This is a genomic window from Pseudomonas paracarnis, from assembly GCF_904063055.1.
GTDB lineage: Bacteria > Pseudomonadota > Gammaproteobacteria > Pseudomonadales > Pseudomonadaceae > Aquipseudomonas > Aquipseudomonas paracarnis.
On sequence record NZ_CAJFCN010000012.1, the window covers coordinates 1 to 113,148 of the forward strand.

The window sequence follows — 113,148 nt, forward strand, 5'->3', positions numbered from 1 at the left end:
GAAAAGCCCCCGTGGCCCCAAGGTACCCAAGCCCAAAACATGGGTTAAAGGCACCGCGGTGAATGCGCATGTTTCAACGGACCGGATAATCAAGGCTGCCAAGACGAAAAGACCTTGAAAGGGCTGGCTTTTACAGCGGCTCACTTTTGAAAAGAGCCCAAAAGTAAGCAAAAGGCTCTTGCCCCACCACTCGGCACCTCGCCTAGGCTCGGTGTGCCCGAACGCAGGCTTGAATCCGTGGGCCGCCGCCACGCGCCATCCATGGCGCGGGGCGGCTAACCCGGCGTCCTGCCGGGTTACCCACGAATTAAAGCCTGCGTTCGGCCAGCGTGGTTTAACGGGGCGCCTAAGATCAAAAGCAGAGCAAGATCAAGAGCGGCTCGCTTCGCATCGTAGTTACCGTTGGCTGCTGCAACCTACAAAGTTGTGTCGATACCAATGGCTATCGCAGGCAAGCCAGCTCCCACATGTTTATCTGCGTTATACCTGTTCCAGCTGCGTCAGCCGTTCTTCCAGTGCGGCAATCCGCGCTTCCAGCTCTTCAATGCGCTCCACCGAAACAGCCCCTGCGCTACGCTCTACCGGATTCCCCCGCGCGGTCATAATCGCTTCAATATCTGCCGGGTCCCCCAGTGCATGGGTATACCGGTCTTCCCGCTGCCCCGCCTGACGCGGCACCAGCAGCGCCAGTCCTCGTGCAATCAGGCGCTCGAGCTGATGCACAACCTGTTCGGCATCCTCAAAGTCATGCATACGCCCACTGCGGGTGAGCAACTCATTGACGGTCTGCGGCCCCCGCAGGAACAGCAGCCCGGTCAGGATCACCTGGGCCGGCACCAGTTCCAGGGCCTTGTCCACACGGTGCTCCCAGCGGTCGGCGCGGCTGCCCATCACCAGGCGCGTGAAGCCTTGGCCTTCGAGCGCGCGCAGGCTCTGGCCGACCTGGCCTTGGCTGAGGTTCATCACCGGCTCGCGGCTGGTCTTCTGGTTGCAGGCCAGCACCAGGGCGTTGAGGGTGAGGGGGTAGGTTTCCGGGTTGGTCGCCTGTTTTTCGATCAGGCAGCCCAGGATGCGGATTTCCGTGCTGTTCAGGCGCGGCTCAGGGGTGTCGGTGTCGTGCTCGGCGGTCATCGCGCTTTCCCTATGCAGTGAAGCTCACCAGCGTAATCCTCAAAAAATAAAAGACAAGCACCGGGCATGGCTATAATCGCCGCTGGTTCCAACCCTGCCATTATCAGTGAGACTGACATGACCATTTCCCTGTACGCCGCTTCTATCCCAGTCTTCAAGCAAATGCTCAACGCGTTGAGCGATGTGCTGAAGAAAGCCGAAGCCCACGCCAGCGCCAAGAACATCGAGCCCAACGCCTTGCTGCAAGCGCGCCTGTTCCCGGACATGTTCCCGTTGGTGCGCCAGGTGCAGATCGCCGTGGACTTCGCCAAAGGTGTGTCGGCACGCCTGGCCGAGATCGAAGTACCGAAGTACGAAGACAACGAAGTCACCTTTGCCGACCTGCAAGCACTGATCGCCAAGGTCCTGGCCTTCGTCGACACCATCAAGCCCGAGCAGATCGACGGCAAGGAAGGTATCGAAATCATCACCCGCCCAGGCACGCCGAAAGAGAAGCGCTTCAGCGGCCAGTCCTACCTGCTGACCTACGGCCTGCCGCAGTTCTTCTTCCACATCACTACCGCTTATGCCTTGCTGCGTCATAACGGTGTGGAAGTGGGCAAGCGTGATTACATGGGCGCGTTCTAAACTCACGCTTCAATAAAAAAAACCGGGGCTTGTTCTGAAATGAACGGCCTCGGTTTTTTTTGCAGGATATTCTTTTCACCAATGCTTTGTTACATATCTTGATGCAACCAATATTCAGTAAATCTCACTCAGGAGTGCCTATTAAACTTTCAACCGAAGAACCTGGAGACCACAAACTAAATGCAGCTTTCCTCCTCTGCGTTAACGTCGACAACCCATAACGCTTATTTCGAAGATACACGCAATACCTCCGTCAGCCAGGATTCGTCTTCACGTTCGTTTGCGATGAGCCGGACCCGTCGAGAGGCTCCCGGTAACGAAGCGGTTCTATCAACTTCTGACCGTGCTCAAGCCGACAGTGAATTGGCCGCCCGTTATGCAGAAGCCCTGGAGAGTCGAGCCCGTGATGAGCACACTATTATTCCGAATATTCCAGACGCGTCGTCTCTCGGCCAATGGCGTATACAGTTGCGTAATACATTTGAAGACCCGTATCTTGCCTATGTGCTGAAGAGGCAGGGTTTGGACCCGACCACCATGGAGATCGCCCCAGACGGGACGCTGAGCGTTAAAGAAAAAAATGGAGCAATTGCCCGATTTACTTTAAAAGACCACCCTCGCTGGGCGTTATACGCAGGGCCAATTCTAGCCGCATTGAAAGCCTATGCTCCCGACGGGATAAGCTACTCGGCCGTGCGCGCCGACAGTGTACCGCTCAAGTTGATCGCCCAGTTTTATGGAGAGACGATACATAACGATTCAACCGAGGATCGAGCACGAGCTCAAGCGTTGCAAAAAAACAACGCATTTGCGACGTCGGGCGTTGGTCAAGCGCGTTCTGAAGAAACCCTGATGTTACAAAAACAACAACTTGCCGATAGACGCGATCTGCAAGCCTTCCAAGATGCCCTGGTCGAAGCTAATGCTAAGGTAGGCAAGTATCTGGATCAACAAGAGCGCTTGCATCAGAGTAACCTCTCTTTTCGCCCTGGCTTCCAGCCTCCCTATGATCGTGAAGCCGGATTTCTATCCTACCTGCAATCGCAACTGTTCACGATTGGCCCTGAATCTGGTTTCCACTTGGATAACCAACCAATGGCCGGACGACAAGTGAACCTCTTGCAGTTCATGACGGCCAATGGCTGGAAACATCCGGTTAATACAGAAGAAATGCGACAAATTGGCCTCAGTTTAGCAGAGCTCCAGTACCCACAACGGCGTCAGGATTTGGGCGGCGGACTAGCGTGGCCAACGCCGCTCGATACGACGCAACAGCAGGCGATCTACGATGCTGTTTCCTATAACGCGATGGGGCTACCCGAATTCGACCAGTTGAAATTGAGCCAAAACGCGTTCGGGTATCTGACACAAACCATCCAATGGTCCGAAGCAGAATTGAAAGATCCCCGACAAGCGATCTTGAGACTTTTGCAAAGCCCGGCTGCGCAGTCCTTGGGCGAAGCCTTGCGCGATAAGTTCGAGGGGGTCGGCAGTGTTGAGGACTGGGTACTTTCGGCTCTCCAGATAGGCCTCAATCAGGATGCGTTATGGAAACCGGGCGAAAAGAACAAGGTGGCCGGGTTTGATCTGTCGGCGCGCGAGAACTGGGGAAAACCGCTGTCATTTGTTCTGAAGGGGCTCACTGATCATCTGAGCAAGTCATACGGCGGTAACGCTCCTGTTGCGGCCTATCTGCCGTTGTCGCACCACGCTCCGGAATTACTGGTCAAAGATGTCCCGGATCATGTGACTTACGGCTCACCGGGTTGGGTCAGTTTGAAATCGATCGTTGCCAAAGCTGAAATGCGCTCTCCAGGTGTGGCGGCGACTAAAACATATGAGCAGTTGCTCAAAGACGACTTGAGGCCCATAGACGATGCCGGGATACAAGTGGAAGCGTTGGCGGCGCGAGAGGGGTTGATTCATTGGGCAGTGGCGGATGGGGCCATCGAAAAACGGGAGGATAACAATTATACGGATGAAGAAATTGAACGTGCCGGCGTCCTCGCCAACGAGCGCTTCGAGTTATTGACAACGGCTTCAGAAGCGCAACGCACGATATTACATAGTCGCTCGGAGTTAGGGCTCAGTATATTGAGGGCCTGTTTTCCCGAGGAAACCTATGGGAAAATAGACTTCGAGAAAAAAACAATCTATCCCACCGAGAAACACCGCGACTTAAAAGGCCCCTATTCGATATTGGATATCTATTCCGCCCCGCAGCAACATGTCAGATGGTTTTCCAATGATCCCGCTGTTCCGATTGAAAAAATAGCGGCTGACGTTCACGAGATGGGATCTTTAAACGAAGCGTTCGAATCACATGTCTTGGAGTATTTCGACGGATTTAAAGACGCCATGAGCGTGAATGTTAAACATCAGATGTCTTTGCTGCCTCAGGAGGATCAGGAGGCACTGCAGCACGGCGCGTTGAAAATCTATGGAGAGGAAAAAGTCACCCAAACCATTACATCGGCAGGTTACAAGATTCAGTACGATGTTTCGGAGACTGAAGAAGTTAAAAGTAGCTCTGTATTTCTTGAGACGCTGCATAAAGGCAAGAAACGGATTTACGAATTCAATCCCGCGACGGGCGGGCTGCAGCATCGCGCAGATTTAGCGGAGGGGCTCAAGACAGGGCTGCAAGGCGAGTGGACCCCTGTTGCTACGAATAAACCCAAGGTCAGAGCTCAATCCAACACCAAAATCAGTGAAATTAATGCCAATGATTCGGCAGAACGTAAAGAGCGAGAATCAAAGCTTCAAACTTCATCTCCTACCCAAGCCTTCAGTTCGCAGCGAACGCAGCATATAGCAGACGCAGTCACACGCCATTTTTTCAGGGCCGACGAACGTGAAACGGTGGTCAACGCGGCCAGAGGTGTCACCACGTTCGACACTGAAGTGACTGAGTTCGAAAAAATCCAGGCGGTGACCCGTGCACTGATACCGGGAGCGTCGGCGCTTCACAGTTTTCAGCAGGGTAGGGTTGGTGAAGGGCTGAAATTCCTTGCATTTGACGTGTTTGGTTTTGTTGTCGCAGGTGCAGGCGCCGTCGGAAAAATTTCAAAGATCGCGAAGGTAGGTGGGCAGCTAGGGCGCGGAGGTGTTACAGGCAGGCTGGGGCGGGCATTTATAAGCGCCGCCAACCCCTTTGCAGGCGGGGCGGCCATCGGGACTAGAGGCCTGACAGCGTTTTCTTCGGTAGTGGGCAAATTAAGCCTTGGCTGGAAAAGCGTTGCGGCTAACATTAGTGTTAACAGGGTTTTTCAGCACAAGCCGAAAAATGTAATGGTTGGCACTTCTGCGGGCGAGGACGCGACAAAGATTATCGCTCAGCTAGATTCCGTCAGCGGTAAATGGTACCGATTCAATCCGCAAACAAACGAGCGATACGGGATGCCCCTTCAGGGATTCACTGCGGCCACTTCGCCATCTTGATGGATATTCAGCCGCCATGAAAAACGCCCGAGTCGGTTCAGGAGTGAACGGCTCGGGCTTTTTTTGCTCAATCAGGCGGTCTGATCTTCTTTACCCAGGCACGCCGCCGCAGTAAACAACACATCGGTAGATGAGTTGAGTGCCGTTTCGGCCGAATCCTGCAGTACGCCGATGATGAAACCAACGGCGACAACCTGCATGGCGATTTCACTTGGAATACCAAACAGGCTGCACGCCAGCGGGATCAGCAGCAGCGAGCCGCCCGCCACGCCGGAAGCCCCACAGGCGCAAATGGCCGCGACCACGCTGAGCAGCACGGCGGTTGGCAGGTCCACGGTAATCCCAAGAGTGTGCACAGCCGCCAGGGTCAGCACGGTGATAGTGATGGCGGCGCCGGCCATGTTGATGGTGGCACCGAGGGGGATCGACACCGAGTAGGTGTCTTCATGCAGGCCCAGGCGTTTGCTCAACGCCAGGTTGACCGGAATGTTCGCTGCCGAGCTGCGCGTGAAGAAGGCGGTGATCCCGCTTTCACGCAGGCACATCAGCACCAGCGGGTACGGGTTGCGGCGCAGTTTCCAGAACACGATGGCCGGGTTGATCACCAACGCTACGAAGAGCATGCAGCCGATCAGCACCACCAGCAGATGGGCATAGCCGAGCAGGGCGCCGAAACCCGAGGTGGCCAGGGTGGAGGCCACCAGGCCAAAGATGCCCAGCGGGGCGAAGCGGATCACCACGCGTACGATCAGGGTGACGCCGTTGGACAAGTCGTCCAATACCGTACGGGTGGTTTCACCGGCATGGCGAATGGCGATGCCCATGCCAATGGCCCAGGCCAGGATGCCGATGAAGTTGGCATTCATCAGCGCACTGACCGGGTTATCCACCACGCTGAGCAACAGGCTTTGCAGCACCTCGCCGATACCGCCGGGGGCGCTTACCGTGGCGTCATGGGTGACCAGTACCAAGGCAGACGGGAACAACATACTGGCGACCACTGCAACCACGGCGGCGGAAAAAGTGCCGAGCAGGTACAGAAACAGGATCGGGCGGATGTGAGTTTCCTGACCGTGCTTGTGGTTGGCAATCGAGGCCATGACCAGCACAAACACCAGGATCGGCGCGACAGCCTTCAGCGCCGTGACAAATACCTTGCCGATAAAACCGGTGGCGCGCGCGGCCTCGGGGAACAGCAAGGCCAACACGATCCCGGCAATCAGGCCGATGACAATTTGGGTGACCAGGCTGACGCGCATTAAACGTTGCAACAGGGAAGGGGCAGCAGTCATAAAGAGTTGTCTCTAGTTTTTTTAGTAGGGCACAGCATTGCAGGCAGAAAGCACTGTAGGAAGCAGGCGCGAAGTCTAGCATGCTGTAGGACGCGTCTCGTTCGCTGCGGCATTCCGTCACCCGTTTCAGTCGGGCTTGGTCAGATCCGCACATGTTCTGTTAAGCTTCATCCCTCTCATCTTTCCTATCCGTCAGCGGGCCCTTCGGGCTGTCGTTGATGTCGTTGTTTCTGGAGTTTTCATGTTGTTTCCTATCCTGCTGCTGTCAGCCGCCGGTTTTACCGTGCTGACCACAGAATTCGTCATCGTCGGCCTGTTGCCCTCGATTGCTCGGGACCTGAACGTCAGTGTGTCCCAGGCCGGGCTGCTGGTGACCTTGTTCGCGTTCACCGTGGCCGCGTTCGGCCCGTTCCTCACTGCCTACTGCGCACGCTTCCCACGCAAGCGTCTGTTCATCAGCATCTTGATCATGTTTGCAGCGGCCAATACGGTGGCGGCACTGGCGCCGAATATTTGGGTAATGGCCCTGGCCCGTTTGATCCCGGCCCTGGGCTTGCCCGTGTTCTGGGCCCTGGCCAGCGAAACGGCGGTTGACATTGTCGGCCCTGAGTTCGCCGGGCGTGCGATTGAAAAAATCGGCTTTGGCATTGTTTGCGCCACCGTATTTGGTATTCCGGTGGGCACGCTGATTTCCGATATGTTCGGCTGGCGCACCGCGTTCGCCGTGCTCGCGGTGATTGCCCTGGCCAAGGCATTGCTGCTGTATGTCTACCTGCCGGTTACCCCGGCCAAGCACCAGCAGGCCAGCTTGCGCTCGCAATTCAAGATCCTGCGCAGCCCCGTGATGCAGGGGCATATCCTGCTGTCGATCCTGGTGTTCAGTGGCATGTTCACCGCCTATACCTACTTGGCAGATATCCTTGAGCGCCTGGCCGGGTTCGACGGCACGTTGGTGGGCTGGTGCCTGATGGGCTTTGGCGCGGTCGGGCTGATCGGTAACTCCCTGGGCGGACGTGCCGTGGATCGTCATCCGTTGATTGCGTCCATGGTGTTTTGCGGGTTCATGATCGCGGGCATGGTGGCGGTGGTGCCGGCGATTCACTCGACCATCGGCCTGGCCGCGGCGATGGCGGTGTGGGGCGTGACCCAGGCGGCGATGTTCCTGGTCAGCCATGTGCGCTTGATGAAGGCCGCGCCCCATGCACCGGCGTTTGCCGCGTCGCTGAATATCGCCGGCGCCAACCTCGGCATTGGCCTGGGCGCGATGGTGGGCGGGCATGTCATCGACACCCTGGGCCTGGGCAGCCTGGGGTTTGCCGCTTCGGGGTTTATCCTGGTGTCGATCCTGCTCGCACTGTGGCTGATGACCGCCAAACCCACGGCGTTCAATGCCTGAGCGATCAGGGCAGGGCGGTAAACAACTCCCGCCGGGCACCCTCGGTAATTGCCACAATGCCGGGGTGCTTGACCTTGCGCTCCACTGAGATTGCATAAAACGACTCGGTCACTGCATCGGTCTGGCCGATCAGCGCTACGCCGTATTGGCGCACCACCTCGTCGGCGATCACGCTGGGCGCGATAAAAATTCCGCTGCCGGATTGCCCGAAGGCCTGCATCAAAGCGCTGTCGTCGAACTCGCCGATGATGCGGGGTTGAATTTGCTGTTCGGCAAACCAGCGCTGCAAACGGCTGCGCACCACGGTCTCAGCGCCCGGGATCAGCAGCGGTGCGCCCTGCAAACACTGTGGGAAATCCCCCCCATGCTGGTCAGCCAACGTCTGGGTGGCGAAAAAACTGATGCCGCATTCTCCCAGCTTCTGGCTGTAGCCCTTGATGTCCAAGTGCGTGGGCATGGGGCTGTCGGAAATCACCAGGTCCAGGCGCTGGATCGCCAGGTCGGCCAGTAAACGTTCGAGTTTGTCTTCACGGCAGGTGATGCGGATCGGTTCGCTCAACTCCATGGTCGGCGCGATCAACCGGTACACGATGGATTTGGGCACCACATCCGCCACCCCAACGCGGAACGGGATCTGCTGTTCGTCGGGCTGGGCGCGCAGCATCGCCTCCAGTTCGTTGCCGGTCTGGAACATCTGCTCGGCGTAGGGCAGCGCCTGGCGCCCGGCTTCGGTCAGTTCAAGCTGGCGCCCGACCCGCTGAAACAGGGCAATACCGAAGGTCTGCTCCAACAGGCTGATCTGCCCGCTGATGGTCTGCGGCGTGAGGTTCAACTGCTCACAGGCGCGCACGATGCTGCCGGTCTTGGCCACCACCCAGAAGTAATGCAGTTGTCGATAATTGAGCATCACGGCCTACACTTCGTAAAAATCGAAGTATACGCGAGAAAAATACGAATTTTCCTGAACTGTTCGCCTGCATAGAATGCCTCGCTATCGAGGGGCCACTACTTGGACCCAAGGGTTCTAACGAGGAATACATCATGAAACTCAATTCCCTGGGCGCCGCGTCGTTGCTTGCGCTTTCATTGATAGGGGTCAGCGGCTGTGATCAAGTCGAGAAAAGCGCGCAACAGGTGCTGGGCAAAGCCACCGAGTCGGCCAAGCAGGCCATCGACGACACCCACAAGGCCGCCGAGCAGGCATTGAGTGAAGCAACCCAGGGCTTGATCAGCCCTGAGAAGCAGGAAAAAGACGCCGAAAACGCTGCTGAATCCGACACCAAAGAAACCTAATTCCCCAGCACAACCACGTCAGGACTGACCTATGGATTACCTTCTACAACTGGCCGCCAGCCCCACCGCCTGGGTCGCACTGGCTACCTTGATCGTCATGGAAATCGTGCTGGGCATCGATAACCTGATCTTTATCTCGATCCTCACCAACAAACTACCGGAGAAGCACCGGGCCAAGGCGCGGCGCATTGGTATCAGCATGGCGTTGATATTGCGCCTGGGCCTGTTGAGCACCATCGCGTTCATCGTGCAATTGACGACACCGGTGTTCGAAGTATTCGGCCAGGCGTTCTCGTGGAAGGACATGATCCTGATCGCCGGCGGCCTGTTCCTGGTGTGGAAGGCAACTACCGAGATCCATCACAGCATGGACCCGGAGCCTGAAGAGAAGGCAACCGTCAGCAATACCGTGACCATCGGCTTTGCTGCCGCCATCGGCCAGATCCTGATGCTCGACCTGGTGTTCTCCATCGACAGCATCATCACCGCCGTGGGCATGACCGAGCACTTGCCGATCATGATCATTGCCGTGGTGGTCTCGGTGATCGTGATGCTGGTGGCCGCTGAACCGTTGGCCAAGTTCATCAACGACAACCCGACCGTGGTGATGCTGGCCCTGGGCTTCTTGATCATGATCGGCATGACGCTGATCGCCGAAGGCTTCGGCGCCCACGTGCCAAAAGGCTACGTGTATGCGGCCATGGCCTTCTCGGCGGCGATCGAATGCTTGAACATCGCCCGGCGTAACCGGCACGCACGTTTGCTCGCTGCGCGCCAGTAACCGCTGAACAAACAGGCCGGCTGTGTTCACAAGAGCCCAGCCGGCCTTTTGCTGTCTGCTAGAATCGGCCCACTTGATAGCTTGAGGTCCCCCATGAACGAGCCGATTCGCCTTACCCAGTACAGCCACGGTGCGGGTTGCGGTTGCAAGATTTCGCCCCAGGTGCTGGAAGTGATCCTTGCGGGCAGCGGTGCACAGAACCTCGACCCCAACCTGTGGGTGGGCAATGCCTCCCGCGACGATGCGGCGGTATACGCCATCGACGACGAGCGCGGCGTGGTGTCCACCACGGACTTTTTCATGCCGATTGTCGACGACCCGTTCGACTTCGGCCGCATTGCCGCCACCAATGCCATCAGCGATATCTATGCCATGGGCGGCGATCCCTTGATGGCCATCGCCATTCTCGGCTGGCCGGTCAACGTGCTGGCGCCGGAGATTGCCCGCGAAGTGATTCGTGGCGGTCGGGCGGTGTGCGACGCGGCGGGCATCCCGCTTGCGGGCGGGCATTCCATCGACGCGCCGGAGCCGATCTTCGGTCTGGCCGTGACCGGCATTGTGCAAAAGCGCCATATGAAGCGTAACGACACGGCCACCGCCGGTTGCCGCCTGTACCTGACCAAGCCCCTGGGCATCGGCATCCTCACCACCGCCGAGAAGAAGGGCAAGCTGCGCGAGGCGGATATCGGCCTGGCGCGTGACTGGATGTGCACTCTCAACAAGCCGGGCAGCCGTTTCGGCAAGTTGGCCGGCGTGACGGCCATGACCGATGTCACCGGTTTCGGCCTGCTCGGCCACCTGGTGGAAATGGCCGACGGCAGTGGCCTGACGGCCCGCATCGATTATGCAAAGGTTCCGCGCCTGCCAGGGGTGGAGTATTACCTGGACCAGGGCTGTGTGCCGGGTGGCACCTTGCGCAACTTTGAAAGCTACGCCAGCAAGCTGGGGCGTGTGCAGGAACTGCACAAGCGCGTGCTGTGCGACCCCCAGACCAGCGGCGGCCTGCTGATCGCCGTTACCCCGGAGGGTGATGCCGAGTTCCACGCCGTCGCCGCCGAGCTGGGCCTGGCCCTTGAGCCTATCGGTGAACTGCTGGAGCGACAGACCAACGCGGTTGAGGTGATTTGATGGCGACGGACATCACCGATTACCGCGACATTTTCCTCAACGACCGCCCGATGATGGATACCCGCGCGCCGGTCGAATTCACCAAGGGCGCGTTCCCCGGGGTGATCAACCTGCCGCTGATGACCGACGACGAGCGCCAGCGGGTCGGCACCTGTTACAAGCAGCAAGGCCAGCAAGCGGCGATCGTGCTGGGGCATGAGTTGGTGTCCGGGGCGATCAAGGCCGAGCGCATCGAACAGTGGGCGCAGTTTGCCCAGGCTAACCCCAATGGCTACCTTTACTGCTTTCGGGGCGGCCTGCGTTCGCAGATCGTGCAGCAATGGTTGAAAACCGAAGCGGGCATCGAATATCCCCGCGTGGGCGGTGGCTACAAGGCCATGCGCACCTTCCTGCTGGAGACCCTGGAGCAGGCGACTGCCCAGTGTGATTTCGTACTGCTGGGCGGCATGACCGGCACCGGCAAGACCGAAGTGCTCGGCCAACTGCGCAATGCGCTGGATTTGGAAGGGCACGCCAACCATCGCGGTTCCAGCTTCGGCAAGCGTGCTACGGCGCAACCGTCCAATATCGACTTCGAGAACCGCCTGGCGGTGGACCTGTTGAAGAAGCGCGCGACGGGCATTGACCAGTTCGTGGTCGAGGACGAGAGCCGCATGATCGGCAGCTGTGCGCTGCCGCTGCCATTGCACAAGGGCATGCAGACGTTTCCGATGGTGTGGCTGGAAGACAGCGTCGAGGGCCGTGTCGAGCGCATCCTGAAGGATTACGTGGTGGACCTGTGCGCCGAGTTCATTGAAGTTTTTGGGGAAACCGGCCAGCGATTATTTGCCGAGCGCCTGACCCAAAGCCTGGCCAATATTCACAAGCGACTGGGCGGCGAGCGTTTCCAGCGGTTGCAGGCGGTGTTGCAGGATGCCCTGGCCGAACAGGCACGCAGCGGCGCAGTGGAGTTGCATCGGGTATGGATTGAAGGTTTGCTGCGTGAGTATTACGACCCGATGTATGCGTTCCAGCGCGAAAGCAAGGGCGCGCGTATCGAGTTTGCCGGGGAGCAGGGTGCAGTGGTGGAGTATTTGCGCGAGCGGGCGGCCCGGGTGGGGTGACCTTTGGGACGCCATCGCAGGCAAGCCAGCTTCCACCTTTTGAAGTGTGAATACATACAAAGGTGGGAGCTGGCTTGCCTGCGATGAGGCCATCGGCCCCACTGAAAATCTAAAGAATTACCGCTCCAATCAACCCACACACCACCCCCACCAGCATGGTCAAGCCGGCCACCGTCACCAGCACCCGCGCATCGAAATCCTTGCGCAGCATCAACAGCGACGGCAGGCTCACGCTCGGCAGGGTCATCAGCAAGGCCACGGCCGGGCCGGTGCCCATGCCCAGGGCCATCATGGTTTGTACGATGGGAATCTCTGCCGCTGTCGGAATCACAAACAGCGTGCCCACAATCGCCAACGGCACCAGCCACACCAGGCTGTCGGCCATCGCTCCGTCCACATGGGGAAACAACCAAACCCGTGCCGCGCCGAGGATCAGCACGGCCAGGATATACACCGGGATAGTGCTCCAGAACAGTTGCCACAGCGTGCGTAACCAGCGGCTCAAGAACGGTTGCGACTCCACTGTGCTGACGTCGGCAACGGCTTCAAGTGCTGCTTCCGGCACGTGGTCCGGGCGCGCAATGCGCTGTGCCACCAGGGACACGCCCACCACCAGCACAATCCCCGCCACCAGCCGCAGCGCGGTGAAACCCCAGCCCAGCACAAAGCCCATGAACACCAGTGTGGCCGGGTTCAATACCGGGTTTGCAATCCAGAACGCCAGCGCCGCGCCGACCGACACCTGCTGGCGGCGCATGCCCGCCGCCACCGGGGCCGCGCAGCAACTGCACATCATCCCCGGCAGGGCGAACAGCCCTCCGCGCAGGGTCGAGCCCAGCCCGGCGCGGCCAAACAGGCGCAGCAGCCAGTCGCGAGGGATCAATACCTGCAGCAATGAACCGAGGATCACTGCCAGTACGGCGGCTTTCCAGATGGCCAGGAAATACACCTGGGCATAGGCCAGCGCCGCCGCCAGGGGCGAGCTTTGCTGGTCATTGAGAATCGAGGCGCCAATGCTGTGGTTGTCGGCCGCTACAAACGCCTTGAGGTAGTAGGGCGACCACTTCACATAGTAGAGGCCGATGCAGGCCACCAGGAGAAACAGCGCAGGTTTGCACCAGAATGCCCAGCCGCGGTTGGGCTGGGTGGAAGCGAGGTTGGACATGGAGAGGATCCGCAGGTGAGTCGATAGCCCGGCATCATACGCCCCTGCGGCCCAAGCTTCAGATATCTGCGCTGACCTGGGTCGGGTCCGGGCAGTTTTCCCCGCCGTTATTCAGCCCTTGCTTGTAGTTGCGGCTGAGCAGCGAAGCCTTGCCGTTGTGCCAGGTCAATGTCAGCACGTACAGGGAGTCGTAGTCATTGCCAGACCAATCATCGGTAATGGTGTGTTTTTCGCCAGCGGCTTCGCTGGCGACTTTGTTGATCAGTTCCGGCAAGTAACCGTGGGACCAGGCCGTGTAGATGGTCGCGTTGCGGTACTTGTCCTCGACCAGTTCTTCGGCCAGGGCACTGGTGTCATTCGCTGAGAACTCGATATTCACCGGCAGGCCGAGCTTGATCGCGCTGGGGCTGATGGTGATCAGTGGGCGAATGTAGCTGTAGGAGTTATCCAGTTCGCCTTCCTCGACGTTGCGCGTCGGGTTGGCAGCGAACACATAGTTGGCTTTGCCGAACTTTTCCGGCAACAGGGTCGCCAGGTTCATGGCGCGGTTCAGGCCCTGGCAATTGAGTTGGCCCAGGCCACCGGCGGGTTTTTCACCATGGCGCAGGAATACCAGGGTTTGCACGCCATCGACCGGTTGCGCACGGCTTTCACGGGCGTCCAGGGCGGTGACGATAGCAGCGCTGACCAGCAGCAGCGGCAATACCATGTAGGAATAACGTTTGAGTCGTGGCACAAGGCGCAGAGGCTTGATCTTCATGATAGGTTCGAGTCTTCGTGCGTCGGGTTAAGGCGGACAAGCCCGGCCCCAGTGACGCATCAGCGTCCTGCGGTGTTCCCTGTCGATATAGCAAGCAGCCTCCATTCATTGTTCGGGCGCTCTTTAAGAGTGCATTCGGGCGCTTTGGTTCGCCCACGCGGGATACTAGCCGGCAAATGTTGCGCAACGATGACCCATGCACGGCGGCAGGCAGATGACTATGATGGGGCTTTCCGACCAGGGGGTTCTCGATGAACGCACTCGCCGCTTTCCCGATCAATAGCAAATGGCCCGCCCAGCACCCAGAACGCCTGCAGCTGTATTCGCTACCCACGCCCAACGGCGTCAAGGTGTCGATCATGCTCGAAGAACTGGGCCTGCCTTACGAGGCGCACAAGGTCAGCTTCGACACCCAGGACCAATTGTCTCCCGAGTTCCTGTCCCTGAACCCCAACAACAAGATCCCTGCGATTATCGACCCCAACGGCCCGAGCGGGCAGCCGCTGGCACTGTTCGAATCCGGCGCGATCCTCGTTTACCTGGCGGAAAAGACCAGCCAGTTGCTTTCCGAAGACCCGGCCACCCGCTATGAAACCCTGCAATGGTTGATGTTCCAGATGGGCGGCATTGGCCCGATGTTTGGCCAACTGGGGTTCTTCAACAAATTCGCCGGCAAGGCTTATGAGGACAAGCGCCCGCGTGATCGCTACGCCGCCGAATCGCGGCGCTTGCTGGGCGTGCTCGAAAAGCGCCTGTTGGGCCGCACCTGGATCATGGGCGACGAGTACAGCATCGCCGACATTGCGACCTTTCCGTGGGTTCGCAACCTGATCGGGTTCTACGAGTCCGGTGATCTGGTAGGCATCACCGATTTCCCTAACGTACTGCGCGCGCTGGACGGCTTTGTCGCACGTCCTGCGGTGATCCGTGGCCTGAACATTCCGAGCTGATGCATGCCGACTTTCGATTTTCAACAACTGGACGTATTCAGCAGCGTGCCGCTCAAAGGCAATCCCTTGGCCGTGGTGCTGGGGGCCGATAGCTTCACCGACCAGCAGATGGCGGACTTTGCCAATTGGACCAACCTCAGCGAAACCACGTTTTTACTGACGCCGCGCGACCCACGTGCTGACTATCGGGTAAGAATCTTCACCACCCTCAAAGAGCTGCCGTTCGCCGGGCATCCGACCTTGGGCAGTTGCCACGCCTGGTTGCAGGCTGGCGGCGTGCCACGTGGGGAGGAGATTATCCAGGAGTGCGAAATCGGCTTGGTGCGTATTCGTCGCCAGGGTGACCAACTGGCGTTTATCGCGCCGCCATTGTTGCGTGCAGGGCCCGTGGAGGCGCCGTTGCTGGAGCGCGTGCGCCTGGCTTTGAAGCTGGCGCCCGAGGCGATTGTGCGCAGCCAGTGGGTCGACAATGGTGCGGGTTGGCTGGCGGTGATGCTGGCTGATCGTGACGCGGTGCTTGCGTTGCAACCGGACTATGCGCAACTGCTGGGTCTGGCCGTAGGGGTGATCGCCCCCTGTGATCCGACGCGTGATGCGGTGGACGCGCACTTTGAAGTGCGCGCTTTTGTCGCTGGCGATGGCGCCGCCGAAGACCCGGCCACCGGCAGCTTGAATGCCGGCGTGGCCCAATGGCTGCTCGCCGAGGGCCTGGCGCCCAGCCGTTACGTGGTCAGCCAAGGCACGGCGATTGGGCGAGCGGGGCGTATTCATATCGAGCGCCAGGGCGATGAAATCTGGGTGGGCGGCGCCGTAGCGTTGTGCATCGAAGGGCGTCTACAGCTTTAGATCAATGAATTGTTACGCACCCGGCAATACACTATTGGCCCCTCGGCATTTGTGTTGCCGGGACTTGGGGGCATAAGCTTTCGCCCCAAAGTGTTCAGCCATTTTTCAGGATTGCCATGACCAGCCAGTTCCCCCAAGCCCGTCCACGTCGCCTGCGCCGCTCCCCGGAATTGCGTGGCCTGTTCCAGGAAAGCGAATTCACCCTCAACGACCTGGTACTGCCGATTTTCGTCGAAGAAGAAATCGACGACTTCGTGCCCATCACCAGCATGCCGGGTGTGTTGCGCATTCCTGAGAAAAAACTCGCCGGTGAGATCGAGCGTTACGCCCGCGCCGGCATCAAGTCGGTGATGACCTTCGGTGTGTCCCACCACCTCGACGCCAGCGGCAGCGACACGTGGAAAGAACGTGGCCTGGTTTCGCGCATGTCCTCGATCATCAAGGACGCCGTGCCGGAAATGATCGTGATGTCCGACACCTGCTTCTGCGAATACACCGACCACGGCCACTGCGGCGTGATGCACGGTGCCCATGTCGACAACGACGCGACCCTGGTCAACCTCGGCAAACAAGCCGTGGCCGCCGCCCGCGCCGGCGCCGACGTGATCGCCCCGTCAGCGGCGATGGACGGCCAGGTCCAGGCCATCCGCCGCGCGCTGGATGACGCCGGCTTCACCCACATTCCGATCATGGCCTACTCCACCAAATTCGCCTCGGCCCTCTACGGCCCCTTCCGAGAAGCCGGCGGCAGCGCGCTCAAGGGCGACCGCAAAAGCTACCAGATGAACCCGATGAACCGCCGTGAAGCCGTGCGCGAATCGCTGCTGGACGAACAGGAAGGCGCCGACGCGCTGATGGTCAAGCCTGCCGGTGCCTACCTCGACATCATCCGCGACATCCGCGAAGCCTCGCGCCTGCCGGTGGCGGCGTACCAGGTGAGCGGTGAGTACGCGATGATCAAGTTCGGCGCACAGGCCGGGGCGATTGATGAGGATCGAGTGGTGCGCGAGACGTTGGGGTCGATCAAGCGGGCGGGGGCGGATTTGATATTTACGTATTTTGCGATGGATTTGGCGGTGGCGGGGATTTAAGGATATCGTTTCTCCCCTGTGGTGAGCTGGCTAATCACAGGGGGAGGGGCACTCATAACTTAGTTGAATTTTTCGTAATCTTGCGCACCTAGTGACACCAACCATTTCCTGAAGAAATCAATTTGTTCCTGTGGGTCGTTTGTTAGGTTCTCCTCTTCGTAGTCAAACAAATGGACTATGTCGTCGTTGGTAGCTTGCTGACCTAAAGTCATTTCGTATGCGACGAGCCCCGCGCTCATCTGAGAAGCCATTCTTGAAGGTTTAACATTTATTTTTGCCCCTTTGCATAAAAAAGTTATATGCGGGAAGTCTGCTCTGATTTTTGCGAGGCATATATATAGGTCATGCCCTTCATAAACTTTTTTAAAGTTATCCGCTTCTGAAAATGTCATGATGAGCTTCCTTGGGTCATATTTGACGGTGACCTCCTTGTGCTCGTTTTTGATTATTACCTTTATATTTTTAGTTTTCATTTTATTTCCTGTTGGGGTTTGGTATGGAATATCCAACGTAAGTTCCATCAGATTTTACTGGGGTGGCACCTAATATATCCTCTGGGTCGATTTTGTTATGGATAGCGAATTCTAGCTCTTTAGGGTATGGCGCCTGCTTGCCTAGTTCTGTATTTATATCATGCCCCTCAATACTCTTAAGTGTGTACAAATAGCCTTTTTTATCTCCGTAGCTGGTAGCAAAAGTGATCCCGACTGCCCGTGATGGCGATGTGCTTATGAAGTTGCTGGGAGGGTCATTACTGTCAATTGCGTGTAGGTACAAATCTTCGCTATCGCCTTTGCTTTTAAAGCCATTTTTGAATACCTCGTTTGGAGGGGTTTTGTCTCCGCGAAAAAGATACTCTTCGTCATTATGAGGAGTCGGAAGGTTGGGTTCTGATTTCTTACTTGATGCTGGAGTTGAAGGATCTTCAGCGCCTAAGGATGGTTCGCATCCTACCGTACCTGGGCATCTGTTCAGTCCCAGCGGGTCTACCCAACCTGTCGGATTGGGCACATACCGGTACCCATTGATCCCCCCCGCCAACTTCACCGGATCCGGCGTCAGGTAACGACCAATATCCGGATTGTAGTAGCGATGGCGGTTGTAGTGCAGGCCGCTTTCCGCATCGAAATACTGCCCTTGAAACCGCAGTGGGTTGTCGATTTTGCCTACGTCGAGCCGGGCGATCTGGCCGTAGGCGCGGTAGTGGGCGGACCAGATGATTTCGCCCTCATGGCTGGTCAGTTCCTGCGGGGTGCCGAGGTGGTCGAGTTGGTAGTGGTAGGGCTTGGTTTCTTTTGGGCCGAAACCGTCCAACAGTGCCAGTGGGCGGAAGCTGCCGGGCTCGTAGAGGTAGCTGCGATGGCGCTCTGCATGGTGTTCGGCAATCAGCTTGTCGCCTTGCCAGAAAAATTCGGTGGTCTTGCCGTCCACAGTTTTGCTGATGCGACGTCCAAATGGGTCATAGCGATAGCTGGCGGTTTGGCCGTTGGGCGTTGTAACCCCGACTAACCGATGCTGGCAGTCGTAGCGGTACTCAGTGACAAGTTGCTGGCCCTTGCCGCGTCGTTCGCGGATGAGGTTGCCGAAGGCGTCGTAGTCGTAATGACGGTCGCCCTGGATCATCAGGCGGTTGGCCGCAACGATGTCCGGGCCGGGGCGGTCTTGCATCAGCAAGTTGCCCGCCGGGTTGTGGGCGAAGCGTTCCTGTACGTCCTGCGAGTGATCGGCGCGAGTCAGGCGGGCGAGGGGGTCGTAGTGGTAGCGGTGTTCGCCTTTGCGGGTGTCGAGTAGGCGGGTGAGGTTGCCGCTTTTGTCGTAGTCGTATTGGCGTTGGTAGAGGTGGTTTTGCTGTTGGGTCACCGCGTGGGCGTGCAGGCGGTGTTGGTCGTCGTAGTGGTAGTGGCTGAGCAGTTGGCCTTGCTGGCGCTGGTGTTCGCGGCCGCTCTTGAACAGATGTGAGGTGAGTACTTCACCGTTGAGTTCGACGGTGGCGAGGTGGCCGCCTTTGTCGTGGTTGAAGGTGAGGCGGTTGTTGTCTGGCAGGCACAGGGTTTTCAGTTGGCCGCAGGCGTCGTAGCCGTAGCGCAGGGTGCCCCAGCCTTGGTGTTCGGCGGTGAGGCGGTTTTGGCGGTCGTATTCGTAGGCCAGCGCCCAGTGGCCGTCTTCGGCGCTGAGGAGGTTGCCTTGGCGGTCGTAGGCATAGTCGACAATGCTGGAATCGGGCAGGGTTTTTCGGACGAGGCGCCCGGCGTGGTCGCGCTGGTAGTGGGTGATTAGCTGACTGCCATCGTCGCCGTATTCGGTCTTTTCCAGCAGGTGGCCGTTGAGGTCGTAGGCATAGGCGGTGCGCTGGCCGTCGAAGCCGGTTTCCTGGCGGATCAGGCCGTTGGGGTGATAGTCGAGTTGGTAGGTTTCGCCGGCTTCGTTTTCGATCTCGGTGAGCAGCAGCCGGGCGTTGTCGTAGCGGTACTTGACCTGGGTGCCGTCGGCGTTGAGACGGCGGCTGATCAGGTGCAGGCCGTCGGCGTATTCATAGCGGGTGACGTGGCCGAGTTCGTCGCGTTCGGCGATGATTTTGCCGTAGGGGTTGTAGCTGAACTCCCTACAACCACCACCGGGCTCGATCAGCTTTAGCAGACGCCCGACGGCATCCCATTGATATTGAGTTTGAGCCCCATGCTCATCCTCACGCGCAATCTGCCGGCCTAGATCGTCATAGCGATAACGCTTGATCCCGCCGTTGGGCAATTGCTCTTCAAGCAACTGCCCACGCTCGTTCCACACCAGCCGATGGCAACTGCTGTCGGGATACCAAACACCGGTCAGTTGTCCCTGTTTGTTGTAGCTGTAGTCAGTAACCTCACCATCGGGATCGGTCCTACGCGTTACATCGCCTTGCTCATTACGCTCATATTTCCAGACCGCCTCACCACGGCGCACAACTCGTACGAACCCATTGTCATGCTCGTAGGATGTCGGCTCATCCTCCCCCGGAAACAGCGCCACCAAGCGTCCGGCATCGTCGTACTGATAGGCCGTCACCGCGCCCATCGGGTCTTGCTCGACGGTCAGCCGGCCCTTGTCATCGTAGGATTTGTAATGCTGAGCGCCATCCGGATCGATGCGCTGCACCAAGCGCGCCCGGTCGTCATGGACATAGACTTCCTGGCTACCATCGGCGTTATGCACGGTGACGTGGCCGTCATCGCCCCAGGCATAACGCGTGTCCATCTGCGAGAAGCTCGCCCAATGCCGGACGCAACGCGCCGCCTTGCCAGACCGTTCCCACGCCCAGAAGAAAGTCGCCCCACCGGCCAACTGCCGCTCAAGAATGACGTGCTGATCGTCGTACCGATAACGCTCGCTTTCACCGACAGCATTGGTCGCGCAAACCAGTCGTCCATCTTCGTCATAGGCGTAGGAAACAACGTTTTGCTCGGTGACCCACACGTAGGGCTCACGCCCTTTGGCGCGATGCACCTGATAGTCCACCGCGACGATGCGACCCAACTCATAACGCAACAGCAACGAGCGACCCGCGCCGTTATCCAGCCGCTCAATCCGCCCTGAACGATCCCGGCAAAGGCGCAGCCGGTTGTCATACGCGTCGCTGATCGAGACCAGCACACCGTCGCGAAAGTGATAAAAACGCGAGGCCTGGGCCAGCACCAACTCGTCAGGCGCCGAACCCAAATAGATCGCCGCTTCCGCCAGGCTATTGGTAATCGCGGGCCGAGAGTCGGTGGGCAAGGGCAGGGTAGTCGAGCGATTCTCATGATCGATCCACACCACCGAATCGCCCGACACACAAAGCCTGTGAGCCAGCGCATGGCTCCAACCAAACCCCAGCCCACAATCGACCTCCACCGCGCTAGTGCGATACAGCCGTGTCCACTCAAACGGCAAAATCCCGTCCAGCGCGCCGTCGGTAAGGGTCAGCAATTCCTCGCCGGTGACCATCGACACCGGGCAGCCGTGAGTGACTGTTTTATCCGCAGGCGCCGCCGCATCGCCCTTCGGATTCGACGCCATGGCCGGCACATCATCGACAGGCTCCTGACGGACCAACGTGGTGCGCTGGGCCTTGCCGCGCACCATCGGCACCGGGTTCGAAACCAGCCTATCGCCCGCCTTCAACGGCACAGCCGGCACCGTCTTAATCGGCGTCGCCGCACTGCTCAGCAACACCGGCTTGGCCGCCTCGACATGGGTTTCCAACCGAGGCCCCACTACTTGCTTGGCCAGCAATTCCAACAACGCCCGCGCCCGCCCGGATTTGACGTGACTGAGCATACGAGCCCCCAATCGCACCATCACGCCCATCGCACCCAACACGCGAATCAGCAGCAGATTGATCAGCACCTCACCGGTAATCTCACCCCACAGTTCAGCCATCTCCGGTGGCGGGAGCATGCGCATCCAGCTGACCAGCGCCGACAGGTAGATAAACAGCAGCGGCTCATCACTGAGCACCAACAAGCCTTGGGCTATCGCATCACTGCCCAGTGTCAGCAGTTCATCGAGCTCGGTTTGAGAAAGGTATTGCAGCAGTTTTTCGCTGTTGGGCTTGAGGTCGGCCAGCAGCGCAGACAGCTCGCCAAGGTTGTCCCACAGGCTGTAAAGCGCCTTGCCCAACCCACTGGCAAAAGCCGCTTCCAGCAAGCGGCGCCGCTCAAGCGGGCGGGCGTCTGCATAATTTTTCCACTGGGCCTGGAAGGTGTCGGTCCACTCTTTGCGCAGCCGGGCTTCCAACGCTGCGATCACTGACTGGTAGGACGCATACAGTGCTTTGAGGTGATCCTGGGAAACGTTGGGGTAGAAACTCACCCGGTATTGCTGGTTGCGATCACACTCGGTGACTTCGAGGATGCCACTGGGGCCGATGGTCTTGTGGAGGGGATCACCCAGCGGGCCGCCGTCTGGATCAACGCGTTGCACGATCACCGGGGTGTTGCCGATGGGTACGAACCTCGTGCTCTGGAACATATGCACCAGGGTCAAGGTACCCGTGGCCTGGCAGGTGGCGACGGTGCTGCTGGGAAACAGGGAGCGATTGATCGGGGCAACCAGCGCGACGTCATCCCCGACCTTGAACACCTGTTCGACGTCCAGCGCGGAGAAGCTCCAAAAGCTTTTGGCCCACTCGTCAAAGGTGTTCAAGCAATCGCGAAAGTCACGGAAGACGCCCTCGACGTCGACCGTTTCCACGTTCATTGGCGTCAGCGCCAGCCTGCCAATGGCCGGGTTCAAGTGGCGGCCCCGTCAGCCGCACGCGTCACGAAAAAAACCATCTGCATTCCCTCGCACTGTTTGATCAGGCGAGGGACTTTGCAGAGGTTTGCCGGGGTGAGGAGTAGAGCTTATCCGGCAGTGGTGTGGGATGTTTCAGTTACTGCCAGGCACTGGGTTCGGCATGCCGACGAACCCCGGTTAGACTTACCTGTCGATATCAGCACTGCCCGGCCCGTCGTTAACCAAGGAAGCCTCATGTATTCAACCCGTCTGCTGTTCTGCCTTATTCCGTTGTGGGTACTGGCCGGTTGCTCCACTTCCCGTGGCCCCCAGCAGCCCGAGCGCAGTGAAGCCGAGGTGAAGGCGCAGATCGTGCGCCTGCTGCCGGCCAAGGTGTCGGACCGCAACGGTTGGGCCCAGGACATCTACACCGCCTTCGACACCCAGAAAATCTACCCCAGCACCGAAAACATCTGTGCGGTATTGGCGGTGACCGAGCAGGAGTCCACCTATCAGGTCGACCCGCCGGTGCCGGGCATGGGCAAGATCGCCCAGGATGAAATCCTGCGCCGCGCCGCCAAGGTGCATGTGCCGGCATTCGTGGTGCGCCGCGCCTTGCAACTGCGCTCGCCCACCGGCAAAACCTACGCCGATCGTTTGAATGCCGCCCGTACGGAGAGGGATTTGAGCGGCATCTTCGACGACTTCATCAGCATGGTGCCACTGGGCAACACCCTGTTTGGCGGGTTCAACCCGGTACACACCGCAGGCCCCATGCAGGTCAGTATCGACTTTGCGCAGAAACAGGCGCGGGGTTATCCCTACACGGTGGACGGCACGATTCGCCGCGAAGTGTTCACCCGTCGCGGCGGCATGTACTTCGGCATCGCCCACTTGCTCGGCTACCCGGTGAGCTACGACCAGCCGCTGTACCGCTTTGCCGATTTCAACGCCGGTTGGTACGCCAGCCGCAATGCCGCGTTCCAGGCTGCAGTCAGTCGTGTTTCAGGCAAAGAGCTGGCGCTGGATGGGGATTTGATCCGCTATGGCTCATTGCTGCCCGGCACCACCGAGCTGGCGGTGCGTTCACTGGGGGCGAAATTGGATATGCGCAACCCGAGCATCCGCAGCCAACTGGAGCAGGGCGAGCAGTTGGATTTCGAGGACACCACCTTGTACAAGCGCGTTTTCAGCCTGGCCGACCAGGCGGCCGGCAAGCCGCTGCCTCGGGCGATCCTGCCGGGTATTGTGCTCAAGAGCCCGAAGATCACCCGCAACCTGACCACGGCCTGGTTTGCCAAGCGCGTGGATGAGCGTTACCAGCGCTGCATGAAGCGCTGATCAACCGCGACGCTTGACGAACCGGCGCCACAAGCCCACCCACAACCACACCACCGGGAACGCCAGGATCACGAAGGGCAGCACATAGCTGGCACGTTCCAGGGCGTCTGCGGTGCCGTTCACCAGGTTGTCTCCCAGGTTGCTGAACATCCGGGTGAACCTTGACACCTGGTTGGCGCCGTCCGAGGAACGGAAGTTCAAGGTCACGCGGTTGGTGTCGAGGCGGCGTTGCTGGCCGGCGGCAACCTGAGCCAGTTCCTGCAGCTCGTTTTCAATGCCGGCTTGCTCTTTGCTCAGGACGATCAGATCGCTGACGGTGATGTCCTTGCGCTTGGCCAGTTCATCGAGGCGTTGCTGCTGAGCTTGCAGGCGGTCCTGGCGGCGGCGTACATCCGCCACGGCATCGGCCAGGTCTTCGGCAGTGGTGATGCGCTGGCCGAGCTTACCGCCTTCGGCCGCCAGGGCGACCATCGGCTCCACACCCGTGGGCGCGATCCGCAGGATGATCTGGCCACCTTGGCCGTCTTCGGTAATGCCAAGGATATTGCAGGCACCAAAGCGCGCCGTTTCACACGCCTCACGAGTGGCCTGCATACGCGGCGCAAGCAGGCCGCCGGGCAGGGCCAGGGTCAATTCATGCTCATAGGCCAGTTGCGCCCCGGCCTTGCCCTGTTCGCCATTGATGACGGTGGCGCGAGAGTGGTCCTTGGGGGAACAACCGGCCAAGGCCAGGCCAGCAAGCAAGATCAACAGCGGCGCGCGTAGCGGGTGGGAGTTGCCGTCCAGGTGGCGCATGGCGTTTCCTTGAAATGTGCAGGAGAAATTGGCCGAGATTAAAGCGGGTCTGACCCATTAACGCAAAGCATTGCCCGGGATTTGCCCGGCTGATGGTGGTGGCTGCCGGGTCGAGGCTGGCGTACACCTCAAGCCTCACACCAGGGAAGCATCCGCCATGAACGCTCAGACCGTCCCCCAAGGCTTTGTCCCATTGCCGCGCAGCAGCCCGTTGCTGGAACTGCTCGGCCCGGCGTATTGCCGTGGCGAAGGTTTGCAATTGGAAGTCGGCCTGCGCGCCGATCATCGCCACGCCAATGGGCGAGGTACGGTGCACGGCGGGGTGCTGGCGACGCTGGCCGATATCGGCATGGGGTACGCCATGGCGTTTTCCAGTGAACCGCCGTTGCCGTTGATTACCGCCAGCATGACCGTGGATTACCTGGGCGCCGTTCAGGTAGGGGAGTGGATGGTGGTGCGTCTGGAAAGCCATAAGCGCGGACGGCAGATGGCGTTCGCCACGCTGAGTTTGCAAGTGGAGGAGCGCGTGGTGCTGCGCGCGAGCGCGGTGTTTGCGGTGCCGCAAGCTGACAGGCAGTGAGATCAAATGTGGGAGCTGGCTTGCCTGCGATAGGGGTGTGTCAGTTAGCAATGATCTGACTGATAGACCGCTATCGCAGGCAAGCCAGCTCCCACATTTTTATCGAGTTCATTCAGGGGATATCGATAAAAGAAAAGGCCTGGCTTTTCGTGGAGCCGGGCCTTTTCTGTGTTGCTCTTATTGGCATGGGGGCCGCTACGCAGCCCAACGGGAGCAAGCTCCCTCGCCACAACCGCGATCCGGTTCAGTTGCGTTCGAGCGCCAGGGCGACACCTTGGCCGCCGCCGATGCACAGCGTTGCCAAGCCTTTCTTGGCATCGCGCTTGATCATTTCGTGCAGCAGGGTCACCAGTACGCGGCAGCCTGAAGCACCGATCGGGTGGCCGATGGCGATGGCGCCGCCGTTGACGTTGACCTTCTGCGCGTCCCATTCCAGCTCTTTGCCCACCGCCAGGGATTGCGCGGCGAAGGCTTCGTTGGCTTCGATCAGGTCTAGATCAGCCAACTGCCAGCCGGCCTTGTCCAGGCAGCGGCGGGTGGCCGAGACCGGGCCGATGCCCATTATGGCCGGGTCGACGCCCGCGTTGGCGTAGCTGGCGATACGCGCCAGTACGGGCAGGCCGAGAGCCTTGGCTTTGTCGGCGCTCATCAGCAGCACGGCCGCAGCGCCGTCGTTCAGGCTCGAGGCGTTGCCGGCGGTGACGCTGCCGTCTTTCTTGAACGCAGGCTTGAGCTTGGCCAGGGATTCGGCGGTGGTGCCGGCGCGGGGTTGTTCGTCCACCGCGAAGGCCACCGGGTCGCCTTTGCGCTGGGGAATCAGGATTGGCGTGATCTCATCGGCAAAGCGCCCGGCTTCGATAGCGGCCGCGGCTTTTTGCTGTGAGGCGGCGGCAAAGGCGTCCTGGGCTTCGCGGCTGATGCCGTACTTGTCCACCAGGTTCTCGGCGGTGATGCCCATGTGGTAATCGTTGAACGCATCCCACAGGCCGTCGGTGATCATGCTGTCGATCATCTTCGCGTGGCCCATGCGCAACCCGGTGCGTGCGGCAGGTAATACGTACGGGGCCAGGCTCATGTTCTCCATGCCACCGGCAACGATCACCTCGGCGTCGCCGCAACGAATGGCCTGTGCGCCCAGGTGCAAAGCCTTGAGGCCCGAACCGCAGACCTTGTTCAGGGTCAGGCTCGGCACGGCGTGGGGCAGGCCGGCAAGGATCGAAGCCTGGCGTGCCGGGTTCTGGCCGCTGCCTGCGGTGAGCACCTGGCCGAGGATCACTTCATCCACTTGCGCCGGGTCCAGGCCGGTCTGCTGCAGCAGGCGACGGATCACGGCGGCACCCAGTTCCGGGGCCGGAATGTTCGCCAGCGAACCTTGGAAGCTGCCCACGGCGGTGCGGGTGGCAGCAACAATCACGACGTCTTGCATGGAATCTGTCCTCACTGGAAGTGCATTTCTGGAACGTGGTCCGGGACGATCAGTTTACCGGCGGTCTTGCTCACAATCTCTTCAACGCTGACGCCAGGTGCGCGTTCCTTGAGGACAAAAGCGCCATTTTCGATTTCCAGGTACGCCAGGTCCGTGAGCACACGCTTGATGCAGTTGGCACCGGTCAGCGGCAGGCTGCATTGGCTGAGCAACTTGGACTCACCGTCTTTGGATGCGTGAGTCATGATCACAATGATGTTTTCTGCGCCGGCCACCAGGTCCATGGCACCGCCCATGCCCTTGACCAGTTTGCCGGGGATCATCCACGAAGCGATGTTGCCCTGTACGTCCACTTCGAATGCGCCCAGTACGGTGAGGTCGACATGCCCACCGCGAATCATCGCGAACGACTCGGCGGAGGAGAAGATCGAAGCGCCGATGCGCGCGGTGACGGTTTGCTTGCCGGCGTTGATCATGTCGGCGTCGATGGTTTCTTCGGTCGGGAACGGGCCCATGCCAAGCAGGCCGTTTTCCGATTGCAGCATCACTTCCATGCCGTCGGGGATGTAGTTGGCCACCAGGGTCGGAATGCCGATACCGAGGTTGACGTAGTAACCGTCCTGCATCTCGCGGGCAACGCGTTGAGCCATTTGTTCGCGGGTAAGCGCCATGATTGTTTCCTCTTATTGTTCTGGACGGGGATTATTTGCGGACGGTGCGCTGTTCAATGCGCTTTTCGAAGGTGCCGCAGATGATCCGGTCGACGTAGATGCCAGGGGTGTGGATCTGCGCCGGGTCCAGCTCGCCCGGTTCGACGATTTCCTCGACTTCGACCACGGTGATCTTGCCGGCGGTGGCGGCCAGCGGGTTGAAGTTCTGGGCGGTGTGACGGTAGATAACGTTACCGAAGTGGTCGGCTTTCCAGCCTTTGACGATGGCAAAGTCGCCGGTGATGGACTCTTCCATCAGATACGGGCGGCCCTTGAATTCGCGGGTTTCCTTGCCTTCGGCAACGGGGGTGCCGACGCCAGTGGCGGTAAAGAAGGCCGGGATGCCTGCACCGCCTGCGCGCATTTTTTCTGCCAGGGTGCCTTGAGGGGTAAGCACCACCTCAATCTCGCCGCTGAGCAGTTGTTTCTCGAAGAGGGCGTTTTCACCCACGTAGGAAGCGATCACTTTGCTGATCTGCTTCTGTTCCAGCAGCACGCCCAGGCCGAAGCCATCGACGCCGCAGTTGTTGGAAACCACCGTCAGGTCGCGGGTGCCTTTGCGCTTGATTTCGCCAATGAGGTTTTCCGGAATGCCACACAGGCCAAAACCACCGGAGAGCACTGTCATGCCGTCTTCCAGGCCTGCCAGCGCTTCTTCATAGGACGCCACGCGTTTATCGAAACCTGCCATATGCACCTCTTTTATTGTTTGTGGTCCAGCCAGTGAGCAGAGTGTTGCGCCAGCGGATTGATTTGTTAAGTTGTTTTTTAAGGTTGATTGATTTAGAAAACAGCATAGTCCAGTCATCGTCCGGAGCAGCTCATGACCGTCAAACAGATGCGTGCCTTTCTCGCTGTCGCGCAAAGCCTGAGTTTTGCCGCTGCCTGCGAGCGCTTGCACCTTTCCCAGTCGGCGTTGAGCTTGACCATCAAGGGCCTGGAAGAAGGCTTGGGCGGGCGCCTGTTCAGCCGTAATACCCGTAACGTCGCGCTGACCCCTGAAGGTGAGTCCCTGTTACCCCTGGCCCGCCGGTTGATTGCCGACTGGGACAACGCTGAGGACGAACTGCGCCAGCGTTTTACCTTGCAACGGGGGCGTGTCACGGTGGCAGCGATGCCATCGTTTGCTGGCAACCTGCTGCCGCCCATCCTGAAGATATTCCGCGCCCGTTACCCTCAGGTGAACGTGACGGTGCATGACCTGATCAATGAGCAGGTGCTGGAGATGGTGCGCGACCGTCAGGTGGAGCTGGGGGTGGCGTTCGAGCCGTCCGATGGTTCGTCATTGGCGTTCACGCCGTTGTACCTGGATCGCTTTGTCGCCGTGGTCCCAGGCGATTCAGCCTTGGCACAGCGTGCTGAAATCGACTGGGAAGCCTTGTTGGAACAGCCGTTCATCACCCTGCAACGGCCTTCCACTGTGCGGGTGATGCTGGAAGAACACCTCGGTGCCTTGCAGATGAAATTGCCCGTTGCCTTGGAAAGCCATCAATTGGCGACGGTGGGCAAAATGGTTGCCAGCGGTTTGGGGGTTAGCGCGGTGCCAGCGTTATGCGCCAGGCAGATGGAGGAGGCGGGAGCCCATTGCATTACCTTGACTGGCCCGGTGATCGAGCGGCCGATTGGGGTGCTGACCAAGCCGGGGCATGAACTGTCGGCGGCGGCGCAGGTGTTGTTTGATATCTTTCGGGATGAGGCGGGGAAGGGCAGGTTTCCAACTTTTTAAATCAGTAAATACACCTGTGGGAGCTGGCAAGCCAACTCCCACATTGATTGAGTACTACTTAGTAGTAACGGTCGATCACTTTAACTTGCGAGCTGTCTTTGAAAGACGCCCAGGCATTGTTAAGTGTGTCGAACACTTGCTCGATAAAGTTGCGATCAGCGGCGGCCTTCTTGCCGACATAACCCTGGCCACGGCGGTACATCTTCAGGCGCGCCGCCAGCTCACGGTTGTTACGGTCAAACTCGGCTTCTTCGGTATGGGGCGCCAGGCAGTCAATTTGCACTTCGCCGGATTTGCCAATCCACAGGATATGGTCGTCGAGTGTGTCTTTCTGCGCTGCGAACATCTCAGCCAATTCATCGATAGTGGGTTGGTTGTTCAGATTCATGTGTAAGCCCCTTGACCAGTTGGCGATCTATCAGTTGATTCGTTAATACCAGTAAGTTGTCTCCGGTCACTAAAACCGGGCGTCAGCGACGGGCTGCCGAATACGGGCAGGGTCTTGAAGCTGATGCATGTAGTCTTGCTGATGGACTGCTACGCAATGCTCTGATCACGAAGACAAGCCGCGTTTGAGCGCCTTGTACCTGTCCCTTCCGGGGCCGGTCAGCTTCATCAATCTGCCTTGTGGGCAGTGCACATCCGGAAAAACAGCTCGGCGGTCAGACGAGCCTGTTCAAAACGCTTGTTACCAATGCTCTCGATCCGAGAGACGTCTAGATCATGCAAGGACAAAAAGGTTACGTCAACGGTTATGTAGTGATTATTTTTGCTCACTACATAAATTGCCGCGGGGACGGGGGAATGCGCGAAAACGTGACTTGGGCGTCATTTTCTGTGCGGTGGGTCGCAGGGTTTTGGTGGCGAGTTTACGCAGATCCCCTGTGGGAGCTGGCTTGCCTGCGATGGCGATGTGTCAGTGAGTACACGTTCGCCTGACACACTGCTATCGCAGGCAAGCCAGCTCCCACATGTTGATGCGTCGCTATCTCAATCTCTCGGACAGTAAGGGTAATAGCCGCTCGCACGAGGCCTGGATCTTCACCTGCAACAGCTCATCACCCCGAGTCTTGCCCAGGTTGATGGCAATCACCGGCTTACCCTGATCGACCATCGCCTTGCACAGGCGAAACGCCGAATAGGCCATCAGCGATGACCCCACCACCAACAGTCCTTCGGCATGCTCTACCGCCGTCATTGCCTTGAGCGCCGTCGCTGGTGCGACGTTCTCGCCAAAGAACACCACATCCGGTTTCAGCCGTTCGCCATTGCAATGTGGGCAGCGGGGTACCTGGAAGCGCTGTTCAAAGGCCGGATCGAGCAAGGTGTCGCCATCCGGCGCTTGCACCGCATGAACCTGTGCCATGTGCGGGTTATCGACCTCCATCTGCCGCTGGATCACGTCGCGCTCGCTACGCAATTGGCAATCCAGGCACAGCACCCGATGCAAGCTGCCATGCAGCTCGATCACACCCTGGCTGCCGGCCTGGTCATGCAGGGTGTCGACGTTCTGCGTAATCAGCCCGCTGATGTGGCCACGGTGCTGCAGCGTCGCGAGCGCCAGGTGGGCCTTGCTCGGCTGGGCAATGCGCACCCGTGGCCACCCCAGCATCGCCCGCGCCCAGTAGCGGCGCCGCGCCTCGGGAGTGGCGAGGAATTCCTGGTACATCATCGGTGGCTTGCCCCGGCGTACACCTTCCCCGTCCCGGTAATCCGGGATACCTGAAGATGTACTGATCCCTGCGCCGGTCAGCACCAGGAAACGCCGGCCGGTCATGGCCCGGTGCAGGGTGTCGAGGTGATCTTCCTGATGGTCCAGCGTGTCGAGCATGGGTTCCCCCTATTCGCCGCGGATGTACTGTTCCAGCTGCTGGATCAAGGCCGCTTGTTCGGCAATCGCTTCCTTGACCAGGTCACCGATGGACAGCAGGCCCAGCAGTTTGCCGTCTTCGACCACCGGCAGGTGGCGCAGGTGACTGTCGGTCATGATGTTCATGCATGCCTCGACACTCTTGTGAGTATCCACCGTGATCACCGGCGAGCTCATCACCTCATGGACCTTGGTGGTGACCGACGAGAGGCCCTTGAGCATGATTTTGCGCGCGTAATCCCGTTCACTGATGATGCCGACCACCACGTCATCCTTGACCACTGGCAAGGCACCGACGTTTTTCTCGGACATCCGCACCAGCGCTTCAAACACGGTGTGGTCCCATTTGATCGTGTGGACGTCCTGGTTTTTCTGATCCTTGGCTTTCAGCAGTTGTGCAACGGTCTTCATGGCGGCCACTCCGGTGTTGTTGTTGGTAGTCCAGATCCCCTACAGAATCCTAGACCGAACTCGCCGGAGCAAGGGCCAATGCGGCGTTAAACCTGTCGAAAAACGTCATGTGCCGGTTTTTTTTGGTATCTATCCCGCATTTACCGGCTTTTTCCCGCGTTTGGGGCTGGCGCCGGCCTTGCGCGGGGCGGCCTTGCGTTTCTTTTTCCAGGGCGTTGCACCTCGTCCAGCCGGGCTGGCGGGGCCAGTGATAGTCATGCGCATGCCGTTACAGCGTGCCACCTGCTTGCTCATCCACGCCGCTTGCTTGGCGATGAATTCCTCCAGGCTCATTTCGCCGCTTTGCACCATGTCCAGCGCCTGTTCCCAGATGGCGGTGGTGCCGGGGTCGGCGATGGCGCGGGGCACTGCGTCAATCAGGCTGAACGCGGCCGGGGTTGCCGACAGGGCCTTGCCGTTTTTCACCAGATAACCGCGGTCCAGCAAGCCCTGGATGATCCCGGCGCGGGTGGCCTCGGTGCCGATGCCAGTGGTGTCCTTGAGTTTTTGCTTGAGCAACGGGTCCTCCACCAGCTTGGCGACGTTTTTCATGGCCTTGATCAGGTCGCCTTCGGTAAAGGGCTTGGGCGGCTGGGTCCACAGGTCCTTGAGGTTGACCTTGGCCACGGCGTAGTCGTGGCCCTGCACCAGCGTCGGCAACGCTTGGGGCGCAGGGGCTTCGCGACCTTTGGCGGGTGCCAGCGCTTCGGGCAAGGCGCGTTTCCAGCCCGGTTCGATGATGACTTTGCCCACCGCGCGCAACGCGTGGCCGGCACAGTCCAAATCGGCCTGGGTGCGGTCGTATTCATGGTTGGGCAGGAACTGCGCCAGGTAGCGCGCACGAATCAGCGTATAGACCGCACGGTGCTTGCCGGTCAGTTGGCTGACCTCCTTGCCGGCTCCGGTGGGGATGATGCCGTGGTGGGCGCTGACTTTCGCGTCGTTCCAGGCCCGCGAACGGCGCCGAGGGTCGATGTGCGACATCAGCTCGTTGACCGCCGTGTCCGCACGGCCCAGCGCCGCAAGAATCTTCGGCGCTTCACTGTGCTGGCTCAACGGCAGGTAGCCGCAATCGCTGCGCGGGTAGGTGATGGCCTTGTGGGTTTCGTACAGGGATTGAGCGATGTCCAGGGTTTCCTGGGCGCCCAGGCCGAGCTTCTTCGAACAGATCTCCTGCAAGGTGCCGAGGTCGAAGGGCAGGGGCGCCACTTCGCGCATGCGCTCGGTACGCAGTTTCACCAGTCGCGCCGTGGCGGCGTTGAGCATGGCGTCGGCGGCGTCCCGCGCCAGTTGCGGGTTGAGGCAACGGTCCTGGTCGTCACAGGCATCGTCAGGGGCGCGCCATTGGGCGGTGAAGGTCATGTGCTCGTGACGCAGGTCGACATCAATGGCCCAATAGGCCACCGGCACGAAGTCGGCAATGCTGCGATCACGGTCCACCACCAGGCGCAGGGTCGGGGTTTGCACGCGGCCTACCGGCAGCACGCCCTGGTAACCGGATTGGCGCCCCAGCAGGGTAAACAGGCGGCTCATGTTCATGCCGATCAGCCAGTCGGCACGCGAGCGCCCCAGGGCCGAATGATACAGGCTGAAGGTTTCTGCACCGGGTTTGAGCGCCGCCAGGGCCTTGCGAATGGAGGCGTCGTCGAGCGCCGACAACCACAGCCGCTGGATCGGCCCGCGGTAGCGGCAGTGTTCTACCAGTTCACGGGCGATCATCTCGCCTTCACGGTCGGCGTCGGTGGCGATCACCAGTTCCTGGGCTTCGCCCAGCAAGCGCTTGACGGCCTTGTATTGGCTGGCGGTCTTGGGCTTGACCAGCATCTTCCATTTTTCCGGGACGATCGGCAGGTCGGCCAGCACCCAGCGTTTGTATTTGGCGTCGTAGGCGTCGGGCGGGGCGGTTTCCAGCAGGTGGCCGATGCACCAGGTGACCGTGACTCCATTACCCAGCCAGCACCCATCGCCACGGCGGCTGGCGCCAAGCACAGCCGCGATATCCTTGGCCTGGGAGGGTTTTTCACAGAGGTACAGCCGCATGGTCATCACATCAGATCGGGTTGATGCCTTGCAGGATGCTTATTTGAAGGGGTTTGAGCAACCATTATCTGTATGGATGTACAGCAATTTGTGTGAGTGCCATACGTCGCTGTAGGAGCGAGCTTGCTCGCGAAGGTCGTTAACGATGACGCGGGGCGCCTGGTGCCCCGCGTTGCTCTCAGGTTCTTCGCGAGCGAGCTCCTACAAGGGAGAGGTATCAGTTTTTTTCGATATCCACATGCCGGGTTTCCTTGAGGCAGAACAACCCGACGATCAGGCTCACGCCCGTCACCATCACCGGGTACCACAACCCATAGAAGATATCGCCGGTGTACACCACCAGGGCAAACGATACAGTGGGCAGGAACCCGCCAAACCAGCCGTTACCGATGTGGTAGGGCAGGGACATCGAGGTGTAGCGGATGCGCGTCGGAAACAGCTCCACCATCAACGCCGCCAAGGGCCCGTAGCACATGGCGGCGATGAAGATCAGCACCACGATCAGCACCACCACCATCAGCTTGTTGACCTGGGCCACATCCGCCGATGACGGGTAACCGGCCAGGGCCACGGCGCCACGCAGGGCCGCTTCATCAAAGCCGTCGATACGCACATCGCCGACGCTCACTTGCACCGGGCTGCCCGCAGGGGCGGCGGCGCTGCTGTAGGGCAGCCCCTGTTTGACCAAGAAGGTCTTGACCTTGTCGCAGGGGCTGTCAAAACGTGCCTTGCCCACCGGGTCGAACTGGAAGGTGCAGGTGGCCGGGTCGGCCAGTACGGTGATCGGCGCCTGTTGGCTGGCCTGGTCCATTGCGGGGTTGGTGTAGTGCGCCAGGCCCTTGAAGATCGGGAAGTACAGCGCGGTCGCCAACAGCAGGCCGAGCATCAGCACCGGCTTGCGCCCGACCTTGTCCGATAGCCAGCCAAACAGGATAAAGAACGGTGCGCCGATCACCACGCTGATGATCAACAGCATATTGGCTAGGGCTGGGTCCATGCGCAGGAACTGGGTGAGGAAGAACAGCACATAAAACTGCGCTGCGTAGAAGGTCACCGCCTGCCCGCCGTTGATGCTGAACAGCGCGATCAGCACCACCTTGAGGTTTTCCCACTTGCCGAAGGACTCGCGAATCGGCGCCTTGCAGGCCTTGCCTTCCTCTTTCATCTTCAAGAAGGCGGGCGATTCGTGCAGGCTCATGCGGATCCAGGTCGAGATGCCCAGCAGCACGATGGAAAACAGGAACGGAATGCGCCAGCCCCACACTTCGAACTGATCGCCGGTGAAGTAACGGCAGGCCAGCACCACCAGCAGCGACAGCAGCAAGCCGAGGGTGGCGGTGGACTGAATCCAGCTGGTGTGCAGGCCGCGCTTGCCCGGTGGCGCATGCTCGGCCACGTAGGTAGCGGCGCCGCCGTACTCACCGCCCAGCGCCAGGCCCTGCAGCATGCGCAGCACAATGAGGATGATCGGCGCGGCAATGCCGATGCTGGCGTAGGTCGGCAGCAACCCGACGCAGAAGGTTGCCACGCCCATCAGGATGATGGTCACGAGGAAGGTGTACTTGCGCCCGATCATATCGCCCAGCCGGCCGAACACCAGCGCACCGAATGGCCGCACCACAAAGCCTGCGGCGAAAGCCATCAAGGCAAAGATAAACGCCGTGGTGTCGTTGACCCCGGCGAAGAACTGCTTGCTGATCACCGCCGCCAGGGCGCCGTAGAGGAAAAAGTCATACCACTCGAACACCGTCCCCAAAGAGGAGGCGAAGATGACCTTTCTTGATTCGTTGGCGGTACTTGCACTGGCCGCCGAGCCCAGGGGTTGAGCATGTTCTGACATCGGGTGTCCCTCACAGTGACTATTTATTGTTTTTCCACTGTCGGCGCCAACCTCGGCGCCGGTGTTTTTCAACTTCATATAGCGTTAATGATTACGCGGGGTGCCCTGTGGTGCGCGGTGCTGGTGGGCTTTTCGTGAGCAAGCTCGCTCCTGCAGTGTTGGGTGACAGAATCAGCTGCGCGGCCTTCTCCGCGATCATCAGCGTGGGTGAGCAGGTATTGCCGGAGGTGATGCGCGGCATGATCGACGCATCGGCAATGCGCAGGCCGGGAATGCCGTGTACGCGCAGCTGGCTGTCGACCACGGCGTCTTTGTCATCGCCCATGCGGCAGGTGCCCACCGGATGGAAAATCGTGGTGCCGATCCGTGCAGCGGCCTCGTGCAGTTGTTCTTCAGTTTGCAGGGCTTCGCCGGGCAGGTATTCCACCGGTTTGAACTGGCTCAGGGCCGGAGCGGCGACGATGCGCCGGGTCAGGCGAATAGCGTCGGCCGCTACACGCAAGTCTTCGGGGTGGCTGAGGTAATTAGGCTGTATCAGCGGCGCATCCGCCGGGTTGGTCGAACGGATATCCACCCGGCCGCGACTTTGCGGGCGCAGGTCGCAGACCGACGCGGTAAATGCCGGGAAGCCGTGCAACGGTTCGCCAAAGCGTTCCAGGGACAGTGGCTGCACATGGTATTGCAGGTTGGCCGAGATCTGCTCCGGGCCGGAGCGGGCAAACGCGCCAAGCTGGCTGGGCGCCATCGACAGCGGGCCGCTGCGGTCGTACAGGTAGCGCAGGCCCATGCCCATCTTGCCCCACAAGGTACCGGCGATCTGGTTCAGGGTGCGGGCATTTTCCAGCTTGTAGATCAGGCGCAGTTGCAGGTGATCTTGCAGGTTGCCACCAACCCCTGGCAGCTCGTGCACCACGTTGATACCCAGCGGCTTGAGCACATGGGAAGGGCCGATCCCTGAGCGTTGCAGAATCCCCGGTGAACCCACGGAGCCGGCGCACAGCACAATCTCGTTGCGCGCCTTCCAGCTCATCGACTGGCCGTGTTGACGCCCCAGTACCTGGCAAGCACGCCCGTTCTCCAGTAGCACACGCTCAACCTCTACATCAGTCAGCACGGCGAGGTTGGGGCGCTGGCGGATCGGCTTGAGGAACGCCTTGGCCGCATTCCAGCGCACACCGGCTTTCTGGTTGACCTGGAAGTAACCGCAGCCCTCGTTGTCGCCCTGGTTGAAGTCATTGATATTGGCGATGCCGCTTTGGGCAGCCGCCTCACGAAACGCATCGAGGATCGGCCACGACAGGCGCTGTTGCTCGACGCGCCACTCGCCGCCCTCGCTGTGGAATTCAGAGCCGCCGGCAAAATGGTTTTCGCTCTGTTTGAACAGCGGCAGTACGTCTTTCCAAGCCCAGCCCGCGTTGCCCGCCGCCGCCCAGCCATCGTAGTCCTGGGCCTGGCCGCGCATGTAGATCATGCCGTTGATGGACGAGCAGCCGCCCAGCACTTTGCCCCGAGGGTAACTCAAGGCGCGCCCCTGCAGGCCGGCTTGGGGTTGGGTTTTGAAGCACCAATCGGTGCGTGGGTTGCCGATGCAGAACAGGTAGCCGACGGGGATATGGATCCAGGGGTAGTTGTCGCGACCACCGGCCTCCAGTAGCAAGACACGGTGAGCCGGGTTGGCGGACAGACGATTGGCCAGCAGGCATCCGGCAGGGCCGGCGCCGACGACGATGTAATCGTATTCAGCAGTTGCATTGGGCATCTGGGGCCTCGCTTGTTTTTCTTATTGGGCCCATCCTAGTTGTTAGTTTTCGTCTTAAAAATGTTAGTTTTTGCCCACCCGCTGTGCGTTTTTAAACAACGCCGGCTGGCCCAGGCTCTGGAGGCGATATGTTCGACTGGAATGACCTGCGGTTTTTTCTCGAGTTGCAGCGCAGTGGCCGCCTGCTCACCGCCGCCCAACGCCTGAAAACCACGCATGCCACCGTGGCGCGGCACATCGACGCCATCGAGAAAAGCCTCGGCACGGCGCTGTTTGTGCAGCACGCCCAGGGCTATGAACTGACGCCCGCCGGCGAAGCGTTGCTCAAGCATGCCGAGGCTATGGAAAATGTGGCACTGCTGGCCGAAGATGAACTCACCCATTCTGCTGCGCCCCTGGGCAAGATCCGCCTCGGCGTAGCCGAAGGCCTGGGCGTGATGTTTCTGGCCGCACGCATGGGCGGGCTATTTGAACGCTACCCAGGGTTGGAGGTGGAGCTGGTCGCGGTGCCGCGCTTTGTCAGCATCCTCAACCGCGAGGCGGAGATCAGCATTCACTTGGAACGCCCCAGCGCCGACCAACTGGTGACGCGCAAACTCACCGATTATCGCCTGGCGCTGTACGCCAGCCGTGCCTATCTGGCGCGTAACCCGCCCATCGAAAAACGTGAAGACCTCGCTGCCCATGCCTGGATCGATTATGTCGATGACTTGCTGTTCAGCCAGGAACTGAAGTTCCTCAACAGCTTCTGCCGTAGCCCCAAGGTGGTGTTCCACAGCACCAGCGTGATCGCCCAGCACCAGGCGGCGCGTTCGGGGTTGGGCATTGCGGTGTTGCCGTGTTTCATGGCAGCTGGCGATGAGGCGTTGGTGCCGTTGTTGCCGGCAGAGGGCATTCAGCGCAGCTATTGGATCAGCTCGCGCCGGGAGCTGCACAAGTCGGTGCGGTTGCGGGTGTTGTGGGATTATGTAGTGGGGTTGTGCGCGCGGGAGCAGGGCTTGTTGCTCGGTGAATCCCGCTGACGCACACGGATTAAACGGTGGGAGCTGGCTTGCCTGCGATGGCGGCGTGTCAGCTTGCACATGAGTGGCTGATACACCGCCATCGCAGGCAAGCCAGCTCCCACATTTGGATCGGGGTGTGTCAGGGGCAGTCTAGAACTTTACTACCTGATGCACCTGCTCGGCACAGGCCCGAGCCTCTTCAATCATCTTTCCGAACGCATCGCTGGTGACTTCGGCATGGGTCAGCCAGCGCTTTTTCTGGCTCAGGCGATAGTGGTAGCGCAGCGAGCCGTCCTCGAGTTTGCCGTCCAGGTCGAGGTCGTACCAGGGCGAGCGCACCTTGCAGCCGGGGATGGCTTTTTCCATCTTCCCGCCAGCCAGGGTGTAGGTGTAGTCGTAGGTCTCTGGGTTGCCCAGGTAGAGGTCAGCCTGTTGCCCCTGGCGGCGATAGTTGATGTAGCCCTCCCAGCGGTCTTTCAAGGACGGGTCGGTGTAGACATAGTCATTGTCCAGTTTTTCCAGGGCGCGCTGATCGTTCATGCGGGCGGTGACGCTGTAGCCGTCATGTACCACAAAGCGGGTGGGTTCGCGGGTGATCTGGCAGTCGCTGATGTCATTGCCGAAGTTGGCGCAGATGTTCTGGTCGGTGGCGGTGGTGCCTTGCTGGCGGTCAGCGACGCTCAGTTGCATCAACGGCAAGCGGCTGAAGGTAATAGTCGCCTTGACCGCGCCATCTCCCTCTTTGCCGTACTGCACCTGTTTGTCCAGGCGTATCGAGACTTCGGGGCGCTCCAGTGGGATGTGTTCTTCGCGCACCTGGCCCTGCGCATCGTTGACCAATACCCAGCGGTCCTGAATGTCGGGCATGGTTTGGCCAGGGGCGAAGACCGGGTTGGTCGGGTCAAGCCACCACACCTGTCCATTCACTTCGGCACGCACGATGGCATGGTTCGGCGCCTGGGTGCCGGGGATCAGCAAGGCATCGACCACGTCGCCACGGCTGACCCACGCGGTCTCAGCCTTGATGCCGCTGGCCTTGAGCATGGCCGTCAGCAGGGTCGCCAGGTCCTTGCAATCGCCGTAGCCGTGCTGCTCGATTTCCGCCAGGCTGAACGGCACATAGCCGCGCTCGGTCGCCCGCCAGTCACCCAGGTAGCGGTAGTGATCATTGATGTGCTGCATCAGCGCGGCCACTTGCTCAGCCGGCGCCAGGCTGCGTGCGGCGGCCACCGCGGTGGCGGCTTGCGCCGGCAGGGTGGCGCCGAGGATCTGGTTGTAACGCTGGGCGAAATCACCAAAGTACGCCTGGCGGTCCACGGCGCTGCCCACTTCAAGGCGTGGGACGCGCAGCAGCGCGGCGGCGGAGGATTCATTGATGTAGTTGAGGTAGGTCGGGGCTTTTTGCACCACGTCCAGGGTCTTGCCGTTGCTCGAAGGCGTTACCTTGAAACCGTCGAACAATTCACTTCGCCACTGGATCGGCCGTTCGGCGGTAAAGCGCGCCTTGAAGCGATCGCGGCGGGCTGAGCTGGGCCCGAATTTGAGCACATAGTGGAACTGAGTCATCAGCGGTTTGGCCGGGTAATGCTGGCGTACCGTGTAGCGGATCTGCGTGCCCACGCGCAGGTTGGGGAAGGCCAGGGAGGTTTGCTTGTCGCGGCTGAAGCCTTGGTCCGGGTTGGGTGCGCTGCGGGTATCGATTTGCGTGGCAGCCAGGGCGACCGGCTTGGCGCCAGGCTGAGTGGACTGTGCACTGACCACTTCAAAGGTGTCGGCTTCGGAGTAGTCGAAGTCGATGCGCGAGAGCATTTCGCGGCCGTTGGCCTTGAGAATTGTGTAGCGGTAGGTGGTGGTGCAGTCAGTGCTGGCGTCGCGGTTGAAGTGGCAGTGCAGCTCGGTGTCACTGGCCAGCGGGGCTTCGGCTATGGGTTGCAGGGCCGCGCTGACGGAATGGGAAACCAGCCCCAGACTGATCAAAATCAAAGGGCGGTGGAACGGAAAACGGTACATGGGCGCCTCGGGTGACACATTGAAACAGCTACCCGGCGGGTAGCGAGAAGGCGCCGGATGATAATGGATCTCAACGGCAAAGGCCAGGATTGTTCGACAATTTATCGGGCTGAAAGGCCCGTGCTAGAGCCTTTCTTTGATTTGGATCAAGGTTTTTATGCCGCGAGCGCGTCACGCGCTTAGAGGAACCAGCGATATTCCCGCGCCTGGATCTCCTGCTGGAAAGCCAGGTGGTCCTGGCGTTTGTTCTCGCAATACACCTCGACAAATTCCGCGCCCAGCTTGTCGCGCAGTACTGGTTGTTGCTGCATGGCACGCACGGCGTCGAGCATTTCCACCGGGAAATCGGCGCCGCTGTTGCGGTCCTCGTTCAGTGGCGCGATGGGTTCGCGCTTGGCCTCAAGCCCATGCTCCAGGCCCACCAGGATCGCCGCCAGCACCAGGTAAGGGTTGGCATCGGCGCTGGCCAGGCGGTGCTCGATCCGCAGGTTGCGCGGGTCGGACTCGGGGATGCGCACACAGGCATCGCGGTCTTCAAAGCCCCAGCTCGCCCGCGTCGCAGCGTTAACCGTGCCGCCCAGGCGGCGGAAGGCATTGTGGTTGGGCGAGAAAATCGGCATGCAGTGGGGCAGTAATTCCAGGCAACCGGCTACGGCGTGGCGCAATGGCTGCTGCTGATGGGCCGCTAGCAAGTTATTGCCCGCTGCGTCGTAAAGGCTGACATGCACGTGCATGCCGCTGCCGGGAAATTGCAGGTAGGGTTTGGCCATGAAGCTGGCGCGGTAACCATGCTTGAGCGCGACGCCACGGGTGCTACGGCAGAACAGGGCGGCCCAGTCGGCGGCGCGCAGGCCGTCATCGCAGTGGCCGAAGTTGATCTCGAACTGGCCGGGGCCGATCTCGGCGGTGATCACCGTGATGTCGATGCCTTGGTCCTTGGCGGTTTGCGCCATGTCGTCGAGCACGTCGCTGAAACGCGACAGCCGTTCGATATGCAGGTTGGGCTGGTCGTCGGCATCCCCACTGAGCGGGTCGCGGGCAAATTGCGGCAGGCCGTTTTCCAGCTGTTTATCGAACAAGTAGAACTCCAGCTCAAACGCCACCACGGGATGAATGCCCTGATGCTGCAAGCGTTCCAGCACCTTGGCCAGGACTTCGCGGGGTTCGAACTCGATGGGCGCTTCGGTGCCGTCCGAGGTGATGAGCATTTGCCCCAATGGCTGCGACTCCCAGTTCACCGGTTTGAGCGTGCCGGGCACCAATCGGCGATTGGCGTCCGGGTCGCCATCGTTGAAGCAGTAGTCGCCAATCTTGAACAGCCCACCCTGGGCCCCCAGTAGCACCGCATTCTGCGGCAGCTTCAGCGGGCTGCCGGCGGCGATTTTTTCAAGCATCTCCACTGGGTAGCGCTTGCCGTAGAAATGCCCGGGAATGTCCAGGGCGATCAGGTCGACATAGCGCACGTCGGGGTGGTTCTGGCGAAAGCTCCGTACTTCGGCCAGCAACGTGGAGGAATGGCTTTTCACGGGTGCAGCTCCTAGTTGTAAACCCACAAGACGCGGGCGGGCAGGTCGGTCAGGTTGGCGTAGCGGCAGTGGGCGAAACTGGCGAGGTGGAAGCTGTCGCCGGGGCCGAGGGTGACTGGCTCGGCTTCGTCATCCACCCACAGGGTCAACTCGCCTTCGAGCACAAAACCAGCCTGTTCGGCGCGGTCGCTCATAGTCTGTTCGCCGCTGTTGGCACCGGGGGCCAACAGGCTGTCGAGCATCGAGAACGCGCCGTTCATGCTCGGCGACACCAGGATGTCGGTGATGCCGTTGGCGTAATACACCGTGCGCCGCTCGTTGGGGCGGGTCACCCAATCCACCGCCTTGGGTTTGGGCAGGCTGTAGAAATACGTGGTGGGCACGTCGAGGGCGTGGCTGATGGCGGTTAAATCGGCCACGGTCGGGCGCGACAGGCCACGTTCGACCTGGGACAGAAATCCCACCGATCGTTCGATTTTTTGCGCAAGTTGGGCCAGGGTGAGCTTCTTGTGCTTGCGCAGGTCGTGGATCAGCGCCGCGAGGGTGGCGAGTTCTTCTTGTGGGGTCATGAAATTTATATCGAATAATTTCATGAAAAATTACATGATAAATTTCACGAAGGCAATCTCTGGCCACAGGGAAACCCGGCTGAATGATTGCGCGCCGCCGCGGTCGGAACCTGGGTACGCACCATTAATTGAAGGAGCACCCATGAAGTCGAAAACCTTAGCCGCTTGCCTGCTGGTCGCTGCCAGCTTTTCCTCCGTCAGCGCTGTCGTGCAGGCCGGCGATACCCCTCAGGAAACCGTGCAACCTTCAAACATCAACGCCCGTGACTTGAAAGAGGGTGATCGCGCCCCGGACATTTTGATGCGCGAGGAATCAGCGATTAAAGACTGGAAAAAACGCGGGCTCAAACAGCCCGAAGAAGAAAGCCAATGGGCGCGTGTAGGTGACAAGTACGTCCTGCTCAAGACCACCAACGGCACCATCCTGGAGATTACGCCAGTCAAGAAATAATTCCGCCGGGGCACCTGCTCGCTTCATGTTTCTTGCGTTAAGGTAACCGACCGCAATGGTCGCGTTACCTTTGAAGAACGAGAGCAGGATGCTTGCCACCATCAGAAACTACCCCCGCACTGTGAACCTGTTGCTGTGCGCCACGTTGCTGCTGACGCTGGCCAAGGCCATCACCTTTCCTTATCTCGTGATCTACCTCACCAGCCACTTCGCCTTGGACATTACCCAGGTCGGCCTGGTAATCGGCAGTTCGCTGATCGTCGGTTCATTACTCAGTGTCTACGGCGGTTTCCTGGTCGACCGCATCAATAGCTATCGCCTGTTGCTCGGCTTGAGCCTGGTGTTTGTGCTGGGGTTTATCGGTACGGTGCTGGCGCAGAATATCTGGGCGTTCTATGGCTGCCTAATCCTGATCAACCTGGCCTACGCCGTCATTGATATTGCGGTGAAAGCCGGCTTCGCCAGCCTGCTGCCTGAAGACGCGCGCAGCGAAGTGTTTTCCATCAAGTATACCCTCACCAATATCGGCTATGCCGTAGGGCCGTTCTTTGGCGCGATGGTGGCCAAGCTGGATATCAGCTTGCCGTTTGTTCTGTCGGCGCTGTTGGGGCTGGGGTTTTTTCTGCTGTATGGGCGCTGGGGTGACCGTAACTTGGCCACGGTGGACACCACGCAAAAGCCGCTGCCGTTCCTTGCCGTCGCCCGCGTTTTGCTGCAGGACCGTCGCTTAGTGTGCTTCACCCTCGGCGGTTTACTCAGCGCGGTGGTGTTCGGCCAGTTCACGGCCTATCTGTCGCAATACCTGGTGACCACCACGACCGCCGAATACACCTACACGGTGATCAGCGCGGTGCTGACCACCAACGCCGTGCTAGTGATTGCCTTGCAGTACCTGATTGGCCGGCGCATCTCGCACCGTTACCTGAGCCAGTGGCTGATCGCTGGCTTGAGCATGTTCATGCTGGGGTTGATCGGCTTCGGGCTGTCCACCAGCGTGGTGGGCTGGGTGCTGGCGATGGCGGTGTTCACCGTCGGGGAGATCATCGTGTTCCCGGCCGAGTACATGTTTATCGACCGAATTGCCCCGGACCACCTGCGGGGCATGTATTACGGGGCGCAAAACCTGTCCAACCTTGGTGCCGCGCTGGGGCCGGTGCTGTGTGGGCTGGTGTTGGCCAGCCTGCCGGCCCATTACATGTTCTACATGCTGGGGGCGTTTATCGTCGCAGGTGGGGTGTTTTATTTCATGGGAGCGGCGATAAAGGCAAATCATCCAGCGTGAGCTTGCCGACGTTGTTGCTTTGCAGCTCGTAGCGCAATTCATCCACCATTTTCGCTACTTCCTGCGGGGTCTGCAGGCGGTTGGTGCTGATGCCAGTGACCACCAGGTCGACGCGGCCGGTCTCGGCATCATAGACCTTGAGGGTCAAGGACGCGTCCCGGCACAGGGTGAATTCGCACGTCAGCGGTGACAGGCCTTCTTCGATGCAGTTGCGCAGCTGAGAGAGGGTAAACATGCGGGTTCCTTCTAGGCATAAATACGATCCCTTGAAGGTTATTGCTTGCACCGCCGCTCAATAAGGCGAATTCGCACTAGACGCACTAGTGCATTTGCAGGGTCAGGGCTTGTTTTTCAGGCGCAAATCACCGGCAAACAGCCCGCGTTCACGAGCCCAGACGATCGCTGCACTACGGCTGTGCACCCCCAGCTTGGAATACACCGTGGCCACATGGTTACGCACGGTGTTGGGCGCCAGTTTCAGGCGCGAGGCGATCTCTTTGTCCGCCAGGCCCTCGCAGATCAGGCCCAATACATCGCGCTCGCGGGCGGTGAGGTCGGTGAAGGAAACATTCGGCAGGTTGGGGCTGTTGACGCTCTTGGCGTTGGCCAGCTTCTCGATCAGGGTCTGGCTGAACCAGGACGCGTCCTGCATGACTTCCTCGATGGCCGCCACCAGTTCCAGCTCCGAGCGTTTGCGCTCGGTGATGTTCATCAGCACCATCAGGTAGCAGGGCACGTCCTGGATAATCACGGTGTCGGCGGATACCACGCAGTCGATCACCTCGTTGCCTTTCTTGCGCACCTTGAGGTCCTGGCCTTCAAGGTTGCCGGCTTTTTCCAGGGTGGCGAACAACTGCGCGCCGGCCTGGGGGCTGTCGATGAAGTTGATGTCTTCGATGGATTTGCCGATCAGTTCCTCGCTGATATAGCCGGTGATGCTCATGAAGGCTTCGTTGATGTCTACCACCTGGCGGTTGTCGGCACTGCATACCAGGGTCGGCACGGGCGTCAGGCGGAAGGATTTGGCGAAGCGTTCTTCGCTCTGGCGCAGGGCGATCTCGGCTTTACGCCGTGGCTCCAGGTCGGTGAAGGAAAACAGCATGCAGTCTTCCTCGTTCATGTCCAACGGTTGGCCGGCGACGATCACCAGTTTGCTGCCACCTTCGGGCAGTCTCAGTTCGGCCTGCATCTGCGGGATGGTCGCGCCTTCGCCCAGGCGCTGGATCGCCAGGTCCTTGCGCTCGGCCTGTTCCAGCACATCCAGTTCATACACGGATTTGCCGATGACCTGGTCGCGGTTGTAGCCGGTCATCTCCAAAAAACCCTGGTTGACCTTGATGTAGCGCAGGTCGCTGAGGCGACAGATCACCGCGGGCGCCGGGTTGGCGTTGAAGGTTTTCTCAAAACGTTGCTCGGCGCTGGCCCATTCGGTGGCGTCGCTGAGGATCAGCACCAGCAACTCCGGCTCACCCTGGGCATCGGTCAGCACCAGGCTGCGCAGGCGATGTACCCAACTGCGGTGTTCGTCGTCGGCGGGCGTGACTTCCACCACCACATCGCTGAACTCTTCACCGGCAGCCACGCGGCTGAGGGGGTAGCTGTCCAGTGGCAAGGGATGGTTGTTGCGATAGCGCAGGGCAAAGCGCTTGGCGTACGCCTCGGTATTGGCGCCCAGTTCCTTGACCTCGCTGACCCCATGCATGGTCAACGCCGCTTCATTGGCCCACAGAATGGTCTGGTCGACCTCGGCCAGAATCACACCGTCGGACAGTCCCGAGATGATGGTCTGCAGTTGGCGGCGGTTGGTTTCTTTGGCGAGAACATCCTGGGTCATAACGTCTCCGATTAGGGCAGGGCAAGGCACATTGGGTTACGACATCGTGGCCTCAGGATAGTGCAGAGTCATTGCCCACGGGGCAGTGCGAATGCACCAGACCATCTGGTGCATATGGGCCAGGACTGAACGTATGTCGTTTCGCCACACTCACACCCATCAAGGCGCATTGCCTTGCTCCTCAATTTGAAAAGGACCTTTGTATGACCACTGTCTATGAAACCAATCGATCGCTGTTTCGAGTGTCGTGGAGCTCGGTATTGGCCGGTAGTGCAATCGCACTGGTCACCTACCTGGTTTTGAGCGTGTTGGGCACCGCCATTGGCGCCAGTGCCGTTGACCCGATGGAAGCGGGCAACCCGTTGAGCGGTTTTGGCACGGGTGCGGGTATCTGGCTGTTTGTATCGACACTGGTCGCCATCGCGTTGGGCGCCTTCGTGGCCGGCCGCACCGCGCCGGATCGTGGCGGTCTGCATGGGGTGCTGACCTGGACCTTGACCACCTTGCTCACCACTTGGCTGTTGGCGGGCCTGGCTTCCAGCGTAGTCGGTACGGCCGGCAACGTGGTGGGTAAAGGTCTGTCTGCTGCGGGCAGTGGCATTGCTGCCGCCGCGCCGGGGATTGGCAATAGCATCAAGCAACAGTTGAATGAGCAGGGCATCGAGCTGGACTGGAACAGCCTGCAAGGCCAACTGGATACGTTGCTCAAGCAGAGCGGCAAGGCTGAACTGGACCCTGCCAATGTCGAGCAGAAAGCCGATCAGGCAGCTGCCGATGGCAAGCAGTCGGCTACCGATGCAGCGACCAATCCTGCCCAGGCCGGTGATGAGCTCAAGCAATGGTTCGAACGTGTGAAAGCGTCCGGCGAGCCAGCATTGAATGCAGCGGATAAAGAGGCGCTGGTCAACATCGTCGCGGCCCGCACTGGCAAGAGCAAAGAAGAAGCCACCCAGATCGTCGACAACTATGCCCAGGCTTATCAGCAAGCCATGCAAAAAGTCGATGAGCTGAAAAAACAGGCTGAACAGAAAGCCCGTGAAGCCGGTGAAGTCGCTGCCAAGCAACTGTCCCGCGCCGCCTGGAGCACCTTGGCCATGCTGCTGTTGGGTGCGGCGTTGAGCTTCTTTATTGGTCGTATCGCGCTGACTACCCGTCGCGTGCCTTTGGCTTAAAGATGTCTGCGGCAAGGACGCCGCCTGTGTGAAGGGGTAAAATGCTGGCATTTTACCCTTATCCCACAAAGGTGACCCTTGAGCGCAGGCAAAGCCGTCGGACTGTTATTACTCACTTCCCTGTTGGCGGCGTGCGGCACCTCGCCGCCACGCACGCCCAACGACCTCTGCGGTATCTTGCGCGAAAAAGACGACTGGTACGACGCCGCCAAGGTCACGCAAAAGCGCTGGGGCGTACCGATCCAGGTGCCGTTCGCCATCATGTATCAGGAGTCGGGCTTTCGCCACGACGCCAAGACCCCGCGTAAATACCTGCTGTGGATCATCCCGTGGGGCCGTGTGTCCACCGCTTCCGGCTATGCCCAGGCCAAGGATGAAGTATGGAACGACTACCGCAAAGCCACCGGCCGCAGCGGCGCTGATCGCGAAGACTTCGACGACGCCATCGATTTCATCGGCTGGTACATGGACAAGACCTACACCATCAATGGCGTCTACAAGTACGACGCCTATGGCCAATACCTGAACTACCACGAAGGCTGGGGCGGCTACCGCCAGCGCACCTACGCCAGCAAAGCCTGGCTGCCGCCGGTAGCGAGCAAGGTACAGGCGCGTTCGCAGATGTATGCGCGCCAATATGCCGGGTGCAAGGATGAGTTGGGGCGTGGGTTCTGGAGCCGGTTCTGGCATTGGTTGTAAAGGCTTTTGGATGCACGCAGATCCAATTGTGGGAGCTGGCTTGCCTGCGAAAGCGGTCGTGCAGTCACAGATGCATTGACTGACACACCGCCTTCGCAGGCAAGCCAGCTCCCACATTGGATTGCGTTAACGCGGCTGTATGCATTCCAGCGAACGATCTACCATCACGCTGGCTGTTCCCCTGCGCTTGCCAAACCCATCCGATTCTGGGAAAACCCCAGCCTTTGATCCCTTCAATGAGAACCCCATGAGCAACGATGAACTGCAGGTCACAGACATCCGCCTGGGCGACGGCAAAGCCGTGGTCAAGGGCGCGCTGATCACCACCCAATACACCGGCACCCTGGAAGATGGCACGGTGTTCGATTCCTCCTGGGAGCGGGGCAAACCGTTTCAGTGCGTGATCGGCACTGGCCGCGTGATCAAGGGGTGGGACCAGGGCTTGATGGGCATGCAGGTTGGCGGCGTGCGCACGTTGTATGTACCCGCGCACCTGGCTTATGGCGAGCGCTCGATGGGTGCGCATATCAAACCCAACAGTAACCTGCGCTTCGAGATTGAATTGCTGGAAGTGCTGACGCGGGATTGAAGAGGTTGAACATGGACGTTGATCTACATCTGTTGCCTGGCAGCTCCTTGGAAGGCATTCGGGTGGTTGAGCTTTTGGGTTGCGATGAGGCTGAGTTGCAGCAGTTTTTTGAACAGGCACCCGATTACTTCATCGCGGTGAATGGCGAACCGGCTACCCCGACCGAAGCACGGGAAGAGTTACGCGGCCAATTGCCCGCTGGCTGGCATTGCAGTCGCCTGTACTGGCTGGGTTACCGCGATGCGCAGGGCCACTTGGTCGCCGTGGTGAATATCGCCGCTGATTTGCTCGCCACCGGGGTGTGGCACATCGGGTTACTGCTGGTGCATGCGCGCTGGCACGGCAGCGGGCTGGCGCAGCGTTTGCACACCGACCTTGAGGCGTGGGCGGTGGCAAAGGGCGCTCAGTGGCTACGGCTGACGGTAGTGGTGGGCAATACCAGAGCCGAGCGTTTTTGGCCCAGGCTTGGCTATGTACAGGTGCGCACCCGTGAGGGGATCACGATGGGCCGGCAGGTGAATAGGGTGTCTATCCAAGTGAAGGTTGTGGCTAGCGCGAGCATTGAAAACTACCTGGCGCTGGTCGAACGGGATTGCCCAACGTGGGGTTGAGAAAGGCGTTCCTGAACCCATCCTGAAGAATCTTCTTATTCACCAGGCTGCCACTTTCCTACGGTTTACTCCGCCAACATCGGGGCGTAAGCTTCGCGCGTTTTCATCAATAGCGGAGACCCTCAGTGGGTACTTGTTCGAGTGACAGTCGTCGGCCGGTTTCGGTAACCGGCCTCTTGGCAAGGTAACGCGCATTTTCCAGATGCCGTTGTCTCGCCTCACAAAGCGAGAAGCGGCATCCCGGCGGTGACCAGTCCTGGCACCCGCCTGATTCCCTCTCATCGACGCTGACCAGCACCTGGGTAACGCCTGGATGCTACGGACGCGCCTGCCTGTTACGGCGGGCGGGCCAGGTTCGGCTGTGCCTGTGTGACGGGCGCGGTGTGGACGGGCAGTACCTGCACGACGGTTTTTCCTCGCGCAGGAGTTACACCATGAACCTCACTTTGCTCAAAGAGTTCTTCGCCGGTTTCCTGCGGACCCGGCATATAGCCCGGCATTTTCGCCGCCTGGCGATGCTGGAGACCGTGACCGATGCCAGTGTCAGCCGGGAAGTACCGCCCAGCCTGGCGCAGACACTGGTGGCGTCTGCCAACCGCAGCACTGTGCAATTGCTGGGCGTGCTGGGCAGCCACACCGAGGGCCTGAACACTCAGGAGGCCGACGCCCTGCGCGTGCAGTACGGCCTCAATGAAGTCGAACACGAGCAGCCGCTGCCGTGGTGGGTGCACCTGTGGCATTGCTACAAGAACCCGTTCAACCTGCTGCTGACTCTGTTGGCGGTGATCTCTTGGCTGACCGAAGACATGAAGGCCGCCACGGTGATTTTCTCCATGGTGGTGCTCTCGACCCTGTTGCGCTTCTGGCAGGAGGCCAAGTCGAACAAGGCCGCCGACGCCTTGAAGGCCATGGTGAGCAACACCGCGACGGTGCTGCGCCGCGATGCTGCCAAGCGCATTGAACTGCCGATCAAACAACTGGTGCCAGGCGATCTGATTGTATTGTCGGCCGGCGACATGATCCCCGCGGACTGCCGCGTGCTCAGCGCCAAGGACCTGTTCGTCAGCCAGGCGGCGATGACCGGTGAATCCATGCCGGTGGAGAAGTTTGCCCACCAGCAGGACGCCCACACGCGCAACCCGCTGGAGCTGGAAAATATTCTGTTCATGGGCACCAACGTGGTGTCCGGCGCCGCCACGGCGGTGGTCCTGGCCACCGGCAACAGCACGTATTTTGGTGCCTTGGCGCAACGCGTCACGGCGACAGACCGTGCGACCACCTCGTTCCAGCAGGGGGTCAACAAGGTCAGTTGGTTGCTGATTCGCTTTATGTTCGTGATGGCGCCGCTGGTGCTGTTCATCAACGGCTTCACCAAGGGCGACTGGACCGAGGCGTTGCTGTTCGCGCTGTCGATTGCGGTTGGCCTGACCCCGGAAATGCTGCCCATGATCGTCACCTCGACCTTGGCCAAGGGCGCGGTGTTTCTGTCGCGCAAAAAGGTCATCGTCAAGCGCCTGGACGCGATCCAGAACTTTGGCGCCATGGACGTGCTGTGCACCGACAAGACCGGCACGCTCACCCAGGACAAGATTTTCCTGGCGCGCCATGTGGACGTGTGGGGCCAGGAGTCGGACGACGTGCTGGAAATGGCCTACCTCAACAGCTACTACCAGACCGGCTTGAAAAACCTGTTGGATGTGGCCGTGCTCGAGCATGTGGATATCCATCGCGAGTTGAAAGTCGGCACCGCGTTCAACAAGGTTGACGAGATTCCCTTCGACTTCAACCGCCGCCGCATGTCGGTGGTGGTGGCCGAGCAGCATCAACCGCACTTGTTGATCTGCAAAGGGGCGGTGGAGGAAATTTTGTCGGTGTGCAACCGCGTGCGCCATGGCGACGTCGATGAAGCGCTGACCGACGAACTGCTGGCGCGCATTCGCCAGGTGACGGCGGCTTTTAACGAAGAAGGGCTGCGGGTAGTGGCGGTAGCGGCGCAGCCGATGCCGGCAGGGCGTGATACCTACAGCCTGGCGGATGAAAACAACCTGACGCTGATCGGCTATGTGGCATTTCTCGACCCACCCAAGGAAAGCACCGCCCCCGCCCTCAAGGCCCTGAAGGCCCACGGCGTGGCGGTGAAAGTGTTGACCGGCGACAACGAACTGGTCACGGCGAAGATCTGCCGCGAAGTGGGTCTTGCGCAACAAGGCTTGCTGATGGGCAACGACATCGAGTCGATGAGCGACGCCGAACTGGCCCTGGCCGTGGAAACCACCAATGTGTTTGCCAAGCTCACCCCCAGCCACAAGGAACGCATCGTGCGGCTGCTCAAGGCCAACGGACATGTGGTCGGCTTTATGGGCGATGGCATCAACGATGCTCCGGCGCTGCGCACGGCGGATATCGGGATTTCGGTGGACAGTGCGGTGGACATCGCCAAGGAAGCGGCCGACATCATCCTGCTGGAGAAGAGCCTGATGATCCTGGAGGAGGGCGTGCTGGAGGGCCGGCGCACCTTCGCCAACATGCTCAAATACATCAAGATGACCGCCAGTTCGAACTTCGGCAACGTGTTCTCGGTGTTGGTGGCCAGTGCCTTTATCCCGTTTTTGCCGATGCTGCCGATGCACCTGCTGGTGCAAAACCTGCTGTATGACATCTCGCAGATTGCGATTCCGTTCGACAACGTCGATGACGAGATGCTTGCCACGCCGCAACGCTGGCAGCCGGGGGAAGTGGGGCGCTTCATGTTGTTTTTCGGGCCGATCAGTTCGATCTTCGACATCACCACGTTCGCACTCATGTGGTATGTGTTTGATGCCAACACTCCAGACCACCAAACGCTATTTCAATCCGGCTGGTTTGTGGTGGGGCTGCTGACCCAGACCCTGATCGTGCACATGATCCGCACGCCAAAAATCCCATTCCTGCAAAGCCGCGCAGCGCTGCCGTTGATGTTGATGACCGGCGTGATCATGGCCGTGGGGATATTCCTGCCGATGGGGCCTTTGGCGCACTACTTCAAATTGCAGGCGCTGCCGTCGCTGTACTTCGTGTTCCTGCCGGTGATTTTGCTGGCGTACATGGCGCTGACCCAGGCGGTGAAGGGCTACTACATCCGCAGGTTTGGCTGGCAGTAACAGGTCCCATGCAACATCGCCAAACCCTGTGGGAGCCGGGCTTGCCCGCGATGACGGTGTATCAGTCGCCAGACTCATGGGTCGGTGTACCGCTATCGCAGGCAAGCCAGCTCCCACAGGGACCTGCGGTGTTTTTCAATTTGTCGCTGCATTCATGGAGATTTTTTATGCAGGCAATCAACAACATCAACCTCAACTCCCTGGTCGACACCGTGGTCAGCCTCAGCGCTGCGTTTATTCTCGGTGGCCTGATCGGGTTCGAGCGCCAGTACCGCCAACGCACCGCCGGCTTACGTACCAATGTGCTAGTGGCGGTAGGCGCGGCGATCTTTGTCGACATGGCCAACCGCCTGGGCGGTGCGGAAGGCGCGGTGCGCGTGGTCGCTTACGTGGTGTCGGGCATCGGCTTTTTGGGGGCGGGTGTGATCATGCGGGAGGAGGGCAATGTACGCGGGCTTAACACTGCCGCCACCCTCTGGGCTTCGGCGGCGGTGGGCGCCTGCGCCGGGGCCGATCTGATCCTCGAGGCTTTGCTGGGCACGCTGTTTGTGCTGGCGGCCAACACCTTGCTGCGGCCGATCGTCAATAACATCAACCGCCAACCCTTGGACGTGGTGTCGGCAGAGGTCACCAATATCCTCTATGTCATTGCGCGCCGCAGTCAGCAACAGGCGGTGATGGCATTGCTGGAAGCCGAGTTGGCCCGCTGCAACTACCCGGCCAGTGATGTCGATGTGCGGCCATTCGGCAGCGACGAAGTGGAAATCGAGGCCATCCTGGCCGCCACGTCGGTGGATGGCGATGAACTGGATGCACTGGTGGCGCGCCTCTCAACATCAACCCTGGTGGTACAGGCTTTCTGGAGCCCGAGTACCACCGATTGATCTCCTTTGGGCTGGCCAGGATTGGCTAAGCTTGTTTGTGGAAAAATCCTACATGTAGTCCGGATTATCCCTTCAGTTGAAACATCATTGCGTTGCTAAGGTTGGGCACTTGCGGCTGTTGGGTCGTTGAGGTCCGGCGTCCGTGGTTATGCTGAGTTAATTGAAGGGGCCAGACACCGCCTCGTTACCGTCCTCAGAGGGCAGCGCCGCTCGTCGGAACTGTCAGTTCTCACAGGTACCCAGGTCCGGTGTGATGTGTAAGGGTATTTTGTCCACATAGGGAAGTTTTATGAGCAAAGCATTAATTGTGGATGACCATCCGTTTATCCGGGCGACGGTCAAATATCTCCTGAAAGTGGAGGGGTTTGATGAGATTTTTCAGGCAGGGGATGGCGCAGATGCCATGCAGTTGGCGAGGGAGCAACGTCCCGAGCTGATTATCCTCGACCTGGCGATGCCTAAATTAGGCGGGTTGGAGGTTATCAGCCGCATCAAGGCGTTGGGCCTGCCATGCAAGATTCTGGTACTGACCTCCTACCTGGCGGTGTTTTTTTCTACCCGCTGCATGCGTTCCGGTGCCATGGGGTTCGTCGCCAAGACCGGTGAACTGGATGAGCTGCAAAAGGCTATCAAAGCCATCATGTCGGGCTACAGTTGCTTCCCCAGTTTGCCGACCAGTTCGGTGCGTCGCGACGATCTGCAAGAAACGGAACGGCAGATGATCGACTGCCTGTCGGATCGTGAATTGACCGTGTTGCAGATGCTGGCCCTGGGGCTGGGTAACAAGGAAATCGCCGAGCAAATGCTGCTGAGCCACAAGACCATCAGTACCTACAAGACTCGACTCAAGGAGAAGTTACGAATGTCCTCGGTAGTGCACTTATCCAAGTTTGCCCAGCGCAACCATCTGATCTGATCCGAACTGAAATGGTCACCACCGCGTTGATGAGGTTCGCCACGGTCCTTTGGATGAGCCTGTTACCCCTGATCGCGGTGGCCCTCGAAGAGCCTCACGCTTTGCGGCTGTTGGGGCACTCTCATATCGAAACCCCGCAAGTGACGCTGGACGAGGCCGACTGGCGTTGGCTGCGTGAGCGGCGCTCATTACTGATGGGCGTCTCGGCGCCCGATTACGTACCTTTTGACTTGACTAACAACAACGACGAGCTCGAAGGTATCACGGCCGATTTTGCCGCATTGGTCGGCCAGGCCCTGCATATCTCCATCGAGGTTCGGCGTTACGACACACGCGATGAAGTGATCGAGGCCCTGAAGCAGGGAGCGGTGGATTTCCTCGGTTCCGCCAATGGCTATGAAGCGGCCGATCCGCAACTGCTGTTGTCTCGCTCTTATGCCAACGATCAACCGACCCTGGTGACCCGCAGCGGTGACAGCCAGGTGTTGAATGATGACCTGGCCGGCAAGCGCGTGGCGATGCTGTATCACTATATGCAGCCCGACGCCGTACGGGCGTTTTACCCCCAGGCCCAGCTGGAACTGTTTGCCTCGACCTTCGAAGCCATTGGTGCCGTGGCGTTTGGTCGTGCCGACGTCTACCTGGGGGATGCCATCAGTAGCAACTACCTGATCAATCGCAACCACCTCAACAATGTACGCATGGCGGATTTTTCCGGCCTGGAAGTCAATCCGTTTGCGTTTGCCGTCACCCGGGAAAATACGCGTTTACTGCCCATCCTCAATGCTGCGCTGGAGGCGATTCCCGCCAGCGAGCAGATGGAAATTCTACGCCGCTGGAGCGGGGGTAACCTGGGCATAATCGGCGTTGACCGGCTGCACTTGAGCGCCAGTGAACAACGCTGGGTGCAGAAAAATCCACGGGTCAGGGTCGCGGTGCTCAATGATTTCCTTCCCTTATCGTTTATCGGCGATCAAGGCCAATTCGAAGGGCTGAGTGCCGAAGTGCTGTCGCGCATCAGCTTGCGTACCGGCTTGAAGTTCGATGTGGTGCCAGGCAGTTCGTTGCCGCGCCAGATCAACATTGTCAGCGCGGGCACGGCGGACATGCTGGCGGTCGTCACGCCTAGCGTGGAGCGGGCTGATAAAGTGCGCTTTACCCGGCCCTACTTGACCAACCCCTTTGTGCTGGTTACCCGCGACGGTCCGCACAGCCCGCTCACGCTGGAGGACATGGTCGGCAAACGCCTGGCCATGGTGGTTGGCAATGGGCTGCACGATGAGATAGCGCAGAATTTTCCAGGCGTGATCTTTGTCGACGTGGAGACCCCCCAGCAAGCCATGGCGCTGGTGGCCAATGGTGACGCCGATGGCGCGGTCAACTCATTGATCAGCGCACGCTATCTGATCAACCGGTATTACCGCGACCGCTTGCGTGTCACCAGTACGGTCGGCACCGAGCCTGCACGCGTGACCTTTGGGGTCAACCGCAGTCAATTGGAGTTGTATTCGATCCTCGACAAGGCACTGCTGAGTATCACCCCGCAGGAAATGGACGAGTTGATTGGCCAGTGGCGCAGCGAGGTCATCATCGAGGACAGTTACTGGTTGCGCTATCGCAACGTGATTCTTCAAGGCTTTGGGTTGGCGGCGCTGTTGTTGGCCGTCACGCTGGGCTGGGCCATTTACCTGCGCAGCCTGATTCGCAAGCGCCTGCAGGCCGAGCGGGCGCTGAGCGATCAGATGCGGTTCATGAGTGTATTGATTGACGGCACGCCGCACCCGATTTATGTGCGTGATCGCCAAGGGAGGCTGATGGCCTGCAATAACGCCTACCTCGACGTGTTTGGCTACAAGCTTGAAGACGTGATCGGCAGGACGGTGGTGGAAACCGACGTCGAAAACCCGCCACAGGCCCAGTCGTTTCATGAGGATTATCTGCGCTTGATGGCTGGGGGCGAGCCGCAGATTCATGATCGAATACTCAAGGTGCCCAACGGCGATGTGCTGACCATTTACCAGTGGATGCTGCCGTACCGCGACGGCGACGACAAGGTGGTGGGTATGATTGCCGGTTGGGTCGACGTGAGCGAGCGGCACCGCTTGCTCGGCCAGCTACAGGAAGCCAAGGACGATGCCGACGCCGCCAATCGCGCCAAGACTACCTTCCTGGCGACCATGAGCCACGAGATCCGCACGCCCATGAATGCCGTGATCGGCATGATTGAGCTGGCGTTGAAAAATGCCGAACAGGGGCGGGTCGACCGCGACGCCCTGGAGGTGGCCTCGGTGGCTTCGCGGGGGATGCTGGAGTTGATCGGCGATATTCTCGATATCGCGCGGATCGAGTCCGGGCACTTGTCGCTGACCCTGGAGCCCGCCAACCTGCATGAGCTGTTGGCGTCGGTCGCACGGGTGTTCGAGGGGCTGGCCCGAGCCAAGGGGTTGGCGCTGCAGGTTGAATTGGACCCGCTGATTGACCAGGCAGTGCTGGTTGACCCGCTGCGATTCAAGCAAGTGGTGTCCAACCTGCTGAGCAATGCCATTAAGTTCACTCCCCATGGGCAGGTCAGCCTGGTTGCACGGGCGGTGGTCGAGGGCGATCGCTTGGCCGTGCAATTATGGGTGCAAGACACCGGCATTGGAATTAGCGTCGCCGACCAGCAGCGGCTGTTCAGCGTGTTTATCCAGGGCAGCAACAATCAACAGTCGGCACGCAGCGGGTCTGGGCTGGGGTTGGTGATCAGCCGCAGCTTGTGCGAAATGATGGGCGGCCAATTGCACTTGAGTAGTGTGCTGGGGCATGGCACTCGGGTGGACGTGACGTTGGCCCTGGCCATGACCGCCACGCTGCCGGCCCCGATTGAGCCTGTGCAAGAGGCGGCGCCTGAGGGCCGTGCGCTGAGCATTCTGGTGGTGGACGACTACCCGGCCAATCGCTTGCTGCTGGCTCGACAGTTGAGCTTTCTGGGCCACCGTATCGTCACGGCCGAAGACGGTGTGCAGGGGCTGGAGCAGTGGCGAGCGGGGCAGTTCGATGGCGTCATTACCGATTGCAACATGCCCTTCAAGAACGGCTATCAGCTGGCACAGGACATTCGCGCGCAAGAGCGTGAGCAGGGTCTTGAACCCTGCCTGTTGCTGGGGTTCACCGCCAACGCCCAGCCGGAGGAAGCTGAGCGCTGCCGGCAGGCGGGCATGGATGGGTGCCTGTTCAAGCCAACCGGGCTTGACGACTTGCGGTCGGCGCTGGCCTCGCGTTTGGCAGACGCGGGCCCGCAGCCTGTGCCGACATTCGACTTGAGCACACTCGTCGCGCTGACCGGCGATGATCACGCAGCGCTTGTCGGATTGTTGGCGCCGTTGCTTAAAAGCCTGGGGGAGGACCGTGCCTTGCTGCCACGCCTGGCAAGCCAGGCAGATTTTGCCAAGCTGCACGACCTGGCCCACCGTGCCAAGGGCGGCGCGCGAATGGTCAAGGCAAACCTATTGATCAGTGGGTGTGAAGCATTGGAGGCCGCATGTGAACAGCGCGACCGTCAGGCATTGGGCCCCGCGGTTGACGGCGTGAACGAAGCGCTTGATGTTTTGCATCGTGGCTTGAAAGCTTATTGCAATCAGCCCTGACTGCGGTTGATCGCCATTCGGGAAATTTGGGAAAACTCTTACACAAACCGGGAACATGCCTGATTTTGTCGTCGGCATATGTCTGGAGAATGGGCTGCGCTCACTGCCGAGCACTGCCTGCCCAGGGGTTTGCCATGCCGAACAAAGCACTGACCATCCTGATTGCCGATGAACAGCATCTGCAACGCTTGTACATCGAGAAAATGCTCAACCAGTTGGGTTATTACCGGATCGTGCCGGTGCAAACATTCGAAGAGGTGCGGATTCTCACTGCCATTCCTGCCGAACCCTTCGACGTGCTGATAATCAATGCGGGGCTGATGGCCCAAGCCCATGAGCCTCTGCCCCAGGTGCGTCATGTACTCGTCTACGAGCATCTGGACCTGGGCGCCCCTTGCGGCGTAACGCCGGCTGTGCGAGTGCGATTGCCGGGTGTGCCGGACCACGTCAACCTCGAACACTTCATGGACATCGTCGACCCCTGCGAGACTGCCAATGGCCTGCGGGTGTTGCCGTGGCTTCGAGAGCTGTCCCGCATGCCGGTGGCCCGGGCCTAGTCCACAGCCATTGTTTGTAGGAGCTCGCTCGCGAAAAACTCGCAGGCGCTGCGTTTATTCAGGAAGCACGCGTTATCGTTGACGTTTTTTTGCGAGCAAGCTCGCTCCTGCACGAAGGCGATTCAAGGGTGCATCGTGTTTACCGTATGCCACGAAATCTACGGGCCAGTTCAATCTTCGCAGAAGCAGGCAAGAGAAGGCATCGAGCACACGCCACTACCGGCCCATGCTCGCCCACTGCAGGAGTTTGCCAAACAGAAATTCCAGGCCGATCTAATGTTTTTCACCGATCAGTCGGCTTTGCCGTGTTCCCGCAAACGCTCGGCGGCACTGCGTAACAACTGCTCGGTCCCGTCCCAACCCAGGCAACCATCGGTCACCGAAACGCCGTATTTCATCGACGCGCTCAGCGGCTGGCAGCCTTCGAACAGGTGACTCTCAAGCATCATGCCGACCAGCGAGGTATCACCTTGCATACGCTGCTCCAGCACGTCATTGAATACCGCCGGTTGGCGCAGCGGGTTCTTGCCGCTGTTGGCATGGCTGCAATCGACCATGATTCGTGGCGCTACTTTGGACTTGGCCAGGTCATGCTTTACGTCGGCCACGCTTTGCGCATCGTAGTTGGGCCCACGATGGCCGCCGCGCAGCACCAAATGAGTGTCGGGGTTGCCGGGCGTCTGGATGATCGCCGGGTGGCCCTGGCTATCGACGCCGAAATGACGATGCGGGTGAGAGGCTGAGCGCATTGCATCGCAGGCAATGGCGACGCCACCGTCGGTGCCGTTTTTGAAGCCCACGGGCATGCCCAGGCCGCTGGCCATTTCGCGGTGAATCTGCGACTCGGTCGTGCGTGCGCCAATGGCGACCCAAGTGAGCAGGTCATCGAAGTAGCCGGCGGCCATGGGTTGTAGCAACTCGGTGGCCACCGGCAGGCCCAGGCGCAGCATTTCACGCATCAGTTCGCGGGACAGGGTCAGGCCGGCGGCCATGTCATCGCTGCCGTCCAAGTGCGGATCGTAGGCCAAGCCTTTCCAGCCCACAGTGGTGCGCGGTTTCTCGACGTAGGCACGGATCACCAGCAGCATCTGGTCGCTGACTTCAAGCGCAAGCTTCTTCAGATTGCGCGCGTATTCCATGGCCGATTCCGGGTCGTGGATCGAGCACGGGCCGACAATCACCAGCAAGCGTGAATCTTCGCCATTGAGGATGGCGCGCACGGCTTGGCGATGGGCGTGGACTTGTTCGTTGAGGAACGGGCTGAGCGGGAGTTGGTGCTTGAGTTCAAGAGCGCTGGGCAAACGCTGGGTCAGGGCTTCATTGGCGCTGTTGAGGGCAGAGACGGGCAAAGCGGCGACGGAGGAGTTCATATTCAAGGCTTCCTGGGCAAGCGGCGGGCGATTCCCGCACGCTTGGCCTACTGGGGTGTTCGACAATTGGCCGTATCGGCTACGTGTGTTGGCTTGCCACCACGGGGTGACCGGTCGGAGGCGGCAGGCTGTCCCGAACGGAGCTGGCTAAATCGCCATGCAGTGCAAGTGTCGTAGCGGTAATAGGTGGCGTAGTTCATGGTGTGATTCCTTTAAGTGAGCGTGAAAAACAAATTGTCAGGCGCTGAAAAAACAAAACCCCCGGTCGGGGAGCCGACCGGGGGTTTAGATTTCTCTGGTAGGCGACCCCTTGAGTAGTGGGCGCCGATTTCAGGTATCAGGCGCGCCAGTGGCTAAACCAATACCCAAAATAAAAGCCGGCCAGTGCGCTCGAACCATTCACACGGGTAGCCGACACCGAGCGCAAGGCGCTGGCAGCAGGGCAAACCTGAGTGTGGGTGAGTGGCAACATGGGGCTCTCCAAATGATGGGGGGAGCTTACTAGAGGCGTGCGGGTGGATTCAATCAGTAATTTCTATTGCGTGGCAGTACTTACCGCTATGGGCATAGGTATCTACACAACGTTGCTGCGACGCTGGACCTGTGGCGAGGGAGCCTGCTCCCGTGACGGCCTGACAGCCGGCGCTGATCTGGCTGAGGCACCGCGATCCAAATGTGGGAGCTGGCTTGCCTGCGAAGACGGCCGGACCGTCAACACAGTTGGACCGTGTACATATCCATTCCTGCGGTAACGGCGATACCTATGCCGCTATGGGGCAAGTGTGGATATGCTGACGGCTCTCAAACAATGATTGCCAGGACGCGACCATGACTGCCTTGACCCTTGCTGCGGCGCAAACCGTTTCCATCCCGGGCGATATCGCTGCCAATATCCAGCGGCACCTGGCGTTGATGCGGGCCGCGGCTGAACAGGGTGTGCAATGCCTGGTGTTTCCAGAACTGTCACTGACAGGCTACGAGCCGTTCCTGGCGGCCGATTTGGCCATCGACCCGCAAGACGCCGTGTTGACGCCGTTGCGTGAACTGGCGCGGGAGCTGCAGTTGACGGCCGTGGTGGGCATGCCGGTGCGCTTGGCGCCAAAAACAGGTGTGCTGATCGGCGCGCTGGTGCTTGAGGCGGACGGTTCAGTAGGCGTCTACACCAAGCAGCATCTGCACCCCGGCGAAGAGCTGGCATTTGCTGCGGGGCAGGGCGGCGAGCCCCTGGAATTGGCAGAGGAGCGCATCGCGCTGGCGGTGTGTGCGGACTTTTCCCAGGCCAGCCATCCACGCCAAGCGGCGGCAGCGGGCGCCACAGCGTATGCCGCAAGCGTACTGATCAGCGAGGCAGGCTACGCGGCGGACAGTGCTTTGCTTGAAGGCTATGCGGCCGAGCATGGCCTGTTGGTACTGATGGCTAACCACGGTGGCCCATCTGGAGGCTGGGCTTGTGCCGGTCGCAGTGCGATCTGGACCGCCGATGGCAACTTGCTTGTTGCCGCCCCCGGTGTCGGCGACGCGTTGGTGATCGCCCGTCGCGACGGCGGGCAGTGGACCGGCCAAGTGGTCGCCCTCTGAATGAGGTTTCATTTGCGCCGGGCCATCGAGCAGGACCTGCCGTTTGCCCGCACCCTGACCCAGCAGGCCATGAGCCATTACTACCGTCAGAACGGCTTGTTGTGGTCCAGCGACGGCTTCGACGTGGCCTGGGCGGGCCGCGAGAACTGGCTGATCTGCAACGATGACGTCGTCATGGGCTTTATCAGCCTGAGCCGCGATGGCAAGGCCCTGTATATCCGCGAGCTGCACCTGCTGGAATGCTGGCGCAAGCAGGGCGCGGGCACATGGGTGCTGGAGCAAATGGCGCTCAAGGCACGCGTCGAGGGCCTGGGCTTTCTACGTTTGACGGTGTTCAAGACCAACCCGGCAAGAAGGCTGTATCAGCGCTTGGGGTTGAGCATTGTCGGTGAAGAGGATGGCTTCTGGCGGATGGAGCGTGAGTGTCGCGCACTCACATCGGACTAAAACATGCACGTCCTACAAATAAGCGCATACTGCTGTCAGTTAGTGCTTTGTTCGTCGTGGGATTGAGCTCTTGGCTCATCCACGATAACGCCCTCTTTCATGCCCAGAAGTACCGCCACTTTATGGGCTTCTCCACGCCGTCCCTTTTTGCGCCCGGAGAGCACTTGATACGTGGTTGCCGGGTCTACGCCATGTTCCCGGGCGAACGCTTGAACTGACTTTCCTTGATGTTCCAGCCAGGCCTTGGCTTGTGCAGCAGTACGGATTCCGGGCATAGTTCAAAACCGTTCAAGTTTGTTTAACGAAGTGATGGTGTGACACCTCTTGGGGTGTGCCAATTTAGGATCATACATCCAAATGAGTGGAATCGGTTCGCGCTTAAGGCAAGAAAGAGAGCGACTTGGCCTGTCGCAGAAAGTTTTTGGAGAAATTGGAGGCGTTGAAGCGAACGCCCAAGGCAAATATGAAAGCGGTGGTCGTGCACCCAAGGCCGACTATTTGTCTCGCGTCGCCGAAAAAGGTGTGGATATCCTGTACGTGTTGACCGGCAGCCCAACGCCGATCCAGCTGGATAACCTGAGCAAGATCGAAGAGAAAGTGCTGGGCAATTACCGAGCGATGTTCAAGGAAGACCAGGACGCAATCCGTCGCTTGACCAGTACCTTGGCTGAGCATTCATCCGTGGTGAACGGAAAAGCCAAGTCGCCCCCCCAGGAATCCTGACCTTTAGCCCAGGAAACAGGGCTGTTCGCCAGCCGGCGAACAGCCGCAGCACGTTTAATCTCTATATATATGACACTTGCAACTAGGTCTGCGCCTTGGTTTTTTGCTAAGGTGTTCAGCAACCTATAAGACCATATCGCGAGGTGTCTGCTTGATTAGGGTGCTAGTAGTCGATGACCATGATCTCGTTCGTACAGGCATTACACGAATGCTGGCTGACATCGACGGCCTGCAAGTAGTCGGCCAGGCGGAGTCGGGGGAGGAATCCCTGATCAAGGCCCGGGAGTTGAAGCCCGATGTGGTACTGATGGACGTCAAGATGCCTGGGATTGGCGGTCTTGGTGCCACGACCAAGTTATTGCGCAGCCATCCGGACATCAAGGTCGTGGTGGTCACGGTGTGCGAGGAAGACCCGTTTCCCACCCGTTTGCTGCAAGCCGGTGCCGCCGGCTACCTCACCAAGGGCGCAGGCCTGGCCGAGATGGTGCAAGCCATTCGCCTGGTATTTGCCGGCCAGCGTTACATCAGCCCGCAGATTGCCCAGCAATTGGCGATCAAGTCGTTCCAGCCCACCAGCGATTCGCCATTTGATGCGCTGTCGGAGCGGGAAATCCAGATCGCCCTGATGATCGTCGGTTGCCAGAAGGTGCAGACCATCTCTGACAAGCTGTGCCTGTCGCCCAAGACCGTCAATACCTACCGTTATCGTATCTTCGAGAAGCTTGCCATCAGCAGTGATGTTGAATTGACCCTGCTCGCAGTGCGCCACGGCATGGTGGACGCCAGCGCCTGACATGACCACACCGTTTGATCCGAGCGCCTTTCTCTCCACCTGCAGTGGCCGCCCCGGCGTGTACCGCATGTTCGACAGCGAGGCGCGCCTGCTTTACGTGGGCAAAGCCAAGAACCTGAAGAACCGTCTGGCGAGCTACTTTCGCAAGACCGGCCTTGCGCCGAAAACCGCCGCCCTGGTGGCGCGTATCGCCCAGGTCGAAACCACCATCACCGCCAATGAAACCGAGGCGCTGCTGCTTGAGCAGACGCTGATCAAGGAATGGCGGCCGCCTTACAACATCCTGTTGCGTGATGATAAATCCTACCCTTACGTGTTTTTATCCGACGGCAACTTTCCGCGCCTGAGCATTCACCGCGGGGCAAAGAAGCAAAAGGGCAAGTACTTCGGGCCTTACCCCAGCGCCGGTGCGATTCGTGAAAGCCTGAGCCTGCTGCAAAAAACCTTTTTTGTGCGTCAGTGCGAAGACAGCTTCTACAAGAACCGCACCCGGCCGTGCCTGCAATACCAGATCAAGCGCTGCAAGGCGCCCTGCGTGGGTCTGGTGGAACCTTCGGAGTACGCCGAGGATGTGCGCCATTCGGTGATGTTCCTCGAAGGGCGCAGCAACGCACTCACCGATGAGTTGTCCGGGGCCATGGAGCAGGCCGCCAGCACCCTGGATTTCGAAAAGGCCGCCGAACTGCGCGACCAGATCTCCCTGCTGCGCCGTGTCCAGGACCAGCAAAGCATGGAAGGCGGCACCGGTGACGTTGACGTGATCGCCGCGTTCGTCAACCCGGGCGGCGCCTGTGTGCACCTGATCAGCGTACGAGGCGGGCGGGTATTAGGCAGCAAGAACTTCTTCCCGCAGACCGGTATCGACGAAGACGTGGCGGAGGTCATGGCCGCATTCCTTGGCCAATACTACGTCAGCAGCCCTGAGCGCGACCTGCCGTCTGAACTGATCGTCAACGTGGTGCACGAAGACTTCCCCACCTTGATCGAGGCCATCCACGAGCTGCGCGGCCGCGAGCTGGACATCAGCCACCGCGTACGCGGCACCCGTGCTCGCTGGCAGCAGCTGGCCGTGACTAACGCCGAACAGGCCCTGGGCGCGCGGCTGGCGAACCGACAGCACGTCGCTGCACGCTTCGACGCCCTGGCCGAGGTCCTCAACCTGGACGAGCCGCCCCAGCGCCTGGAGTGCTACGACATCAGCCACTCCAGCGGCGAGGCCACAGTGGCCTCTTGCGTGGTATTCGGGCCGGAAGGGCCGATCAAGGCCGACTACCGGCGCTACAACATCGAAGGCGTTACCGCCGGCGATGACTATGCCGCCATGCACCAGGCGCTCACGCGGCGATTCAGCAAGTTGAAGGACGGGGAGGGCAAGCTCCCCGATATCCTGCTGGTAGACGGCGGTAAGGGCCAGTTATCCATGGCCCGTGACGTGCTCAACGAACTGGCGGTGCCCGACCTGATCCTGCTCGGTGTGGCCAAGGGCACCACGCGCAAGGCCGGTTTCGAGACGTTGTACTTGAATGATGCCGCCCATGAGTTCACGTTGAAGGGCGACTCACCCGCACTGCATCTGATTCAACAAATCCGCGACGAAGCCCACCGTTTCGCCATTACCGGCCACCGCGCCCGCCGTGGCAAAACCCGGCGAACTTCAACCCTGGAAGGGGTGGCAGGGGTTGGCCCGACGCGGCGTCGCGACTTGCTTAAACATTTTGGTGGCTTGCAGGAGCTCTCCCGTGCCAGCATTGACGAGATAGCCAAAGCACCCGGTATCAGTAAAAAGCTCGCTGAATTGATTTATGCCAATCTGCACAGCGAATAGAATGCCTTCTCACCTCGTAGCCAGTTGTGCCGATGAATATCCCTAATCTGATCACCGTTCTACGCGTCCTGCTTATCCCGATTTTCATTTTGTTGTTCTATTTGCCGTATGAATGGAGCTACGTCGCGTCCAGTTCGGTATTTGCCTTCGCAGCCGCCACCGACTGGCTCGACGGCTACCTGGCCCGCCGCCTGGAACAGAGCACGCCCTTCGGCGCGTTCCTCGACCCCGTGGCCGACAAACTCATGGTGGCCGTCGCCCTGGTGCTGCTGGTACAGGAACACGGCAACCTGTGGCTGACCCTCCCGGCCGCCGTCATCATCGGCCGCGAGATCGTCGTGTCGGCCCTGCGCGAATGGATGGCCGAAATCGGCGCCCGCGCCCACGTGGCCGTCTCCAACATGGGCAAATGGAAAACCGCCGCGCAAATGCTCGCGCTGGTGATCCTGCTGGCCAACCCGTCGGACTTCTCGTTCTGGGTCCTCACGGGCTACGCCTTGCTGCTGGTCGCGGCCGGCCTGACCCTGTGGTCCATGCTGCAATACCTGCGTGCTGCCTGGCCCCATCTGCGAACCACCGTTGAAAAGAAATAAAACTTTTTTGAATCAAGGGGTTGACGGGGGCTGAGGATTCTATAGAATGCGCATCACCAAGCGGGAATAGCTCAGTTGGTAGAGCACGACCTTGCCAAGGTCGGGGTCGCGAGTTCGAGTCTCGTTTCCCGCTCCAAGCATTAATGAAAAAGCCACTCTAACGAGTGGCTTTTTTTTGCCTGTGTGATTTACGGAATGGACGCTTAGGCGTCTTTTTTTGTTTGTGCGCACAACCGTAGGGCGCGCGCTCAAATTCGTATTGTTACTAGATCCGCTCAGTTCGCCTGGGTCGCCAGGCGAACTACTGTTCGCTCAACTTCCCGACGCGCCTCGACGCTTGGGGAGGGCGTCACTTCTGGCACCGATAATCCTAAGTGACGATGGTTTCCAGGCAGTGGAATTGCCCCATCGTGCGGCACACGGATTTTTGTGCGCCTGCGCGCTCAGCGCGCGCGTAGTTCCAAAATTGGCAACGCCCCGTGGCAATCGCCAACCCTTGGGATGCCCGGATTTGGCCGTACTCAAACGGCGTATGGACGTAGAAGAGTTGCACAAGCCCGTCGGACGGGTTGCCGCCGGTGGCCCCCCAATATTTCGGCGTTGCGCAGCCTGCAATGAGCGGTAGGGCGATGGCGACGATGACGGATTTCATTGTCGAGGGCGGTCCTTCAAGAGTAAAACATGACGTTTGTAGGAGGTGTTTCCACTAGCCTGTCTCAACGTCGGTTGCCTAAGGCGGCCCAAACTTGACCGACTGGCAGCCACTGGAGAGCAGCAATTCGCCTTCATCGGCCTCAAACCCGACGACCTTCCTGTCCTGGTCGACGGTGATGGAAAGGATGCAGCGATTCGGGTTATTGACGGTTGCCCAATAGTTGGTGTGCACCATCACATTGCCCTGCCTTTCCGCGCTTTGTGCCACCACCTCATTGCTGTTGTAAGACGTGTCGCGGTACCACTGCATCACCACATGCTGGTCGTCCGCGGTGCGATCCATTTTTTGGGGTGGACCAAAGAAATTGATGGCGTCCTGCGCCGGGCGGCCTTTCCATTGGCTGCGCGCGTACATTTCCGGGACGGTGTCAAAACTGACGCAGCCGGTCTGCAGCAGCGCGAGGGCCAAGGCCAATGCACCTGTGTATTTCATGTTGATCACTCATTATTCAAGCGTGCCGGTTGACGCCGGAGGTCATTTTTTCTCAGGTGCGCCCAAGAGGAAGTTGAGGTCGCGCATCACGTCCTCGGTGCTGCTCTTCCTGGACTCAATGCGGATCGGCTGATTACCCGGCAACTGATTGAAGAGGCCTTGCTGCGTGATCGCCACCAGTTGAGCGTTATCGATGGAGCCGACGCCCATCGGCATCATGGCGTTGGACTTGCGTTTGCCCGGTGCGCAGGCGAAGTCATAGCCACGCTCCAGCCAGCTCTTGGGCACCGGCACCCAACGTTTAGGCGCCGGCAGCACCGTGGTCGCCCCGGCGCGCAGGTAGGCGGTGGCAGAGTTCACCCTGAGCTGTCGCTCCGGGCATTGCAGCTCCAGCGCGTAGCTCACGTAGTTGGGGCTGTTGGGGCTTTCGAATACCTGCACGACCGTCAGCTGTGTGTTTTGCGGGTGTTGTTGTGTGGCTTTTACCGACTGTGCATCGGCGAAGAACAGGTCTCTGTTGGGCGTGTCGCCGGTGCCAAAGATCATCCACCAGTCGGTGGCCACTGCGGGGGCTGCGCTTAGCGATAAGAGGGCGAAGGTCGAACCTGCGAGCAGGCGCTTTCGCAAACCGAGGGGGATGTTGTTGTACATGGTCAATCGACTCCTGTCGTGGACGCGGGGAGGGCTAGAGCTCAACGAAATGAGCGAGCGGGCACATCCTAGGCAGCGTCGCCCGTGCCATTCAATAATGTGGGCGCAATCAGGACGCGTCCTGCGAACCCATGCGCTGGGTCTGTAGGAGGTGTCTTTCAATAGCGTTGTGCGTGACTTATCCAAGCATTGAAAACGCCCCAGAAATTGAATGGGTGTCTAAGTGTTGGGGGCGCCCTTCACCCTCGGCAGCCGACTGCGTGCACTCTTATGCCTCAAACGGCCATCTATCGAATGCTGAGCGCTGACGCAGGTTTAGCGTGCTGAGCATGAACACCATCTTTGCCGGCAACGCCGCCATGTGGCGCGCCCGGCACGCCGACGTCCGTTCCCATAGGCCGGTGCGCGCGATGCCCGCACCGGCTGTCAGGGTTACTTCGTGCAGGTCAGGCGCGAGTACTTCGGCGGCTCAAGCAGGATGCCTGGAGTCATGACCGTCGAGCAGTTGAACACACGGCCCTTGGCGGTCGTGGCTTTGAAGTTCAGTTCAGCGCCGCCCAGGAAGTCCTCCTTGCTCTTGGTGACCGGGCCCATGGTCAGCTCATCCGTAGAGGCCAAGCCAATCGCCTCTGCGGTGACTTTGTGTATCTGCAGTACGTTGGGGTTGGTGGTGCAGCCCGCCAGCAGGCTGGCCAGTGCAAGCAGGAGGAGGGCGGTTGAGGTCTTGGTCATCGTTGAGGCTCCTTGCGAGTGGCGGCGGCAGGAAAATTGCGCGCGTGCCGCCTGTGGGAATCATGAGGGAACAGGGATTTGCCCTACGGCGGCGGAGTCTAGGAGCGCGTAAAAGACCCCCACAATCACCTGGAGGAAATCGAGACGGAGGCTACGGTGGAGCGTGTTGGAGTTGACGGAAATCGAGCGGGAGAGGGTCAGGCCACCGAGGGAAAATCGAGGCTGAAGGGTGACGAAGGTGGGCATGGGGATATGCAGATCCTCCACGGCGATGGGGCTTTCGCAGGCATGCTCTAGCTGGGTAGAAAAATCCATCGCGAGGGTGTTAGTGACAGGCTGCCGGCTAGATGTCAAACCCGCAGGTACTTCCATCGTTCGCTGACCCATGACGGCATCACTTTTTATGGGGGAGGGTGTTCGCCTCGCTGGTTTCCCTGACCGCAAACATTAGGCAGCGCACCGCTTCACGATCCTGTTCCGACAAGCAACGGTAGTAGTGGACCAGGCGCTCTTCTTCTCGATTGAGTTGTCGGGACCGCAGGGCTGTACTGACGGCGGTACGCAATGAGGGAAAAAATGAGGTATTTAGCATGATCCAAGTTCTTCATGAGGTGAATGGAGACGTGGGCTTCTTGCCCGGAACAACTGAATACATAACGTTTATTTTAGAAAAGGGCTTGTCGTTTTTCGTGACTGTTGGGTATTTCAGATGGGGCCGTCGGAAGTGTTTGGAGAAAGTGTAGGAGCGATCTTTCAAAGGCGGTGGAAAACACGCGATAGGGGGACGCTACCGCGGATCGGGTCCTATGCGGTGCCTGAGAGGTCCCAGTGCTGGCTTTCGATCAGGTAGTCACGAGCGGTTTCATTAAATGATTCAGAGGCACAGACCGTCGAGTACGTGCGCTCAGCGTCAAGTAACAATGGGCTGCCTCACCTTGCGACTTAACCCCGGTGTCTTGCCCGTAACACGTTTGAACGCGCGACTGAAAGCGGCCTGGGATGTATAGCCCAAGCGTTGTGCTACCTCTTCGATCGGCAGCCTTTCGAGGGTCAGCCACTGGCTTGCGAGCCGCATTCGCAGTTCGGTGACATAGCGCAGCGGCGTCATGCCAATCTTCACCTGGAAGCGATCCGCGAAGGCTGAGCGCGAGGTATTGCATTGCTCTGCCAACTGCGCAACGGTCCAGTCGCGGCCCGGTTGTTGATGGAGCGCGAGCAGTGCACTGGCCAAGCGTGGATCGCGCAAGGCGGCGACCAGGCCAGAGGCATTACCGCAAGCGCACTCTACCCAGCCGCGAACGACCATGGCGGCCACCACGTCGGCCAACCGCGCGAGGATACCGGCGAAGCCCACACGTGCGGCGCTGACCTCGCGCTCCATGGTGGTCAGGATAGGCACCAGTCCAGGGTAGCGCTGGCCGTCGGCATCAATCAACATCAGGCCCGGCATCAGTTTGCCGAGGCCATGGATGCTGCCCAGTTCAAACTCCATACAACCACTGAACAAAATGGTGCTCGGCGTTGGGCTGGCATCGGTTCCGGTGTGCACCGCGCTCACGGTGTCACCGAGGGGGACGCCGTCTAGGCGGTCGATGTCCTGAACGGGTACGTCCGCATGGGAATACAGTTGATGGGCCGCGCCGTGGGAGATGAACACGGCGTTGCCGGCAGACAGCGCGTAGGTGGTGCCGTCCTCCATTCGCAGTACCGCATTGCCGACGGCCATGAAATGGAACCAGGCATGCCCAGGTTTTTCAGCGAAGCCCAAACCGAAACTCGGACTCGTTTGTATACGCCGGTATTCGACGCCACGCAGGCGCATACCGCGCAACAGTTCGTTGATGAGATCCGAGGAAAGAGCAAACTGTTCTGCAGACATTGTTCAGGTGTTTTAGTCAAAAATTAGAGATTTTGGATCATAGATCATCCAGATTCGCGCGCCTAGACTGCGGGTCGCAATGATGATTGGGAGATCCCTGTAATGACTGACTGTGTATGTGACGCCGTATCCAACCGCCATCCCGGCGCCTTCTCGGAGGCAGAGCCTGCGGCCCCCGCGTGGATGGCCGTCTTCTCACTGGCAATGGGAGTGTTCGGATTACTGACTGCGGAGTACCTTCCGGCCAGTTTGTTAACACTGATGGCGACTGATCTGGGCGTGTCCGAAGCGCTGGCTGGCCAGGCGGTAACGGTGACAGCAGTGGTAGCGTTGTTCGCCGGTTTGTTGGTGCCAGGCCTGACCCGCGGCATCGACCGACGTTGGGTGTTGCTGGGGTTTTCCACGTTGATGGTTGCCTCCAATCTGTTGGTCGCCGTTTCTTCCAGCTTCGCGGTGCTGCTGTTGATGCGCATCTTGCTGGGGATTGCCCTGGGCGGGTTCTGGAGCATGGCTGCGGCGGTGGCGATGCGCTTGGTGCCGAGTGCTTTGTTGCCTCGGGCGCTGTCGATCATTTTCAGTGGGATTGCCATCGGGACGGTCGTTGCCGTGCCACTGGGCAGCTATCTGGGCGGGCTATACGGCTGGCGCAGCGCGTTCTTTGCAGCGGCGGCGGTAGGCATGGTGACCCTGGCGTTTCAGTCATTGACTTTACCGCGCCTCGCGCCGCGCCGGCCGGCACGTCTGCGCACGGTTTTCGACGTGTTGCAGCGCCCAGGCATCGCCATGGGGATGTTCGGTTGTGTGCTGGTGCATAGCGGTCACTTCGCGATGTTCACCTACGTTCGGCCATTTCTTGAAGGTACTACCGGCATCGGCTCGCAAGGGCTGTCGCTGATGTTGCTGGGGTTCGGTGTGGCGAACTTCTTCGGCACGCTGTTGGCTGGCAAGCTGCTGGAGCACCGCCCGCTGGCCACTCTGGTGTTAATGCCTGCGCTGGTCGGGGTTGCAGCACTGGCGTTGGTGCTGTTGCCACCCTCGTTGCCGGGGCAGGCGGTACTGCTGGCAATCTGGGGCTTGGCCTTTGGCGGTGTGCCGGTGGCGTGGTCGAACTGGGTCGCCAGCGCGGTACCTGACCAGGCGGAAAGCGCCGGGGGTATGGTGGTGGCCTCTGTGCAGTCCGCCATCGCCATGGGCGCCGCCGCTGGCGGTGCAGTGTTCAGCCTCGGTGGCAGCGCGGGCGTATTTATAGCGGCGGCGGTGCTGATGTTGCTGGCTGCGTGGCTGATTGCGCTGCGTGTCCGGGTGCCTTCTGTCCATGTCGTCAATGCTGGGAGGGCTAGCGCTCAATAAAATGAGCACTATTGAATTTCTAGGTAACCCTTGACAGTCCCCCGTGACCCGCACTCAATCGACCCCGGGCATCCGAATCGAGGCCATCTGGCACGTCATCTGAAAAGGGACCAAGGGCATGGGCGTTTTCGATTACAAGGGCATGAAGGGCGACCCCGCCAAGGCGCTGCTGAGCAACGCCTTGGCTTTATCCGAGTACGCGTATGACTCCACCGGCCAACCCCTGGCAACCGGTGGCTGGGCGCCTATCGGTGCGCAGGCCCTGGGCGTGACGCAGCATGTGGACAAGCAAGGCACCTTCTGGGGCGAGACCGCCTTGGCCCCTTCGGCCAACGTCGAGATTCTGGGGCAGTACGATGGGCTTGGCAGGCTGATCGCCATGGGGATTGCCTTTCGTGGCACGTCCTTTGGCTTGACCTGGGATGGCGCGGGCGACGTGGCCAGCGACCTGGCGGCCGCAGCACTGCCTGGATACGCCGCCAATTACGCCAAGTTCGCCTTCAGCGCCTTGCTCGAAAACGTCGCTCGTTACGCCGCGAGCCAGGGCTTGAGCGGTAAGGATATCCTGGTCACCGGCCATAGCCTCGGCGCACTGGGCGCCAACAGCCTGGCGACCTTGAGCCACGATCACTGGGGCGGCTTTTATCAGGATGCCAACTACGTAACCTTTGCCTCACCCGCTCAACGCTCGGGTGATACCCCGGTGTTGAATATTGGCTATGAAAATGACCCGGTGTTCAAAGCCATTGATGGCAAAGGCATCAATACCTCGGCACTCTTCTGGGGCAACGACCGGGGCTGGGATGCGGCCGCCAACAACCTCGTCAGTTTTACCGATAATTACGCGTCGTTCTCGGCACATTTACCTAATAGTCTGAATTGGGGCGTGGCCAAGGCTCACTCCCTGGACGGTTACATCCAAGGTTTGGGGCGTATCGCGTCCTCCGAGTTCTACGACCTGACCAGCAAGGATTCGACCATCGTGGTCTCCAGCCTGACCGAGGCTGCGCGTGAAACCACCTGGGTACAAGACCTGAACCGTTACGCTGAAAAACACACTGGCAATACCTTCATCCTCGGCACCGAGGGCAACGACCTGCTCAAGGGCGGTGTCGGCAACGACTTCCTGGAAGGCGGCGCCGGTCATGATCGTTTTCGCGATGATGGCGGCTACAACATCCTGCTGGGCGGGCAGGGCGATAACGTCTTCGAACTGCACAAGCCACTGGCCAGCTTCGGCTTTGCCAACGATGGCGATGGCACGCTCTACATCAACGACGCCTATGGCGGCATCAGTATGACCCGCGATATCGGTGCATTGGTGAGCCAAGAGCAGTCCTACATCATGTGGAATTCAATCCCCTGGGGCACCCACGACGTCACCTATAACGTAACCGGCCAAGGCCTGCTGGCCGGCACAGCCTTGACGCCCTACACGGCCTCTGCCAACGGCGATGCGCAGGACAATGTCCTCACCGCTCATGCTGCGGGGGAATGGTTGTTCGGTCTGGGCGGCGACGATCATTTGATCGGTGGGCAGGGTAGTAATGTTTTCGTCGGCGGGGCAGGCAATGACCTGATGGTGTCGGGCGGGGGCAGCAACACTTTCCTGTTCAACGGCCTCTTTGGCAATGATCGGGTCGAGGGCTACCAGGCCAGCGATAAGCTGGTGTTCATGGGGATTCCTGACCTGGGCCAGCAATACGATTACCGTTCCCATGTCTCGATGTTCGAGGACAATGCGCTGTTGTCCTTTGGCGACAACTCGGTGACGTTGGTTGGCGTGAACATGACTCAACTCAATGGTGCAGGCATTTATATTTCCTGAATACCCACACAATGGGCTGTTGAACCTGTGGCGAGTGAGCTTGCTCCCGTGACGGCCCCTCAGCCGACACATACCTACCTGACGCCCCACGGACCAAAATGTGGGAGCTGGCTTGCCTGCGATGGCGGCTGTCAGACCGCCACGGGAGCAGCGGATATCTACCGCGGGTTTGTCATCGAGCTCAAACCCGCTACCTCATAGCCTCCGTTACTTGAGCGTAACGTCGAGCATCGGCGGGATGTAACCGTAGTCATACTCGGCGACCACGAACGTTTGCTGCCCTTTGATCTTGATGCCCACCGTCGGTGCTTCGGTGCCGCCGATACGGATCTGCGTGCCGGTGTTGTCGGTCGGTACGCTGTCGATGAAGGAGGTCACCAGGCCGTTGGGCATGACGCAGTGCGAGTAGGTCTGAAACGGTTGGGAGGACGGGTTGCCCAGTACCAGGCCAGAGCCGTTCAACGGCACATACGGGCCGAACAGCGAATCGGCGACGAATCCGTATACCCCGTCCGGGCCGGTTACACCGTCGGCGTAGGTGAAGGTGTGGCTGATGGTGAACAGGTAGTACTTGCCGTCCTGGAACACAAAGTGCGGGCGTTCGGTCTGGTCGTTGACGCCGACCGCGGTCAGCAGCGGTGGCAGCATTTCCCAGTCGTCACCGTCTTCGTCGCGGGCCACGGCGATCCCGACGCAGGCGGTCTGGAAGCGCGAGTTGCCGACTTCTTCATAGCCGGGTGGCACGTCGCCGATTTCGGCGTTACCGACCTTGTGCGAGCCGCGTTCGCCGGCCACGTTGCCTTCGAACAGCATGTACAGCTTGCCGTCTTTCGGGTCGCGAAACGGCCATGGATCGCGAAAGCCCCAGAAGGCGTTTTGCGCTTCGGTCTGGTACATCTTGCCGTCCGCCTCGAACAGCGGCTTGACCTTTTCGAAGCCCACCAGGCTGACGCCATGCTCGGTGGTCACCACGCGGCCACGCACCTTGACGATGGTCGCGCCGGGCGTGACGGCGGTGTAGTACAGGTCCACTTCGCCTTGTTCGTTCAGCAGGATCGGTGTGCCAGCCCATTCGCGCACGGTGGGTGAAACCCCTTCAGCCATCACTCGGCCGCCGAGCTTCCAGTCTTTGCCAGTGCGAGAAAACCAGTAGTACATCTTTGCCCGGCCATGGCGATCGTTCCAGTCGCGGATGACGTCGTAGTTGCCATTCTGATCGAGGTATTGCGGGTCGTTCGGGTGGCGATCCGCAGTGAGGGTGAAGATCACCGACCAGCCGTCAACGGAGGTGATGTTGCCGTCGATATCACGCAGCGGCATGGTGTCCCAGATAAAAACCTCGTCACTCAATACCGGGAAGTTCGCACTGACCAGTGGCTGGGTGGTGGTGGGGTCGTCCGCACGCACTTTAAGCGCATCGGCTCGGGTCCACAGGCTGGGTTGATGGGGTGTTTTTCCAAATTTCGAAGGGGTGTTTTTCATAGGAAACCTCGTCCATGTAGGGATTCAAGTCACTGTATTTATATACAGTGATTCGAATTTAAAAGACTCGGATCTGTGGGTCAAGGATAAAAATGCATTTATGCATTTTTTGAGTTTTTCATTCAGCTGATACGTTTCACCTTGTCCCGTTTACAGAAGTTATTCCATTGGCGTGGCGCAGTGATGGCCATGAGCGAGAGGGTGGTTAGTTCAAGCCACGCATGAACTGGTCACTGATCAGGTCAGCCAGCATCCGCACGGGTTCGGTAAGGCTTTGGCGAGAACGGTGTATGAGTCCGATATCCCGGTGAAAGGTGTGTATGCCCAGATCGAGTGCTCGAACACCCATAGGCCACTCCGGATCTCTGCACGTTTGCGGCACCAATGCGACGCCTACGCCCTTTTTGACTAATTGAAGGATGGCCTCCAGCTCATCCAGTTCGCACACCTCATGCAGCGTGAAATGCATCTGCCGCACAAAACGATCAACCTGCCTGCCGCCGAACGATGAGCGGTCATAGCGAATGAAAGGATGGCTGGACAGCAGTGCCGACCAGTCTTCACCGGGCACTTCGCATGGGACGATCAGCCGGTAGGGCTCCTGCGCCAGAGTCGTCCAGTGCAGGTCACTCTGGAGCGAGAAGGGCGGGCGAATGATGGTGGCCATGTCGATCTCGCCAGCGTCGACGAGGTTGACCAATTCCATCGACAGCCCTGGAATGACTCGCGTGCGACATTGCGGGCATTGCTGGTGAAACCTGGCCAGCGATTCGGGCAAATATGAGCGCTGCACCGACGCGATAGCGCCGATAGTCACCCGCTCGTGGGTGGGTTGTCCCATTGTCGAGGAGCCCAGGTTGTCGTAAAGATTGAGCAATTCCTGAGCTTGCAAGAGTACCTGGTGGCCCATTCTATTGAGATGCGCAGAGCGTCCCTTTCTGTCGAAAATTTCGACGCCCAGTTCAGCTTCGAGGCGCTGGATTTGCGCGCTCACAGCGGCCTGGGTCAGGCCGATTCTGTTGCCGGCAGCGGCAAAAGTGCCTTCCCGCGCAACAGCGATGAGTGTCTTGAGTTCTTTGATCATTCATAAATATTAATTGTGTTTCTAAGAAATATATATTGATTTTTATGTTGGGTTTTCCGTCCTACGATGTTTTCCATTCCCGCCAACGGCTGAGCCAAGCGAGGCAATGACGGGGGAATGTTCGCCAAACCCACAAAAAAAGCACTGGAGATCTGATGAGCCTCTCGCCATTCCACCTCGCAATACCTGTTTACGACTTGGCTTCAACACGGACCTTCTACGGTGAGGTTTTTGGTTTAGAAGAAGGGCGGTCCAGCACTCAATGGGTCGATTTCAATTTCTATGGTCATCAACTGGTGATTCACGAGCATCCCAAAACCGCCTCTCAAGAAAGTGTTCATAGCAATCCGGTCGATGGTCATGATGTTCCTGTTCCGCACTTCGGCATCATTCTGGGTTGGGAGCAATGGGAAGCGCTGGCCGAGCGACTGAAGTCGTTTGGTACCGAATTTGTGATCGAACCGTACATTCGTTTCAAAGGTCAGGTTGGCGAGCAAGCCACCATGTTCCTGTTTGATCCTTGCGGCAATGCTCTTGAATTCAAGGCGTTCAAGGATATGGGCCAGCTCTTCGCGAAATAAGAACACCCATGGCACAGCTGAGCTGTGCCATGGGGGCTCACGTGAGCTGCAAGCTCATGACTCTAGCAACTGCTGATAACGCAGACCTTTCATTCCAACAAGAAGGCTAGACATGAAACGTATTCCCTTGGTGTGGCAAATCGTTGCCGGGCTGTCGCTTGGCGTGCTTGTCGGTTGGTACTTCAATACCCATCCGCTCTATCAGGCATGGGTCAGCGTGCAGGTTCTGAAACCGCTTGGTGACATCTTTATCAAGATGATGAAGATGGTCGTTGTGCCAATCGTGTTCTGCTGCATGATTCTGGGCATTGCAGGTGGCCCAGACAGCAAGTCATTTGGCCGCATGGGTGTGCGCTCGCTCGGTTATTTCTTTGCGATTACCGCGCTGGCCGTCGTCATAGGCTTGTGTTTCGCAAATCTCTTCGAACCGGGAACAGGTACCGATATTTCCGGTGTTTCGCACGGTGCCGCATCCATCACGCTGGAGCCGCCGAAAGGAGCGCTGGTAATATTGCAGAACATCGTGCCCGATAACGTATTGGCTGCGATGTCCGAGGGGAAATTGCTGTCGGTGTTGTTTTTTGCCGTGCTGTTCGGCTTGGCATTGAACGCCTTGCCGAAAGAGAAAAACGCACCGGTCATCGCACTGCTTCAAAGTGTTTGCGATGCGATGTTCAAGGTTGTCTCCATGGTTATGGCTTATGCGCCTGTGGGTGTGTTCGGCATGATCGGCGCGACCGTGGCGACGTTTGGTTTCGCTTCTTTGTTGCCATTGCTCAAGTTGATTGGTGTTGTGTACCTGGCGCTGATTGTTTTTGCGTTGGTGGTACTTGGCGGTATTTGTTACTTGATAGGCGAAAACATTTTCAAGTTGATCGGGTACTTGCGCGATGAGTTGATGCTCGCCTTCTCAAGTGCCGCCTCAGCCGCAGTGATGCCGCAGTTGATGACAAAGATGGAAAGTTACGGCGTGCCGCGTCGGATCGTCAGCTTCGTGGTGCCGGTGGGGTATGCGTTCAACCTCGATGGTGCGTCGATTTTTCTTGGGGTGGCGACGATCTTTGTCGCGCAACTCCATGGCATCGACCTGTCGTTATCCCAGCAGATCCTGTTGGTGGTGACCATGGTGCTGACTTCCAAGGGCGCAGCAGGGGTGCCAGGTTTCGCCATCATCATCTTGTCAGCGACATTGGCCTCAGCAGGTCTTCCACTGGAAGGCGTCGCGTTGATCGCTGGCATTTTCAGGATCATCGACAGTGGTACCACTACGTTGAACGTGTTGGGCAATGCCATTGCGCCGTTAGTCATCGCCAAGTGGGAAAAGGTCGAGCTCAGACCTTCAACGGATTATCCAGCCGCACGGGCCTAGTCGTTTGCAGGAGCAACGATAGGCGAGAACGCAGGAGGTCATTCGTCAGGTATTGCTAATGTTTTGTAGACGACCGGTCTAGTTTTGGATAGGCTCTCGTCATTATGAAAAAATCTAATCTGGACATGCGACAGCACATCATCGATGTAGCGAAGACACTGATGACCCACAAGGGCTATACCGCCGTCGGTCTTATGGAAGTATTAACGACGGCGGGCGTGCCCAAGGGCTCGTTTTATCACTACTTCCGCTCCAAGGAGGAGTTCGGCCAGGCACTACTGGAAGAGTATTTCCAAGAGTATATCGGTCGGGTAGACATCGTCATGGCAGCGCAAGGGACTGGCGCCGAGCGGCTGATTGGCTACCTGAGTTACTGGGCGAAGACACAGGCGTTCGATCATCCCGAGGAGAAATGCCTGGTGGTGAAACTCGGCGCAGAAGTGTGTGACCTCTCGGAGGACATGCGCAGCGTACTTGAAGAGGGCACCGCACTGATTATCCAGAGGATCACCCGGTGTGTTGAACAGGGGATGGCCGATGGCTCCATCACGTCGACCCAGAACGCCGAGACATTGGCTGAATCGTTGTATCAACTGTGGCTTGGGGCTTCACTGTTAGTGAAGGTGCGAAACACAACGGCTGCTTTCGAAACAGCGCTGAACACGAGTAAGCGCCTGCTGGCATAGGGGCGTTTTTTTTTTACCACTTTACTAGACGACCGGTCTAATTTATCGAGAGGCTTTATGACCGATATCACCACGGATACCGACCTTTTTTCTCCCATGCATCTGGGGGCGCTGCAATTGGCTAACCGGATAGTCATGGCGCCCGTCACACGTAGCCGGATGGCCGACGACGGTGTGCCAAATGAAATGCACGCCACTTACTACGCTCAACGTGCCAGTGCCGGCTTGATCATTGCCGAAGCGACGAACATTTCTGCCCAAGGACGTGGCTATGCCATGACTCCGGGAATCTGGTCGCAAGAACAGGTGGCCGGCTGGAAAAAGGTCACCGACGCAGTGCACGCGGCGGGCGGCAAAATTGTCAGTCAGTTGTGGCACGTGGGGCGTTTTTCCAGTGTCGAGTTGCAACCCAACGGCGAAGCGCCGGTAGCGCCTTCGGCGATCAAGGCTGAAGGTAGCACCTACACCGAAAATGGCTTTGTCGAGGTGTCGACGCCTCGTGCGCTGCAAACCTCGGAGATCCCAGGGATCATCGAGCAATACAAGCGGGCCGCCGAGAACGCCAAGCGAGCCGGTTTTGATGGCGTAGAAGTGCATTCGGCCAACAGCTATCTGCTCGATCAATTCCTGCGTGATTCCACGAACAAACGCACCGATCAATACGGTGGCTCCATTGAGAACCGGGTGCGACTGACCTTGGAAGTCACCGAAGCCGTGGTTTCGATATGGGGTAACGACCGTGTCGGTATTCGCCTTTCACCGGTGACCCCTGATGCCGGTAATACGCCTCCTGACAGCAATGTCATGGCGACTTATGGCTACCTGATCCAGCAGCTCAATCAATTGAACCTGGCGTACCTGCATTTTGTTGAAGGCGCCACGGCGACCTCCCGCACCGTGCCCGAAGGCGTGGACCTGGATGCACTGAGTGCCCAGTTTGAAGGGCCATTCATAGGCAATAACAACTATGACCTGGCGATGGCAATCGAACGCCGGGCGCAGGGCCGGATTGATGCGGTGGCATTTGGTCGCTTGTTCATTTCCAACCCCGACCTCGTAGAGCGTCTGCGTCGCGGTATTGAGCTGACCATCGCTCCACGCGAGAGTTACTACGGCGGGGGTGCAAAAGGTTACATCGATTGGCCAACCGCTGACGCCTCAATAGCAAGGTCCCGCGCTAGTTAAGGCGCTGGCGTCGCAATAGCATTCATTGCAAAAAGGTATTGAACATGAATTACCTGCAAAACAAGGTAGTCATCGTCACGGGCGCATCCTCAGGCATCGGCGCGGCAACCACCCGGGCGCTGGTAGCGCAAGGTGCGCGTGTGGTTGCCGCCGCCCTTGATGAAGAGGCGTTGGAGTCTTTCGTCGCTGACCTGCGCGAGGCCGCAAGTGAGGTGGTCGCGTTTACTACTGATGTGACTCAACCGGATCAAACCCAGGCACTTGCCAGGTTTGCCCGTGAAACATACGGCGCCATCGACATTCTGGTGAACAACGCTGGCCTGATGCTTTTTTCCCGTTGGGTTGATCTGGCCGTGCAGGATTGGGAAAAGATGATCGATGTGAACATCAAGGGTTACCTCAACATGACGGCTGCAGTATTGCCGTTCATGTTGGAACAGAAGTCCGGGCAGATTCTCAATATGGACTCTGTTGCAGGGCATCAGGTAGGGCCGTCTGCGGGTGTCTACAGTGCGACCAAGTTTTTCGTCCAGGCCATGACCGAGTCCATGCGCAAAGAACTTGGCGTGCAGCACGGTATTCGCGTTAACACGATCAGCCCTGGCGTCATCAATACAGGGTGGGCGGACAAGGTCAGTGATCCGCAGGGGCGCAAGGCTGCCCAGGCGCTGAACCGGATTGCTATTGGGCCTGACGATGTCGCCCGTGCAGTGATTTACGCGCTCAACCAGCCGGAAAACGTCACCGTCAATGACTTGATCATCTCGCCGACGCGCCAGGATTGGTAGCGGGCGGCGGTCATTGACTCATTCAGCAAGCCCCCTCGGCTATGTCAGGCGAGCGGTGTGGCATCTCATCCCCCATGAAAGGAAAAACAAGCATGTCGAAGAATATCAAGGCAGTACCTACCCACGCGTACGACGCTGTCATCGCCACAGCCAATCAGTACGTGGAAGGTCTGCGTACCGGTAATGCTCAAAGCGTTGCACAAGCCTTCCATCAAGACGCAGTGATGTATGGGTTCACCAATGGCGAGTTGCTCGGCGGCCCGATCAACAAGCTGTTTGATTTCGTTGCGAAGAACGGCGGCGCACCCCAAATCACCACTCGCCTTGACGTATTGGCAATTACGCCGAGCACCGCAGTAGTACGTGTCGATATGGAAAACGATGCGATTGGCGCCGATTACAACGACTACCTGACACTGATCAAAATTGAGGGTGTCTGGAAGGTGATTGCCAAGGTGTATCACCAGTTCGACGCGTAAGCATCAACCGATCCCGGCACCCCTGATGTCGGGATCGCCGGGCTGTCTATTCAAAGGGTCATACGATGCCAATGGTTGAATTCTCCGCTGTTTTGAACGCCGTGCACAACGCGCCTGAAGCGTGATGAAGAAGTTTGGTGAGATCCAGCAATGGCACCCTGCGATTGTCAAAAGCAGCCTCGAAGACGGCAAGTCCGATGGGGCTGTTGGGTGTCTGCTTGCTCAGTGTCGATGAGTCCAACGGTAGGCCCTTAAAAATAATGAACCCTGCCTGCGCCTGTGCACCCAAAGTTACATAACCTGGAGGTGCATCATGCAAACCACTTACTTCTGGATAGGCCTGGCAGTGATCCTCGTACTGCTTGATGCGTGGATCATCAACAGCATCTGGCGCAGCGATAACGCCTCGGCGAGCAAGGCAGGCTGGAGTGCGGTAGTCGTGGTCCTGCCGTTCCTGGGCGCCGCGATATGGGCGATTGCCGGCCCAAGGGGTGTCACCAAGGGGCCGTCTTCTCCCGAGCACAGCAAGGGCTGAGTCCGGGCCGCGCTATGAACAACCCAGGCCCCGACGACTTACAGAGCCGCAACTACCCGGTACCGGAAGATATGGCCTTGCAGCGCAAGGTCTGGCGCTTTGAGCGGGTGGGTTGGTACGCGCTGCTGGTGCTGATGGGGCTGAGCCTGGCGGGCCTGTTTTCCAGCGGGCCGCTGAGCACTCGCGAAGTGCGCAGTGCCGATGGGCAGTTGCGCGTGGAGTACCAACGCTTTTTACGCAATGGCGCCTCCGATGGGCTGGTGATTCATGTGCAAGGCAAGGCGCAACAACCCCTGGAGGTCGAGCTGAGCGGTGAGCTGCTGCGCGGTTTCAATATCGAGACGCTCCAGCCGCAGCCGCTCAAGGCCAGGGCTGCCGGGGAGGGTGTAAGCGTCTGGATGCTGAGTGACAGCGCTGGCCAGGCCGTGTTGTACCTGACCTTGCGCAGCGACACGATGGGCAGTGTGGATACCCAGGTGTCGCGACCAAAAACGGGCGCGTCCGTGCGCTTTTCTCAGTTCATCTACCCTTGAACGCCTGCTCCACTCCTACCGGCGTGAGCGGCACAGTTTTTCGATCAAGGAGATCAACGAATCATGGCCCACGGGCTTGCTGACATGCGCATTAAAGCCTGATTCAGTCGCCTTTTTCTGGTCATTGCCTGCGCCGTAGCCGGTCAATGCAATGGCGGGAGCCTGTCGAAGGTGGCCTACTTTACGCAGCTTCTGCATCAGCTCATGGCCATTCATTTTAGGCATGCCGATGTCCGAAATAATCACGTCGTACTGGGCATCCCGGGCTGTTTCAAGTGCGCTTAACGGGTCGCTGAAGGCGCTCACTTGGGCGCCTTCCATTTCCAGCAGCATGTTCAGCACCTCAAGGACTTCGGCTGAATCATCGACCAGTAACACCTTGAGGCCATTGAGGCGCTGATCTTCGTTCTGGGTAGCGCCGCTATCCAGCAGATGATCCTGCTGTTCGCACAGCGGCAACCAGATCGAAAAGGTGCAACCGAAGCCCAACCCTCGCGAATGCACGCTCACCGAACCACCATGGGCCTCCACCAGCTGCCGCACCAACGACAAGCCAATGCCCAGGCCTTCACGCTGGTGAGTCTGGTGCTGGTTTTCCGCTTGCCCGAACAGGTCGAAGATTTCTTCCAGGCTTTCTTGGGCCAGGCCCGCGCCGCTGTCGATGACGTCCAGTTGCGCGCGCCCGTCCGAGCGGCTGACCACCAACTGCACCTGGCCGTCTTCGGGGGTGAATTTCAGGGCGTTGTTGACCAGGTTCCAGATCACTTGCTCGATGCGCGTGGGGTCTACGTCAACGATCAACGGGCCCGGCACCGAAGGTGTCTGAAGGCTGACCTGGCGACGATGACCGTCGGCAAGGACCACGCTGTGAATGTCCTTGAGGGTGCGAATCAGGTCGATCGGTTGCTTTTTCAGCTTCAGTTTGCCCGTGCGAACCCGGGCGACGTCCAGCAGGTCGTCAATGATCCGCGCCTGGCTGGACACCGCTTCGCAGATGGTATTGACCGCCTTGATGGCCGGGCCCGCAACCTTGGTGGCGGGCAAGCGCCGCAACAGTTCGGCGTTCAGCTGGATCAGGTTCAACGGGTGCTTGAGTTCGTGGGACATCACCGCGAAGAACTCATCCTTGAGGTGGCTGTTGGTCTGGGTTTCCTTCAAACGCTGACTCTGTTCATCCTGGGTGCGCTTGTGGCCGGTGAGGTCGCGGGCAATCTTGACGTAGCCGCGCAAACTGCTGCTCTTGAGCTGGGTGACCTCGCCGCTGCAATAGAAGCGGCTGCCGTCCTTGCGCACATGCCAGCGTTCATCTTCGCCACGCCCATGTTCGCGGGCGGTGCGCAGTTCTTTCTCCGGCACGCCAGCGGTGCGGTCTTCCGGGGAGAAAATCAGATCGTAGTAAGCGCCCAGCACCTCGTCCTTGGTGTAGCCGAAGATCAGTTCGGCACCGGTGTTCCAGTCGGTGATGGCGCCGTGGTCATCGAGGATGATGATGGCAAAGTCGTGGGTGCTCTCGGCAACCAGGCGCATGCGCTCCTCGCCCAGGCGCAGTTCCTCTTCGGCCTGACGCCGCTTGGTGATATCAATGAAGGTCAGCACGGTGCCATCAATGTGATCTTCGCTGGAGCGGTAGGGCAGCAACCGCGCAATGTACCAGCGGTCGTCGTTGCTGCTGATTTCCCGCTCGATCATGCTCAGGGACTCAAACACGGTGGCGGCGTCTTCGGTCATTTGCGGGTAATCGAGGCGGTGGGTGATGTCCAGCAACGAGCGCCCGGTGTCTACCGGCAGCATGCTGAAAATATCCGTGGCCCGTGGCGTGAACCAGCGAATGCGCATGTTGCGGTCGACGAAGACCGTGGCGATGTCGGTGGACGCGATCAGGTTGGTCAGGTAATCGTTGACCTTGTCCGTCTCTTCCACCTTGGTCTTGAGCTCGAAATTGACGGTCAGCAATTCTTCGTTGATCGACTGCAACTCTTCCTTGCTGGTTTCCAACTCCTCGGTGGCCGAGCGCAGTTCTTCGTTGACCGCCTGCATTTCTTCGTTGGAGGCCTTGAGTTCCTCGCTGGAGACTTCCGCCTGTTCGATGGTGTCCTGCAGGTGCAACTTGGTGCGTTGCAGCTCGCGCTCCAGGTTGCTCATGATCGCGTTTTCGGCCTGGGTGACGGTGTCGATGTCGGGCAGCAACGGGTCGACGGCGGTTTCCTGGAAGATCACCAGCACGTAGTCGTTTTCGGTCGCTTCATCGCGGTAGGGGCGGGCGCTGATGTCCACCAGGAAGGGGCCTTGCTCGCGTTGGATGCGGATCTTGCGCGAAGACACCGGGCTATTCGATTGCTGGACCTGAAACAAGGTGGTGCGGATATCGAGGCGTAAATCGGGATGCACCAACGTCAGCAGGTTGTGCGTCACCTCGCCGGCCACGTAGCGCAGGAATCGACCTGCGCCTTCGCTCATGTGCAGGATATCGGCCTGCATATTCACGATAACGCTGGGCGGCGCGGCTTTTTCCAGGGCGCGCAGATGGATGTCTGCGAACGAGACCTTGCTGGGCGCCTTGGTTTCAATCGCCAGCGTCGTGGCGCTCGGGCGCAGATAGCCGCCTCGCGGCATGGTCGGGGCGCGGCGCACGGCGGACGAGCCGGCACGCACCCTGAAAATGCGGTTGCGCTTGTCCACCGGTACAAACAGGTCCAGGCAGCCGTCGGCCGACTCCGAGGAGCCGAGGAACAGGTAGCCACCGGGACGCAACGCGAAGTGGAACATTTGCAGGATGTCGCGTTGCACTTCGCGGTCCAGGTAGATCAACAGGTTGCGGCACACGATCAGGTCGATCTGCGAGAACGGTGGGTCGGCCAACAGGCTGTGTTTGGCGAACAGCACCTTTTCGCGAATTTCCTTGCGCACCCGGTAGTGCTGGTTCTTCTCCTTGGCAAAGTACTGGCGCAGCCGTTGAGGTGGTACGTCGGTGATGATCGCTTCGGGGTACACGCCGTTGCGGCCATGGGTAATGGCCCGCTCATCAATATCGGTGGCAAACACCTGCATCTTTGCACCGCTGGCGTCCAGCGCCAGTTGCTCGGCCACCAGCATCGCCAGGCTGTAGGCCTCTTCGCCGGTGGAGCAACCCGCCGACCAGATGCGCACCTCCTCACGGTGCGGCACGCTGTCTTCCAGTGACTTCACCAGGTTGGGGATCACGTCCCGCTCAAGGGCTTCGAAGGCCTCGCGGTCGCGGAAGAAGTTGGTCACGCCAATCAGCATGTCGCCCAGCAACGCCTTGGTTTCGTCCGGGTTGGCCTGGAGGAAGTTGTAATAGGTGGCCAGGTCGGGTTGAGCCGTGACCTGCAAGCGCCGCTCGATACGACGCAACACCGTGGCGCGTTTGTAATGCTTGAAGTCATGCCCGGTACTGGCGCGCAACTGGATCAGAATATCCAGCAACAGCTGCTCGGCCACGGCGGCATCGCGTTCGGAGCTGGGTGGGATGGTCTTGATCTCAGGATCGTTGGCGGTGGGCAGCACAATCGACTGGGCATTGCGCCACAGTTCCAGCAGCTTCTGCGGCATTTCCACCACCGGCAGCACCAGGTCGACCATCTGGGTTTCGATGGCCGCCAGCGGCATGCCATCGTACTCGGCGTCTTCCGGTGCTTGTACCAGGGTGATGCCGCCTTGCTCTTTGATCCGCGACAGCCCCACCGCGCCGTCTGAGCCGGTACCAGACAGGATCAGGCAAAACGCGCGTTCTTTATGGGTGTCTGCCAGGTCGCGAAAAAACAGGTCGATGGCAATGTGCGATCCACCTTCGCGCACGGCAGGCGAGACCGCCAGGTAACCATCGTTCATCTTCAAGAGCTGCGCCGGGGAGATGACGTACACGTGATTCTTTTCGATGGGCGTGGCGTCATTGACCTGCGACACCGGCATGCGGGTCGTTTCCTGGATGATCTTGTCTGCCACGCTTTGATGGTCGGGCGAAAGATGCAGGACCACCACGAAGGCCATGCCGCAGTCTTTGGGCATGTGCTCGAAGAACGCTTTCACGGCTTGCAGCCCGCCCGCCGAGGCACCGATACCCACCACCGGGAAATTCAAGTTACTGGGGGTCAGATCTTTGCGTTGCGGAACGTTGGGGGACCGCGGGGGGGCAGACTTCATAAATACCAACCTTGGATAACGGCGCACAGGAAGACGGGTGTAGGGGGAAGAATTTGAACAACGTGGGCGAGGGCTGAACCGACAGTGAAATATAGCTGAAAACCTGCTGCCAACAAAAAAAGCCTTGAAGCCACCCGGTCATTCGACGGACCACTTACTGCCGGTTGAGGCGCGCAACCTGCGGAAGGTTTAATCAAACTGACGAGTGGCCATCGCGGTTGCACGGTTATCCGATTTTCTGAAAATCCGTCTGAACTTCGCTTCCTGGCGAACCCTCGCAAAGAGAAACCCACCCAGGAGACGTTCTGATGAACAGCTATCCAAAACCACCCTTCAACGCCCAGCAACAGCCCGTACCCGGTGAGCAGCGCAAGATGGACCCGATGCCCGATTGCGGTGAGCAGTCGTACCAAGGCTCGGGCCGGCTCGCCAATAAAATCGCCTTGGTCACCGGGGCCGACAGCGGCATCGGACGGGCCGTGGCCATTGCCTTCGCACGTGAAGGCGCGGACGTGGCGGTGTCGTATCTGGATGAACATGAAGACGCCAAGGAGACCGCACGCTGGGTCGAGGCGGCGGGTCGTCAATGCCTGTTACTGCCCGGCGACCTGGGCGATGCGGCGCAGTGCACGGCCATCGTCAACGACACCGTGGAGAAGTTCGGCCGCATCGATGTGCTGGTCAACAACGCAGCGTTCCAGATGACCTATCAATCGCTGGAAGACATCCCCGACGAGGACTGGGTGAAAACCTTCAACGTCAACATCACCGCGATGTTTCGCATCTGCAAGGCCGCGCTGCCGCATATGGCCGAAGGCAGTTCGATCATCAACACCAGCTCGGTCAACTCCGATATGCCCAACCCCAGCCTGTTGCCCTATGCGGCCACCAAGGGCGCGATTGCCAACTTCACCGCCGGCCTGGCGCAGATGCTCGGCGAGCGGGGGATTCGCGTCAACAGCGTGGCACCCGGGCCTATCTGGACGCCGTTGATCGTCTCGACGATGACGCCGGACATGGTGAAAAACTTTGGCGGCAACACCCCATTGGGACGCCCAGGCCAGCCAGTGGAAGTGGCGCCGATCTATGTGCTGCTGGCGTCGGATGAAGGCAGCTACATCTCCGGCGAACGCTACGGCGTGACGGGTGGCAAGCCGATACTTTGATCAGTGATTGAGGAGGGCGGTATGAGCGAAGCCTCGAAGCACCACGAGCCGAATCCTTCTGAGCGCAAGGTGCGCCCGCCGGCGGCTAAGCGAAACGATAAATCGCGGGCACCGCCAGGCGGACAACAGGCAAAGGAGCAAGGCGGTGTTGCTCCGGGAGGGCCTTCGACAGACCCTGAGTCAGGGGCGTGAACGCGAGGGGATATACACTCGGCCTGACATCCTGATGGGTTGTCAGGCCGCTATCGCAGGCTGACGTTATTTGCGCTTGGAACGATGAATTCGCATCCACTCCCGATAGGCCACTGTACGCTGCGCATCCGCACGTTTCTTCGCCTCGGTAAACCGTGCCCACGTCTGCGCATCGCCGCTGTAGGACTCAATGATCTCGTACGCCAACGCGTCCAATCGATCCGCTTCGAAGAACATCTCGGCGTTTCGCGTGACCTCGTCGTCCCGCCTGTTTGTAGTTGTGTAACCAAGAGTCTGACTGTTCATCCTCTGAGGCCCTCCGCCCATTGAATCTGTGCCGCGCCACTCCAGCGCACCTGGGTAATGCCGTATTTCTCCGCCATCGGTTTGGACACACGCTTGAACGTGTGTTGCCCGAATTTGGGGATCACCGCCACACCAGCGTCACAACTGGCCCAATGCCAAGCCTCGGCATTGTCCATGCGCGGTGCGCGCACGATGAAGGACTTGGGCTCGCCATGCAGCTGGTACTCGATAGTGAATAGGTCGTTGTGTTTCATGAGGCCTCCTTGATACTCATGAACTACAGATATTTGACGTCAAAAATAATTCAAATAAGTTGTCCGACAATTCGATGGCTGGGCGCAAGGCATGGATGAAGCCTAATCATCTACCGTAAAGGTGACCCATCCGGGCCCATCGGCCGGGCGTTGCAGCTCGGCGATGACACCGCTGACGGAGGATCCGTCGGGCAAATTGACGGTGATAAAGTTGGGATTGCCTGGCCAATCCATTGGCGTGTCAAAGTCCAGGCGCGCGATGGTCGGTTTACCGCTACTCGTCATTTGGATGTTTTTTGATTCGTTAAGGCATTCATATGAAGGTGTTCCAAGATGGCGCGAGGCAGTGATGACACTGGCAATACCTTGGTAGTCGTAAGACATGCTGGGTTACCTCATAAAGGGGGGACAACGAAGATCAAATGTGGGAGCGGGCTTGCTCGCGAAAGCGGTGGATCAGTCACATCAATGTTTAATGGACCGACGCCTTCGCGAGCAAGCCCGCTCCCACAGAGGAGTTGTGCTTGACTGGCTGCTATTCGGGGTTTGCCCCGTTTTCATTTGTGACGAGCCGAATATTTGCGCGCAACGACAACGCCGCCCACTAGCAGCGCTGCGCCTATGGCAACCATCCCATAGGGCGTACGGCGGGTTTGCCGCCAGCCGCCTTCGACACGACGTTCGCCGCTTGCCGGGGTGTAGAGGTTGCCCGTAGAGGTCGCGGCGCGCTGGCTGCGCTCCAGGCCGAGGCGGGTGAGCCAACCGGATAACCGGGCAAAGCCGGGCAGCAAAAAATGCGCGACGCGGGCCACGGTGGCAGCGCTGCCTACCGTGGTGCTGTCCCTCGGTTGCAGCGCACAGGCCACCATCGCTTGCGCGACTTTATGTGGGTCGTAGACCGGTGGCGGTGGCGTCAACTCGTGGCCGGTAAAATTGCCGCCATCGCGAAAGCCCGGTGTGTCCATCACGGCGGGATAGATGTCGCACACATGAATATCCGGGTAGTCAGTCAGCTCGCCGCGCAGTGCCTCAGTCAGGCCGCGCAGGCCGTATTTACTGGCCGAGTAGGCGACGGCATAGGGCTGGGCTACCCAACTGCCCAGCGACAAGGTGTTGATCAGAGTGCCGCGGTGCTGGGCTTTGAAATAGGGCCACGCCACGTGGGCGCCGCGCAGGTACCCGAGCAGGTCGGTTTGCAGCACCTGTTCGTGGGCTTCCAGGGGCGTGTCCTCGAAACTGCCGACGGCGCCTACTCCGGCATTGTTGATCCAGATATCGATGCGGCCATTGCCGAAGGCCGCCGCTTGTTCGGCAAGGGCGCGCATCTGGTCGCCCTGGGTTACATCGGTTTTAACGGCGATGGCCTCGGCGCCACGCGCAGCGCATTCCTCGACGACCTCTCCCAAGGCCTTTTCATCTCGGGCCGCCAATACCAAGCGGGTACTTTGCTCGGCAAAGGCGTGAGCAGCCGCGCGACCAATGCCACTGGAGGCGCCGGTGATCACCACGGTCTTGCCGTGCAGTTTCCCCTTGGCCTGCATGACGCCAGGCGAATCCTCGGGCACGTGGACGGGCACCGGGTGCAGTTGCAAGCGGGTACCGTCAGTCAGTACCAGGGTCAGGTTCTCGAGGGTGCCAGCGACGCGGTCGGGAAATACCGGTTCGCCTGTGGCGTCGAGCTCATCATAGATAAACGTCTGGCCCTCAAGCCATCCGACTGCTGTCATCAGTTCAGGGCCCAGGTAGTACTTTCCGTCCAGGAAAAACCCGCTGAAGTTCGGTGTGCGCTCCAGGTTTTCCACGGCGTATCGCTCGCCAGGCCTCATTCCGGTTGCGGTATCAATCATCATGACATCCTCCTTTGGCTGGTCTTGGGGTAGAGAAGGGCCCGCAAATGATCGTTCAATCCAAATGACTGAATGGCGGTGTCAATGTTGATGGGCCTTCAGGGTCGGGTCGGCGATCTGGATAACCGTGCCCTGGCGCCACGCGTCCGCGCCGGGCGCGATGGGCGGCGCGGGGATATCGGCACGCGTCTTTTTCTTGTCGGCACTGTCGATGCCCAGTCGTTTATCTCGTTCGGCGACCATACGCGGGTCAGCCTGGCCGTCTGCGGTAAACCCCATCATCAACTGAGGCACGCCTAACGGCAGGCGTTTATCCAGATCGGTATGCCAGGTGTGCCAGGTCTTGCCGTAGGTGTGCACCAGCTTCTCCATCAGCGCATGTTCCGCCGCCTCAGGAATGCCCGGCGCGACCAGTTGCCCTGACTTCACTTCATGCACATGGCTATGCCACAACGCCTTTTCAGGCGCGGGCAGTGTGTTGAACTGCGCCTCGCTGATGATGTACTCCACGCCCATCAACTTGGCATCCTTGCGGTTGCCGTCGTAGATCACACACTGGATGACCTCCTCGTTGAGGATTGCGCAGTAGTGATGGGCTTCCATTTGCACATCGGGATGGCCGTTGTAGAAGTGAAAACCGTCCAGGTAGGCGTTCAGGGCATCAATCGGTGGGCGTGATTGCAGCAGGGCGGCGCCGGCTTCCAGCGTTCGGGTCGAAGGCGTTGTCGGCTTCCCAGGTGCCTCGACATTCGAAGGTGAGTTGTTGCCAGCGCAGGCGCTGAGCAGGGACAGCGCAACTGCGGCGGATAGGGATTTTGTCACTCGATGGGTTGGGGTGTCAGTCATGGTCGGCTGCCTCCTGTTGCCGGTATGGTCACGTTCGAGGATCTGCGTCAGGGCTGATCCTGTTCTCGTTGGAAAGACGCGCGTACAGGGCGTTCAAAATGCTTTGAGTTGAACACTCACTCATTCATCAGGTCGTTTTTTATAGAGGCGCTGACAGCGCAATTGCTTACCTGCCAGTGAGGTGTTCATCCCATGCACAAGACTGAAAATCGAGCGTCGATGCTGCTTACCCAATTGCTCCGGGCACGCGGGCCGGGCGGTCAGGAAGACGAGGTGCGCGCCATTTGCCTGGAAAGCCTGACGCCGTTGTGCGATGAGGCCTGGGTCGATCGGGCGGGTAATGTGGTGGGTTTGATCAAGGGCAAGCACAACGATGCCGAGCCTGCCGGTGCGGTTAAAGTCATGGCACATATGGATGAAATCGCCATGGTGGTTAAACGCGTCGAGGCGGATGGCACGTTGCGGGTGACGGCGCTGGGTGGGGCCAACCCGGTCAACTTTGGCGTGTGCCCGGTGGATATCCTGGGGGACACACGCATCCTTCCTGGCGTGCTGTCCTTTGGCTCGATGCACGCCACCAGTAATACGGCACAAGGGGCTGATGTGCTCTCGGGCGATGTGCACTGGAACGACGTTCATGTGATCACGCGATGCACTGCCCAGGCATTGTGCGAGTACGGCATTCGGCCCGGAAGCCGTGTGGTGCTGAGCCGTCATTGGCGCGAGCCCTTCCAAGTGGGCGATGCCATTGCCGCGCATTTTCTGGATGACCGCGCCCCGATTGCTGCCGTTCTGCATACAGCCCAGCTGCTGGCTTCGCGCCGGGAGGCGTTGGCCAGGGATGTCTATCTGGTATTCACCACGCTCGAAGAGGAGTGCAATGCCGGGGCAATGTATGCCGCGTCGACGCTACCCGGCGACACCACCATCGCGGTGGAGGTGGGGCCGGTCATGCAGGAATACGGCACGCGCCTGGCCGTCGACCCGATCATCAATACGGGGGACCAGAAAGGCTATTACACCCGGGCGGTGGTCAACGACCTGGCGGCTGCCGCAGAGCGCTGCGGCTACAGCCCCCAATATGCGCTGTTGGTGGATTTCGCTTCGGATGCCAGTGCGGTCATGAGTAACGGGACCTGCGCCCGCGCCGGCTGCCTGGCCATTCCAACGGAAAATACCCATGGTTATGAATTGATTCTGGATGGGGCGGTGCAGGCCTGTGCCGCGACATTGGCCGAGTACCTTGCAGCCTGATAGACGGTGCAAGGTACGCTGACCGGTGAAGGGCTCAGATTGGGCCGCTTGGAGAATCTGTCTCCTGCCTGATGTCATCGGCCGCATTGGGTTGCCCCAGCTTGCTGTATTGCTCGCGCAATTTTTGCAACTCTCGCGACCCAAGCTTATCCAGGCTTAACGCCGCATTGTGAGCTTCTTTGGTGGCACGAATCAGCTCGTCCAGTTTCAGATGAAGAATATCGTTGTCGCGGTTCTGGGTATTCTGGATCAGGAACACCATCAGGAAGGTGATGATGGTGGTGGAGGTGTTGATGATTAACTGCCAGGTGTCGTTGTATTGAAAATAAGGCCCGGTGAGCGCCCAAACAGCAATCAAGCTGACGGCCGTCAGAAAGGTTTTTGAGCTGCCCGCCTGGTTGGAGAGTTTTTGGCAGAATTTCGCGAACTTCATGGTGCTGTCTCCTGGGGGATGTTCCTCTGTAGACCCCAGCAGATTTTCGAAATTCTTTTTTACAAATCGATTTTTTTTGACAAAAATCAATCAGCAACACCCCTCTGCACAGGAGCGTTCAGCATGTCGGTCGCTGCTTCTATCGTTGAATACCTCAAGCACCATCAATTGGTCATCACGGCGGCGGAGTCGTGTACCGCAGGCAAGATCATCACCTTGCTTTCACAGGTCGACGGCAGCGGTTCATGGATCGAAAGCGGGTACGTGGTGTATTCGCCAGAGGCGAAACAGCGGCTGTTAAACGTACGCCCTTACACCATAGAAACGTTCAACCTCACCAGTTGTGAGGTCGCCCAGGAAATGGCCCAAGGCGCGCTGCGCGACAGCCCCGCCGATGTGGCGGTCGCCACCACTGGCCTGCTGGGGCCGGATGGGATGGACGGCATTCCTCCAGGCACTGTCTGTTTTGCCTGGGCCTATCGAAACGGCGGGGCACTGAGTGTGTTCAGTCGCAAGGAACGCTTTATGGGTTCTCGTGAGCAGGTGCAGTTGGCCGCGTCTCTTCATGCATTGAAATGGCTGCCGCATTTTCACCAACGGGCGATGGCCGGTGAACGCGCCTAATGCTGCCAAGTGCGCGCGTTTACGGCTGCGGTTCGATGTCCATCAGCAAGTCGCCGTTGGTCAAGGATTCAGCCTCCTGCACCACGCCACGATAGGCCTGACCATTCCATTCAAAGCTAATCCAGTGGGCCTTCGGCAATAGCTTTGGCCATGGCGGTGCAAGCCGCAACTGCACGCCGGGCGCAGTGCGCACAAGTTGCCCCATGCATTCGCTGGCGAGCGTGTTCACACCGAACAGCGTGTCATGCAGGTATTGAATGTTGACCGGTTGCAGCGTTGCGTCAGTAGCGTCTGGCATATCTGTTACCCCACCGATGACAGCCAGAAAGACTGTCTGGCGATGACCATTTCTTCACGTATTTCCCGCACAAGCCGGTTGATCCCCGAAACACCGTGATAGTGGGCGCGGTTGATGTTGGCGATGGTGAATTGGTCCATACCGTGCGCCGTTACAGTGACTGAAAGGCTGCCGTCCGCGTTGAGTGCGCACTTGACCGCGCACTTGGGAAGGCGAGCGGACAGGGCCGTTTCGATTTCGGCTTTCGTTAACGTATCCATGAGTTCACCGCATAAAGGACTCAGCGCGGTAAGGCTAGCTCATAATGACGGGGCGTAAATACTGGCAAGGTGATGGCTTTGTAAGAAGGGTCGTCCACAACTTTGCGTCGAAAGCCTCTACTTGAAACTTGGGCTGAAGGTTCGCTCGTTGTTAAATCAAGCGGGCAGGATGAGGGGGGATTATAAGGTGTAGCCTGTTCAAACTATTGGGTTTGAAGGGGCAGCCAGGCTGCCCCTCCTACCGTTACTCAAGAACCCGACTTCCGACCGCCGCCGTGGCTGTGCTGGCCACCCTTGCGACCTGCTTCAGAGGCCTTTTCACGGTCGTTGGCGAAGTTCCCGCCCGACGCTTGGCCGCCTTTTTTACCGGCTTCGGAGGCTTTTTCGCGATCATTGGCAAAGTTGCCCGGGTTTTTATTACCTGTAGTCATGATAGTTCTCCAGTCGCTAAGTTTGCGTTTCGTTAGTTGGCCGTTTCGCAACGGACACTTATTCCGATATTGGCTTTTTGAAAAATGTTTTACCGATTTTTCTAACCGGCGACGAACGGTAATTTGGCTGAAAAAAGTTATACAAAGATGCGGTTGATGCGCCGCTTCGTATAACTTTTATTGCCGGCCAGCGCTTTGATATTAATCAGATCGAAACGGCTGGTTTAGTTAGCGGTCCTGCCATTCGTCTTTTTCGTCGCACTCTAAAAAAGGGTGTGGTTCCAACGAGGTTCCTAACCTGTGAACGGGAGCTTTTCAGCCATGAAACACAACCCATCCAACCCACAGTACCGGCCGCTCGAGCATCCAGATGCACCCAATGAAGACGGTTGCGTCATCGGCACTGCCGGGCGCGACGAAGACCCCAACGCGACTACCGATTGGGACCATCCCGACAGCGCCGCAACACCCGCTGACGCCAGCATCAAACCCGCCAGCGGTACGCCCGGCATCGACGCCGTGCCCGAGTCGGAAAACCACGGCGCCAATTGAGAGAACTGCGCTACAAGTGCCGTTTCGCTTGGCCTGCAGCGCATTACCGCTGGTCGTGAGGCGCTGGTTTATTTTGAAATTTTCCACGCGCAGGCCACTTCCCATGCAAGGTAGGCGCGCATTCCAGCAGGGCGCCTTTTTCCGTAAGCCTGAGGAGATTTGTTCATGTTTCTACATAACAAGCGACTTCAATACACCGTGCGTGTCGCCGAGCCCAACCCGGGCCTGGCTAACCTTTTGCTCGAACAGTTTGGCGGCGCTCAAGGTGAGTTGGCCGCCGCGTCCCGTTACTTCACCCAAGCCTTGGCGGAAGACGACCCGGGGCGCAAAGATTTGCTGATGGACATCGCCACCGAAGAACTCAGCCATCTGGAGATCGTCGGCTCCATCATTGTCATGCTCAACAAGGGCGCCAAGGGGCGAATGGCCGAAGGCGTGGAAGAGGAGGGCGAGTTGTATCGTGCCCTCAATGGCGCCGGCAATGACTCGCATATCACCAGCCTGCTGTACGGGGCGGGTTCGCCTTTGACCAACTCTGCCGGCGTGCCGTGGACCGCCGCCTACATCGACACTATTGGTGAACCCACCGCAGACATGCGCTCGAATATCGCCGCCGAAGCCCGGGCCAAAATTGTCTATGAGCGGTTGATGAACGTCACCGATGACCCGGGTGTAAAAGATGCGCTGGGGTTTTTGATGACGCGGGAAATCGCTCACCAGATATCCTTCGAAAAAGCGCTGCATGCGATCCAGCCGAATTTTCCCCAGGGCAAGTTGCCGGGCAAACCGGAGTTCACCCAGGTGTACTTCAACATGTCCCAAGGCGCGGAGAACCTGCGCGGGCCCTGGAACCAGGGTGACGGTTGGGAGTTTGTGGAAAACCCACAACCGGCGGTCGATGGCGGTGACGGCACCGCCAGCGTGCAGTTGGACGCCGACGATGAAGCGGTGCTGAGCGCGATGAAAATCCGCACGCTCTCGGACCCCACCAGCGACCCCACCACCGGCGCTGACCTGGGGGCGGGCCTCAAGCCCAAGCCCGACCTTTGATTGAGAACAGCCGCACGCTGAAGGGCGTGCGGTGCTTTCGACTTTCTTGACGAGGACAACGACATGGCAACCCCACAGGAAAACCTGCTCGACTGGCTACGTGATGCCCATGCGATGGAGCAACAGGCCGAGAAAATGCTCAAGGCACAGTCCGAGCGCCTGGAGAATTACCCCCAACTAAAGGCGCGAATCGACGAGCACATTGAGGAAACCCTTGGGCAGCAGCAACTGATTGACGAATGCCTGACGCGTTTGGGAGGCAGTGCTTCGACCCTTAAAGACGTGGGCGGCAAGCTGATGGCTTTCGGTCAGGCGGTCGGTGGCTCGCTGATGAGTGACGAGGTGATCAAGGGCGCGATGGCCGGCTACGTGTTTGAAAATATGGAAGTGGCCAGCTACACGGTGCTCATCGCGGCCGCGAAGGCAGCGGGTGACGCCGAGACACAAGCGGCGTGCGAAAAGATTCTACCCCAGGAAGTCGCCATGGCTCAGTGGTTGCTCGAGCACTTGCCAGAGCTTACGCAAGCGTTTTTGCAACGCTCTGAGGCGCCTGACACACAAGCCAAGCGTTAATGACACGTGCGGTGCCCTTGGGGGGCGCCGCGTCCGCTCGGCACAAGATGGCACTGCGCAGCGTTTTCACGGTCCATGGAACACGTACCACGTATCTGGAGGTGAACCTTGGCGACAAAGAAGAAGCCTGTGGTCGACGGTATGGTATTGGCAATGCTGTCTGCCAGCCGCAAAGACCTGTTCTTTGCGGCCATGCAAGCCAGCCACAGTGCAATGATCGTGACCGACCCCGCGGGGCCTGATAACCCGATCATCTTTGCCAACCAGGCGTTCCTGACCCTGACAGGCTTTGAACTGGACGAAGTGATTGGACGTAATTGCAGGTTCTTGCAGGGGCCTCAAACCGACAAAAACGCGCTGCACCAGGTGCAGCGCGCGGTTGAGCAGCACCATGAGGCCTGTGTCGAGGTGCTCAACTACCGCAAGGATGGCTCGACCTTCTGGAACGAGCTGTTCATTTCGCCGTTGTTCAACGAACGTGGGCAACTGGTGTATTTTTTCGCATCGCAGCTGGACGTGAGCCGGCGTCACGACGCAGAACAGCGCGTGCGTCGCGCACAAGACCTGGAAGCGCTGGGGCAACTGACCGGTGGCATTGCCCATGACTTCAATAACCTGCTGCAAGTGATGATGGGTTATCTGGACTTGATCCAGCAGAGCGCCAAGCGCCCCGGTAGCGATCCGCAGCGCATCGTCAACAGTGCCAGCCGTGCCAGGGCAGCGGCGGAAAAAGCTCAGACCCTGACCCAGCAGTTGCTGGCGTTTTCGCGCAAGCAACGGCTCGACAGTCGGGTGATCAACTTGAACAGCTTGCTCAGCCGCCCCGAATTCATGGCACGTGCGCTGCAGGGCGTCGAGTTGCATGTAGAACTTGCCGACGATTTGTGGAACTGCCGCATCGACCCTGTCCAGGCGGAGCTGGCAGTGCAGCACCTGTTATCGAATGCCCAGGATGCTTTGCGCGGGCGTGCGGACCCAGCGGTAACCGTCCAGACCTGCAACGTCCAGGTACCGGGCGATGTCGGTGCCGAGCGTGATGGGTTGACCGAGGGCTGTTACGTGAGCATTTCGGTCTCGGATAACGGCAACGGCATCGACGCAGGTATTCAGGACAAAGTCATGCAGCCGTTCTTCACCACCAAGGAGGAAGGCCAGGGCTCAGGCCTGGGGTTGTCGATGGTGTATGGCTTCGTCAAGCAATCGGGCGGCACGGCGCGGATTCATTCAGACCCGGGCATCGGTACGACGATTCGCTTGTACTTTCCTGCAGATGACAGCCAGCTGTGGGTCGAGCAGACACCCACAGCTATCTCACCGCAAGGTAACGAACGCATCCTGATTGTAGAGGACCGGCCCGAGGTGGCCGAGTTGGCGCAGGTGATCCTGTCTGACTACGGTTACCACACGGACATCGCCCTCAATGCCGCCGAGGCATTGGGCATGCTCAAACAGGCGACTTATGACTTGGTGTTCAGTGACTTGATCATGCCCGGCGCGATGAATGGCGCGGCGTTGGCGCGGGAGGTGTCGCGCTTGTATCCGCACATCAGGATCTTGCTGACTACCGGCTATGCGAAAGACGCGTTGGCCCGCGCTGAGATAGAGGTGCATGAGTTCGAGTTGATTCCCAAGCCGTATCAGCCTGCTGATTTGCCGCGCAAAATCCGGGCGGTGCTCGATGCCTGATCGAGCAGGCCAATGCGCTCAAAATGTGGGAGCTGGCTTGCCCGCGAAGGCGGTGTGTCCGTCACTGCATCTGTTACAACACGACCGCTTTCGCAGGCAAGCCAGCTCCCACAGTTGATCTTCGTTGCTTTGAGCATTGCATTCCACGGGTGCCCGCCCGCAGAGCTACCTCAGCACCGCCAACGCCAGGTTAAGGGCCAGCACCAGCACAATTGAAAACCCGAATATCCTGCGCGCCCAGCCGGTCGGATCAGTCAGCCGTGTACTGCTGGCCGCCAGGTTGAGCCAATACCCCCCAAGCCCGAGCATCACCACAAAATACAGCGCCGCCATCTGCGCCACCGCGCCCAGCATCAGGGCGCTAGCGAGAAAGGCCAGCATGTACGCCTGGATCTGCCGATGGGCTTGGGCCAGGCTCAACAGCGGCAAGCCTGCGGCGCGGAAATCCTCGCGGCGCATCACGGTGATGGCGTGTGAATGCGGCATCTGCCAACAACAGAACACCACGATCAGCAGCATGGCCGTGAGGTCAAACCGCCCGGTGACCGCGCAATAGCCGATCACCGGGGGCATCGCCCCGGAGACGCTGCCGATCAAGGTGGCCCAGTGGGAACGCCGCTTGAGCCAGTAGGTGTAGACCCCCGCATAGATCACCAGCCCGACCATTGCCAGCCCACACGCCAGCGCATTGCTGCCGCCCCACAGCAAGCCAAAACCGCAGGCGCCCAGGACGATCCCATAGCCTGCGGCAGTGGACACCCTGATGGTGCGCAATGCCAATGGCCGATGACAGGTGCGCACCATGCGCCGGTCGATGTCGCGGTCAATGCAGTTGTTGATGACACAACCGCACCCGATCACCAGGGCGGTGCCGAGCAGGGTGGCCAGCCCGTGCGTCACCGAGGCCACATGCCCGCTGGCGGCGAGCAGGTAACCGCCCAGCACCGAGGCCAGGTTACCGACAATAATGCCCGGCTTGGTGAGCTCGATGGCGGTATTGAACAGCCCCCGCCAGTGTTTCAGTGCGCCAGCATGTTGTGATGAATACTGTCCATGATCCATAACGAAAGCCCCACCAACAGAAGAATGATGACCGCCGAGAAAATCAGCGCAATCAGGTTCCAGCGTTGTTCTTCGGCCGTGTCCAGGTGCAGGAAGAACTTGAGGTGGACCACGATTTGTATCGCGCCCAGCGCCACCACCAGCCAGGCGGTGAAGGTGCGCGGCAGTGACGGGAACATCACCAGGCCGAACGGGATCAGGGTGAGCAGTACTGACACCAGGAACCCGACCAGATAGGAGCGACTGCTGCCATGGCTGGTACCGGCACTGCTGTGAAGCGAGCTTTGCTTGTACATGTCACACCACCCCCAACAGATAGACCACGGTAAAGACGCAGATCCACACCACGTCCAAAAAGTGCCAGAACAGGCTCAGGCAACTGAGCCGGGTGGCGTTGGTGCTGGTCAGGCCGCGTTGCTTGACCTGGACCATCAGCACCGCCATCCAGATCAACCCGGTGAACACGTGCGCGCCGTGGGTGCCGACGAGGGTGAAGAAGGCCGTCAGGAAGCCGCTGCGGTCCGGCCCGTAGCCTTCTGCGATCAAGTGGTGGAATTCGTTGATCTCCATGGCGATGAAGCCCGCGCCCAACACGAACGTGAGCCCCAGCCAGCGCAGCACATCGCGTTGCTTGCCGTGGTTCATGGCGAGCATGGCGTAGCCGTAGGTGATACTGCTCAACAGCAGCAGCATGGTTTCGGCGAGCACATAGGGCAGTTCGAAAATATCCATGCTCGACGGCCCGCCCGCCACGCTGTCGCGCAACACGGCGTAGCCGGCGAACAAGGTCGCGAACAGGATGCAGTCGGTCATCAGGTAGATCCAGAACCCGAACAGGCTCAGGGAACCGGCGTCTTCATGCCCTTGTTCGTGGGTGTGGGCGATGTCTTTTTCCATAACGATATTGGACATGGGTCAAGCCTCTGCCAGGTCTTTGAGACGTGCCGTTTCGATGCGCGCGACTTCCTGCGCGGGCACGAAGTAATCGGTGTCTTCGTCGTAGCTGCGCACCACGAACGCCACCACCGAGGCCACCAGGCCGAACGCCGCCATCCACCAGATGTGCCACACCAACGCAAAGCTGCAGACCAGCGCAAACAGGCTGATCACCAGGCCCGACGCGGTATTGCGCGGCATGTGGATGCTGCGATAGTCGGTGTGGCTGAGGGTGCTGACGCCGCGCTCCTTCATGCCCCAGTACGCGTCCAGGTCATTGACCTTGGGCTGCTCGGCGAAGTTGTACAGCGGCGGCGGGGACGCGGTGGCCCATTCCAGGGTGCGCCCGTCCCACGGGTCGCCGGTGAGGTCGCGGTATTGATGACGGTTGCGGATGCTGACAAACAATTGCAAGGCTTGCGCCGCCACGCCGCAGAGGATGATTGCCACCCCCACCAACTCCAGCAGCAGCCAGGGCCGCCATTCGGGGTTGTCGAAATGATTGAGTCGGCGCGTCATGCCCATGAAACCCAGCACGTAGGAGGGCATGAACGCGAAGTAAAAGCCCACCAGCCAGCACCAGAAAGCGATGCGCCCCAGCTTGTCGTTCAAGCGGAAACCGAACGCTTTGGGGAACCAATACGTCAGGCCGGCCATATAGCCGAACACCGCGCCGCCGATGATCACGTTGTGAAAGTGCGCGATCAGGAACAGGCTGTTGTGCAGCAGGAAATCGGCCCCGGGCACCGCCAGCAGCACCCCGGTCATGCCGCCGATGCTGAAGGTCACGATAAAGCCCAGGGTCCACAGCATGGGCGTTTCGAAGCGCACGCGGCCGCGGTACATGGTGAACAACCAGGTGAAGATTTTCACCCCGGTCGGCACCGCGATGATCATCGTCATGATGCCGAAGAACGCGTTCACGTTGCCCCCCGCGCCCATGGTGAAAAAGTGATGCAGCCACACGATGAACGACAACACGGTGATCGCGATGGTCGCCCATACCAGCGACACGTAGCCGAACAGCCGCTTGCTGCTGAAGGTGGCGGCAATCTCGGAAAACACCCCGAACGCGGGCAGGATCAGTATGTACACCTCCGGATGCCCCCAGGCCCAGATGAGGTTCACGTACATCATCGGGTTGCCGCCGGCCTCGTTGGTGAAAAAATGCATACCCAGGTAACGGTCCAGGGTCAGCATCAACAGGGTGGCGGTGAGGATCGGGAATGCCGCCAGGATCAGCACCGACGTGCACAGCGCATTCCAGGTGAACACCGGCATCTTGAACAGCGTCATGCCTTCGGTGCGCATCTTCAGGATGGTGACGAAGAAATTCACCCCCGTGAGCAGCGTGCCGATGCCGGATATCTGCAATGACCAGATGTAGTAATCCACGCCGACGCCGGGGCTGTAGCCCAGCTCGGATAACGGCGGATACGCGACCCAGCCGGTGCGCGCGAACTCACCGACCCCCAGCGAAATGTTCACCAGCGCCGCACCCACCACGAACAGCCAGAAACTCAGGGCGTTGAGAAACGGATAGGCCACATCCCGAGCGCCGATCTGCAACGGCACGACGATGTTCATCAAGCCGACCACGAAGGGCATGGCCATGAAGAAGATCATGATCACGCCGTGGGCGGTGAAGATCTGGTCGTAATGTTCCGGCGGCAGGTAACCCGGCCCGCCGCTGGCGGCCATGGCTTGTTGGGTGCGCATCATGATCGCATCAGAAAACCCACGCAGCAGCATCACCAGGGCGACGATGATGTACATGCAACCGATCTTCTTGTGGTCCACCGAGGTGAACCATTCGCGCCACAAATAGCCCCACTTGCGTTTCCAGGTAATCGAGCCCACCAACGCCACCCCGATCAGGCCGACGATGGCCAGGGTGTACATCACAATGGGTTCAGTGGTTGGGATCGCGTCCCACGACAGTTTTCCGAACATGGTTACCGCTCCTCAGCCAGCAGACTTGGGTGTTGATCGGTGCGTTGTGCAGCGTCGCTCAATGGCGAGCGCCGGGGTTTATTGGCCTTGTTCATGCCTTCGTATTTATCGACGATGTCCAGGAACAAGCGCTCCTGTACCGCCGAGTAATAGGTCACCGGGTGCTTGAGGGTCGGCTTGGCCAATTGCGCGTAAGTGCTGTGGTCCAGAGAGGTGGCCGCGCCCTTGACCTTTGTCACCCAGGTTTGAAAGTCGGCAGTGCTCAGGGACAGCGTGCTGAAATGCATGTCGGAAAAACCGGGGCCGTTGTAGTTGGCGGCAATCCCTCTGAACTCACCGGTTTCGTTGGCGATCAGGTGCAACTTGGTCTGCATGCCGGCCATGGCGTAGATCTGCCCGCCGAGTGCGGGAATAAAGAACGAGGTCATGGCCGCGTCGGAGGTGACGGTGAAACTCACCGGCGTGTGTACCGGCAGGGCCAGTTCGTTGACGCTGGCGATGCCCAGGTCAGGGTAGATAAACAGCCATTTCCAGTCGGTGGCCACCACCTGCACATTGATCGGCGGGGTGTCTGACTCCAGCGGGCGATAGGGGTCGAGTGCGTGGGTGGTCTCCCACGTCACCCACCCCAGGACGATGATGATCAGCAGGGGAACGCCCCATACCACCGCTTCGATTTTGTGCGAACTGGCCCAGCGGGGGGAGTAACGCGCTTTTTTATTGGTGGCGCGGTAGCGGTAGGCGAAGACAAACATCATCACAATCACCGGAACGACCACCAGCAGCATCAGGCCCGTAGCGAGAATAATCAGGTCGCGCTCATCGGTTGCTACTTGCCCCTTGGGGTTGAATACCACCAGGTTGCAACTGGTGAGTAAGAAGAGGCTGGTGATAGTGACCAGGCAATAACCCATCGCTCGTTTCATGCCTTGCTCCTGTATTGGAAACTTGCGTTTTGCTGTGCCGAATCAGTGCTCAATCGTTAACTAAGCGAAGCGCTTGTTAACCTCAGGAGCCGTCAGGTGTTAAACACTCGGCAATAAGGTGCCGTCAGTAGGCAAAGTGCTTCTACTGCTCGGTTTTATTGGCTTTTGCTGCCGCTCTGCAGGGCGCATTTCGCCGCGCTCCCGAACATTTTGAATAGAGCCCGGTGGGTTGGTTTAACAATTTGTTTCCTCGCCTGACGAACGGTTTAACAGGCGAAACGGTAAAAGGTTTTTATCGGTGCATGATGGAGGTGGCCTTGCAGAAAGTCTGAATTCTGGTTAGGGATTTCAGTCGTTAGTTGATGGCCAACCCCACTAACGGTTTTGGAGAAGCGCTATGTTTATACGTGGCAACACCTATAAAGCCTGGGTCTCAAAAGCACTGAAAGAAAAATGCTTCACCCGGGAAGTCGAAAACGGCTGCCATATCGAAGTCAGGGCCCGAGAGCGGGACGATGCTGATATTGAAGTGCTGCTCTGTGTTTATACCGCGACGGGGCAATGCGTGGTTGAACGCATCAAGCAGTTGCCGGGTGCCGAATGGACGGTGAATGACGCGCTCAAACGCGGTATTGATCAGGCGGAACGGATTGCCGGAGGTGAGTCCGGCCGACTGCCCTGTGCTGACGCTCACGTGCACGACGACGATTGAGTGGCTCCGCGATCTTGAATGTGGGAGCTGGCTTGCCTGCGATGACGGCCTGACAGCCGACGAGGATTTTGGTCCGACAGGCAAGCTTGGACCTCGGTGCGTCGGTTGGACAAGCGTCGGCTGCCCGGCCGTCACGGGAGCAAGCTCCCTCGCCACAGTGTAGCGTCGCGGCAAAATAAAAAAGCCCGCACGGAGTGCGGGCAAGACAGGAGTTTTTACCAAGAGCCTGGAGTGAACAGACTCAGTATTAAGAAACAAAAGAAGCATGAGCAGTTTTATTTTTTTAATGCGAGGCCGACGAACGGCAGTGCAACAGCAAGTGCGTGATCGTCGTCATTAAAACATTAAAATTTCTGAACCTTCGTTCTGAGCAAATAACAAAAAAATCAGAAGGAGAGGTTATGAAAAATTCTTTATATGTCATCGAATACGAATACCACCACGAGCCTAAGTCTTTCATTATAAGAGCGGAGGTGATGAATAACGCAGAGGCGTGGCATTGGGCCTGTTGCGATGCAGGCATTGGTATTATTCCCAGGTCGCGTAATGAAAAGATCAAACGCATCAGTAAACCGCTGGCCGAGCGCTACGGTCTTGAGAATGTAAGATGGCGCCCGTCTGGGAGTATCCCGTTTATTGCAAAGCCTTATGTGCCGCCGCCACCCGAATGAATGTATTTTTAATGGACGGTGTCTATGCGGGTGGCGGTAGGGGCGAGGCGCGTGTTTACTGTTTTTTGCGTCGCTCCTGCAACATGCACAACTTTTGCACGCTGCGTTGAAGTGCCTCTTTCATCAGGTCGGCTGCATAGTGTTGCTTGCAGGCCGGGCAGAGCATGTCAGAGGCCGACGACACCAGAAAGTCGGGGTCATCCAGCGTCGATTCGTAGGGTTGTTTGCATTGCAGGCAACTTCGGTTCGCTTGTAGATGGATCACATCGATTCCTCCCTGAATGAACGGCCACTCTCGATTAAGAAATGGGCGTTTTCAACTGCTAAAAAGGAAGAATTCAAACAAGCGATTAGTTGATGTTTTAATGCCAGTATCGAGAGGCGGCGGGGCGGGGATGACGCTTGGACGGCTGCCGATGTTTTAGAACCCTGGCGGGTTTATCGACAGGCGCGTCCTCACTCTCGGCTCTGTGGGTTCAGCTGTTGGGCTTTCTGCTGGGGGTTTTTTGCCCGGCGGCGGTCGCCTGGCGCTTTGATCGGTCCGGGTTGGGCGGGGTGACGCTACTTTCTATCGAGCCTGCCAGGCCGTCAGTCGGCGGGGTTGTCAGCTCCTCCCTGGCTTGTAACCAGTGCACGAAATCCTGACCGTCAGGCTTCCCTTGCTGTTCCCAAATGCGGTACGCGGTGAGTCGGATCGTTTCTTCGTCCATTGTGAGGCTCTCCTATTGAATAAAAGGTGCTAGGAGTGAATGAAGCTGCTCACGTACTCCGCCTTGATCACGGGCAGTTCGATCCCATGGATCAAGCCGGCGGTCAGCGCTTGTTGCGGATCAAGAATGCGGGGCGCGGCGATCAGGTACTTTTCAGTCTCCAGTTTTTCGACGGCATCAGCGGTGCGCTCGGCTACGATGCGTGCGTACAACTGCAAGTCGTAATCGAGGCTCATCGCGTATTCGGACATTCGCGAATGGTCAACCGCGCCTTGCACATGCCAGTGGAAGGGGTGGAACAGGAATTTGCTGTGCTTGCAGGCGGTCCTGCGCTCACCAGCCAGAAAGATGATATTGCCCATGGATTCCACGGTGCCGAGGTTATGGGTATGCACCGGAATCGGCAGGGACAATAAAAAGTTGTACATCGTAAAGCCGTAGCTGCATTCACCACCCATGGTGGCGATATTCAGTACCAGGCCCTGGGCATCTTGTTGTACGGCCAACGAGGCTTTTTCAATCAGTTGGCTGCACGTAGAAGCGGTGACCGGTGCGGTGAAGTTGATAATGTGTAAAGGCATGGTGTCCCTCATCAATGAAAGCAGGGGAGCACGGCTCCCCTGCATCAAGCACATCAGCTTTTGCGTCCGCCGCCGTGGCTGTGTTCGCCACCTTTACGCCCGGCTTCGGAAGCTTTTTCACGGTCGTTGGCAAAATTGCCGCCACTGTTCTGGCCGCCTTTGCTGCCCGCCTCGGCGGCGCGTTCGGGGTCATTCTTGAAATTGCCCCCGCTGTTCTGGCCGCCTTTGCTGCCGGCTTCAGCGGCGCGCTCGGGATCGTTCTTGAAGTTCCCGCCACTGTTTTGGCCACCTTTGCTGCCGATCTCCTGATAGAACTCTTTGTCATGGGACGCAGAAGTGGCCTCGCCGCCTTTTTTACCGGCTTCGCTGACGCTCATGTTGCCTTGCTTGTCTTGAGTAGTCATGTTCAGTTACCTCGTCGTTATGTCGGTAATGTAACGTTCACTTCGATTGTGCTTGAAGCGTGCACTTGGTCGCGGGCATCAAGCTGCACGATTACAAGTGCCTTTCACACAAGGGTGGCGTTTTAGATGCACTTATCGTGGCTTCGGCTTGTTCAGCAAGTTGCTGATGTTCGTAACACGCAGACGTATTAGAACGCAGGCCGGTCCTTGCTTTAGTTTGCACTTCTACAATCGGCCTGCGAGCTGGCTCGCCGCGCTGATTATCAATGGACGCACGCATGATCAATGCCCTTTGTTAACAAACGGAACAGCGGTACTGCCCGTGTGGTCAGGACTTACGCCCCCCACCATGACTGTTCTGGCCGCCTTTACGCCCGGCTTCCGAGGCTTTCTCGCGGTCGTTGGCGAAGTTGCCGCCAGAGGCCTGTCCACCTTTCTTTCCCGCCTGTGATGCTTTTTCGCGATCATTGGCAAAGTTTCCAGGGTTTTTATTGCTCGTCGTCATAACAATACTCCAAGTTTTGAAATGTCGTTTCGCTAGTTGCCCGTTTATGCAACGGACATCTTTTCTGATAAGGGCAAGTGCGCAGATGTTTTGAAATTTTTTAAAAAGGGCGATGAACGGTAGAGTGGCAGATGAAACTTGTACAAGTAGGCTCAGAAAGTGCCGCTTCGTCTAAGTTTTTCTGCGTCGATTGATATTGAATTAATGGCGACCTTAACGGTTGGTTTAGCTTTCAATACCCTGTTTGATAGTGGTCATTAAAGGCGCTGGCTCCGCTGGCCGGCGCTCAGCCGCACACTCTGTTGCTGCAGCCCGCACAGACTGCTTGTATGCTGGCACTCTGGAACCGGTTGCCCCTGTGAGTACCGACGTTCGAATGATGGCTGGAACGGAAACCGGACTTCCTTAAGGTGCTGACGTGAAGCGTGATACCCGTCTTGTGATGCTGTTGCTGTTGGTGATCGGCTGTTCCCTGACTTCGCTGACGATTTGGAAAGTCCTGTCTTCCCGCGACCGTGCGCTGGCGGAAGTGGATGTGCATGGCTTGAACCTGACCCAGGCCCTTAACACCTATACCGAAGGCATCGTGCGGCAAAGCTCGTTGCTGTTGCTGGGGCTGGTTGAGCGCCTGGAAACCGAAGGCAGTGGCCCGGTGCAAATCCAGCGAATCAGCACGCTGATCAACCTACAGCAGCCGCTGATGCCGCAGCTCAGCGGCATCACCATTTATGATCATCAGGGCCGGTGGCTGCTGTCTTCCAATCGTGCGATTCCGGAGGGCGCCAATAGCAGTGATCGGGCCTATTTCATCCACCATCGCGACGATCCGAGCGCTGAACCTTTTATTGGCCCGCCGATTCAAAGCCGGGCCAACCATGAATGGGTGGTGACCATCAGCCGCCGTTTCAACGACGCGGCCGGCAACTTCGCTGGCGTGGTCGCTGTGACCCTGGGGGTGGAAAACTTTCTGCGGGTATTCGGCAAGCTCGATGTGGGCCAGGAGGGCGCCATCGGCCTGTCCTACGCCGACGGCACGTTGCTGGTGCGTTACCCCTTCCGCGAGCAGGACATGGGCCGCAACTTTTCCACCTCGCCTATTTATTCCAAGTACCTCGTCGACCAGCCTGTGGGCACTGCGGCCTATACCTCCAGCCTGGACGGGGTAGAGCGACTCTATGCCTTTCGCAAAAGCGAAACCCTGCCGCTGATCACCACCGTCGCGTTGGGCAAGCACGAAGCCCTCGCGGCGTGGCGCATCGAGGCGGCACTGTCAGCGGTCGTGGTGGCGGGGCTGTTGGGGCTGACGGGGTTGATCGGCTGGTTTCTGATCCTGGATATCCGCAGGCGTACGGCGGCGGAAGAGGCGTTGCGTGTCGCCCAGCAACAGTTGCTCGACTCCAATCGGCAATTGGCGCTATTAGCGAAAAAGGACGCGCTGACCGGCCTCGCCAACCGCCGCTGTTTTGACGAAACGCTGGCCGTGGAAGCGCGTCGGGCGCAGCGCGAAGGTACGTCGCTGGCATTGCTGATGCTCGATATCGACCATTTCAAACGCTTTAACGATGCCTTTGGTCACGTCGCGGGAGATGCGTGCTTGCAGGCAGTCAGCACGTTATTGGAAACGTGCGTGCGGCGCCCGTCGGACCTGGTGGCGCGCTATGGCGGAGAAGAAATGGCGATCATCCTGCCCGCGACTGACAGCACAGGCGCTGCGGTGGTCGCGCAACGCATTCTTTCGCGCCTACAGCAGGAGCACATCACACACCCAGGCAGCCCCTTCGGGCGCGTGAGCGTGAGTATCGGCGTTGCGACGGGCATGGGCTCACGGCTGGAGCCGGTGTTGGGTTTGGTCGAGGCGGCCGATGCAGCGCTTTACGGTGCGAAGGCGGCGGGGCGCAATGGGTTCAACGTGCATCCTGCGCACGTGACGTCGAGCGGCTGAAACGGCTTTTACCTGGGTATGCGCGGCTCACATCCCAAGCGTCGGGATCATGAGTTCGCCGCACTCCATCAGTTGGCCAGCGGTGACTTGCAACTGCGGGGTGGGTTTGGCCGCATAGCCTGCGATGAAGCCGGCACTTAGCAGTGCCAGGCAGAGGACGGCTTTTTTCACAAGCATGCGCAGGGTCTCGATCGGTTCAAAAGGGTGAACCACAGATTGTGCGTTCGAGAAAAGGTTCCCGCCCGCGCAGAAGGCACCTTATGGAGCTCAGCGAATGAACCTGACGTACACACGTTCAGGGTCGTTATCGTCCAGATTCTCGATCTGCCCGCTGGGAATAAAGCCGGCTTTCGTCAGCAGGGCCTGGGACGCGCCGTTGGAGGCATTGGTCGATGCGAACAGCTTGGGCGTCTTGCAGGCTGCTTCGGCCGCTGACAGCAGACGAAGGGCGACGCCTTGGCGCTGGTACAGCGGTGAAACCACCACCAGCGCAATAAACCCATGGTTGAAAAAGTCGTGGGTGAGCACCAGGTAGCCGGCGCACACGTTAGCGTCGGCGGCTACCAAGCATTGCTGGCGAACCACGGCGTCATAGATAAACACACGACGGCTGGCATGCTCGGTTGCGTAGGCATCCAGTGCGACCAAGGCATGCACATCGTCGGGGGTGGCTTGGCGGATCAGCCAGTGTGGGGCAGCGGGGGGCAGAAGGTATTCAGCCATGGTCGTTAAGCATCCTCTGTTTAAACACTTCATTACCCCTCGAGCTTGATTACATCGTCACGACAGCGAACGCGCCGCCTTATCGATAGCATATCGTCCGCGGCAACTGATGCTCAATCAGGTCTTGGACGCAGGCCAGGCGAGCAGCCCGGTGGGCTATGAAAGCGCCTCGCAATTGAGCCGCGAATACAAGCGACTGTTTGGCGCGCCGCCCTTACGGGATAGCCGGCGTATGCGTGATGGGGCGGATGCTGCTCAATAAAGGCTGATGGCAGCCACGCTGGCTTTTAGTCCCAGTCCTATTTGTTTCTTTTTTGGCGCTGATAAGCTTTTTCCCTGAAGAAATAGTCTCGGGAAATTCCTTGTCATGATCCTAAATGTCGCCGTGCCCAACGAGTTCAGCGCGTTACGTGTAATCACGCTGGCATCCGATGCGGCGTGCGCACATCGGCTTGCATCCGCATTGAGTGGCATGGGGGTCTTGCCCCTGGCCAACGTCGACTCCCTGGATGCGCTGCAAGCGTGGCTGGATGATTATCCGGTCGACGTCATCGTGAGTGAAATTCGCCCTGAATGCGGCGATGGCTTGATGTTGCCCAGCCTGCTCAAGGCACGTCTCGAGTCTGGCAAACTGGCCCAGTTTCCAGGGATTTTGTGGATGGGCGAAACCACGCTGGGCGCGCCGGGTGGGGCCGCTGACGGTGCACGTACGTCTGCGCGTGAAAGGTCGGCCAAGCCGCTGTGGATCAAGTACTTGGGTGGAGTCGCCGTCAGCGCCCTGGAATCCCATGCCCGTTTGGCAAGGGCGGCGGGCATTTTCGTCGAGATCGTGCGCGAAGGCGGTACCCTGGACTTGGGCGATGCATTGCGCGCCACGGTATTGACCCGCGTGCAACCCGACCCCTCGCTACGCAAAAATACCTTCGACGCCCTGGCCGAAGATGAGGTGATCCATGCGCTGACGACTGGCGACGGGCTGCGCTTTGTGTTTCAACCGCAGTTCGAATTGCTCAGCCGACGCATTGTGGGGGCCGAAGCGTTGGTGCGCTGGAAGCACCCCCGCTTTGGTGAAGTACCGCCTTCGGTACTGATGCCTTTGGTCAACCGCCTGGGCCTGGATTTGCTGTTGTTCAGCCTGGTGGAGATGTGGACGATCAAGGTCATGCTGTCGCTCAAGCGCGCGAACATCCAGATTCCCATTGCCGTAAATGCTTCGGCCAAGACGATTTGTACGCCCAACTTCGCCGATCGCCTGGCAGCCAGAATGCGGCAGGCAGAGCTGCCCAATCGCCTGCTCAAGATCGAGCTGACCGAAGACGTGCCCGAACCCAATGAGTTGTATCTGTCGGCCTCGTTGACCGCTATTCGAGCCAAGGGCTTCCAGGTGTCGATGGATGATTTCGGCACAGGGGCGGCGACCTTCGCCTTGCTGGCAAACCTGTCGTTTGACGAGATGAAAATCGATGGCTCGTTTGTCCGGGGGGTCGAACAGCATTCCTCGTCACGTAATGTCATCGCCGGCATCGTCAACTGGGCGCGGCTGCTCAACCTGAGCCTGGTGGCGGAGGGGATCGAGGATGAGTCGACGATCCCGTTGCTGCACCGTTTGGGCTGCCGGGTTGGACAAGGCTATGCCTTGGCGCGGCCGATGGAAATCGATGCCTTCCTGAACTTTGTGACCCAACAGAACAGCAACGGCGCCTCGGCAATTGAGTGAGCCATACGCTTTTAAGAGCAGTCTGATATTCATCGGGGCGCCATTGCATTAAGTTGCGCATCGTCTGATTTTTCAAATGTTCAGTGCTTTTGAATATCCTGCTGCTGAGGCGTAGTCGCTCGGCTGGCGAACTGTGCGCTTGAAAAGTCGAGAACTAACTAACAGTCGATAAGTTTCGGTTCTCGTCTTTTTGCTCGTTATAAAGAGTGTTCCTTGATCTATGAAACGTTTACACATTGCTTTGCTGGATGATCATGCAATTGTACGACATGGTTTAGTCAATCGACTGGTACAGGAACCGGACTTTGAAGTGGTCGGCGTGTATAGCCGTAGCCGTGATCTGATGGCTGGGCTGGCGACCGAACCGGCTGAGATATTGCTGCTCGATTTTGTGCTCGGCCCCTGCGAGCTGGATGGTATTTCGTTGATTCGCGCGCTGCGCGTGAAGTTTCCAACCTGCCGGATCCTGATCTTTTCGACGCACCACGATGCGGCGACGGCAATTCTGGCGTTACGGGTGGGCGCACGCGGGTTTCTGGGCAAGGGCGAGGACATGGAGCAGTTGATCTGCGCAGTCCGCCTGGTGGCCTCGGGCGCGGTGTACTTGAGCCCGGACATGGCCTACCGCGTGGCGGAAGCTACCGCCGTGAGCTATGACGGCGAGGCCAAAGGCCGGGATGAAGCCCTGCGCTTTGTCAGCCTTTCTGCGCGCGAGCAGGAGGTGATCCGGTGTTACCTGGCCGGCATGACCATCACGGAAATCGCCGAGAAATTCCACCGCAGTATCAAAACCATCAGCTCGCAAAAAGCCTCCGCATTTCGCAAGTTGGGGGTGATGTCGAACAATGAGTTATTCAGGATCAGGCATATTATCGAAGGGGTTTGAGCGGCACGAATTCATCTGCTGTGCGCGTGTCATTTTGCGGCTATTGCATATACTCATGTGCGTATTAGACGTTGTATCGATGAGTTATCCCTGTATTTCGACGGTGCGGTGCGCGCCGGACCGAGAGGGTACGATCACGATGAAAACCATACGCATTGCGTTATTGGATGACCACGCGGTCGTTCGACATGGCCTTGCCAATACGTTGGCGGCCGAAGCGAACTTTGAAGTGGTTGGCATTTATGAAAAAAGCCGCGACTTGATTGCCGGCCTTGTTACGGCACCTGCAGACTTACTGCTCCTGGATTTCTCTCTTAATCCCAATGAGTTGGACGGTGTATCACTGATCCGTGCGTTACGCGTCAAATTTCCAAACTGCCATATTCTGATCTTGTCCAGCCATCATGACCCGGCGACAGTGGGCCTGGCCATGCGAGTGGGGGCTCGTGGTTTTGTGGGTAAGGGCGAAGACATGAGCCAGCTGGTGAAAGCGATTCGCAAAGTCGCAGCGGGCGCTGTGTATTTGAACACCGATATGACCTATCGCTTGGCGGAAACGGTCACGGGTGAGACGCGTGAAAGCACCAGCGAGGAGCGCGATGCGCTGGCCCTGGCGGAATTGACGAGCCGCGAGCAGGAAGTCATTCGCTGTTATCTGGCAGGTATGACCGTGAGTGAAATTGCCGAAAAATTCAATCGCAGCATCAAAACCATCAGCACGCAAAAAACGTCTGCATTCCGCAAGCTTGGGGTGACGTCTAACAATGAGCTGTTCAAGCTCAACAAGATCATCGGTACTCCATGAAAAGGGCGCTGTGTGCCATCGCGTTATGTGGCTTGATGGTAGTGCCTGCTGTACGGGCCGGGCCGGTCGTGCTGAGTGCAGAGCAGAAGGATTGGGTTCAGACGCATCCAGTATTACGGGTCGGCGTGGTCGAAGACCTGTTGCCCTTCGAATACATCAGCGACGCAGTCGTGCGCGGGCGGTCGATAGAGTATTTGCAATTGGTCACGGCCGCGACCGGCCTTCAGTTCACGTTCGTACCTGGAAAGACGCTGGCCGAGCGCGAGAAAATGTTGCTGGAAGGCCAGGTTGACCTGCTGTCGTCTTATTTACGCTTCAGGTCTGAACCTACTACCAAGGGGCTTCGAACGCTTGCCTACGAATCGACCTCACCTGTCATTGTGACGCGGGTTGAGAGCCCAGACGCTTTCGATCTTGATCAACTGCAAGGCAAAACCATCGCGATACCCACCAATGTGGCGTATTACGAGCAAATCTTTCGGCGCAAGGGCGTGCAGGCCAATTTCAAAAAAAGCGCTTCGGCCCTGGAGATACTGACCAGCGTTGAAGACGGCAGCGCCGACGCGGCAATCGCGTCAGCCATCTTTCTAACGCCTTATCTGTATCAACGGTTCCAGGGCATTCTGGAAGTATCCGGTGTGCTCGGCAGCCAGGTGCTGGATGTGAGTATGGCGACCCGTACAGACCAGGTCATGCTGTATTCAATACTGGAGAAGGTGTTCGCCTCCATCACCGTCGAGCAACGCAACCGGCTGTATGGGCGCTGGTACCAGGATCTGGACCTGAATGTTCCATCGCTGCCCAGTATCGCCGCCCATTATTTGCATGTGTTGATCCTTGGCGCGCTCGTGCTGGTCAGCCTGTGCGCACTGCTGTATCGAGGCCAGCGTCAACGGCGCCTGGCGGTGCGTAACGAGCAGGAAAAAACCATGTTTCTGGCGGTGATGGGGCATGAAATCCGATCACCGATGAACGCAGTGCTGGCGGCAATGGAATTGCTCGGGCACACCCGGCTCAACCAGCAGCAGCGCCATTTGGCCCATTTAGCCAACAGTGGCGCCAACGCCCTGGCGCGCCTGCTCGATGATGTGCTGGACAGGCCCGGCTCGGTCGCCAAACTGCCCCGGCTGGCCTTTGAGGCAATCGACGTGTCGGCATTGGTTCAAGGCGTAGTTGGCCTGCATCGACTGCGTGCGCGAGAAAAAAAACTGAGCTTGAACAGCCATATTCAGGCGCAACTGCCCCTGTTGCTGCTCGACAGCTCCCGGCTCACGCAGATCTTCCATAACCTGATTTCCAATGCCATCAAGTTTACCGACACGGGCAGTATCGACATTGACGTGGCGTTGGCGACTTTACCGGACGGCAGCCCGCAATTGCAGATTGAAGTTCGCGACAGTG

At 59.1% G+C, this 113,148-nt stretch carries 108 protein-coding genes, 1 tRNA gene and 1 pseudogene (1 of these 110 only partly in view); 57 read left to right on the plus strand and 53 right to left on the minus strand.

The features are described from left to right. Positions 1–480 precede the first annotated feature (480 nt). Entirely contained in the window at positions 481–1,131 is a 651-nt protein-coding gene (locus tag JMV15_RS21930) for a YceH family protein (RefSeq protein ID WP_032903698.1), read from the minus strand. A 117-nt stretch (positions 1,132–1,248) separates the two neighbouring features. Between JMV15_RS21930 and JMV15_RS21935 the strand changes: the two genes are divergently transcribed. Both JMV15_RS21935 and JMV15_RS21940 read left to right on the plus strand, forming a co-directional pair. Further along, positions 1,249–1,758, plus strand: a complete 510-nt coding sequence (locus JMV15_RS21935; RefSeq protein WP_019817519.1) for a DUF1993 domain-containing protein — start codon at positions 1,249–1,251, stop codon at positions 1,756–1,758. 285 nt (positions 1,759–2,043) lie between these two features. Beyond that, positions 2,044–5,199 carry a hypothetical protein gene (locus JMV15_RS21940; protein WP_038449688.1) on the plus strand — a complete coding sequence of 1,052 codons (3,156 nt, stop codon included), beginning with the start codon at positions 2,044–2,046 and terminating at the stop codon, positions 5,197–5,199. A gap of 71 nt (positions 5,200–5,270) precedes the next feature. Here JMV15_RS21940 and sstT read toward each other — a convergent pair whose 3' ends face one another. Further along, positions 5,271–6,491: a serine/threonine transporter SstT gene (gene sstT, locus JMV15_RS21945; protein ID WP_014717954.1), complete on the minus strand. Its 1,221-nt coding sequence runs from the start codon at positions 6,489–6,491 to the stop codon at positions 5,271–5,273. A gap of 241 nt (positions 6,492–6,732) precedes the next feature. On the opposite strand from sstT, the gene JMV15_RS21950 reads away from it, so the two are divergent. Then, positions 6,733–7,887 carry an MFS transporter gene (locus tag JMV15_RS21950; protein WP_038449689.1) on the plus strand — a complete coding sequence of 385 codons (1,155 nt, stop codon included), beginning with the start codon at positions 6,733–6,735 and terminating at the stop codon, positions 7,885–7,887. 4 nt (positions 7,888–7,891) lie between these two features. On the opposite strand, the gene nhaR is transcribed toward JMV15_RS21950, so the two are convergent. Then, positions 7,892–8,794, minus strand: a complete 903-nt coding sequence (gene nhaR / locus JMV15_RS21955; RefSeq protein ID WP_014717956.1) for a transcriptional activator NhaR — start codon at positions 8,792–8,794, stop codon at positions 7,892–7,894. A gap of 134 nt (positions 8,795–8,928) precedes the next feature. On the opposite strand from nhaR, the gene JMV15_RS21960 reads away from it, so the two are divergent. From JMV15_RS21960 to mnmH, 4 genes are all read left to right on the plus strand, one after another. After that, positions 8,929–9,180: a hypothetical protein gene (locus JMV15_RS21960; RefSeq protein WP_014717957.1), complete on the plus strand. Its 252-nt coding sequence runs from the start codon at positions 8,929–8,931 to the stop codon at positions 9,178–9,180. A 31-nt stretch (positions 9,181–9,211) separates the two neighbouring features. Continuing rightward, the gene (locus JMV15_RS21965) at positions 9,212–9,961 is read left to right on the plus strand and encodes a TerC family protein (protein WP_014717958.1); all 750 of its coding nucleotides are present in this window, start codon (positions 9,212–9,214) and stop codon (positions 9,959–9,961) included. A gap of 93 nt (positions 9,962–10,054) precedes the next feature. Further along, the gene (gene selD / locus JMV15_RS21970) at positions 10,055–11,089 is read left to right on the plus strand and encodes a selenide, water dikinase SelD (protein ID WP_020302053.1); all 1,035 of its coding nucleotides are present in this window, start codon (positions 10,055–10,057) and stop codon (positions 11,087–11,089) included. Next, positions 11,089–12,192, plus strand: a complete 1,104-nt coding sequence (gene mnmH / locus JMV15_RS21975) for a tRNA 2-selenouridine(34) synthase MnmH (RefSeq protein WP_019817515.1) — start codon at positions 11,089–11,091, stop codon at positions 12,190–12,192. Before selD ends, mnmH begins: the two co-directional genes overlap by 1 nt. Positions 12,193–12,301: 109 nt before the next feature. Here mnmH and JMV15_RS21980 read toward each other — a convergent pair whose 3' ends face one another. Then, positions 12,302–13,357 (minus strand): permease, encoded by a 1,056-nt coding sequence (locus tag JMV15_RS21980; RefSeq protein ID WP_019817514.1) that lies wholly within the window; start codon positions 13,355–13,357, stop codon positions 12,302–12,304. A 58-nt stretch (positions 13,358–13,415) separates the two neighbouring features. Next, positions 13,416–14,117, minus strand: a complete 702-nt coding sequence (locus JMV15_RS21985; RefSeq protein WP_019817513.1) for a hypothetical protein — start codon at positions 14,115–14,117, stop codon at positions 13,416–13,418. A gap of 251 nt (positions 14,118–14,368) precedes the next feature. Between JMV15_RS21985 and JMV15_RS21990 the strand changes: the two genes are divergently transcribed. From JMV15_RS21990 to hemB, 3 genes are all read left to right on the plus strand, one after another. Then, the gene (locus tag JMV15_RS21990; RefSeq protein ID WP_019817512.1) at positions 14,369–15,067 is read left to right on the plus strand and encodes a glutathione S-transferase N-terminal domain-containing protein; all 699 of its coding nucleotides are present in this window, start codon (positions 14,369–14,371) and stop codon (positions 15,065–15,067) included. Positions 15,068–15,070: 3 nt separating this feature from the next. Continuing rightward, on the plus strand, positions 15,071–15,913 hold the full coding sequence (locus JMV15_RS21995) for a PhzF family phenazine biosynthesis protein (RefSeq protein ID WP_038449690.1): 843 nt from the start codon (positions 15,071–15,073) through the stop codon (positions 15,911–15,913). 116 nt (positions 15,914–16,029) lie between these two features. Continuing rightward, positions 16,030–17,004, plus strand: coding sequence for a porphobilinogen synthase (gene hemB / locus JMV15_RS22000; protein ID WP_019817510.1), 975 nt, complete (start codon positions 16,030–16,032; stop codon positions 17,002–17,004). A gap of 59 nt (positions 17,005–17,063) precedes the next feature. Here the strand turns inward: hemB and JMV15_RS22005 are convergent, their stop codons facing one another. After that, the gene (locus JMV15_RS22005) at positions 17,064–17,477 is read right to left on the minus strand and encodes a hypothetical protein (RefSeq protein ID WP_034125790.1); all 414 of its coding nucleotides are present in this window, start codon (positions 17,475–17,477) and stop codon (positions 17,064–17,066) included. A 1-nt stretch (position 17,478) separates the two neighbouring features. Beyond that, entirely contained in the window at positions 17,479–22,218 is a 4,740-nt protein-coding gene (locus JMV15_RS22010) for an RHS repeat-associated core domain-containing protein (RefSeq protein ID WP_069868367.1), read from the minus strand. 273 nt (positions 22,219–22,491) lie between these two features. Between JMV15_RS22010 and JMV15_RS22015 the strand changes: the two genes are divergently transcribed. Beyond that, a complete protein-coding gene (locus JMV15_RS22015; RefSeq protein ID WP_038449692.1) occupies positions 22,492–23,577 on the plus strand; it encodes a DUF1615 domain-containing protein in 1,086 nt (361 codons plus the stop codon). Here the strand turns inward: JMV15_RS22015 and JMV15_RS22020 are convergent, their stop codons facing one another. Continuing rightward, positions 23,578–24,372, minus strand: coding sequence for a DUF4349 domain-containing protein (locus JMV15_RS22020; protein ID WP_014717968.1), 795 nt, complete (start codon positions 24,370–24,372; stop codon positions 23,578–23,580). A gap of 157 nt (positions 24,373–24,529) precedes the next feature. On the opposite strand from JMV15_RS22020, the gene JMV15_RS22025 reads away from it, so the two are divergent. Continuing rightward, the gene (locus tag JMV15_RS22025; RefSeq protein ID WP_014717969.1) at positions 24,530–24,952 is read left to right on the plus strand and encodes a PaaI family thioesterase; all 423 of its coding nucleotides are present in this window, start codon (positions 24,530–24,532) and stop codon (positions 24,950–24,952) included. 244 nt (positions 24,953–25,196) lie between these two features. Here JMV15_RS22025 and JMV15_RS22030 read toward each other — a convergent pair whose 3' ends face one another. From JMV15_RS22030 to JMV15_RS22040, 3 genes are read right to left on the minus strand one after another with little or no spacing between them, the layout of a single operon-like run. Further along, the gene (locus JMV15_RS22030) at positions 25,197–26,378 is read right to left on the minus strand and encodes an acetyl-CoA C-acetyltransferase (protein ID WP_038449696.1); all 1,182 of its coding nucleotides are present in this window, start codon (positions 26,376–26,378) and stop codon (positions 25,197–25,199) included. Positions 26,379–26,389: 11 nt separating this feature from the next. Beyond that, complete coding sequence (locus tag JMV15_RS22035) at positions 26,390–27,049, minus strand: CoA transferase subunit B (RefSeq protein WP_005786928.1); 660 nt, start codon at positions 27,047–27,049, stop codon at positions 26,390–26,392. 31 nt (positions 27,050–27,080) lie between these two features. Then, positions 27,081–27,779, minus strand: a complete 699-nt coding sequence (locus tag JMV15_RS22040; protein ID WP_038449701.1) for a CoA transferase subunit A — start codon at positions 27,777–27,779, stop codon at positions 27,081–27,083. A 132-nt stretch (positions 27,780–27,911) separates the two neighbouring features. Between JMV15_RS22040 and JMV15_RS22045 the strand changes: the two genes are divergently transcribed. Then, on the plus strand, positions 27,912–28,814 hold the full coding sequence (locus JMV15_RS22045) for a LysR family transcriptional regulator (RefSeq protein ID WP_038449704.1): 903 nt from the start codon (positions 27,912–27,914) through the stop codon (positions 28,812–28,814). Positions 28,815–28,872: 58 nt separating this feature from the next. Here JMV15_RS22045 and JMV15_RS22050 read toward each other — a convergent pair whose 3' ends face one another. The 6 genes from JMV15_RS22050 to JMV15_RS22075 form a co-directional block, all read right to left on the minus strand. Next, entirely contained in the window at positions 28,873–29,202 is a 330-nt protein-coding gene (locus JMV15_RS22050; protein ID WP_003190335.1) for a hypothetical protein, read from the minus strand. 597 nt (positions 29,203–29,799) lie between these two features. Beyond that, complete coding sequence (locus JMV15_RS22055) at positions 29,800–30,645, minus strand: NAD-dependent protein deacetylase (RefSeq protein ID WP_014717972.1); 846 nt, start codon at positions 30,643–30,645, stop codon at positions 29,800–29,802. Positions 30,646–30,654: 9 nt separating this feature from the next. Continuing rightward, on the minus strand, positions 30,655–31,095 hold the full coding sequence (locus JMV15_RS22060; protein WP_014717973.1) for a CBS domain-containing protein: 441 nt from the start codon (positions 31,093–31,095) through the stop codon (positions 30,655–30,657). Positions 31,096–31,224: 129 nt separating this feature from the next. Continuing rightward, a complete protein-coding gene (locus tag JMV15_RS22065; protein WP_014717974.1) occupies positions 31,225–33,174 on the minus strand; it encodes a DNA topoisomerase III in 1,950 nt (649 codons plus the stop codon). A gap of 217 nt (positions 33,175–33,391) precedes the next feature. After that, positions 33,392–35,014, minus strand: coding sequence for an MFS transporter (locus tag JMV15_RS22070; protein ID WP_014717975.1), 1,623 nt, complete (start codon positions 35,012–35,014; stop codon positions 33,392–33,394). A gap of 91 nt (positions 35,015–35,105) precedes the next feature. Further along, on the minus strand, positions 35,106–36,773 hold the full coding sequence (locus JMV15_RS22075) for a GMC family oxidoreductase (protein WP_038449707.1): 1,668 nt from the start codon (positions 36,771–36,773) through the stop codon (positions 35,106–35,108). Positions 36,774–36,901: 128 nt separating this feature from the next. On the opposite strand from JMV15_RS22075, the gene JMV15_RS22080 reads away from it, so the two are divergent. After that, positions 36,902–37,795 carry a LysR family transcriptional regulator gene (locus tag JMV15_RS22080; protein WP_014717977.1) on the plus strand — a complete coding sequence of 298 codons (894 nt, stop codon included), beginning with the start codon at positions 36,902–36,904 and terminating at the stop codon, positions 37,793–37,795. A 132-nt stretch (positions 37,796–37,927) separates the two neighbouring features. Here JMV15_RS22080 and JMV15_RS22085 read toward each other — a convergent pair whose 3' ends face one another. The 3 genes from JMV15_RS22085 to JMV15_RS22095 form a co-directional block, all read right to left on the minus strand. Then, positions 37,928–39,787 carry a DUF3857 domain-containing transglutaminase family protein gene (locus JMV15_RS22085; RefSeq protein WP_038449709.1) on the minus strand — a complete coding sequence of 620 codons (1,860 nt, stop codon included), beginning with the start codon at positions 39,785–39,787 and terminating at the stop codon, positions 37,928–37,930. Positions 39,788–39,966: 179 nt separating this feature from the next. Then, the gene (locus tag JMV15_RS22090; protein WP_019821422.1) at positions 39,967–41,313 is read right to left on the minus strand and encodes a glutamine synthetase family protein; all 1,347 of its coding nucleotides are present in this window, start codon (positions 41,311–41,313) and stop codon (positions 39,967–39,969) included. An 11-nt stretch (positions 41,314–41,324) separates the two neighbouring features. After that, a complete protein-coding gene (locus tag JMV15_RS22095) occupies positions 41,325–41,882 on the minus strand; it encodes a helix-turn-helix domain-containing protein (RefSeq protein ID WP_019821423.1) in 558 nt (185 codons plus the stop codon). Positions 41,883–42,024: 142 nt separating this feature from the next. Here JMV15_RS22095 and JMV15_RS22100 point away from each other — a divergent pair, with 142 nt between their 5' ends. Both JMV15_RS22100 and JMV15_RS22105 read left to right on the plus strand, forming a co-directional pair. Beyond that, entirely contained in the window at positions 42,025–42,333 is a 309-nt protein-coding gene (locus JMV15_RS22100) for an RcnB family protein (protein WP_014717981.1), read from the plus strand. Positions 42,334–42,421: 88 nt separating this feature from the next. Next, on the plus strand, positions 42,422–43,615 hold the full coding sequence (locus JMV15_RS22105) for an MFS transporter (RefSeq protein ID WP_020303187.1): 1,194 nt from the start codon (positions 42,422–42,424) through the stop codon (positions 43,613–43,615). Here the strand turns inward: JMV15_RS22105 and JMV15_RS22110 are convergent. Together JMV15_RS22110 and JMV15_RS22115 are read right to left on the minus strand one after the other, a co-directional pair. Further along, positions 43,578–43,850, minus strand: coding sequence for a DUF1652 domain-containing protein (locus tag JMV15_RS22110; protein ID WP_003190355.1), 273 nt, complete (start codon positions 43,848–43,850; stop codon positions 43,578–43,580). The genes JMV15_RS22105 and JMV15_RS22110 overlap by 38 nt on opposite strands. A 102-nt stretch (positions 43,851–43,952) precedes the next feature. After that, positions 43,953–45,449 (minus strand): PAS domain S-box protein, encoded by a 1,497-nt coding sequence (locus JMV15_RS22115; protein ID WP_014717983.1) that lies wholly within the window; start codon positions 45,447–45,449, stop codon positions 43,953–43,955. Positions 45,450–45,652: 203 nt separating this feature from the next. On the opposite strand from JMV15_RS22115, the gene JMV15_RS22120 reads away from it, so the two are divergent. From JMV15_RS22120 to JMV15_RS22160, 9 genes are all read left to right on the plus strand, one after another. Next, entirely contained in the window at positions 45,653–46,621 is a 969-nt protein-coding gene (locus JMV15_RS22120) for a hypothetical protein (protein ID WP_019821429.1), read from the plus strand. 78 nt (positions 46,622–46,699) lie between these two features. Next, positions 46,700–47,320 carry a transglycosylase SLT domain-containing protein gene (locus JMV15_RS22125; RefSeq protein WP_003190361.1) on the plus strand — a complete coding sequence of 207 codons (621 nt, stop codon included), beginning with the start codon at positions 46,700–46,702 and terminating at the stop codon, positions 47,318–47,320. A 247-nt stretch (positions 47,321–47,567) separates the two neighbouring features. Beyond that, positions 47,568–47,909: an FKBP-type peptidyl-prolyl cis-trans isomerase gene (locus tag JMV15_RS22130; protein WP_032903474.1), complete on the plus strand. Its 342-nt coding sequence runs from the start codon at positions 47,568–47,570 to the stop codon at positions 47,907–47,909. An 11-nt stretch (positions 47,910–47,920) separates the two neighbouring features. Further along, positions 47,921–48,520, plus strand: coding sequence for a GNAT family N-acetyltransferase (locus tag JMV15_RS22135; protein WP_019821432.1), 600 nt, complete (start codon positions 47,921–47,923; stop codon positions 48,518–48,520). Between the two features lie 434 nt (positions 48,521–48,954). Next, positions 48,955–51,660 carry a magnesium-translocating P-type ATPase gene (gene mgtA, locus JMV15_RS22140; RefSeq protein ID WP_038449715.1) on the plus strand — a complete coding sequence of 902 codons (2,706 nt, stop codon included), beginning with the start codon at positions 48,955–48,957 and terminating at the stop codon, positions 51,658–51,660. Between the two features lie 167 nt (positions 51,661–51,827). Then, a complete protein-coding gene (locus JMV15_RS22145; RefSeq protein WP_019821435.1) occupies positions 51,828–52,544 on the plus strand; it encodes an MgtC/SapB family protein in 717 nt (238 codons plus the stop codon). A 289-nt stretch (positions 52,545–52,833) separates the two neighbouring features. Beyond that, positions 52,834–53,460, plus strand: coding sequence for a response regulator transcription factor (locus tag JMV15_RS22150; RefSeq protein ID WP_014717992.1), 627 nt, complete (start codon positions 52,834–52,836; stop codon positions 53,458–53,460). Positions 53,461–53,513: 53 nt separating this feature from the next. Next, complete coding sequence (locus tag JMV15_RS22155; protein ID WP_019821438.1) at positions 53,514–57,086, plus strand: transporter substrate-binding domain-containing protein; 3,573 nt, start codon at positions 53,514–53,516, stop codon at positions 57,084–57,086. A 134-nt stretch (positions 57,087–57,220) separates the two neighbouring features. Continuing rightward, complete coding sequence (locus JMV15_RS22160; RefSeq protein ID WP_032903477.1) at positions 57,221–57,643, plus strand: hypothetical protein; 423 nt, start codon at positions 57,221–57,223, stop codon at positions 57,641–57,643. A 290-nt stretch (positions 57,644–57,933) separates the two neighbouring features. On the opposite strand, the gene JMV15_RS22165 is transcribed toward JMV15_RS22160, so the two are convergent. Beyond that, positions 57,934–59,013, minus strand: a complete 1,080-nt coding sequence (locus JMV15_RS22165) for a 3-deoxy-7-phosphoheptulonate synthase (protein WP_019821442.1) — start codon at positions 59,011–59,013, stop codon at positions 57,934–57,936. Between the two features lie 828 nt (positions 59,014–59,841). Here JMV15_RS22165 and JMV15_RS22170 point away from each other — a divergent pair. After that, positions 59,842–60,591 (plus strand): carbon-nitrogen hydrolase family protein, encoded by a 750-nt coding sequence (locus JMV15_RS22170; RefSeq protein ID WP_038449717.1) that lies wholly within the window; start codon positions 59,842–59,844, stop codon positions 60,589–60,591. Beyond that, the gene (locus JMV15_RS22175; RefSeq protein ID WP_032903480.1) at positions 60,592–61,038 is read left to right on the plus strand and encodes a GNAT family N-acetyltransferase; all 447 of its coding nucleotides are present in this window, start codon (positions 60,592–60,594) and stop codon (positions 61,036–61,038) included. Positions 61,039–61,073: 35 nt separating this feature from the next. Here JMV15_RS22175 and JMV15_RS22180 read toward each other — a convergent pair whose 3' ends face one another. After that, complete coding sequence (locus tag JMV15_RS22180) at positions 61,074–61,313, minus strand: DNA-binding protein (protein WP_003190382.1); 240 nt, start codon at positions 61,311–61,313, stop codon at positions 61,074–61,076. 82 nt (positions 61,314–61,395) lie between these two features. Here JMV15_RS22180 and JMV15_RS22185 point away from each other — a divergent pair, with 82 nt between their 5' ends. The 5 genes from JMV15_RS22185 (at position 61,396) to JMV15_RS22205 (ending at position 65,108) form a co-directional block, all read left to right on the plus strand. Then, positions 61,396–61,761, plus strand: a complete 366-nt coding sequence (locus JMV15_RS22185; protein ID WP_003190384.1) for a helix-turn-helix domain-containing protein — start codon at positions 61,396–61,398, stop codon at positions 61,759–61,761. 151 nt (positions 61,762–61,912) lie between these two features. Then, entirely contained in the window at positions 61,913–62,554 is a 642-nt protein-coding gene (gacA, locus tag JMV15_RS22190; protein WP_003190387.1) for a response regulator transcription factor GacA, read from the plus strand. Position 62,555: 1 nt separating this feature from the next. Beyond that, positions 62,556–64,379 carry an excinuclease ABC subunit UvrC gene (gene uvrC, locus JMV15_RS22195; protein WP_019821446.1) on the plus strand — a complete coding sequence of 608 codons (1,824 nt, stop codon included), beginning with the start codon at positions 62,556–62,558 and terminating at the stop codon, positions 64,377–64,379. Positions 64,380–64,411: 32 nt separating this feature from the next. Further along, positions 64,412–64,972, plus strand: a complete 561-nt coding sequence (gene pgsA, locus JMV15_RS22200; protein WP_003190391.1) for a CDP-diacylglycerol--glycerol-3-phosphate 3-phosphatidyltransferase — start codon at positions 64,412–64,414, stop codon at positions 64,970–64,972. Between the two features lie 60 nt (positions 64,973–65,032). Then, positions 65,033–65,108, plus strand: a tRNA-Gly gene (locus JMV15_RS22205). A 234-nt stretch (positions 65,109–65,342) separates the two neighbouring features. Here the strand turns inward: JMV15_RS22205 and yecR are convergent. The 5 genes from yecR to JMV15_RS22230 all read right to left on the minus strand — a co-directional run bounded on the left by yecR (position 65,343) and on the right by JMV15_RS22230 (position 69,381). Beyond that, complete coding sequence (yecR, locus tag JMV15_RS22210; RefSeq protein WP_038449720.1) at positions 65,343–65,624, minus strand: YecR family lipoprotein; 282 nt, start codon at positions 65,622–65,624, stop codon at positions 65,343–65,345. A 78-nt stretch (positions 65,625–65,702) separates the two neighbouring features. Further along, positions 65,703–66,119 carry a hypothetical protein gene (locus tag JMV15_RS22215; protein ID WP_020303194.1) on the minus strand — a complete coding sequence of 139 codons (417 nt, stop codon included), beginning with the start codon at positions 66,117–66,119 and terminating at the stop codon, positions 65,703–65,705. Positions 66,120–66,161: 42 nt separating this feature from the next. Continuing rightward, the gene (locus tag JMV15_RS22220; RefSeq protein ID WP_038449722.1) at positions 66,162–66,770 is read right to left on the minus strand and encodes a hypothetical protein; all 609 of its coding nucleotides are present in this window, start codon (positions 66,768–66,770) and stop codon (positions 66,162–66,164) included. Positions 66,771–67,202: 432 nt separating this feature from the next. After that, on the minus strand, positions 67,203–67,502 hold the full coding sequence (locus tag JMV15_RS22225; protein ID WP_014718001.1) for a hypothetical protein: 300 nt from the start codon (positions 67,500–67,502) through the stop codon (positions 67,203–67,205). A gap of 910 nt (positions 67,503–68,412) precedes the next feature. Further along, complete coding sequence (locus tag JMV15_RS22230) at positions 68,413–69,381, minus strand: AraC family transcriptional regulator (RefSeq protein WP_201491920.1); 969 nt, start codon at positions 69,379–69,381, stop codon at positions 68,413–68,415. Positions 69,382–69,483: 102 nt separating this feature from the next. Here JMV15_RS22230 and JMV15_RS22235 point away from each other — a divergent pair, with 102 nt between their 5' ends. Both JMV15_RS22235 and JMV15_RS22240 read left to right on the plus strand, forming a co-directional pair. Beyond that, positions 69,484–70,731, plus strand: a complete 1,248-nt coding sequence (locus tag JMV15_RS22235; protein WP_038449726.1) for an MFS transporter — start codon at positions 69,484–69,486, stop codon at positions 70,729–70,731. Positions 70,732–70,849: 118 nt separating this feature from the next. After that, positions 70,850–72,559: a polyurethane esterase gene (locus JMV15_RS22240; protein WP_038449729.1), complete on the plus strand. Its 1,710-nt coding sequence runs from the start codon at positions 70,850–70,852 to the stop codon at positions 72,557–72,559. Positions 72,560–72,766: 207 nt separating this feature from the next. Here JMV15_RS22240 and JMV15_RS22245 read toward each other — a convergent pair whose 3' ends face one another. Both JMV15_RS22245 and JMV15_RS22250 read right to left on the minus strand, forming a co-directional pair. After that, complete coding sequence (locus JMV15_RS22245) at positions 72,767–74,041, minus strand: glycoside hydrolase family 68 protein (RefSeq protein WP_069868370.1); 1,275 nt, start codon at positions 74,039–74,041, stop codon at positions 72,767–72,769. 205 nt (positions 74,042–74,246) lie between these two features. Next, positions 74,247–75,125: a LysR family transcriptional regulator gene (locus JMV15_RS22250; protein WP_014718006.1), complete on the minus strand. Its 879-nt coding sequence runs from the start codon at positions 75,123–75,125 to the stop codon at positions 74,247–74,249. Positions 75,126–75,280: 155 nt separating this feature from the next. On the opposite strand from JMV15_RS22250, the gene JMV15_RS22255 reads away from it, so the two are divergent. The 8 genes from JMV15_RS22255 to JMV15_RS22290 all read left to right on the plus strand — a co-directional run bounded on the left by JMV15_RS22255 (position 75,281) and on the right by JMV15_RS22290 (position 81,281). Next, positions 75,281–75,706, plus strand: a complete 426-nt coding sequence (locus JMV15_RS22255) for a VOC family protein (protein WP_014718007.1) — start codon at positions 75,281–75,283, stop codon at positions 75,704–75,706. A gap of 112 nt (positions 75,707–75,818) precedes the next feature. After that, positions 75,819–77,075: a cation:dicarboxylate symporter family transporter gene (locus JMV15_RS22260; protein WP_038449732.1), complete on the plus strand. Its 1,257-nt coding sequence runs from the start codon at positions 75,819–75,821 to the stop codon at positions 77,073–77,075. Between the two features lie 104 nt (positions 77,076–77,179). Continuing rightward, the gene (locus tag JMV15_RS22265) at positions 77,180–77,761 is read left to right on the plus strand and encodes a TetR/AcrR family transcriptional regulator (RefSeq protein ID WP_020303201.1); all 582 of its coding nucleotides are present in this window, start codon (positions 77,180–77,182) and stop codon (positions 77,759–77,761) included. Between the two features lie 57 nt (positions 77,762–77,818). Further along, positions 77,819–78,946, plus strand: coding sequence for an alkene reductase (locus JMV15_RS22270; RefSeq protein WP_038449734.1), 1,128 nt, complete (start codon positions 77,819–77,821; stop codon positions 78,944–78,946). 44 nt (positions 78,947–78,990) lie between these two features. Then, positions 78,991–79,734, plus strand: a complete 744-nt coding sequence (locus tag JMV15_RS22275) for an SDR family oxidoreductase (RefSeq protein ID WP_032892370.1) — start codon at positions 78,991–78,993, stop codon at positions 79,732–79,734. 92 nt (positions 79,735–79,826) lie between these two features. Next, complete coding sequence (locus JMV15_RS22280) at positions 79,827–80,213, plus strand: nuclear transport factor 2 family protein (protein ID WP_038449737.1); 387 nt, start codon at positions 79,827–79,829, stop codon at positions 80,211–80,213. A gap of 313 nt (positions 80,214–80,526) precedes the next feature. Further along, a complete protein-coding gene (locus JMV15_RS22285) occupies positions 80,527–80,748 on the plus strand; it encodes a PLDc N-terminal domain-containing protein (RefSeq protein ID WP_003190416.1) in 222 nt (73 codons plus the stop codon). Positions 80,749–80,762: 14 nt separating this feature from the next. Beyond that, positions 80,763–81,281, plus strand: coding sequence for a hypothetical protein (locus JMV15_RS22290; protein ID WP_038449740.1), 519 nt, complete (start codon positions 80,763–80,765; stop codon positions 81,279–81,281). 15 nt (positions 81,282–81,296) lie between these two features. On the opposite strand, the gene JMV15_RS22295 is transcribed toward JMV15_RS22290, so the two are convergent. Continuing rightward, a complete protein-coding gene (locus tag JMV15_RS22295; protein WP_038449742.1) occupies positions 81,297–85,442 on the minus strand; it encodes a CheR family methyltransferase in 4,146 nt (1,381 codons plus the stop codon). A gap of 308 nt (positions 85,443–85,750) precedes the next feature. On the opposite strand from JMV15_RS22295, the gene JMV15_RS22300 reads away from it, so the two are divergent. Then, complete coding sequence (locus tag JMV15_RS22300; protein ID WP_014718015.1) at positions 85,751–86,608, plus strand: SDR family oxidoreductase; 858 nt, start codon at positions 85,751–85,753, stop codon at positions 86,606–86,608. 258 nt (positions 86,609–86,866) lie between these two features. On the opposite strand, the gene JMV15_RS22305 is transcribed toward JMV15_RS22300, so the two are convergent. The 5 genes from JMV15_RS22305 to JMV15_RS22325 form a co-directional block, all read right to left on the minus strand. Then, on the minus strand, positions 86,867–87,106 hold the full coding sequence (locus JMV15_RS22305; RefSeq protein WP_019821471.1) for a hypothetical protein: 240 nt from the start codon (positions 87,104–87,106) through the stop codon (positions 86,867–86,869). Continuing rightward, a complete protein-coding gene (locus JMV15_RS22310; RefSeq protein WP_003190423.1) occupies positions 87,103–87,360 on the minus strand; it encodes a DUF6555 family protein in 258 nt (85 codons plus the stop codon). The genes JMV15_RS22305 and JMV15_RS22310 overlap by 4 nt, the downstream gene beginning before the upstream one ends. Before the next feature lie 102 nt (positions 87,361–87,462). After that, complete coding sequence (locus JMV15_RS22315; RefSeq protein ID WP_038449744.1) at positions 87,463–87,744, minus strand: hypothetical protein; 282 nt, start codon at positions 87,742–87,744, stop codon at positions 87,463–87,465. 173 nt (positions 87,745–87,917) lie between these two features. Beyond that, positions 87,918–89,207: an SDR family oxidoreductase gene (locus JMV15_RS22320; RefSeq protein ID WP_032903514.1), complete on the minus strand. Its 1,290-nt coding sequence runs from the start codon at positions 89,205–89,207 to the stop codon at positions 87,918–87,920. Between the two features lie 81 nt (positions 89,208–89,288). After that, positions 89,289–90,053, minus strand: a complete 765-nt coding sequence (locus tag JMV15_RS22325; RefSeq protein ID WP_014718018.1) for an OBAP family protein — start codon at positions 90,051–90,053, stop codon at positions 89,289–89,291. Between the two features lie 192 nt (positions 90,054–90,245). Here JMV15_RS22325 and JMV15_RS22330 point away from each other — a divergent pair, with 192 nt between their 5' ends. After that, a complete protein-coding gene (locus JMV15_RS22330; protein WP_038449746.1) occupies positions 90,246–91,307 on the plus strand; it encodes a M28 family peptidase in 1,062 nt (353 codons plus the stop codon). Positions 91,308–91,341: 34 nt separating this feature from the next. Here JMV15_RS22330 and JMV15_RS22335 read toward each other — a convergent pair whose 3' ends face one another. Next, on the minus strand, positions 91,342–91,740 hold the full coding sequence (locus tag JMV15_RS22335) for a low affinity iron permease family protein (protein WP_038449747.1): 399 nt from the start codon (positions 91,738–91,740) through the stop codon (positions 91,342–91,344). A gap of 123 nt (positions 91,741–91,863) precedes the next feature. Here JMV15_RS22335 and JMV15_RS22340 point away from each other — a divergent pair, with 123 nt between their 5' ends. Next, the gene (locus JMV15_RS22340) at positions 91,864–92,364 is read left to right on the plus strand and encodes a CinA family protein (RefSeq protein ID WP_038449748.1); all 501 of its coding nucleotides are present in this window, start codon (positions 91,864–91,866) and stop codon (positions 92,362–92,364) included. Between the two features lie 19 nt (positions 92,365–92,383). Here the strand turns inward: JMV15_RS22340 and JMV15_RS22345 are convergent, their stop codons facing one another. From JMV15_RS22345 to JMV15_RS22355, 3 genes are all read right to left on the minus strand, one after another. Further along, positions 92,384–92,662 (minus strand): hypothetical protein, encoded by a 279-nt coding sequence (locus JMV15_RS22345; protein ID WP_020303212.1) that lies wholly within the window; start codon positions 92,660–92,662, stop codon positions 92,384–92,386. A gap of 5 nt (positions 92,663–92,667) precedes the next feature. Further along, positions 92,668–92,922, minus strand: a complete 255-nt coding sequence (locus JMV15_RS22350) for a hypothetical protein (RefSeq protein ID WP_014718023.1) — start codon at positions 92,920–92,922, stop codon at positions 92,668–92,670. A gap of 248 nt (positions 92,923–93,170) precedes the next feature. Further along, complete coding sequence (locus tag JMV15_RS22355) at positions 93,171–93,353, minus strand: con-10 family general stress protein (RefSeq protein ID WP_003190457.1); 183 nt, start codon at positions 93,351–93,353, stop codon at positions 93,171–93,173. A gap of 321 nt (positions 93,354–93,674) precedes the next feature. Here JMV15_RS22355 and JMV15_RS22360 point away from each other — a divergent pair, with 321 nt between their 5' ends. The 4 genes from JMV15_RS22360 to JMV15_RS22375 all read left to right on the plus strand — a co-directional run bounded on the left by JMV15_RS22360 (position 93,675) and on the right by JMV15_RS22375 (position 97,214). After that, the gene (locus JMV15_RS22360; protein ID WP_038449749.1) at positions 93,675–93,905 is read left to right on the plus strand and encodes a hypothetical protein; all 231 of its coding nucleotides are present in this window, start codon (positions 93,675–93,677) and stop codon (positions 93,903–93,905) included. Positions 93,906–94,070: 165 nt separating this feature from the next. Further along, on the plus strand, positions 94,071–94,955 hold the full coding sequence (locus JMV15_RS22365) for a manganese catalase family protein (RefSeq protein WP_014718025.1): 885 nt from the start codon (positions 94,071–94,073) through the stop codon (positions 94,953–94,955). A 63-nt stretch (positions 94,956–95,018) separates the two neighbouring features. Next, a complete protein-coding gene (locus tag JMV15_RS22370) occupies positions 95,019–95,528 on the plus strand; it encodes a ferritin-like domain-containing protein (RefSeq protein ID WP_019821478.1) in 510 nt (169 codons plus the stop codon). 108 nt (positions 95,529–95,636) lie between these two features. Beyond that, on the plus strand, positions 95,637–97,214 hold the full coding sequence (locus JMV15_RS22375; protein ID WP_172832668.1) for a histidine kinase famiy protein: 1,578 nt from the start codon (positions 95,637–95,639) through the stop codon (positions 97,212–97,214). Between the two features lie 165 nt (positions 97,215–97,379). On the opposite strand, the gene cyoE is transcribed toward JMV15_RS22375, so the two are convergent. The 5 genes from cyoE to cyoA are packed head-to-tail and all read right to left on the minus strand — an operon-like array spanning position 97,380 to position 102,091. Further along, the gene (gene cyoE, locus JMV15_RS22380) at positions 97,380–98,276 is read right to left on the minus strand and encodes a heme o synthase (RefSeq protein WP_038449751.1); all 897 of its coding nucleotides are present in this window, start codon (positions 98,274–98,276) and stop codon (positions 97,380–97,382) included. Next, positions 98,234–98,572, minus strand: coding sequence for a cytochrome o ubiquinol oxidase subunit IV (gene cyoD, locus JMV15_RS22385; protein ID WP_019821483.1), 339 nt, complete (start codon positions 98,570–98,572; stop codon positions 98,234–98,236). Before cyoD ends, cyoE begins: the two co-directional genes overlap by 43 nt. Before the next feature lies 1 nt (position 98,573). Further along, positions 98,574–99,188 (minus strand): cytochrome o ubiquinol oxidase subunit III, encoded by a 615-nt coding sequence (locus JMV15_RS22390; RefSeq protein ID WP_038449753.1) that lies wholly within the window; start codon positions 99,186–99,188, stop codon positions 98,574–98,576. 3 nt (positions 99,189–99,191) lie between these two features. Beyond that, positions 99,192–101,165 carry a cytochrome o ubiquinol oxidase subunit I gene (cyoB, locus tag JMV15_RS22395; RefSeq protein WP_014718030.1) on the minus strand — a complete coding sequence of 658 codons (1,974 nt, stop codon included), beginning with the start codon at positions 101,163–101,165 and terminating at the stop codon, positions 99,192–99,194. Between the two features lie 2 nt (positions 101,166–101,167). Next, complete coding sequence (cyoA, locus tag JMV15_RS22400) at positions 101,168–102,091, minus strand: ubiquinol oxidase subunit II (RefSeq protein ID WP_069868372.1); 924 nt, start codon at positions 102,089–102,091, stop codon at positions 101,168–101,170. A gap of 397 nt (positions 102,092–102,488) precedes the next feature. Between cyoA and JMV15_RS22405 the strand changes: the two genes are divergently transcribed. Next, positions 102,489–102,803 carry a hypothetical protein gene (locus tag JMV15_RS22405; RefSeq protein ID WP_019821486.1) on the plus strand — a complete coding sequence of 105 codons (315 nt, stop codon included), beginning with the start codon at positions 102,489–102,491 and terminating at the stop codon, positions 102,801–102,803. Between the two features lie 401 nt (positions 102,804–103,204). Beyond that, complete coding sequence (locus JMV15_RS22410) at positions 103,205–103,474, plus strand: DUF6555 family protein (RefSeq protein WP_003190473.1); 270 nt, start codon at positions 103,205–103,207, stop codon at positions 103,472–103,474. A gap of 55 nt (positions 103,475–103,529) precedes the next feature. Here the strand turns inward: JMV15_RS22410 and JMV15_RS22415 are convergent, their stop codons facing one another. The 5 genes from JMV15_RS22415 to JMV15_RS22435 form a co-directional block, all read right to left on the minus strand. Further along, a complete protein-coding gene (locus JMV15_RS22415; RefSeq protein ID WP_019821488.1) occupies positions 103,530–103,739 on the minus strand; it encodes a hypothetical protein in 210 nt (69 codons plus the stop codon). Positions 103,740–103,950: 211 nt separating this feature from the next. Beyond that, complete coding sequence (locus JMV15_RS22420; protein WP_038449757.1) at positions 103,951–104,184, minus strand: DUF2934 domain-containing protein; 234 nt, start codon at positions 104,182–104,184, stop codon at positions 103,951–103,953. A gap of 29 nt (positions 104,185–104,213) precedes the next feature. Next, complete coding sequence (locus JMV15_RS22425) at positions 104,214–104,765, minus strand: ATP-dependent Clp protease proteolytic subunit (RefSeq protein WP_038449759.1); 552 nt, start codon at positions 104,763–104,765, stop codon at positions 104,214–104,216. 53 nt (positions 104,766–104,818) lie between these two features. Beyond that, positions 104,819–105,169 carry a con-10 family general stress protein gene (locus JMV15_RS22430; RefSeq protein ID WP_019821493.1) on the minus strand — a complete coding sequence of 117 codons (351 nt, stop codon included), beginning with the start codon at positions 105,167–105,169 and terminating at the stop codon, positions 104,819–104,821. 328 nt (positions 105,170–105,497) lie between these two features. Next, positions 105,498–105,674: a con-10 family general stress protein gene (locus tag JMV15_RS22435; protein ID WP_003190478.1), complete on the minus strand. Its 177-nt coding sequence runs from the start codon at positions 105,672–105,674 to the stop codon at positions 105,498–105,500. A 418-nt stretch (positions 105,675–106,092) separates the two neighbouring features. Here JMV15_RS22435 and JMV15_RS22440 point away from each other — a divergent pair, with 418 nt between their 5' ends. Beyond that, the gene (locus tag JMV15_RS22440) at positions 106,093–107,616 is read left to right on the plus strand and encodes a sensor domain-containing diguanylate cyclase (protein WP_038449761.1); all 1,524 of its coding nucleotides are present in this window, start codon (positions 106,093–106,095) and stop codon (positions 107,614–107,616) included. Between the two features lie 27 nt (positions 107,617–107,643). Here JMV15_RS22440 and JMV15_RS22445 read toward each other — a convergent pair whose 3' ends face one another. Both JMV15_RS22445 and JMV15_RS22450 read right to left on the minus strand, forming a co-directional pair. Then, positions 107,644–107,793: a hypothetical protein gene (locus tag JMV15_RS22445; protein WP_019821496.1), complete on the minus strand. Its 150-nt coding sequence runs from the start codon at positions 107,791–107,793 to the stop codon at positions 107,644–107,646. Between the two features lie 90 nt (positions 107,794–107,883). Next, complete coding sequence (locus JMV15_RS22450; protein ID WP_003190483.1) at positions 107,884–108,339, minus strand: GNAT family N-acetyltransferase; 456 nt, start codon at positions 108,337–108,339, stop codon at positions 107,884–107,886. Positions 108,340–108,439: 100 nt separating this feature from the next. Here JMV15_RS22450 and JMV15_RS28455 point away from each other — a divergent pair. From JMV15_RS28455 to JMV15_RS22470, 5 genes and pseudogenes are all read left to right on the plus strand, one after another. After that, positions 108,440–108,601, plus strand: a pseudogene (locus tag JMV15_RS28455) (AraC family transcriptional regulator CmrA); the annotation flags it as partial. Positions 108,602–108,706: 105 nt separating this feature from the next. Next, entirely contained in the window at positions 108,707–110,056 is a 1,350-nt protein-coding gene (locus JMV15_RS22455; protein WP_038449763.1) for an EAL domain-containing protein, read from the plus strand. A gap of 220 nt (positions 110,057–110,276) precedes the next feature. Continuing rightward, on the plus strand, positions 110,277–110,942 hold the full coding sequence (locus tag JMV15_RS22460; RefSeq protein ID WP_038449765.1) for a response regulator transcription factor: 666 nt from the start codon (positions 110,277–110,279) through the stop codon (positions 110,940–110,942). 139 nt (positions 110,943–111,081) lie between these two features. Further along, a complete protein-coding gene (locus JMV15_RS22465) occupies positions 111,082–111,747 on the plus strand; it encodes a response regulator transcription factor (protein WP_038449767.1) in 666 nt (221 codons plus the stop codon). A gap of 35 nt (positions 111,748–111,782) precedes the next feature. Continuing rightward, a protein-coding gene (locus tag JMV15_RS22470) for an ATP-binding protein (protein WP_038452124.1) crosses the window boundary here: on the plus strand, positions 111,783–113,148 show its 5' portion. It continues 980 nt past the right edge of the window; the window shows 1,366 of its 2,346 coding nt (coding positions 1–1,366); the start codon lies at positions 111,783–111,785; its stop codon lies beyond the right edge, outside the window.

Excerpts from the sequence above, each read along its gene's own strand:
- JMV15_RS21930 (WP_032903698.1), bottom strand. The coding sequence starts at position 1,131 with ATGACCGCCGAGCACGACACCGACACCCCTGAGCCGCGCCTGAACAGC.
- JMV15_RS21935 (WP_019817519.1), top strand. The coding sequence starts at position 1,249 with ATGACCATTTCCCTGTACGCCGCTTCTATCCCAGTCTTCAAGCAAATG.
- JMV15_RS21940 (WP_038449688.1), top strand. The coding sequence starts at position 2,044 with ATGAGCCGGACCCGTCGAGAGGCTCCCGGTAACGAAGCGGTTCTATCA.
- sstT (WP_014717954.1), bottom strand. The coding sequence starts at position 6,491 with ATGACTGCTGCCCCTTCCCTGTTGCAACGTTTAATGCGCGTCAGCCTG.
- JMV15_RS21950 (WP_038449689.1), top strand. The coding sequence starts at position 6,733 with ATGTTGTTTCCTATCCTGCTGCTGTCAGCCGCCGGTTTTACCGTGCTG.
- nhaR (WP_014717956.1), bottom strand. The coding sequence starts at position 8,794 with ATGCTCAATTATCGACAACTGCATTACTTCTGGGTGGTGGCCAAGACC.
- JMV15_RS21960 (WP_014717957.1), top strand. The coding sequence starts at position 8,929 with ATGAAACTCAATTCCCTGGGCGCCGCGTCGTTGCTTGCGCTTTCATTG.
- JMV15_RS21965 (WP_014717958.1), top strand. The coding sequence starts at position 9,212 with ATGGATTACCTTCTACAACTGGCCGCCAGCCCCACCGCCTGGGTCGCA.
- selD (WP_020302053.1), top strand. The coding sequence starts at position 10,055 with ATGAACGAGCCGATTCGCCTTACCCAGTACAGCCACGGTGCGGGTTGC.
- mnmH (WP_019817515.1), top strand. The coding sequence starts at position 11,089 with ATGGCGACGGACATCACCGATTACCGCGACATTTTCCTCAACGACCGC.
- JMV15_RS21980 (WP_019817514.1), bottom strand. The coding sequence starts at position 13,357 with ATGTCCAACCTCGCTTCCACCCAGCCCAACCGCGGCTGGGCATTCTGG.
- JMV15_RS21985 (WP_019817513.1), bottom strand. The coding sequence starts at position 14,117 with ATGAAGATCAAGCCTCTGCGCCTTGTGCCACGACTCAAACGTTATTCC.
- JMV15_RS21990 (WP_019817512.1), top strand. The coding sequence starts at position 14,369 with ATGAACGCACTCGCCGCTTTCCCGATCAATAGCAAATGGCCCGCCCAG.
- JMV15_RS21995 (WP_038449690.1), top strand. The coding sequence starts at position 15,071 with ATGCCGACTTTCGATTTTCAACAACTGGACGTATTCAGCAGCGTGCCG.
- hemB (WP_019817510.1), top strand. The coding sequence starts at position 16,030 with ATGACCAGCCAGTTCCCCCAAGCCCGTCCACGTCGCCTGCGCCGCTCC.
- JMV15_RS22005 (WP_034125790.1), bottom strand. The coding sequence starts at position 17,477 with ATGAAAACTAAAAATATAAAGGTAATAATCAAAAACGAGCACAAGGAG.
- JMV15_RS22010 (WP_069868367.1), bottom strand. The coding sequence starts at position 22,218 with ATGAACGTGGAAACGGTCGACGTCGAGGGCGTCTTCCGTGACTTTCGC.
- JMV15_RS22015 (WP_038449692.1), top strand. The coding sequence starts at position 22,492 with ATGTATTCAACCCGTCTGCTGTTCTGCCTTATTCCGTTGTGGGTACTG.
- JMV15_RS22020 (WP_014717968.1), bottom strand. The coding sequence starts at position 24,372 with ATGCGCCACCTGGACGGCAACTCCCACCCGCTACGCGCGCCGCTGTTG.
- JMV15_RS22025 (WP_014717969.1), top strand. The coding sequence starts at position 24,530 with ATGAACGCTCAGACCGTCCCCCAAGGCTTTGTCCCATTGCCGCGCAGC.
- JMV15_RS22030 (WP_038449696.1), bottom strand. The coding sequence starts at position 26,378 with ATGCAAGACGTCGTGATTGTTGCTGCCACCCGCACCGCCGTGGGCAGC.
- JMV15_RS22035 (WP_005786928.1), bottom strand. The coding sequence starts at position 27,049 with ATGGCGCTTACCCGCGAACAAATGGCTCAACGCGTTGCCCGCGAGATG.
- JMV15_RS22040 (WP_038449701.1), bottom strand. The coding sequence starts at position 27,779 with ATGGCAGGTTTCGATAAACGCGTGGCGTCCTATGAAGAAGCGCTGGCA.
- JMV15_RS22045 (WP_038449704.1), top strand. The coding sequence starts at position 27,912 with ATGACCGTCAAACAGATGCGTGCCTTTCTCGCTGTCGCGCAAAGCCTG.
- JMV15_RS22050 (WP_003190335.1), bottom strand. The coding sequence starts at position 29,202 with ATGAATCTGAACAACCAACCCACTATCGATGAATTGGCTGAGATGTTC.
- JMV15_RS22055 (WP_014717972.1), bottom strand. The coding sequence starts at position 30,645 with ATGCTCGACACGCTGGACCATCAGGAAGATCACCTCGACACCCTGCAC.
- JMV15_RS22060 (WP_014717973.1), bottom strand. The coding sequence starts at position 31,095 with ATGAAGACCGTTGCACAACTGCTGAAAGCCAAGGATCAGAAAAACCAG.
- JMV15_RS22065 (WP_014717974.1), bottom strand. The coding sequence starts at position 33,174 with ATGCGGCTGTACCTCTGTGAAAAACCCTCCCAGGCCAAGGATATCGCG.
- JMV15_RS22070 (WP_014717975.1), bottom strand. The coding sequence starts at position 35,014 with ATGTCAGAACATGCTCAACCCCTGGGCTCGGCGGCCAGTGCAAGTACC.
- JMV15_RS22075 (WP_038449707.1), bottom strand. The coding sequence starts at position 36,773 with ATGCCCAATGCAACTGCTGAATACGATTACATCGTCGTCGGCGCCGGC.
- JMV15_RS22080 (WP_014717977.1), top strand. The coding sequence starts at position 36,902 with ATGTTCGACTGGAATGACCTGCGGTTTTTTCTCGAGTTGCAGCGCAGT.
- JMV15_RS22085 (WP_038449709.1), bottom strand. The coding sequence starts at position 39,787 with ATGTACCGTTTTCCGTTCCACCGCCCTTTGATTTTGATCAGTCTGGGG.
- JMV15_RS22095 (WP_019821423.1), bottom strand. The coding sequence starts at position 41,882 with ATGACCCCACAAGAAGAACTCGCCACCCTCGCGGCGCTGATCCACGAC.
- JMV15_RS22100 (WP_014717981.1), top strand. The coding sequence starts at position 42,025 with ATGAAGTCGAAAACCTTAGCCGCTTGCCTGCTGGTCGCTGCCAGCTTT.
- JMV15_RS22105 (WP_020303187.1), top strand. The coding sequence starts at position 42,422 with ATGCTTGCCACCATCAGAAACTACCCCCGCACTGTGAACCTGTTGCTG.
- JMV15_RS22110 (WP_003190355.1), bottom strand. The coding sequence starts at position 43,850 with ATGTTTACCCTCTCTCAGCTGCGCAACTGCATCGAAGAAGGCCTGTCA.
- JMV15_RS22115 (WP_014717983.1), bottom strand. The coding sequence starts at position 45,449 with ATGACCCAGGATGTTCTCGCCAAAGAAACCAACCGCCGCCAACTGCAG.
- JMV15_RS22120 (WP_019821429.1), top strand. The coding sequence starts at position 45,653 with ATGACCACTGTCTATGAAACCAATCGATCGCTGTTTCGAGTGTCGTGG.
- JMV15_RS22130 (WP_032903474.1), top strand. The coding sequence starts at position 47,568 with ATGAGCAACGATGAACTGCAGGTCACAGACATCCGCCTGGGCGACGGC.
- JMV15_RS22135 (WP_019821432.1), top strand. The coding sequence starts at position 47,921 with ATGGACGTTGATCTACATCTGTTGCCTGGCAGCTCCTTGGAAGGCATT.
- mgtA (WP_038449715.1), top strand. The coding sequence starts at position 48,955 with ATGAACCTCACTTTGCTCAAAGAGTTCTTCGCCGGTTTCCTGCGGACC.
- JMV15_RS22145 (WP_019821435.1), top strand. The coding sequence starts at position 51,828 with ATGCAGGCAATCAACAACATCAACCTCAACTCCCTGGTCGACACCGTG.
- JMV15_RS22150 (WP_014717992.1), top strand. The coding sequence starts at position 52,834 with ATGAGCAAAGCATTAATTGTGGATGACCATCCGTTTATCCGGGCGACG.
- JMV15_RS22155 (WP_019821438.1), top strand. The coding sequence starts at position 53,514 with ATGAGCCTGTTACCCCTGATCGCGGTGGCCCTCGAAGAGCCTCACGCT.
- JMV15_RS22160 (WP_032903477.1), top strand. The coding sequence starts at position 57,221 with ATGCCGAACAAAGCACTGACCATCCTGATTGCCGATGAACAGCATCTG.
- JMV15_RS22165 (WP_019821442.1), bottom strand. The coding sequence starts at position 59,013 with ATGAACTCCTCCGTCGCCGCTTTGCCCGTCTCTGCCCTCAACAGCGCC.
- JMV15_RS22170 (WP_038449717.1), top strand. The coding sequence starts at position 59,842 with ATGACTGCCTTGACCCTTGCTGCGGCGCAAACCGTTTCCATCCCGGGC.
- JMV15_RS22175 (WP_032903480.1), top strand. The coding sequence starts at position 60,592 with ATGAGGTTTCATTTGCGCCGGGCCATCGAGCAGGACCTGCCGTTTGCC.
- JMV15_RS22180 (WP_003190382.1), bottom strand. The coding sequence starts at position 61,313 with ATGCCCGGAATCCGTACTGCTGCACAAGCCAAGGCCTGGCTGGAACAT.
- JMV15_RS22185 (WP_003190384.1), top strand. The coding sequence starts at position 61,396 with ATGAGTGGAATCGGTTCGCGCTTAAGGCAAGAAAGAGAGCGACTTGGC.
- uvrC (WP_019821446.1), top strand. The coding sequence starts at position 62,556 with ATGACCACACCGTTTGATCCGAGCGCCTTTCTCTCCACCTGCAGTGGC.
- pgsA (WP_003190391.1), top strand. The coding sequence starts at position 64,412 with ATGAATATCCCTAATCTGATCACCGTTCTACGCGTCCTGCTTATCCCG.
- yecR (WP_038449720.1), bottom strand. The coding sequence starts at position 65,624 with ATGAAATCCGTCATCGTCGCCATCGCCCTACCGCTCATTGCAGGCTGC.
- JMV15_RS22215 (WP_020303194.1), bottom strand. The coding sequence starts at position 66,119 with ATGAAATACACAGGTGCATTGGCCTTGGCCCTCGCGCTGCTGCAGACC.
- JMV15_RS22220 (WP_038449722.1), bottom strand. The coding sequence starts at position 66,770 with ATGTACAACAACATCCCCCTCGGTTTGCGAAAGCGCCTGCTCGCAGGT.
- JMV15_RS22225 (WP_014718001.1), bottom strand. The coding sequence starts at position 67,502 with ATGACCAAGACCTCAACCGCCCTCCTCCTGCTTGCACTGGCCAGCCTG.
- JMV15_RS22230 (WP_201491920.1), bottom strand. The coding sequence starts at position 69,381 with ATGTCTGCAGAACAGTTTGCTCTTTCCTCGGATCTCATCAACGAACTG.
- JMV15_RS22235 (WP_038449726.1), top strand. The coding sequence starts at position 69,484 with ATGACTGACTGTGTATGTGACGCCGTATCCAACCGCCATCCCGGCGCC.
- JMV15_RS22240 (WP_038449729.1), top strand. The coding sequence starts at position 70,850 with ATGGGCGTTTTCGATTACAAGGGCATGAAGGGCGACCCCGCCAAGGCG.
- JMV15_RS22245 (WP_069868370.1), bottom strand. The coding sequence starts at position 74,041 with ATGAAAAACACCCCTTCGAAATTTGGAAAAACACCCCATCAACCCAGC.
- JMV15_RS22250 (WP_014718006.1), bottom strand. The coding sequence starts at position 75,125 with ATGATCAAAGAACTCAAGACACTCATCGCTGTTGCGCGGGAAGGCACT.
- JMV15_RS22255 (WP_014718007.1), top strand. The coding sequence starts at position 75,281 with ATGAGCCTCTCGCCATTCCACCTCGCAATACCTGTTTACGACTTGGCT.
- JMV15_RS22260 (WP_038449732.1), top strand. The coding sequence starts at position 75,819 with ATGAAACGTATTCCCTTGGTGTGGCAAATCGTTGCCGGGCTGTCGCTT.
- JMV15_RS22265 (WP_020303201.1), top strand. The coding sequence starts at position 77,180 with ATGAAAAAATCTAATCTGGACATGCGACAGCACATCATCGATGTAGCG.
- JMV15_RS22270 (WP_038449734.1), top strand. The coding sequence starts at position 77,819 with ATGACCGATATCACCACGGATACCGACCTTTTTTCTCCCATGCATCTG.
- JMV15_RS22275 (WP_032892370.1), top strand. The coding sequence starts at position 78,991 with ATGAATTACCTGCAAAACAAGGTAGTCATCGTCACGGGCGCATCCTCA.
- JMV15_RS22280 (WP_038449737.1), top strand. The coding sequence starts at position 79,827 with ATGTCGAAGAATATCAAGGCAGTACCTACCCACGCGTACGACGCTGTC.
- JMV15_RS22285 (WP_003190416.1), top strand. The coding sequence starts at position 80,527 with ATGCAAACCACTTACTTCTGGATAGGCCTGGCAGTGATCCTCGTACTG.
- JMV15_RS22290 (WP_038449740.1), top strand. The coding sequence starts at position 80,763 with ATGAACAACCCAGGCCCCGACGACTTACAGAGCCGCAACTACCCGGTA.
- JMV15_RS22295 (WP_038449742.1), bottom strand. The coding sequence starts at position 85,442 with ATGAAGTCTGCCCCCCCGCGGTCCCCCAACGTTCCGCAACGCAAAGAT.
- JMV15_RS22300 (WP_014718015.1), top strand. The coding sequence starts at position 85,751 with ATGAACAGCTATCCAAAACCACCCTTCAACGCCCAGCAACAGCCCGTA.
- JMV15_RS22305 (WP_019821471.1), bottom strand. The coding sequence starts at position 87,106 with ATGAACAGTCAGACTCTTGGTTACACAACTACAAACAGGCGGGACGAC.
- JMV15_RS22310 (WP_003190423.1), bottom strand. The coding sequence starts at position 87,360 with ATGAAACACAACGACCTATTCACTATCGAGTACCAGCTGCATGGCGAG.
- JMV15_RS22315 (WP_038449744.1), bottom strand. The coding sequence starts at position 87,744 with ATGTCTTACGACTACCAAGGTATTGCCAGTGTCATCACTGCCTCGCGC.
- JMV15_RS22320 (WP_032903514.1), bottom strand. The coding sequence starts at position 89,207 with ATGATTGATACCGCAACCGGAATGAGGCCTGGCGAGCGATACGCCGTG.
- JMV15_RS22325 (WP_014718018.1), bottom strand. The coding sequence starts at position 90,053 with ATGACTGACACCCCAACCCATCGAGTGACAAAATCCCTATCCGCCGCA.
- JMV15_RS22330 (WP_038449746.1), top strand. The coding sequence starts at position 90,246 with ATGCACAAGACTGAAAATCGAGCGTCGATGCTGCTTACCCAATTGCTC.
- JMV15_RS22335 (WP_038449747.1), bottom strand. The coding sequence starts at position 91,740 with ATGAAGTTCGCGAAATTCTGCCAAAAACTCTCCAACCAGGCGGGCAGC.
- JMV15_RS22340 (WP_038449748.1), top strand. The coding sequence starts at position 91,864 with ATGTCGGTCGCTGCTTCTATCGTTGAATACCTCAAGCACCATCAATTG.
- JMV15_RS22345 (WP_020303212.1), bottom strand. The coding sequence starts at position 92,662 with ATGCCAGACGCTACTGACGCAACGCTGCAACCGGTCAACATTCAATAC.
- JMV15_RS22350 (WP_014718023.1), bottom strand. The coding sequence starts at position 92,922 with ATGGATACGTTAACGAAAGCCGAAATCGAAACGGCCCTGTCCGCTCGC.
- JMV15_RS22355 (WP_003190457.1), bottom strand. The coding sequence starts at position 93,353 with ATGACTACAGGTAATAAAAACCCGGGCAACTTTGCCAATGATCGCGAA.
- JMV15_RS22360 (WP_038449749.1), top strand. The coding sequence starts at position 93,675 with ATGAAACACAACCCATCCAACCCACAGTACCGGCCGCTCGAGCATCCA.
- JMV15_RS22365 (WP_014718025.1), top strand. The coding sequence starts at position 94,071 with ATGTTTCTACATAACAAGCGACTTCAATACACCGTGCGTGTCGCCGAG.
- JMV15_RS22370 (WP_019821478.1), top strand. The coding sequence starts at position 95,019 with ATGGCAACCCCACAGGAAAACCTGCTCGACTGGCTACGTGATGCCCAT.
- cyoE (WP_038449751.1), bottom strand. The coding sequence starts at position 98,276 with ATGGATCATGGACAGTATTCATCACAACATGCTGGCGCACTGAAACAC.
- cyoD (WP_019821483.1), bottom strand. The coding sequence starts at position 98,572 with ATGTACAAGCAAAGCTCGCTTCACAGCAGTGCCGGTACCAGCCATGGC.
- JMV15_RS22390 (WP_038449753.1), bottom strand. The coding sequence starts at position 99,188 with ATGTCCAATATCGTTATGGAAAAAGACATCGCCCACACCCACGAACAA.
- cyoB (WP_014718030.1), bottom strand. The coding sequence starts at position 101,165 with ATGTTCGGAAAACTGTCGTGGGACGCGATCCCAACCACTGAACCCATT.
- cyoA (WP_069868372.1), bottom strand. The coding sequence starts at position 102,091 with ATGAAACGAGCGATGGGTTATTGCCTGGTCACTATCACCAGCCTCTTC.
- JMV15_RS22405 (WP_019821486.1), top strand. The coding sequence starts at position 102,489 with ATGTTTATACGTGGCAACACCTATAAAGCCTGGGTCTCAAAAGCACTG.
- JMV15_RS22410 (WP_003190473.1), top strand. The coding sequence starts at position 103,205 with ATGAAAAATTCTTTATATGTCATCGAATACGAATACCACCACGAGCCT.
- JMV15_RS22420 (WP_038449757.1), bottom strand. The coding sequence starts at position 104,184 with ATGGACGAAGAAACGATCCGACTCACCGCGTACCGCATTTGGGAACAG.
- JMV15_RS22425 (WP_038449759.1), bottom strand. The coding sequence starts at position 104,765 with ATGCCTTTACACATTATCAACTTCACCGCACCGGTCACCGCTTCTACG.
- JMV15_RS22430 (WP_019821493.1), bottom strand. The coding sequence starts at position 105,169 with ATGACTACTCAAGACAAGCAAGGCAACATGAGCGTCAGCGAAGCCGGT.
- JMV15_RS22435 (WP_003190478.1), bottom strand. The coding sequence starts at position 105,674 with ATGACGACGAGCAATAAAAACCCTGGAAACTTTGCCAATGATCGCGAA.
- JMV15_RS22445 (WP_019821496.1), bottom strand. The coding sequence starts at position 107,793 with ATGCTTGTGAAAAAAGCCGTCCTCTGCCTGGCACTGCTAAGTGCCGGC.
- JMV15_RS22450 (WP_003190483.1), bottom strand. The coding sequence starts at position 108,339 with ATGGCTGAATACCTTCTGCCCCCCGCTGCCCCACACTGGCTGATCCGC.
- JMV15_RS22455 (WP_038449763.1), top strand. The coding sequence starts at position 108,707 with ATGATCCTAAATGTCGCCGTGCCCAACGAGTTCAGCGCGTTACGTGTA.
- JMV15_RS22460 (WP_038449765.1), top strand. The coding sequence starts at position 110,277 with ATGAAACGTTTACACATTGCTTTGCTGGATGATCATGCAATTGTACGA.
- JMV15_RS22465 (WP_038449767.1), top strand. The coding sequence starts at position 111,082 with ATGAAAACCATACGCATTGCGTTATTGGATGACCACGCGGTCGTTCGA.